This window comes from Isoptericola sp. NPDC019571, from assembly GCF_044389385.1.
Lineage (GTDB): Bacteria > Actinomycetota > Actinomycetes > Actinomycetales > Cellulomonadaceae > Isoptericola > Isoptericola nanjingensis.
Genome location: NZ_JBIRXZ010000002.1, coordinates 55,533 through 167,635, shown reverse-complemented (window position 1 = coordinate 167,635; position 112,103 = coordinate 55,533). Strand labels below are relative to the sequence as shown.

Here is a 112,103-nt window from a genome sequence, read left to right as displayed (position 1 = left end):
ACCAGAGTAGGGGACCCGGGCAATCGCCCGGGTCCGCCCTGTGGACAACCCGGGCGAAGGCCTCGTACCGCTACCCGGGACCGCCTCCGCGGGACGCTGCCAGGAACCCTCTGACCAGCGACGACGCTGCGTCGGGCTGGTCGTAGGTGACGATGTGGCCGGCGTCTCGGATGGTGGTCAGGCGGGCGCCCGGGGCCGCCGAGGCGGCCGCGGCCAGCTCCTCGTGCCCGACGAGCGGGTCGCGGTCGCCACGGACCCACAGCGACGGCACCCGCAGCCCCGGCAGCCGGGGCAGGTGGTCGAGCGCCATGGCGAACGGCCCGTAGGCGCGGACCATCCAGTCGTCGAGGGCGGGCTCCCCGTGGGCCGCCTTCGCCCGCGCCTCCTGGACGACGAGCGCGACGATCTCCTCGAAGCCATCCGTGGTCTCGCCGGCCACGAGGTTGCCCGCCATCGAGCGGCGCACCACGGCGGGCCGCCGCGCCAGCCAGCGGCTGGTGAGCCGGAGCAGGCCGGGCGTGCGCAGCGCGAGCCACGTGAGCAGCTGGGCCGGGCGCCGTCGACCGATGCCGCCGGGCCCGATCGCCACGAGCGCGTCGACGCGCTCCGGGTGGTCCAGGGCGAACCCGACCGCGACGCCGGCTCCCAGGGACAGCCCCACCAGCGCGACGCGCTCGAGCCCGAGGGCGTCCAGCAGCTCGCCGAGGAAGGCGCGGTAGAACGCGTCGTCGAGCAGCCCCTCCCACGGGCGGCTGCCACCGTGCCGCGGCAGGTCGACGACGTGCACCCGGTGGTCCGCCGCGAGGTCGCCCGCGACGCGGCGCCACACCCCTGCCGCCGTGTCGAGCATGCCGCCGTGCAGCAGCAGCACCGGCGGCCCGGTGTCGCCGGCGCGGTAGTGGCGCACGGGTCCGCCGGCGACGGTCAGGTCGGTCCAGGTGGCGAAGACGCCCGTCACGGCACGGTCGGTCACGGTTCCTCCAGGAGGTCGAGCTGATGGTCGAGGCGGGCGAGGAGGCCGAGCTGCGCGGCGCGGGCGGCCTCGACGTCGGCGGGCAGGTCGGCTGGACGGTCGGCGGCGAGCCCGCGGCCGACGAGGTCGGCGAAGAGCGCGACCGCGTCGCGCAGCGCGTCGTCCGACGTCGCGCCGAGCGTGCCCGGCGCGTGCACCAGGCCGACGCTGAAGATCCCGAGCACGCGCACCACCGCCGCGGTGGGGACGGCGGGGTCCACGACGCCCGCGTCCTGCAGCCGCGCGACGTACTCGGCCAGCCACCCGAACCGCTCCGCGTACCGGTCGCCCCCGGCACCGCCGGCCACGTCGCGCACATGGTCACCGAGCAGCGACGCGTCGCCGACGTACAGCGCCCTCATGAGGGGGTCGGCCAGCAGCGCCTCCGTGCCGAACCGGTACACGGTGGGCAGGTCGACAGGTCCGTCCGCCCCGACGACGCGACGCCGCACCTCGGCGGTGAGGTCCCGGGTGCTGCGCCGCAGGACGGCGTCGAGGATCGCGGCCTTGTCGGGGAGCTCCAGGTAGACGGCACCCTTGCCGATGCCGGCTCGTGCAGCGACGCCGGCGACCGTCGTGCTGGGCCAGCCGTTCTCGAGGATCAGGTCGTGGGCGGCGTCGAGGATGCGCGCACGACGGTCGGGGACGCGCGGACGGGGCACGGGCACCTCCGTAGTGACTATGGAGTCGATTCTGGTCACTACCGTAGCCGGACGCGGGCAGCACCCGCGACCGGCCGGGGCTAGGGTCGAGGACCATGCCGACCTCTCCCCCGCCCGGCCGCTGGAACGACGTCGCCCGCGCGACCGGGCTGCTCGGGGCGGACGGCGCCGTCGCGCAGACGATCTTCGCGGAGATGACGGCGCTCGCCGCGCGCACCGGCGCGATCAACCTGGGGCAGGGCTTCCCCGACGTCGACGGCCCCGCGTTCATCCGTGACGCCGCCAAGGACGCGATCGACGCCGGCCGCAACCAGTACCCGCCCGGCGACGGCGTGCCGGAGCTGCGGCGCGCGATCGCCGAGCACCAGCGGCGCCGCTACGGGCTCGACGTCGACCCGGACGGCGAGGTGCTGGTCACGACCGGCGCCACGGAGGCGCTGGCCGCGTCGATCCTCGCGCTCGCGGGGCCGGGCGACGAGGTGATCACGCTCGAGCCGTTCTACGACTCGCACGCCGCGAGCATCGCCCTCGCGGGGGCGACGCACGTGCCCGTGGCGCTCACCGCCGAGGGATTCCGGCTCGACGCCGCGGCCCTGCGCGCCGCGGTCACCCGGCGCACCCGGCTCATCGTGCTGAACACCCCGCACAACCCCACGGGCACGGTGCTCACGCGGGCCGAGCTGGAGCAGGTCGCGGCCGTCGCGCGCGAGGCCGACGCCGTCGTCCTCACCGACGAGGTCTACGAGCACCTCACCTTCGACGACGCCGTGCACGTGCCGGTCGCGACCCTGCCCGGCATGGCGGAGAGGACCCTCACGGTCTCCTCCAGCGGCAAGACGTTCAGCCTCACGGGCTGGAAGGTCGGCTGGCTGCACGGCCCCGCGGAGCTCGTCACGGCCGTGCGCACGGTGAAGCAGTTCCTCACCTACACGTCCGGCGCGCCCTTCCAGCCCGCCATCGCCCGGGCGCTCGCCGACGACGACGCACCGCGCGCGCTGGCGGCCTCGCTCGCCTCGCGCCGCGACCTGCTGTGCGAGGGGCTCATCGCCGCCGGTTTCGACGTCGTCGTCCCGCAGGGCACCTACTTCGTCGTCGCGGACGGCACGCACCTGCTGGAGCGGCTCGGCGCCGCCGACGGGCACGAGCTGTGCCGCCGCCTGCCCGAGCTCGCGGGCGTCGTCGGCGTCCCCGTCTCCGCGTTCTGCCGTGCCGGCTCGAGGACGGCCGACGCGCTCGCCTCGCGCGTGCGGTTCACGTTCGTCAAGCGGGAGGACGTGCTGCGCGACGCCGTCGACCGCCTACGCCGCCTCGCCCGCTGACCCCGCCACGCCGGCACCGATCTGTTCGGCACCGCGTCCGTCTGTTCGGCACGAGGCCATGCCGAACAGATGGAGGAGATGCCGAAGTGACAGGCTCTACGCCGCGAGCGCCGGCAGCACCAGGCTCACGGCGACGACGAGCATGATCGCGGCGACGACGCCGTCGACGACGCGCCACGCGCCGGGGCGGGCGAGCACGGGCGCGAGCAGCCGCGCGCCGTAGCCGAGGCCGACGAACCACAGGACGCTGGAGACGATCGCGCCGGCCGTGAACAGCCAGCGTCCGTCGCCGTGCGACGCGGCGAGCGAGCCCTGCAGCACGATCGTGTCGAGGTACACGTGCGGGTTCAGCCAGGTGAGCGCGAGCGCCGTGACCAGCACGGGCCGCGCGCGCCGTCCGGCGTCGGCGACCGCGCCGTCCGACGCGGCCGCCAGCCCCGCCTCGTCCCCGCGCCACGCCCGGCGCGCCGCGAGCGCGCCGTACCCGAGCACGACGGCGGCGCCGGCCCACCGCGCCACCTCGACGACGGCGGGGTGGCTCACGACGAGCGCCCCGAGCCCAGCGGTCCCGGCGAGGTACAGCACGACGTCGGACGCCGCGCACACCGCGACGACGAGGCCCACGTGCTCGCGGCGCACGCCCTGGCGCAGCACGAAGGCGTTCTGCGCGCCGATGGCGACGATGAGGGACAGGCCGAAGCCGAGGCCGGCGAGGAGCGTGAGCATCCCTCGACGCTAGGTCGGCTGTGACATGAAGTCCATCTACGGTTCCTTCATCTGATGAAGCGCGCCTTCATCTATGGTGTCACCATGCGATGGGACTCCCGCCAGCTCGAGGCGCTCGCCGCCGTCGTCACCGAGGGCTCGTTCGAGGCCGCGGCCCACGCGCTGCACGTCACGCCGTCGGCGGTGAGCCAGCGCGTCCGCGCGCTGGAGAGCACCGCGGGCTCCGTGCTGGTGCGCCGCACCCGCCCCGTCGCGCCCACCGAGCCGGGGCGCACGCTGCTGCGCCTGGCGCGCCAGGTCGAGCTGCTCGGCGCGGAGGCGGTCCGCGAGCTCGGACCCCGGGACGCCGACGACGACGGCACCGGCGCCCCGCCCCGCCCGGTCACGGTGCCGATCGCGGTCAACGCCGACTCCCTCGCGACCTGGGTGATGCCGGCGCTGGCGCGCGTCGAGGGCGTCTGCTTCGACCTCCACCGCGACGACCAGGACCGCACCGTGGACCTGCTGCCGGCCGGAGTCGTGATGGCCGCGATCACGTCGCAGCGCGACCCGGTGCAGGGCTGCACCTCGACGTTCCTCGGCGTCACCCGCTACCGCCCGGCCGCCACCCGGGAGGTGATCGACCGCTGGTTCCCGGACGGCCCCACGATCGAGGCGCTGGGCCGCGCCCCGATGCTCGTGTTCAACCGGGCCGACGACCTCCAGGACGCCTGGCTGCGCGAGCGCGCCGCCGCGGCGGGCGCCGCCGTCCCGGACCCGCCGCGCCACCACGTGCCGAGCACCACCGAGTACGTCGACGGCATCCGCCGCGGCCTGGGGTGGGGCATGTGGGGCCCACTCCCCGGCCCGGGATCCCGGTTCGGCATGCTCGACGGCGGGCCGGGCCACGCCGGCGGACAGGTCGCGCTGCTCGAGGGCGACGCTGTCGTCGACGTCCCGGTCTACCTGCAGCAGTGGAAGCTGCGCTCGACGGTCCTCGACCGGGTCGCCGAGGCCCTGCGGCTCGAGGCACGCCGCGCCCTGCCCCAGCGCTGACCTTCCGTCACCGCACGGCGGCGGTCAGGCGCAGACGCCCGGCAGCACGGACGGGCTGGGCGACGGGTCGGGCGAGGCGCCCTCGCCGTCCTTGCCGCCACGGGTGCCGCCGTCCTCGCCGTCGACGGCGTCGGGCGACGCGACCTCGTCGTCGACGGCCGTCGCGCCGTCCGGCGAGGCCGACGCCGTGCCGCTCGGCCTCTCCTTGGCCGGGGCGGTCCCGGGCGGCGCCTCGTCGGCGCGGATCCGCTCCCAGATCGCGTCCGCCTCCGATGTCCACTCGACCCGGCCGGGCTGGCTCACCGAGTCCACGACGGGCACCGAGGTGAACACGATCTGCGACGGGTCGAGGTCGCGGATGCTCCACGCGAGGCCCGCGAGCGCCGTCGGGCTCGCCAGCTCGGGGTCCGTGGAGATGGAGCCGAGGATCTCGCGCACCATCCGGTACAGGCGGGGCGAGTCGGTGATGATGTTCTGCGACAGGATCTCGCGCATCGCGGCGTCGAAGAACGCCTGCTGCCGCTCGATGCGCTTGAGGTCGCTGCCGATCTCCAGGCCCATGCCCTCGCCCTTGCGGGCGCGCAGGAAGTTGATCGCGGTGTACCCGTCGAGCTTCTGCTTCCCCTCCGGCAGGTCGAGGTCCACGCGCTGCCCCTTGACCGGCTCGGGGAGGCACATGGTGACGCCGCCGATGGCGTCGACGACGCCGATCACGCCGGTCATCTGCACGACGACGTGGTCCGAGATGCGCACCCCGGTGAGCTTCTCGACGGTGCGGATGGTGCACGCGGCGGCGCCGGTGACGTCCTTGTCCGGCCCGCCGCCGAGCGCGAAGGAGGAGTTGAACATGGCGTTCGTCTGCGGTGCGGTCTCGCCGCCGCCGGGGAGCTTGCAGGCGGGGATGTCGACGAGGGAGTCGCGCGGGATGGACACGGCCTCGATGCGGCTGCGGTCGCCCGACAGGTGCACCAGCAGCGTCGTGTCCGAGTGGAACTCGTCGCCGGACCCTGCGATCTTGGCGTTGGCCTCGTCCCGGAAGTCGGTGCCCATCACCAGGATGTTGAGGTCCTTGCCCGCGAACGGGTCGGTCGGGTCCTGCTCGGCCGGGACCTCGGGCGGACGGTCGTCGCCGGCGAGGAGGTCGTCGACGTCGGAGACCCCTATCTGGGAGCGCAGGTCGACGAACGACGCGACCGCGGTCGCCGCCACGAAGGCCACCACCGCGGTGACGACGAGGGCGATCGTACGGACGACCCGGTGCGAGGCGAGGCTTGACGCGTGCCGTGGCAGGGTCCGCACAAGCGCGATCTTAGGGCCTGAGCAGCATGTTCGCGCGAGGGGTGCCCCGTGCGACCACGGGATCACCCCCCCGCGCGACCGGTCAGCGCCGGGCGGCGACGGCCTCGACCGCGATGCCGGGCTGGTCCGAGAACACGCCGTCGAGCCCGGTGTCGAGGAACGTGTCGAGCTCCGCCGCCAGGTCGCCGTGCGCAGCCGGGTCCGCCGACGAGCGGTGCTCGGCCGGGAGGAACTGGTTCTCGGCGCGGAACGTCCAGGCGTAGGCCTCCAGCCCCGCGCGGTGCGCGTCGCGGACCACGGAGGTCGGGCGGCCGAGCGTGCCGTCGGCCGCGCGGGGGACGACGACGTTCTTCTCCAGGCTCGCGATATCGGCGTACCGGGCCAGGTCGCGCAGGCCTCGGGGGGTGACGAGGTCGGCGTAGGTGCGCGGGTCACCGGCGGCCACCAGGTCGTACGGCGCTCCGCTCGCGGAGACGTTGAGCGCGAGGCGCACGTCGGTGCGCCGGTCGAGCTCGCGCAGGTTGGTGGTCTCGAAGGACTGCACGACGACGGGCGCGCGCCGCGAGTCGAGGCCGTTCGCGGCGAGCTCCGCGACGAGCGGGTCCGTCAGCGGCAGCCCGATGGACGCGAAGTACGTGGGGTGCTTCGTCTCGGGCGCCACGCCGACGGTCCGGCCGTCGCAGGTCTCGGAGTGGCGGGCGAGATCGAGCACCTCGTCGAGGGTGGGCACCTGGTACAGGCCGTCGTAGGCGGTGTTGTCCGGGCGGAGCTCGGGCAGCCGCTCCGTGGCGCGCAGCGTCCGCAGCTCGGCGAGCGTGAAGTCCTCGGTGAACCAGCCCGTGACGGCCTTCCCGTCGATCGTCTTCGTGGTGCGGCGGTCGGCGAGCTCCGGGTGCTCGGCGACGTCGGTCGTGCCGCCGATCTCGTTCTCGTGCCGGGCGACGAGCACGCCGTCCTTGGTCGGCACGACGTCGGGCTCGATGACGTCCGCGCACTGCAGGATCGCCTGCTCGTAGGCGGCGAGAGTGTGCTCGGGCCGGTCCCCGGACGCGCCGCGGTGCCCGACGACGGTGACGCCGTCGTCCCGCGTGCGCTGCTTCTCCAGGTCGATCACGACCATCTCGGTGTCGTCGGGCGTGCCCGGGTTCCGCGCCGCGTTGCCGGGGTAGTTGTTGTCGTTCCCGATGAGGATGCGGCCGTCGCGCAGCCGGAGCACCGTCTCGAACGACTGCACGGGCAGCGCGTATGTCTCGCCCAGCCCGTAGCCCTCCCCCGCGTCGATGCCGTCAGGGTTCTCCACCCGCAGCGCGTCGAGGACGAGCTCCTTGCGGACGAAGCCTTCCCGGTCCGTCTCGCTCAGGTCGATCTCGTAGACCCGCTTCGTGACCGACGCCGGCCCCTCGAAGTCGTCCCGCTCCACGACCCAGAACGAGTCCTTGCCGACGGCGAACGCGTCGCCCAGCACGTTGGCCTCCTGGTCGGTCTGGTAGTCCCAGGTGCGGCCGGTGTACGCGCCGCGGCGGGTGTCGAACTCGTGGACGACGCGGCGTCGCTGGTCGGTGTCGTCGACCAGGGCGCCCTCGAGCACCGGGTACAGGTAGCGCCCGCCCTTGACCCCCGCCATCGCCTCGAAGCCGCGGCTGGCGCGCACGGTGGGCTCCTCGCCGTCGGCGAGGTACGGGTTCTGCGGCGACCGCAGCCCGCCGGGCAGCGGGTAGGGCTTCTCGAGCAGCGTCCCGTCCGCGTCGAAGTGCAGCAGGAACGGGCCGAACTCCTCGCCCACCCACAGCGTGCCGTCGTCGGCACGCACCACGGACTCGACGTCGAAGTCGGCGCCGGTGAGCAGCCGCTCGTCCGTGCCCTCGTTGACGATGTCGAAGTCCAGCACGTGGTTCTCGTCGTCGTAGGAGATGTGGTCGAGCACCTCGATCTCGCCCGAGCCGCTGCCCCGGCCGCCGCCGGTGTCCCAGTCCGGCTCGACGAGGTAGCTGCGGAGCAGGAAGTCCGCCGAGTTGCCCTGGCTGCCGAAGCCGTTGTCCGGCTGCGCCCAGAACGTGCCGTCGCCGTTGTCGACCATCGCCGAGAAGCCCGGGATCACCTGGCCGTCCCACGGCCCCTGCCGGCCGTTGGCGGCGGAGGCCTGGGCGCCGGACGACGGTCCCTCGGCGAGGAAGTCCGCGGACAGCGTCGCGCGCCCCTCGAGCGTCGGGACGAGGTGGGGCGTGACGGCGCCCGGTCGCCCGTGGCCGGGCGTCGGCTGATGCGTGCCGTGGCCGCCGGGGCGCCCGTCCGCGAGGGCGGCGGTGCCGGCCGCGGTGGTGAGCGCGACCGCCGCGGCGGCGCCGGCCGCGACGAGGCGCAGGGCGCGAGCCTGGTTCGGTGAGCGAGTCATGGCCCGATCCCACCGGCGCTCCGCGACGGCTCGACGAACCCTGGATGAACGCCGGGCGACGATCCCGTGGCGCCTGAAGGCCGCGGCGCCGAACCACCCGGTCGACCCCTCCCGAGCGATGCCTAGATCTGCTAGGTTCAGCACCCCTAGCAGATCTAGACATAGGAGCTCGAGGTGCGCTTCGACAAGGACCTGGTGGCGGCGTCCGCCACCCCGCTGGTGCTCGGCATCCTCGCGGAGGGCGAGTCCTACGGGTACGCCATCCTCAAGCGGGTCACGGAGCTCTCCGGCGGCCGCATGCAGTGGACGGACGGGATGCTCTACCCCCTGCTGCACCGCCTCGAGCGCCTGGGCCTGGTCGCCGCGACCTGGGGCACCTCCGAGGCCGGCCGGCGCCGCAAGCACTACGCCCTCACCCCGGCCGGGCACGACGCGCTCGCCGAGCGCCAGGAGCAGTGGTCCGTCGTCGCGGACGTGCTGCACCAGGTCTGGCGGTCCGCCCAGCAGGCGGCCCAGGCCCCGGCCCGCCCCGCCGTCGCGGAGGGCTGGGCCTGATGGCCTCCCGCGAGCGCCTCGAGGCGCAGATCGACCAGTGGCGCTCGTACGTGCAGCGCCACCGCGCCATCGCGCCCGCCGACGTGGACGAGATGGAGGACCACCTGCGCGGCCGGGTCGACGACCTCACCGCGACGGGCCTCGACGACGACGAGGCGTTCCTCGTCGCGGTGCGCCGCATGGGCAACCTCGACGCCGTCTCGCACGAGTTCGCGCGCGAGCACTCCGAGCGGCTGTGGAAGCAGCTCGTCCTCGTCCCGGACGACGATGCCGCGCAGGCGTCCGGCCCGGCGTGGCGCGAGCTCGCCGTCGTCCTCGCGCTCGCCGTCGGCGCGGGGATCGCGGTGAAGGTGGCGCTCGCGGCCTTCGACACGGACTCGGCGCTGCTGCGCAACGTCCCGCTCATGACGGCGCCGTTCCTGGCCGCCTACTTCGTGTGGAAGCGCCGCGTCGCACGGCGCGTGGTCGGCGCCCTGCTGGTCCCGTACGCGCTGCTCGCCGTCGTGCTCAACGTCTACCCGTACGTCGACACGGGGTCGACCGTCGTCCTCGCGGCGATCCACGCCCCCGTCGTGCTGTGGGCGCTGGTCGGCGTGGTCTACGTGGGTGGCCGCTGGCGGGACCAGGACCCGCGGATGGACTTCGCGCGCTTCACCGGCGAGCTCGTCGTCTACGTGACGCTGCTCGCGATCGGCGGCGGGGTGCTGCTGGGCCTCACGGCCGCGACCCTGAGCCTCGTCGGCGTGGACATCGAGCCCGCGATGGAGAGCTGGATCATGCCGTTCGCGGTGCCGGGCGCCGTCGTCGTCGGGGCCTGGCTCGTCGAGGCGAAGCAGGACGTCGTGGAGAACATCGCCCCGGTCCTCACGCGCGTCTTCACGCCGCTGACCACGGTGATGCTGCTGGTGACGCTCGTCGTCCTGCTCGGCGCCGGCGGGCTGGCCGACGTCGAGCGCGAGCTGCTCATCCTCATGGACGCGATCCTCGTGCTGGTGCTCTGCCTGCTGCTGTACTCCGTCTCGGCCCGCGACTCCCTCGCCCGCCCGGGCTGGTTCGACGGCCTCCAGCTGGTGCTCGTCGCGGCCGCGCTCGCCGTGGACGCCGTCGCGCTCACGGCGATGCTCACCCGTATCGCCGAGTTCGGCTTCAGCCCCAACAAGGTGGCCGCGCTCGGGCTCAACCTGCTGCTGCTGGTGCACCTGGCCCGGTCCGGGCTGCTCCTGCTCGGCTTCCTGCGCGAGCGGCAGCCGTTCGGCGCGCTGGTCCGGTGGCAGACCCGCTTCCTGCCCGTGTACGCGGTGTGGGCGGCGCTCGTGGTGGTGGCGTTCGGGCCGGTCTTCGGCTTCGCCTAGGACGCCCCACGGCCCGGCACCATCAGGCCGCGAACCCGACCCTCACCGTCAGGCCAGCTTGACCCAGCCGTCCTTGCGGTAGGCGGGCGTGGCGAACGCGAGCACGGCGATCGCGCCGGCCAGCGCGACGAGCATCACCCAGGACATCGCGACGGCGTCGCCGCCGAGCACGCCCACCAGCGGCGACACGAGGCCGGCGACCCCGGACTGCACGGCGCCGATGACGGCGGCCGCGGTGCCCGCGCGCTCGCCGTGCCGGGACAGCGCGATGGCCGACGCGTTGGCCGGGATCAGCCCCTGGAAGGCGAGCACCAGCCACAGCATCGCGAGGAGGCCGATCAGCCCGCCGGCCCCGGTGAGGGCCACCGCCAGCAGCCCGACCGCGACGACGCCCTGGATCGCGAGCGCGGCCCGCAGCAGCCGGATGGGCGCCACCCGCCGCACCAGGGCGGCGTTCACCTGCGCGGACAGCACCAGGCCCAGGCCGTTGACGGCGAACAGCACGGAGAACTGCCCGTGGCTCAGCCCGTAGCCCTCCTGGAAGATGAACGGCGAGCCGACCACGTAGCTCATCAGCACGGCCTGCCCGAGCCCGGGGATGACGGCGAGCGCCATGAACTGCTTGTCCTTGACCAGCGTGCGGTAGCCGGCGAACACGCTGCGCGCACCGCCGGTCTGGCGTCGTCCGGCGGGGAGCGTCTCCGGCATGAACCGCCACACGACCAGGCCCATCGCCACGCCCGCGAGCGCCAGGAAGCCGAAGACCCAGCGCCAGCCGGCCGCCGCGGCGACGGCGGAGCCGAAGGTCGGCGCCAGCATGGGCGCGACGCCGATGACGAGCATCAGCCGGGACAGGATGCGCGCGGCCTCCGCGCCGACGAACCGGTCGCGCACGACCGCCATCGCCGCGACGCCGCACGCGGCGTTGAAGAAGCCCTGCAGGAGGCGCAGCCCGACGAGGACGGTCATGTTCGGCGCGAACGCGCACAGGATCGACGTCACGACGTGCAGCGCGAGGCCCCACATGAGGGGCGCCCGGCGCCCGAAGCGGTCGGACAGCGGGCCGATCGTGAGCTGGCCCAGGGCGCCGCCGATGAGCATCACGGAGACGGACAGCTGCGCGAACGAGGCGGAGGAGCCCAGGTCGGCCGCCACCTCGGGCAGCGACGGCAGGTACATGTCGACGGTGAACGCCGGCAGCGCCGCGAGCGCCCCGAGCATGATGACCCAACGGTACGGAGAGCGGGCGCGCGGAAGTCTCGCGGAGTCGTCGGGCATGGCCACCATCGTATCGAATCGTTACGACCAGGCCCAGGGAGAATCCCCCGGCCGGCCGCCCGGGTGTCGGTGGGATGCGTCACGATGGACCCATGTGCGGCCGCTACGCGTCCTTCCGTGACGCCCAGGACATCGCCGACGACCTCGCCGTCGCCGAGATCGCGGAGGACGCGCGCCTCCTGCCCCCGTCGTGGAACGTCGCCCCCACCGACCCCGTGCGCATCGTCGTCGAGCGCCCGCAGCGGCTCGAGGGCGGGCAGACCGGGGAGATCACCCGCTCGCTCCGGCTGGCGCGCTGGGGGCTCGTGCCGTCGTGGGCGAAGGACCCGTCGATCGGCGCGCGCATGATCAACGCGCGCACCGAGACCCTCCTCGACAAGTCCGCGTTCGCGAAGCCCCTCGGCGTCCGGCGCTGCCTGCTGCCGGCCGACGGGTACTACGAGTGGCGCAAGCTCGAGCTCCCGCCCGGCGCCCCCGCGCGGGGCGGGTCGAAGGGCGGGTCGAAGGGCAAGGTGCCGAAGCAGCCGTACTGGATCCACCCGGACGACGGCGGCGTCGCGGCGCTCGCCGGCCTGTACGAGTTCTGGCGGGACCGGACCAAGGCCGACGACGACCCCGACCGCTGGCTCGTCTCCGCGACGGTGATCACCACGGCGGCGTCGCAGGACCTGGAGCGCATCCACGACCGGATGCCCGTGGTGCTGCCGCGGGCGTCGTGGGACGCCTGGCTCGACCCCGCGGTCGGGGCCGAGCAGGCGATGGGCATCGTCACCGGCCCGCAGGTCGGGATGGCGACGCGGCCGGTGGGCGACGCCGTCGGGTCGGTGCAGAACAACCGGCCGTCGCTCATCGACGTCGACCCCGACCCGCGGGACCCGGACGTGGTCACCGCGGGGCGCGGCTGAGCCGCGGTCAGGCGCCGCCGGTCACGGCGACCTCCTGGCCGGTGATGCCCGTGTTGGCGGCCGACCCGAGGTAGACGATCGCGGTCGCCACCTCGCGTGCGTCCAGCAGGCGGCCGAGCGGGGCGCGCGCCGCCGCGGACTCGCCGAACGCTTCGACGATCCCCCCGTTGCGCACCGTCCTGGTGAGGCCGGGCAGCACCACGTTCGACAGGATGTCGCCCTCGCGCCCGAGCGCGAACGCGACCGACCGGCTGAACCCGTGCAGCGCCGACTTGGCGGTGGCGTAGTACGCCGTGCCCTCGTCGCCGTCGCGCACCAGGCTGGACGACAGGTGCACCAGCCGCCCCCACCGCTGCGCGCGCATCGACGGGGCGACCGCGCGGGTCAGCCGCACCGCCCCCTCGACGTTCGCGCGCACGGTCTCGAGCCAGGCGCCGTCGGGCACGTGCTCGAAGCCACGCGGGCCGTCCGCCCCCGGCGGGCTCCAGGTCACCGCGTTGTTGACCAGCACGTCGACGCGGCCGGTCCACGCGAGGACGGCGTCGCGCACGCCCTCGGCCGCGCCCTCCTCGGTCTGGTCGTAGCGGACGACGAGCGCACGCCCGCCGATCTCCTCCGCGACGCGCGTGGCGTCGTCCTTCGACTCGCGGTACGTGAGGAGGACGTCGGCGCCCTCGGCGCCGAACTGGGCGGCGACGTGCCGCCCGATCCCCCCGGACGCCCCCGTGACGACGACGGTGCGCCCCTCCAGTCCCAGGTCCATGCTGTGCTCCTCGTGACGGCTGTGCGCCGGCCACCGGGTCGGTGCCGACGCGTCCACCGTCGCCCGGCGGCCGCGCCGGCGGGAGGCCGCCGCGAGCCTGGCCGCGCCAGGGCCACCCTCCGCCGCCGCCGCGTGCCTAGGCTGGCCGCATGACCGACGCCGACCGGACCGCCGACCGGATCGACCGTGACCTCGGCGCGTTGCTCCGCGCGTACCGCGAGGACGTGCGCCCCCGGGACGTGGGCATGCCCGAGGTCGGGCGCCGCCGCACCCCCGGCCTGCGTCGCGCGGAGCTCGCGGTGCTCGCGGGCGTGAGCGTCGAGTACCTCACCCGCCTGGAGCAGGGGCGCGACCGGCACCCGTCGCCCGCCGTGGTGGGCGCGCTCGCCGACGCGCTCCGGCTCGGGCACGACGAGCGGCGCGTGCTGCTGCTCGCCTCCAAGGACGCTCAGGGGGCCGGCGTCTGCCTGGCGACCGCGCCGGGCGACGACATCCCGGCGGGCACCCGCGCCGTGCTGGACCGTCTCGCCCCTGCCCCCGCCGCCCTGCTCGACCGCTTCGGCACGGTGCTCGCCTGCACCCCCGCCTACCGGGCGCTCCTCGCGCCCGCCGGCCTGTTCGACCACGGGGAGCCGCGGCTGGCACCCGTCGTCCTCACCGACCCGCGGGCCCGCGACCTGTTCCCCGACTGGGACGCCGTCGCGGACCGCGTGGTCGCCGACCTGCAGCGCGAGTCGGTGCCGTCCGACCCGGTCCTCGGCGAGCTGGTGGACGCCCTCACGGTGCTGGCGGGGGCCGCGTTCACCGAGCGGTGGGCGCGCCCGGTCGCCGACCGGGGACGGGACGCCGTGCTGCGGCTGGCCCACCCGCAGGCCGGCGCCCTGCGCGTGGAGCCGCAGGTGCTGGTGCCCGGCGGGGGCGAGCACCTGCGGATCGAGCTGCTGCTCCCGGCCGACGAGGCGACCGAGCGGGCGCTGGACGACCTGGCCGCCGGCAACCGCACGCTGCGCGTGGTGCGCTCGGACGCCTCCTGAGGTGGCGCGGTGAGCGCGCGGAGGGTCAGCCCCCGGTGTAGGCGCGCTGCAGCCGCACCGGCGTGATCTCGCCGATGCCCTGCACCTCCTGCGGCGGCTGCGCCGTCAGGGCGTAGCGGGACGACGACGCGAGCAGGGACGCCGTGTGCGGGTCCACCAGCACGGTGGCCGGCTCGGCGAGCTCGGTGATGCGGGAGGCGAGGTTGACGTCGGAGCCGAACACGTCGCCGAACCGCGACAGCACCCGCCCCCACACGAACGCGACGCGCACGGGGATCTCGGGGTCGGTCGCGTGCGGCGCGGCCAGGCCGAGTGCCACCTCGGCGCCCGTCGTGACGTCGTCGGCCACGAACAGCACGGCGTCGCCGATGGTCTTGACGACGCGGCCGCCGGCCTCGGTGATGACGTCGCGGGCCCGGGACTCGAAGAGCTGCACGAACTCCGACAGCTCCTGCGACCCGAGGCCCGCGGTGCGCTTGGTGAACGAGACGATGTCGGCGAACCCGACGGCGCGCGGCAGCGGCAGCTCGTCGTCGTGCGCCTCCTGGGTGCCGCGACGCGCGCCGCCGAACTCGGTGGCGAGCCGCCCCGTGAGCGCGGCGAGCTGGCGCCGCCAGGCGTGCTCGAGCTGGCGGGAGAGCTGCGAGGTGAGGTCCGGCATCCGGTCGATGGCGGCGAGCCGCGCGCTCACGTCGTCCAGGCCGTCGCGGCGGCTGAGGTGCTCGACGAACGCCTCCACCTGCCACAGTGCGAGCCGGTCCGTGGTGTGCCCGAGGGAGCGGATGAGCGTCATCTGGGCCTGCTCGTCGAGCCGCTCGGCGTCCACGAGCTCGCCGATCTCGCGCAGCGCCTGCATGTCCGCGTCGGTGAACCCCACCTCGGCGGGGTGGGTGACGGGCAGCCCCAGCCAGCGCCAGTAGTTCTCGATGAACTCCTGCGACAGGCCGGTGCCCTCCACGAGGTCGGACAGCGTGTACCGGCGCGGGCCGCCGAGGATCGCCTCGTCCAGGCGGGCCGCGGTGTCCCCCGCCCGCCGGGCGTCGTCGTCCGTCGGCAGACCGGGTCCCGTCGTGGTGTCGCTCGTCACGCCCCCACTGTAGTCAGCGCGGGCTGTGTCCCGGCTGGGAGCCCCGGGCCGGCGCCCGATGAGTTCGCGCCCCGCCGGCGGTCGATGAGCACGTCCCGACCACGACGCCTGCGCGAGAGGACCGCGACGATGCCCCACGACCGCACGACCAGGCCGGCACGGCGCTTTCGCTTCGGGGTCGTCGCCCCCGTCGGCGCCGACCTCCCCGCGTGGCGGGACCAGGTGCGCCGGATCGCCGACCACGGGTACTCGACCCTCCTGATGCCCGACGTCCAGCAGTGGCAGCCGGCACCCGGCCCCACCCTGGCGGTCGCGGCGACGCTCGCCGACGTCCGCGTCGGCACCTGGGTGTACGCCTCGCCGCTGCGCACGGCCCGCGCCGTGGCCTGGGAGGCGCACTCCCTGTCGGTGCTCACCGAGGGCCGCTTCGAGATGGGCCTCGGCGCCGGGAGGCCCGGCATCGAGGACGAGCTGCGGGAGCTGGGCATGCCGGTCCTCCCGGCCGGGCGACGACTGGCGCGCATGGGCGAGGCGGTCGCGCTGCTCCGCCGGCTCGACGGCGCGGCGCGGCGCACGCCGGTCGTGATGGCGGTGCGAGGCCCGAAGGCCCGCGCCCTCGCCGCCGACCTCGCGGACACGGCGGCGGTCGCGATCATGCCGGCGACCCGCGGGCCGTCACGATGGAGATCGCGGCGGACCTCCGGTCACGCGCCGACCTCGAGCTGGCGTTCCACGCGGCCGTGGTCGGCGATGCCGTCTCCCCGTTCATGGCGCCGCCCGACACCGACACCGGCGCGCTGCGCGCGGCGGACTCGCTGCTGCAGCTGCCCGCCGACCCCGGGGCGGCCGCCGAGGAGATCCTGCGGCGACGCGAGGAGGGCGGCTTCTCCTACGTCGTCGTCGGTGCGAACGCCGCCGACCGGCTCGCTCCCGTGGTCGCCGAGCTCGCCGGCCGCTGACGCGACCACGGTCATGCCGTGCGCAGGTGGTGCACGTCCCCGGCCGTCACCGTCCGCTCCCCGCCCGCCGTCGCCAGCACCAGTGCGCCGTCGGCGGCGACGCGCACCGCCTCGCCCTCCACCACGTCGCGACCGCCGGCGAGCTCGGCGCGCACCGCCGTGCCGAGCGTGGCCGACGCCGCCGCGTACCGTGCCGCGAGCCCGGCCGCGTCGGCGTCCCCGCGGGCGGCCTCCAGGTCCGCCACGACGCCGACCAGCTCGCGCACGAGCGTGCCGAGCAGCGCGCCGCGGTCGGCCCGCGCCCCCTCGAGCGCCAGCGACGTCGCGGTCGGCACGGGCAGCTCGGCCGCGGACTGGTCCACGTTCAGCCCGACGCCGACGACGACGGCGGCGGGCCCCTGACCGTCGATGGCCGGCACCACCTCGGCCAGCACGCCCGCCACCTTGCGGAACGGCCCCAGCCCGGCCGCGTCGTCGGCGGCCGGCAGCAGCACGTCGTTGGGCCACTTCACCGCGGCCCCGGGCACCCCGGCGGCGTCGACCGCGCGCGCGACGGCGAGGCCGGCGAGCAGCGGCAGCCAGCCCAGCCGGGCGGGCTCGAGCCGCGGGCGCAGCAGCACCGAGACGGTGAGCGCGGCGCGCGGCGGCGTCTGCCACCCGCGCCCCGCACGCCCCCGCCCCGCCGTCTGGTGCTCGGCGACGAGCGCCGCGGGCGCGGGCCACTCCCCCGGCGCCCGGCGGACGGCGTCGGCCAGGTCGGCGTTCGTGGAACCGGACGCCTCGACGACGTCGAGGCGGGCGAGGGGGCCTGCGGGCGCGAGCAGGTCGCGGCGCACGGAGGGGAGATCGAGGGGGTCTCGGCGGGGGTCGTCGCGGGGGTCGTGGCTCACGTCCCCGATCGTCCCGCATCTCACCGCCACCGACCCTTTGTGGGGTCCCTCCAAAGAATCCGGGCGGGCCGCAGCCTGTCGCGCATCGATGCGTGGCAACCCACCAACTAGGGTCGGTCGGGTGAACGACGCCACCTCCTCGACCGACATCGAGCCGCCCGCCGCCTCCGGCACCGCCGCCAAGCTCGCCGACCTGGAGCGCCGGCGGGCCGAGGCCGTGACCGACGCCGAGGAGAAGGCGAAGGCGCGGCAGCACCCGCGCGGCAAGAAGACGGCCCGCGAGCGCATCGAGGCGCTGCTGGACGAGGGCAGCTTCGTCGAGCTCGACGCGCTGGCCATGCACCGCAGCCGCAACTTCGGCCTCGACAAGCGGCGCGTCGCGGGCGACGGCGTCGTGACCGGCCACGGCACGGTCGACGGGCGCCAGGTGTGCGTGTTCAGCCAGGACTTCACGGTCTTCGGCGGCTCGCTCGGCGAGGTGCACGGCGAGAAGATCGCCAAGGTGCAGGACCTCGCGCTGCGCACCGGCGTGCCGATCATCGGCATCTCCGACGGTGGCGGGGCGCGCATCCAGGAGGGCGTCGCGGCGCTGACGCAGTTCGCCGAGATGTTCCGGCGCAACGTCGCGGCCTCCGGCGTGATCCCGCAGATCTCGCTCATCCTCGGTCCCAGCGCGGGCGGCGCCGTCTACTCCCCCGCCCTGACCGACTTCATCGTCATGGCGGACGGCACGTCCAACATGTTCATCACCGGCCCGGACGTGATCCGCACGGTGACGGGTGAGGACGTCGACTTCGAGACCCTCGGCGGCGGCCGCACGCACAACGCGACGTCCGGCGTGGCGCACTACCTGGGTGCGGACGAGGACGACGCGATCGACTACGTGCGCCACCTCGTGGGCTACCTGCCGCAGAACAACCTGGGCGACGCGCCGTCGTTCCCGCCCGAGGACGAGACGCCGCTGGAGGTCACCGAGGACGACGAGGCGCTCGACGTCATCGTCCCCGACAGCGACAACCAGCCCTACGACATGCGCGCCGTCGTCGAGACTGTCCTCGACCCCGAGTCGTTCCTCGAGGTGCAGCCGCTGTTCGCGCAGAACGTGCTGATCGGGTTCGGCCACGTCGAGGGCCAGTCGGTGGGCATCATCGCCAACCAGCCGCTGTCCATGGCGGGCACCCTCGACATCGACGCCGCCGAGAAGGCGGCCCGGTTCGTGCGCACCTGCGACGCGTTCAACCTGCCCGTGCTGACCTTCGTCGACGTCCCCGGCTTCCTGCCCGGCGTCGGCCAGGAGCACCAGGGCATCATCCGGCGCGGCGCCAAGCTCATCTACGCGTACGCCGAGGCGACCGTCCCGCTGGTCACCGTCATCACGCGCAAGGCCTACGGCGGCGCGTACATCGTCATGGGCTCCAAGCAGCTCGGGGCGGACGTCAACCTCGCCTGGCCGACGGCGCAGGTCGCGGTGATGGGCGCGTCCGGCGCGGTGAACATCCTGCAGCGCTCGGCGCTCAAGGAGGTCGCGGAGTCCGGAGGCGACGTCGAGGCGGAGCGGCAGCGCCTCACGGACGAGTACACGGAGGCGATCGTCAACCCGTGGGACGCCGCCGAGCGCGGCTACGTGGACGCCGTCATCCGCCCGTCCGAGACGCGCGTGCAGGTGGTCCGCGCGCTGCGGGCGCTGCGTACCAAGCGCGCGAGCCTGCCGCCCAAGAAGCACGGCAACATCCCCCTGTGACACCGTCGGTGGTTGAGCGCCGTCGAAACCGGGAAGAATGAGCAGATGAGCCACGAGGACGCCACGCACGGACCCGCCCCGCTGGGGTCGGTCGACCCCGAGCCGATGCACCGCGCCGTCGACGCGCTGGCGGCCGCCCTGCACGAGTACGTGCAGACCGCGGTCGGCGTGCGCGCCGAGTTCGGCGCCTCCGAGGCGGACGAGGACCCGCGCGTGCTCGCGCTGGAGAGCCGGGTGGGCCAGCTCAACGCCGCAGTCTTCGACGCGCTGCACGACGGGCTGGGCATGCACCCCGACCTGACGAGCTCCGTGTGGGAGGGCGGCGAGGAGGAGGACGAGCACACCCACGACGCCCCGGAGGGCGCCGTGCCGGCGGAGGTGTTCTACCTCGGCTTCGTCGTGGCCGACCCGACGCCCGGCTCGCCCGGCACCCTGGACGGCGTCGTCGAGCTGCTCGACGAGGCCGGCGGGGACGTCGCGCAGCGCCTGTTCGACGGCGGCTACGAGGTCGCGGAGTGGGCGACGTCGCGCGGCGCGGCGGTGGAGTTCGGCGACGACGACCTCGACGACGAGCTGGACGACCAGCTGGACGACGAGGACGGCGACGACCCGCTCGGGGGTGCGCGATGAGCAACGAGGTGCGCGTGGTGCGCGGTCGGCCCGACGACGTCGAGGTCGCCGCGCTGGTGGCCGGGCTCGCGGCGGTCGCGTCGGCGAGCGGGCTGCCCGACGACGGGGCCCCCGTCGAGGAGTGGACCAACCGCGCCCGCACGGTGCGCGGCAACGGCGCGGGCGTGACCGCGAAGAGCTTCGGCGGTCGCTGGGGCCGCCACAACGCCGACGCGTGGCGCTGGAGCCTGCACTCGTGAGCGTCGTCTGGCAGCAGGTCGAGGGCCCCGACGAGGTCGACGCGCCGCTGGAGGAGCTGCCCGCTCCCCCGCGCCCGGGTTGGCTGCGACGGTGGCTGTGGGCGCCCGCCCTCGTGGTGACCGCCGGCCTCTACGTGCTGCGGCGCACGATCGAGGACCCGTCCGGCGAGCTCGAGCTGTGGCTGTTCATGGGCATGCTCGCCGGCCTCATGGTCACCGCCGTCGCCGCCCTGGTCCGCTACCGGGACGACCAGCGCCAGGCCACCGAGGGGCGCGACGCCGCGGCGTTCGGCGCGGACAGGCGGTCGGCCACGGGGTCGGTCTCCGTGAACGAGCGCCGCACGAGCTCCGGCCTCCTGCTCAGCGGCGTGGTGTCCTACCCGACGGACGACGGCACGGCCGACCGCCCCTACTCGTCCCTGGTGCGGCCGGACGACGAGGAGCGGCTGCCTCCCCCGCGCGACGGCGACCCGGTCGCCGTCTGGTGGGCACCGGGCACCGAGACCGTCGTGGTGCGGTACCACCGCGACTGGGCCGACGCCGTCCGCCGCCGCACCCGCAAGCGCTGACGCGTCAGCGCGACGCGCGCCCCGCCGCGAACAGGCGGCACGCGTGCGCGGCCGTGTGCTCCAGCTCGACCACGGCGTCGCGGGAGAGCTCGGCGAGCGTGCGCGGCCCCGGCGCGAGGGAGAAGGCCGCCGCGATCCCGGCCTCCGCGACCTGGGCGGGCGTGAGCTCCACGCCGCCCGCCACGACGACGACCGCCGCGCGGCCCGCCACGAGCCGCACCACGGTGTCCACGACCTTGCCGTGCAGTGACTGCTCGTCGAGGCGGCCCTCCCCGGTGAGCACGAGGTCGGCGCCCTCGAGCGCCTCCGCGAGCCCCACCGCCTCGGCGACGAGCTCGCCGCCGGGCACCAGCTCCGCCCCGAGCGCGGCCGACAGGCCCACCGGCAGCCCGCCGGAGGCACCGGCGCCCGGCAGGTCGCGCGCGTCGTGACCGGTCGCGGCGGCGAGGGCGTCGGCGAGGTGCGCGAGCCCGTCGTCGAGCACCGCGACGTCCTCCGGAGTCGCGCCCTTCTGCGGCCCGAAGACGGCCGCCGCGCCGCGCGCCCCGAGCAGCGGGTTGTCGACGTCGCACGCGATGCGCCACCGCAGCGCGCCGGCGCGGGCGTCGAGGCCGGACAGGTCGACGGCGGCCAGGGCGCTCAGCCCGCCACCCCCCGGAGGGACGGGGGCGCCGTCCGCGTCGTGGAACCGGGCGCCGAGGTCGGACAGGAGCCCCGCCCCTCCGTCGGTCGAGGCCGACCCGCCGACGAACAGGACGACCTCCTCGACGTCCGGGGCGGCGTCGAGCGCGGCGAGCACCACGGTGCCGACGCCGTGGCTGGTCGCGTCGAGCGGCCGCAGCGCGACGTCCGAGACCTTCGGCAGGCCGTAGGCCTCCGCCGCCTCGGCCGCGAGGGTGCGGCCGTCGGGCGAGACGCCGTAGCGCGCCGTGGTCGGGCGCCCGAGGGCGTCGGTCGTGACGCAGGTGCGGGGCTCCTCGCCCCACGCCCCGAGGATCGCGTCCAGGGTGCCCTCGCCGCCGTCGGCGAACGGCACGGCGCGCACGTCGGCGTCGCCGCCCAGGGCGGCGCGGGCCCCGGCCGCGAGCGCCGCGGCCACCTGCGTCGCCGTGGCGCTGCCCTTGAACGAGTCGGGGGCGACCACGACGCGGAGGGGCGCGTGGGCGGCGGGGGGATTCACGTCCTCGTTCTTCACGACACTGTGCACGGGCACAGACCGTACCCGGAGGGCCGGAATGACGGCGCGCCGTCTCGGGGCGGGTCGATAGGGTGCGTGCTGTGACCTCGAGCACCCCCACCCCGCCCCGCACCCCTTCCGCGGTCGACGCCGTCGCCGACGCGTACGTCACCCGGTCCGCCGAGCTCGACCCGCTGCTCGCCACCGCGATCGGGCTGCCCGGTCACGACCACCGCATGACCGACCTGTCCCCCGCCGGGCACGAGGCGCGGGCCGAGTCGGACCGCGCCGTCCTGCGCGAGCTGGACGCGGCCGAGCGCGACGGCGGCCCGCTGGACGCCGTCGACCGGGTCACCCTGGCCGCGATGCGCGAGCGGGTGGGCCTGGCGCTCGAGCTGCACGACGCCGGCGAGCCGCTGGCCAGCCTCAACAACATCGAGTCGCCGGTGCAGCAGCTGCGCGACGTCTTCGATCTCATGCCCACCGGCTCGGTCGAGGCCTGGGAGGACGTCGCCGCGCGCCTCAACGCGGTACCCGACGCGATCGACGGCTACGTCGCGTCCCTCACGGAGGCGGCGCGGCGCGGCCAGGTCGCCGCGATCCGCCAGGTGCGCGAAGGCGTGTCCCAGTCGCGCGAGCTCGCCGGCCTCGACGGGCACGAGTCGTTCTTCGACGGCCTCGTGCGCAGCGACGACGCCGCCGCCGTCCTGGACGAGTCGAGCGCGTGCAGCCTCGTGCGCGCCGAGCTGGAGCGCGGCGCGACCGCGGCCCGCGACGCCTACGCGCGCCTCGCCGAGTTCCTCGAGCGCGACCTCGCGCCGCAGGCGCCGGAGCGCGACGCCGTGGGCCGCGACCGCTACGCGCGCTTCTCGCGCGAGTTCCTCGGCGCCGAGGTCGACCTGGACGAGACGTACGAGTGGGGTCTGGACGAGCTGGCCCGGATCGTGGCCGAGCAGGAGTCCGTGGCCCGCCAGATCGCCGGTGCCGGCGCGAGCGTCGAGGACGCCGTCGCCGCGCTGGACGCCGACCCGGCCCGCACGCTGCACGGCACCGACGCGCTGCGCCGCTGGATGCAGGAGACCGCGGACGCCGCCATCGAGGACCTCGCAGGCACGCACTTCGACATCGAGGGGCCCGTGCGCACCATCGAGTGCCGCATCGCCCCCACCCAGACCGGCGGCATCTACTACACGCCCCCGAGCGACGACTTCTCCCGTCCCGGGCGCATGTGGTGGTCGGTGCCCGCCGACGTCACCGAGTTCAACACCTGGCGCGAGAAGACGACCGTCTACCACGAGGGCGTGCCCGGCCACCACCTGCAGTGCGCGGCCGCCGTCGTCGCGCGCGACACGCTGAACTCGTGGCGCCGCCTGATGTGCTGGGTCTCCGGGCACGGCGAGGGCTGGGCCCTGTACGCCGAGCGGCTCATGGCCGACCTCGGCCACCTCGACGACCCGGGCGACCGCTTCGGCATGCTCGACGCGCAGCGGATGCGCGCGGCGCGCGTGGTGCTCGACATCGGCGTGCACCTCGGCAAGCCAGCCCCCGAGCAGTGGGGCGGCGGGGTGTGGGACGCCGAGAAGGCGTGGCCGTTCCTCAAGGCGAACGTCAACATGCCCGAGTCGTTCGTGCGGTTCGAGCTCAACCGGTACCTCGGGTGGCCCGGCCAGGCGCCGTCGTACAAGGTGGGCCAGCGGCTGTGGGAGCAGGCGCGCGACGACGCCCGGACGGCGGCGCGGGCGCGCGGCGAGGAGTTCGACCTGCGGGCGTTCCACGCCAGGGCGCTCGGCCTCGGCTCGGTCGGCCTGGACGTGCTGACCGGCGCCCTGCGCGACGCCCGCTGACGCGGCGCGCTCCCCCCGCCCCGCATGGAAGGCATCCTCACCGGCTTCGCGATCATCGGCGTGGTCATCGCCGTCGGGTACGTCGCGGCGCGCCTGCGCCTCGGCGGGCCCGACGCCCGGACCGCGCTGAACCGCATCGGGTTCTTCGTCGCCAGCCCCGCGCTGCTGTTCACGGTCATCGCGGACGCCGACGTCGGCGAGCTCTTCCAGGCGCCGCTGCTGGTGCAGGCGATCGCCGCGGTGGCGGTCGCGGCGGTGTTCGTCGTCGTCAACCTGCTCTGGCTGCGCCGCCCCGCCACGGAGGCGACGATCGGCGCGGTCTCGGCCGGCTATGTGAACGCCAACAACATCGGCCTGCCCGTGGCCGTGTACGTGCTGGGCGACCCCGCCGCCGTCGTGCCGGTGATCCTGCTGCAGCTGCTGATCCTCGCCCCGGTGACGCTGCTGGTGCTCGACGCCCAGACGTCGGGGCGGGTGTCGGTGGGGTTCGTGCTGGCCCAGCCGGTGCGGAACCCGATCATCCTCGGCTCGCTCGCGGGCGCGGTCGTCTCGCTCACCGGCTGGAGCGTCCCGGCCCCGGTGCTCGCGCCGCTGGAGATCCTCGGCGGCGCGGCCGTGCCGATGATCCTCCTCGCCTTCGGGATGTCGCTCCACGGGTCGCGTCCCTTCCAGCAGCCCGGCGGGCGCACGGCCGTCGTGGTGGCGTCGGTGCTCAAGGCGGTCGTCATGCCGGCGGTCGCCTTCGTCCTCGCGCGGTACGCGTTCGGGCTGGACCCCGCGCAGGTGGCGACGGCGGTGACGCTCGCCGCGCTCCCCGTGGCCCAGAACGTGTACAACTACGCGGCGCGGTTCCGTACCGGCGAGCTGCTCGCGCGCGACACCATCCTGGTCACGACCGTCGCGTCGCCCGTCGTCCTGCTGGTGTCGTCGCTGCTGCTGCACACCGGCTGACTGGTTAGGGTGCGCACGTGCCTGCCTCCACCGCGCCCGTGCGCCTCGTCCTCGCCTCGCAGTCCCCCGCCCGCCTGGCCACCCTGGCGGCAGCCGGCGTCACGCCGCGGGTCGTCGTCTCGTCCGTCGACGAGCCGGCCGTGCTCGACGCCGCGCGCGCCGGGTTCGGCGGCGACCTCGACCCCGCCGACGCCGTCCTCGTCCTGGCCCAGGCCAAGGCGGAGGAGGTCAGCGCCCGCCTCGAGGACGGCGGCGAGGACGAGGCGTCCGCCCTCGTGCTCGGCTGCGACTCGATGCTCGAGCTGGACGGGGAGATCCTAGGCAAGCCCGCGGACGCCGAGGACGCCCGCCGCCGCTGGCGTGCGATGCGCGGCCGCGTGGCCGTCCTGCACACGGGCCACTGGCTGGTGGACGCCCGCGACCCCGAGGACGGCGGCACGGGCGGCACGCTCGGCGCGTCGTCGTCCACCACCGTGCACTTCGCCGACGTCGACGACGAGGAGATCGACGCCTACGTCGCGACGGGCGAGCCCCTGCACGTGGCCGGCGCGTTCACGATCGACGGCCTCGGAGGCCCGTACGTGGACCGGATCGAGGGCGACCACCACGGCGTCGTCGGGCTGAGCCTGCCGCTGCTGCGAGAGCTGCTGGGCGAGCTGGAGATCCCCTGGCGCTCGCTCCGCGACCCCCGCTGAGCGGCTCAGACCCACTGCCGAAACCACCAACTCCGGGCGCCTCCGGCACTACCTACCGCCCGGGTCCATGTGGGATCCCTCCAAACGGCCCGGATCGTCGTTGGTACCCGGCACAGACTTCTCCGCAGGCGTCGCGCGGGTGCCGGAGGACGGCGGCGCACGCGTTACCGTGAGCCGTGCCCACCATCAGCAAGGTCCTCGTCGCGAACCGCGGCGAGATCGCCGTCCGCATCGCCCGTGCCTGCGCCGACGCCGGGATCGCCTCCGTCGCCGTCTACGCCGACTCCGACCGGGACGCGCTGCACGTCCGGCTCGCCGACGAGGCGTTCGCGCTGCAGGGCCAGCGCGCCGCCGACACCTACCTCGACGTCGAGAAGCTGCTCGACGTCGCGCGCCGCTCCGGCGCGGACGCGGTGCACCCCGGCTACGGGTTCCTGTCGGAGAACGCCCAGTTCGCCCAGGCCGTGCTCGACGCCGGGCTGGTGTGGATCGGGCCGCCGCCCGCCGCCATCGAGTCCCTCGGCGACAAGGTGAGCGCGCGGCACATCGCGCAGGCCGCGGGCGCGCCGCTGGTGCCCGGCACGTCCGACCCGGTCCAGGGTGCGGACGAGGTGCACGCCTTCGCGGCCGAGCACGGGCTGCCGATCGCCATCAAGGCGGCGTTCGGCGGCGGCGGCCGCGGCCTCAAGGTCGCCCGCACGGACGACGAGATCGACGAGCTGTACGAGTCCGCGGTGCGCGAGGCGGTCGCCGCGTTCGGCCGCGGCGAGTGCTTCGTGGAGCGGTACCTCGACCGGCCGCGGCACGTCGAGACGCAGTGCCTGGCCGACGCGCACGGCAACGTCGTGGTGGTCTCCACCCGCGACTGCTCGCTGCAGCGCCGGCACCAGAAGCTCGTCGAGGAGGCGCCCGCGCCCTTCCTCACGCCGGAGCAGGAGGCCGAGCTCGACCGGGCGTCGCGGGCCATCCTCGCCGAGGCCGGGTACGTGGGCGCCGGCACGTGCGAGTTCCTCGTCGGGACGGACGGCACCCTGTCGTTCCTCGAGGTCAACACCCGCCTGCAGGTGGAGCACCCGGTCACCGAGGAGGTCACCGGCCTCGACCTGGTGCGCGAGCAGCTGCGCATCGCGGCGGGCGAGCCGCTGGGGTACGACTCCACCACGGTCCGCGGTCACTCGTTCGAGTTCCGCATCAACGGCGAGGACCCGGCCGCGGGCTTCCTGCCCTCCCCCGGCACCGTCTCCACGCTGCGCTGGCCGTCCGGCCCGGGCGTGCGCGTCGACACCGGCGTCGTCGAGGGGGACACGATCTCGGGCGCCTTCGACTCGATGATCGCCAAGCTCATCGTCACGGGCGCCACCCGCGAGCAGGCGGCCCAGCGTGCCCGCCGTGCGCTGCGCGAGCTCGAGGTCGCGGGCATCCCCACCGTCGTGCCGTTCCACCGCGCGGTGATGGAGGCCGAGGACTTCGTCCCCACCGACGGCTCCCCCTTCCGCGTGCACACCCGCTGGATCGAGACCGACTTCGCGGACGAGCTGGGCAGGCTCGCGCCGGCCGCCCCGGCCCCGGTGCCCGACGCCGAGGAGCCGGCCGAGGAGCTCGCCGAGCGCGTCGTCGTCGAGGTCGGTGGCCGCCGTCTCGAGGTCGTGCTGCCCGCCGGGCTCGGCGTGGCCGCCGGGCGCGCCCGCCGCGCGAACGCCGCCCGCCGCCCCGCCCGCCGCGGCAACGGGCGCACGTCCTCCGCCGCGAGCGGCGCGACCCTCGCCTCGCCCATGCAGGGCACCATCGTGAAGGTCGCGGTCGAGGACGGGGCCCAGGTGGCCGAGGGCGACCTCGTCGTCGTGCTCGAGGCGATGAAGATGGAGCAGCCGCTGCTCGCGCACAAGGCGGGCACCGTGCGGTCCCTGTCCGCGACCCCCGGCGACGGCGTCACCGCCGGCGCCGCCATCTGCGAGATCGTCGACTGACCCGAGGGAGTAGTCCGTCGCGGGCTCTCGTCCTACCTCGCGGGATCTCGCACGACCTCGGCGGGTTCGGACGTCGCCGGCCGCGCGATGGCGGCGAGGGAGCGGCGGGCGGACGGCACCGACAGCACCGCGGCCACGAAGGCGACGAGCAGCGCGCCGGCGACGACGAGCAGCACCTGCACGGAGTACCGATCGGCGAGCGGGCCGAAGACCACCATGCTCAGCGGCATGGCGACGGTCATGACGATGCCGACGAACCCGAAGACGCGCCCTTGCATCTCGGGCTCGACCGTCTCCTGCAGGATGGCCATGCTCGGCGCGGACATGAGTGTGAACGTGACGCCGATCAGCAGTCCCAGGACGAAGAACACCCACATGTTCGTGGACAGGCCGAGCCCGGCGGTGAGCACCCCCGCCGCGAGGGTGCTCCCGACGATCAGCGCCACGCGGTGGGTCACGCGGGTCCCGACGAACGCCATCGCGAGCCCGCCCGCGAGCATGCCGGCCGCCCAGAACACCTCGTTGGTGGTGAGCTTCCAGACCTCGTCGCCGAAGGTGCGGGTCACCATGAGCGGCGTGAGGTAGGACGGCGCGCCGATGAGCACCATCGTGGTGGCGAAGATCGTCATGAGCCACTTCACGGCGCCGTGTCCACGGATGTAGCGGACGCCCGCGGCCAGGTCGCCGAAGTAGCTCGGCTTCTCCGGACCGGCCCCCTCGGGCGCGGCGCCGTCGTGCCGGACCAGTCGCGGCACGGTGACCAGCATCAGCATGCCGATGCCGAGCACCGCGGTGACGACGTCCACGAAGAACACCGCGACGATGTCGAAGCTCGCGTAGATCGCGGCGGCGACCACGGGGGCGAGCAGCATCATGCCGGACTGGATGGACTGGTTGATCCCGTTGATGCGGATGAGCTGGGGCGCCGGCACGATCTGCGGCACCATCGCGTTCACCGCGGGGGTCTGTATCCCCGCGAACGTGGAGCGGACGGCGAGCGCCACGTAGATCAGCCACAGGTCGTCGACGCCGGAGAGCATGAGCAGCGCGAGCGCCAGCGTGATCGCCGCGATGGCGCTGTCCGCGCCGATGATCAGCAGCTTGCGGGAGTGCCGGTCCGCCCACACCCCGCCGAAGATCGACATGAAGGCCTGCGGCAGCATGCCGAACACGATGCTGAGCATGAGCACGGAACCCGACTGCGTGACGATCGTCAGGTGCCACATCACGGCGAACTGCACGAGCATCGACCCGAGCAGCGAGATCGTCTGGCCGGTGAGGAAGATCGCGACGTTCCGCTTCCACCCGGGCATCTCGTCGCGCGGGTCCGCCGCCTCGTCGTTCATGGTGGTGGAAGACGGTGCGGGGTCGGGGAACTCATCGGTGCCGTGCGCGCTCACCGTGCCATCGTCGCCTGTAGCCTGACCGCGTGCCCAGCCGATTTCCCCCGCGCGAGACCCTCCACCGGCACCCCGGGGACGGCTGGGTGACCTGCGGCGACCACCGGCACTGGGGCCTCTACGGCGCGGCGGGGCTGCTGCTCGCGCGGCGCGGGCCGGGCACCCCGGGCGCGCTCGGGCCCGTGACCGACGTCGTGCTGCAGCACCGCGCGGTCTGGTCGGACCAGGGCGGCACGTGGGGCGTGCCGGGCGGCGCGCTGGCCCCGGACGAGACGCCCGTCGACGGGGCGCTGCGCGAGAGCCTCGAGGAGGCGGCCGTCGAGCCGCGCGCGGTGCACGTGCTGGGCACGCACGTGCTCGACCACGGCCCATGGGCCTACACGACCGTGCTCGCGGACGTCGCGCCGGGCGCCCGCGTGACGCCCGGCGCGGCCGACCCGGAGAGCCTGGAGGTGCGATGGGTCGCCGTCGACGAGGTGACGGCCCTCCCCCTGCTGCCCGCGTTCGCGACGGCGTGGCCCGCGCTGCGGGCGCGGCTCGACGGCAGGTCCTGACCCGGCCCGTCCCGACGCGCCCGGCACGGGCCGTCAGACGGCGGCGTCCTCCCCCGACTGCCCGTGCAGCACGCGGGCGGCCTCGGCGATCGACCCGGACAGCGACGGGTAGACGGTGAACGAGTCGGCGACGTCGTCCACCGTGAGGCGGTGCGCGACGGCGAGGGTGATCGGGAAGATCAGTTCGCTGGCGCGCGGGGCCACGACGACTCCGCCGAGCACGACGCCGGCGTCCGGGTGGGCGAAGAGCTTCACGAAGCCGTCGCGCATGCCCAGCATCTTGGCGCGCGGGTTGCGCGCCAGCGGCAGCGTCGTCGTGACGTACCGGTAGCCCCGCTCGCGGAGCGTCGACTCGCTGAGGCCGACCGTCGCGATCTCCGGAGCGGTGAAGATGTTGGCGGCGACGCGACCAGGCTTGAGCGGCGCGACGGCGTCGCCCAGGGCGTGCGACATCGCGATGCGGCCCTGCATGGCCGCGACGGACGCGAGCGGCAGCACGCCGGTGCAGTCGCCCGCGGCGTAGACGCCGGGCACGGAGGTGCGCGACACGCGGTCCACCTCGACGTGGCCGCTCGCCGACAGGCGCACGCCCGCCTCCTCGAGGCCGATGCCGGCGGTGGACGGCACCCCGCCGACGGCGATGAGCACGTGCGAGCCCTCGACGACGCGCCCGTCGGTCAGCGTGACGGCGATGCCGTCCTCGGTGCGCACGGCGGACGCCGCACGCGACCGTGACATGACGGTCATCCCGCGGGCGCGGAAGACGCCCTCCAGCAGCTCGGCGGCGTCCATGTCCTCGCCGGGCAGCACCCGGTCGCGGGAGGAGACGAGCACCACCTGCGAGCCCAGTGCCTGGTAGGCGCCCGCGAACTCCGCGCCGGTGACGCCGGACCCCACGACGATCAGCTTCTCGGGCAGCTCGGCGAGGCCGTAGAGCTGCGTCCAGGTGAGGATGCGCTCCCCGTCCGGGACGGCGGTCGGCAGCGTGCGCGGCGTGGCGCCGACGGCGAGCAGCACGGTGTCGGCGTCGAGCGTCGTCGTGCCCGTCTCCGTGTCGACGACGACCCGCGACGGGCCGTCGAGGCGGCCCGCTCCGGCGACGATCTCGACGCCCTCGCGCTCGAGCCGGGAGTGGATGTCGCGCGACTGCGCGTCGGCGAGCGCGAGCACACGGGCGTTCACGGCCTCGAGGTCGACCAGGTCGCGACGCTCGCCCGCGGGGGCCTCCCCGCGGACGCCGAGCTCGGGCCCCTGCTCGGCCGTGGTGAACCACTCGGCGGTGGCGATGAGGGTCTTGGACGGAACCACGTCGGTGAGCACGGCGGCGCCGCCGAGCCCGTGGCGCTCGACCACGGTGACGCGGGCGCCGAGCCGGCGGGCCACGAGGGCGGCCTCGTAGCCGCCCGGGCCCCCGCCGACGACGACGACGTGCGGCAGGCGCGGGTCGGTCTCGGGGACGCCTGGGGTGGCGGCGACGGTGGAGGCCGGGCTGTCGGGGGTGGTGGCCGGCGAGGTGTCCGGGGAAGGGGTGTTCACGGAGGGCACGGGGGTCATTGTGTCAGGCCGCCGGGCCCCCGGCGTCGGCGCGGCGACGGGTCGCGGCCCGGACTACCCTCGGGACCATGAGCACCACGAGCCGCAGCGTCGGGGACCTCGACGACCCGACCACCGACCCGTTCGACGTCGCCCGCGCCGCGGCCGACCACATCGCCGAGGCGACGGGGGTGCCCGGTCACGACGTCGCCCTCGTGCTGGGCTCCGGCTGGGGCGGCGCCGCCGAGCTGGTCGGCGACGTCGTCGCGGAGATCCCGACGCACGAGATCCCCGGCTTCGCCCGCCCCGCCGTGGCGGGGCACGCGGCGACCACGCGCTCGATCCGCGTGGAGCGGCCCGACGGCGCCGTGCGGCACGCGCTCGTCATCGGCGGACGCACGCACCTGTACGAGGGCAAGGGCGTGCGGCGCGTCGCCCACGGGGTGCGCACCGCGGCGGCCACCGGCTGCGAGACCGTCGTGCTCACCAACGGCTGCGGCGGCCTGCACATCGCGTGGCGGCCCGGCCAGCCGGTGCTCATCCGCGACCACCTCAACCTGACGGCCACGTCGCCGCTCGAGGGCGCCACGTTCGTCGACCTCACCGACCTGTACTCGCCGCGGCTGCGCGAGATCGCCCGCGGCGTCGACCCGGAGCTGCCCGAGGGCGTGTACGCGCAGTTCCACGGGCCGCACTACGAGACGCCCGCCGAGGTGAAGATGGCCGGCCTCATGGGCGCGGACCTCGTCGGCATGTCGACCACGCTGGAGGCCATCGCCGCCCGGCACGCCGGCATGGAGGTGCTCGGCGTGTCCCTCGTGACCAACCTCGCCGCGGGCATCAGCCCGCAGCCGCTGTCGCACGAGGAGGTGCTGGAGGCCGGCCAGGCCGCCGGCCCGCGCATCAGCGAGCTCCTCGCCCGCATCGTCACCGCCCTGTAAGCGCGCACCGAGCCGAGCACCCGACGGAGGGGACCCCGCCATGAGCCTGGACACCGACGACCCGGCCTTCGAGCCGGCCGCGACGGCGACCGACCTGCCCACGCTGCTCGACGCGGTGGAGCGCTGGATCCGCTACGACGTCGACGACGACGACAAGGCCGAGCTGTCCCGGCTCGCCCAGCAGACGTCGTCCGAGCGACCGAGCACCCGCGAGCACGCCGTCGCGCTGCTGCGCGACCGGTTCGCCGGTCCGCTCCAGTTCGGCACTGCGGGGCTGCGCGGCGCGATGGCGCCCGGCCCGAACCGGATGAACCGCGCGGTCGTGACGACCGCGGCGTCCGGCCTCGGCACGTACCTCACGTCGGTGCTGGGCCGGGGGGTGGCGGCGCGCGTGGTGGTCGGCTACGACGCCCGCGACCGGTCGTCGACGTTCGCCACGGACACCGCAGCGGTGCTCACCGCCGCCGGCCACGAGGTGCTGCTGCTTCCCTCCGCCCTGCCCACCCCGGTGCTGTCGTTCGCGGTGCGCCACCTCGACGCCGACGCGGGCGTCATGGTCACCGCGAGCCACAACCCGGCCCAGGACAACGGCTACAAGGTGTACCTGGGCGGGCGGGTCGTCACCGACGCCGGCCAGGGTGCGCAGATCGTGCCGCCCCACGACGCCCGCATCGCCGAGGCCATCGCCGCCGCGGGGCCGCCGTCGGGCGTCCCGCGCGTCGAGTCCGGCTGGCGGGTCCTGGGCCGCGAGGTGGTCGACGCGTACGTCGCGTCGGTTCATGACCTGGCCGAGCGCGCCGGCACGTCCACCGGTCCGACGGAGCGGGCGGCGCTGCGCGTCGTCACGACGTCCCTGCACGGCGTCGGCGGTCGTGTGCTCGCCCGGGTGCTGGCCGACGCGGGGTTCACGCGCGTGCTGCCGGTCGAGGAGCAGCTCGACCCGGACCCGGCGTTCCCCACGGTCCGCTTCCCCAACCCGGAGGAGCCCGGCGCCATCGACATGGCGGTCGCCCTCGCGGAGGCGCACGCCGACGTGGTCATCGCCAACGACCCCGACGCCGACCGGTGCGCGGTCGCCGTGTACGACCCGAGCCACGGCACGCACCAGGGCGCCGAGACGGCCCGCTCGCACGGCTGGCGGATGCTGCACGGCGACGAGGTGGGCGCCCTCCTCGGGCGCGAGGCGGTGCGCCGCATCGCCCGCGGCGACGTGCCCGCGCCGGACGGCTCGGGCACGGGCCCGGTCGTGGCGTCCTCGGTCGTCTCGTCGCGGGTGCTGTCCTCGATCGCGGTCCGCTACGGGGTCGGGCACGCGACGACCCTCACGGGCTTCAAGTGGATCGCCCGCACCCCCGGGCTGGTCTTCGGGTACGAGGAGGCGCTGGGCTACTGCGTGGACCCGGCCCGCGTGCGCGACAAGGACGGGCTCAGCACCGCCGTGCTCGTGGCGCTGCTCGCCGCCCGGGAGAAGGCCGCCGGCCGCACGCTCGTGGACGCGCTCGACGACGTCGCCCGCGAGAACGGCCTCTTCGTCACCGACCAGCTCTCCATCCGGTTCGACGACCTGTCCCGCATCCCCGACACGATGGCGCGGTTGCGCACGGCGCCGCCGCGCACGCTCGCGGGGGCGGGCGTCGCCGAGGTGCTCGACCTCTCCGACGGCATCGACGGCCTGCCGCCCACGGACGGCATCGTGCTGCTCGGCGCGGACGACACGCGCGTCGTGGTGCGGCCCAGCGGGACCGAGCCGAAGGTCAAGTGCTACCTGGAGGTCGTGGAGCCCGTGGCCCCGGACGCGTCGGCGATCGACGTCGGTCGGCTGCGCGTCGCGGCGCACAAGAAGCTGGACCGGATCAAGGCCGACCTCCGGACGGCGCTCGGCCTCTGACCCCGTCTCAGCCGACCAGGGCGGCGTCGTCCTGGTCGACGGCGGCCTTCCACTCGCCCTTGCGGGCGCGCCAGTCCTCGTCGTCGCTGCCACGACGCCAGTAGCCGGACGCTGACAGCAGCTCGCGCGGCACGTCCAGCTCCGTGCGGACCCACCGGCGCAGGTCGCGCACCATGCCGGCCTCGCCGTGCAGGAAGACGTGCGGCGCGCCCGTGGGGAGTTCTCCGGCGGCGTGCGCGGCGCGCACGGTGCCGGCGAGGTCGCCGGCGCCGCGGTGCACCCAGGTGAGCGTGAGGTCGGCGGCGCTGACCAGCTCCTGCTCGTCCTCGGGCCCCGGGACCTCGACGACGGCGTGCGCGACGGCGCCGGCGGGGAGCGCCTCGAGCGCCGCCGCGATGGCGGGCAGCGCGGCGTCGTCCCCGACGAGCAGGTGCCACGGCGCCTCCGGGTCGGGCGCGTATCCGGCGCCCGGACCGAGGAACGTCACCGGCTCCCCCGGCTGCACCCCCGTCGCCCACGGCCCGCCCACGCCCTCGTCCCCGTGCACGACGAGGTCGAGGTCCCACTCGGCCTCGCCCGACGCGGCGACGTCCGCGTCGCGCCGGGACCGCACCGTGTACGCGCGCAGCAGGGGGCGGCCGTCCGCCAGCTCGCCGAGCACGAGCTTGACATAGGTGTCGGTGTGCCCGGTGGGCTCGAGCGCCGCGAGCTCGGGGCCGGCGATCGTGACCCGCACCAGGTGCGGGGTGACCCGGCGGACGGCCGTGACCGTCGCGTGCCGAGGGGTGCGCTTGCGGGCGGGCGGGCCGGCGGGGGCCTGGGGCTGCGAGTCAGACATGGTGAGGCGAGCCTAACTTCCCCGGGTCGCCACTCCGCGTGTGACGTCGCTCACCTGTCGGCCCGCGCCGGCTCACGCCCGCGCGAACCGACTCACCCCGGCCGCCGCGAGCCCGGCCGCGAGGGCCAGGACGAGCACCGCCGCCGTCGCGCCGGGGCCGACCCGCTGGAGCAGCCAGGCCGCGCTCGCCACCACGAGCCACCCGCGCAGGTACCAGGCGCCCAGCACCAGCATCGACATGTCGCCGTTCGGCGTCATCATCGGCGTGAAGAGCCCGGGAGGCGCCGCCGTCGCGCCGGCCACCCAGACGCGCGCGCCGAGCACCAGGGCGACCACGAGGAGCGACGCCACGACGCCGCCCGCCCCCGCTCCCGCCGTCCCCGCCGCGGCGGCGACCAGCGCCAGGACCGCGGGCACCACCGCGTGGCCCGCGACGGCGCGCCCGGCCGAGCCGGGCAGGAGCGCGCCCGGCTGGGGCTGGGCGGCGAACGCGTGCAGGCCGTCGGACCAGGTCCGCGCCGCCGCGTACAGGGCCAGGGCTCCGGCGACGGTCACGACGGCCGGGCCGCCGTCGGCCCCCCACCGCACGAGGAGCGCGCCGACGACTCCCGTCGCGAGCGCGGCGGCGGCCGCGGCGGGCCGGCGTCGGAGGCCGAGGAGGTCCCGCGCCACCAGGGGCGCCGCGCGCAGCAGAGGCCGTGGGAGACGCGCCCGGCGTCCGCGGTACGTGCGGGGCCCGAGCACGTCGGCCGCCGCCCCGGAGTCGCCGCCCACCAGGCCGCGCCCGGCCGTCACGGTCCGCGACTGGCCCGCGGCGGCCGCGTCGACGTCGAGCTCGTCCGGCAGCACCCGCACCACCAGCCACGCCGACGCCAGCCCGACGGCGACGACCAGCGCGTCGCCCACGAGGACGCCGGCCCGGCTCGCGGGCGACGGTGCCGGGGCGAAGGCGGGCAGCGCCAGGGGCGTCGCCGCCCCCACGGCCGCGACCAGCCCGAGCAGCAGCAGAAGGACGGTGACCCCGACGGCGGCGCGTCGTCGTCCCGGCGCCTGCGCCGCCGCGCCGACCGCCAGCGGGACCTGCGCCAGCAGCGCGGCCCCCACCCCCGCGCCGAGGAGCGCCCCGGGCTCGGCGGCCTCTGGCCCGCCCGCGAGGCCCGCGGCGCCCGCGGTCGCGGCGAAGGCGCCGACGGCCGCGGCGCCGAGGGTGAGCAGCAGCGCGCGGCGGCGAAGGACGTCGCGAGGGCGGAACTGGCCGGACAGCGCGAAGGTCGTCTCCGCGCGGCTCGTCCACAGCGGCCCTCCCGCCCGGGACGCGGCCAGCCCGGCGAGGCCGGCGACACCGAGCGCCAGCGCCGACCCGGCGACGAGCAGCGCCGCCCGCCCGTCCGCCGCGTCGGGCGCCGGCACCGCCGCGGCCGCCTGGACGAGGGCGCTCCACAGGATCGGGCCGTACACGAGCGCGAGCAGCACCACCCCGTACCCGAGGTAGACCCGGTCGTGCGGGTCCCCGCCGGACTCCGCAGCCCGCACGACCAGCGTCCGGCGCCGCAGCGACGCGACCCAGCGCCGCCAGCGCGGGTACGGCACGCGGGCGCCGTCGTCGACGTGCGCCGTCACGCTCACGACGCGCTCACCGAGCACCCGGGGCCGCGAGCTCGACCTCCCGGCCGCGGCGTGCGAGGTCGGCGCGCAGGTCGGGGTCGTGCGTCGCGACGAGGAGCGCCCGGCCGGCGTCCAGCGCGCCGGAGACGAGGCGCCGCGCCACCGCCCGCCAGCGGGCGTCGAGCCGCTGCTCCGGCTCGTCGAGCAGCACCACGCGGGCGGGCCGGTAGAGCGTCGTCGCGAGGGCGAACATCTGCCCCTCCCCCGACGACAGCTCCCCGGGGAGCTGGTCGCGCACCCGGTCCAGCTCGGCCGCCGCGAGCGCCGTCTCGACGTCGGGGCCCGGATGCCGGCCCGCCCACGCCGACGCGACGAGGCGCAGGTGCTCGGCGACCGTGAGATCGGGGTACGCGGACAGGCCGCCCAGCAGCAGCGCGACGTCCTCCCGCCGCCGCAGGCGCGCCTGCCCGGCGGGCAGGCCGAGCACCCGCACGTCGCCCGAGGTCGGCTCGTCCTTGCCCGCGACGAGGCGCAGCAGCGTCGACTTGCCGCTGCCGTTGGGCCCGACGACGGCGGCCGCCTCGCCCGGCGCCAGCGTCAGCGACGTGGGCGCCAGGACCTGGACCGTGCCGTGCGTGCGCGCGGCCGCGCGGACGTCGACGAGCGGCTCGGCGGCCACCCGGCGGCCCTCAGTAGCCGCTGTCGCCGGCGGGCGCGGCCTGCCCGGAGAACCCTGCGAGCACGCCCGCGGTCCCGGACAGGCCCAGCCGCGTGGCGCCGGCGCGGATCATGGCGAGCGCGTCGTCCAGCGTCCGGACCCCGCCCGAGGCCTTGACCCCCAGCGCGCCCCCGACCGTCTGCGCCATGAGCTCCACCGCGTGCACGGACGCGCCCCCGGCCGGATGGAAGCCCGTCGAGGTCTTCACGAAGTCGGCGCCGGCGTCCTGCGCGGCCTGGCAGACGGCGACGATCTCGTCGTCCGTGAGCGCGGCCGCCTCGATGATGACCTTGAGCAGGTGCTCGGCGGGCACGGCCGCGCGGACCGCGGCGATGTCCGCCCGGACCGCGTCGAACGCGCCCTCCTTGGCCGCGCCGACGTCGATCACCATGTCGACCTCGTCGGCGCCGTCGGCGACGGCGCGGGCCGCCTCGGCCGCCTTCACCGCGCTGACGTGCTTGCCCGACGGGAAGCCGCACACGGTCGCCACCGCGATCCGGCCGGCCGCGACGCGCGCGGCGTGCGCGACGAACGTCGGCGAGATGCAGACGGAGAACACGCCCAGGCGGACGCCCTCCTCCACCAGGGCCGTGACGTCGGCGGTCGTGGCCTCCGGCTTGAGCAGCGTGTGATCGACGAACCGCGCGAGCGCGAGGGCGTCGGCGGGCACGTCGGCCTGGCCGGACCGGGCGGCGTCGTTCATCGCTGCGCTCCCTCGACCTGCTGGTACCCCGGCAGGATGACGTCGTCGACCAGCGCGCGGCGCTCGTCGTGGTGCATGAACGCGCTCCACGCGGCGGTCAGGGTGACGTCGGCCAGGTCGTCGATGGTCCAGCCTGCCTCGGTGACGAGCCGCGTCATCTCGTTCGTCATGGACGTGCGGGACATGAGGCGGTTGTCCGTGTTGAGCGTGACCGCGAAGTCCAGCTCCTTGAGGCGCGTGATCGGGTGGTCGCCCACCGACGTCGCCGACGTGGCGCCCGTCTGCAGGTTCGACACGGGCGCCACCTCGAGCGCGATCTGGTGGTCGCGCACCCAGTGCGCGAGGCGCCCCAGCTCGGCGCGCCGCTCGCCGTCGTCGTCGAAGCCCTCGTGGAACGTGATGTCCTCGACGATCCGCACGCCGTGGCCGATCCGGTCGGCCTGGCCGAGGTGCACGGCCTCGGCGATCGAGGCCGGCCCGGCCGCCTCCCCCGCGTGGATCGTCGTCGGGAAGTCCTGCTCGGCCAGGTAGCGCCAGATCTCCACGTGCCGCGAGGGCGGGAACCCGTCCTCCGGGCCGGCGATGTCGAAACCGACCACGCCGCGGTCGCGGTGGGCGACGGCGAGCTCGGCGATCTCCTGCCAGCGGTCGGTGTGCCGCATCGCGGTGACCAGCTGCCCGACGCGGATGATCTGCCCGCGCGACGCCGCCTCGCGGATGCCCTCGTCGATGCCCGCCTGCACGGCCTCGACGGTCTCCGGCAGCGTCAGCCCACGGGCCAGGTGCTGTTCCGGCGCCCAGCGCTGCTCGGCGTACACGACGCCGTCCGCAGCCAGGTCCAGCACGGCCTCGCGCGCCACGCGGGCCAGGGCGTCGGCCGTCTGCATGACGGCGATGGTGTGGTCGAACGTCTCCAGGTACCGCACCAGCGACCCCGAGTCGGCGGACTCGACGAACCAGGTGCCGAGCGACTCGGCGTCCGACGCCGGGAGCTCGTGGCCCACCTCGGCGGCGAGCTCGAGGACGGTCTGCGGTCGCAGGCCCCCGTCGAGATGGTCGTGCAGGAGCACCTTGGGCAGGGCGGGGATCAGGTCGACGAGGGCTTGCGTCATGGGGCCAACCTACCGGCGATCAGGCGTCGCCGGAGGCCTCGGGATCGTCGAGCCCGGGAACCTCCTGGCTCTGCTCGACGACGTCGGCCTCCGCGGCCTCGCCGTCCAGGTCGGGCCGGGCGTGGCGCGGCTTGTACTCCTCCACGCGGCCACCGGCCTCCGCGGCGTCGCCCGCCTCCGCGTCGTCCGTCAGGGCGTCCTCGACCAGGCTCGTGGTGTCGTCGGGATTCTCGAGCCCGGCGTCCCGCCAGGCGTCGTCCGGGGCGGTGCTCATGGGACTTGTCCCTTCGCTCGACGGCGGTGCGCTCCCATCGTGGACCCCGGCCCCGTGGCGCGCCAGAGGAGCCGGGGGACCTGTCAGCAGGCCGTGCGTCTGACGGCTCGGCGGCGGCCGGACCTCAGCCCCGCGCGTCCCGCGGCAGCAGCGCCCACACCACGTGCGGCCAGCCCCCCAGCGCGGCGGCGACCAGCGGGTCGTCCCCGCGCTCCCGGGCGCCGGCGGCGACGAGCCGCGCGACCGGCACCCCGTGCAGCCGGCCGGCCGACGGTTCGTAGACGGTCGCGACGCCGCCCCGCACGGTCGTGAGGAGGACGACGTGCCGGGGCACCGCGGTCGACACGCCCCCGGCGAGGTCGCCGCCCGAGTACAGCGGGACGGGCACGCCCGCGGCCGCAGCCTCCACCGCGGCGGCGAGCACGCGCCCGCCCGAGCGCCCGCCGACCACGCGATGGGTGTAGCGGACCGGCCCGTACCGGGCGACGCGGGCCGCTCCCCACGGCGGCGTGCCGAGCGCGACGGGCCAGGCCGGCAGGCCGCCCGGCCCTCGCGTGGCGCGGGCGTGCAGCGTCCGCTGGGACCCGGCGAAGACCTCGGCGGCGCCCGGCGGCCGGCGGCTCAGCTCGAGCGCCCGGCGCGGGTCCCCCGCGAGCGCGAGCAGGGCCAGCACCGCCGCGCCGCAGGTGCGCTCGTCGACCTGCCGGGCCGTGGCGACCACGCCGTCCGCCGCGGGGAGCGTCAGCGTGCGCGGGCGCCCCGGGGCGGGCTGCGGACCGAGTCGGCCGAGCGGGTCGAGCACCCGTGCCCGCACCGCCGGGGCGAGCGCCGCGAGCGCCGGGACGAGGTCCTCGGGCACCTCCGGGCGGGCGAACCGTCCGGCGGGCGGAGGCTCCGGCGTCGGCCCCGCGAACGCGCCCAGGAGCGCGAGGACGTCCGTCGCGCGCAGCGCCCGCGCCACCATCGCCAGGACCTCCCGACCGCCCGGCCCGGTCAGCCGATCCGGTCGAGCAGGAGCGGTCGGGCCGCGTCGCCGCTCGCCGCGTCGTCGACCGCCCACTGCCCCTCGAGCGCCGCCCTGGCGCGGTCGAACCGCTCCGGGGTGTCGGTGTGCAGCGTGAGCAGCGGCTGGCCAGCGGCGACCTCGTCCCCCGGCTTCGCGTGCAGCTCGACGCCCGCCCCGGCCTGCACCGGGTCCTCCCGGCGCGAGCGCCCCGCGCCCAGGCGCCACGCCGCGATGCCCACGGCGTACGCGTCGAGCCGGGTGAGGACGCCGGACCGGTCCGCGAGCACGTCCTGCCGCTCGCGGGCGCGGGGCAGCGCCGCGTCCGGGTCGCCGCCCTGAGCCGCGATCATCCGGCGCCAGACGTCCTTGGCGCGGCCGTCGGCCAGCGCCGCGCGCACCTCGGCCTCGGGCACGGCCCGCCCCGCGCCGGCCAGCATCTCCACGGCCAGCGCCACGGTGAGGTCGACGACGTCGGCCGGGCCGCCGCCGTCGAGCACCTCGACCGACTCGCGCACCTCCAGCGCGTTGCCCGCGGTGCGGCCGAGCGGCACGGCCATGTCGGTGAGCAGCGCGACCGTGCGCACGCCCGCGTCGGTGCCGAGGTCGACCATGGTGCGGGCGAGCTCCCGCGCGGAGTCCAGGTCCTTCATGAACGCGCCGGAGCCCACCTTGACGTCGAGGACCAACGCCCCGGTGCCCTCCGCGATCTTCTTGCTCATGATCGAGCTCGCGATGAGCGGCACGGACTCGACCGTGCCCGTCACGTCCCGCAGCGCGTAGAGCTTCTTGTCCGCGGGGGCCAGCCCCGCCCCGGCGGCGCAGACCACCGCGCCGACGTCCTCGAGCTGGTCCATCAGCTCCGCGTTGCTCAGCGCCGCCCGCCAGCCGGGGATCGCCTCGAGCTTGTCGAGCGTGCCGCCCGTGTGCCCGAGGCCGCGGCCCGAGAGCTGCGGCACGGCCACCCCGAAGGCCGCGACGAGCGGCGCGAGCGGCAGGGTGATCTTGTCCCCCACGCCGCCGGTCGAGTGCTTGTCCGCGGTGGGCCGCGACAGGCCGGAGAAGTCCATCCGCTCGCCGGACGCGATCATCGCCCCTGTCCAGCGCGCGACCTCCGGGCGCGTCATCCCCCGCAGCAGGATCGCCATCGCGAGGGCCGACATCTGCTCCTCGGCGACGGCGCCGCGCGTGTAGGCGTCCACCACCCAGTCGATCTGCGCCGCCTCGAGCGGACGCCCGTCGCGCTTGGTCCGGATGACGTCGACGGCGTCGAACGGCTCGCTGCCCGGCACGGTCATGCCTCGCTCCCCTCGCGGTCACGATCCAGGTCCGGTGCGCCGAACGCGTCGGGCAGCACCTCGGTCATGGGCACGACGCCCCGCACGGACTCCACCAGCAGGTCGGGGCCGCCGTGCTCCCACAGGAGCTGCCGGCACCGCCCGCACGGCATGAGGGTCCGCCCCGCGCCGTCCACGCAGGTGAACGCGACGAGGCGGCCGCCGCCGCCCGTGACCAGGGCGGACACGAGGGAGCACTCCGCGCAGAGCGTCACCCCGTAGGCGGCGTTCTCCACGTTGCAGCCCACCACGACGCGTCCGTCGTCCACGAGCGCGGCCGCACCGACCGGGAAGCCGGAGTACGGCGCGTAGGCCCGCCCGACGACGTCCCGCGCCGCGGCGCGCAGCGCCTGCCAGTCGACGGTCGGACCAGTGCTGGTCATCGCTACTCCTTGGTGTAGGGCGTCCCCGACGCGGCGGGCGCGCGGGACTTGCCGACGAGCCCGGCCACGGCCAGCAGCGTCACCACGTACGGGAGCATCAGCATGAACTGGCTCGGGACGGGCGACCCCACGACGGACAGCACGTTCTGCAGGTTCGTCGCGAAGCCGAACAGCAGGCCCGCAAGGGCCGCCCGCAGCGGGTCCCACTTGCCGAAGATCACGGCGGCGAGGGCGATGAAGCCGGCGCCCGCCGTCATCTCGCGCCCGAACTGGTTGATCGACACCACGGTGTAGAACGCGCCGCCGAAGCCCACCACGGCACCGCCGATCAGCACGGCCCTGTACCGCGCGCGGAGCACGTCGATGCCCACCGTGTCGGCCGCCTTGGGGTGCTCGCCCACCGCGCGCACCCGCAGGCCCCACTTCGTGCGGAACAGGGCGTACCAGACCGCCGGCACCGCCACGTACATGAGGTAGACGACGATGGTCTGGTTGAACAGCACCGGCCCGATCACCGGGATGCTCTCCAGCCCCGGGATCGGCAGGCGGGGGAACCGCACGGTCGAGTTGAGCGTCTCCGCGTTGGGCACGAGCAGCTCGGAGTAGAAGAAGCTCGTCAGCCCGATCACCAGCACGTTGAGCACGACTCCGACGATCACCTGGTTCACCCGGTAGGTGATCGTGAAGAGGCCCAGCACGAGGGCGACCAGGGCGCTGGCGACCACCGCCGCGACGAGCCCCGCCCACGGGCTGTTCGTGAGCGACCCGACGATCGCCGCGACGAAGGCGCCGGCCAGCAGCTGGCCCTCGATGGCGATGTTCACGACGCCGGCGCGCTCGCCGATGACGCCGCCGAGCGCGCCGTACACGAGCGGGACGGACAGGCCCACCGCGCCGCCCAGGAGGCCGACAACGGAGAGGTCGCGCGGGCTGCCCGCGGCGGCCCACGCGAGAAAGCCGACGAGCAGCGCGGCCGCGAAGATCGCGATCGCCCACGCGGGGACGCGCCGCCCGGCCCGGGTGCGCACCACCGCGAAGGCGAGCACGGCGAGCCCGATGGCGCCGCACACCCAGGCCGTGCCCATCGCGGGGAGCACGAGGGTGGACAGCACCACGAAGTCGGTGCTGGTCGAGAGCGCGAAGCGCGAGGAACCCTCGTGCGGCGCCAGGAGCAGCAGCAGCGCGTACAGCGCGAGGACGACGGCGAGGCCGATCGCGGCCTTCCAGCTCACCGGGGCACCGGCGCGCGGCGCGGGCGCCGCGGCCGCGGGCCCCGCGGCGTCGACGGTCGTGGCGGTCATGCCTGTCCCTCCTCGGTGCCGCGCGCGGCCTCGGCGCGGCGGCGGTCCCGTCGGCTGTCTCGTCGTCGGGGTGTGCGTTCCGGCTGCGGCAGCCGGAAGATGGCGCGCACCAGCGGCGGTGCGGCGATGAACAGCACGATCAGGGACTGCACGACCAGGACGATCTCGATCGGGATGCCCTGGGCGGCCTGCATCGCGGAGCCGCCGGCCTTGAAGCCGCCGAACAGGATGCCGGCACCGAGCACGCCCCACGGCGAGGAGCCGCCGAGCAGCGCCACGGTGATGGCGTCGAAGCCGATGCCCGCGTCGATGTCGGCGCTGAAGCCCGTCGTCACGGTGCCCAGCACCTGCTGGGTGCCCGCGAGCCCCACCAGGCCACCGGCGACCAGCATGACGAGCACCGTGGTCCGGGGGACGTCGATGCCCGCGACGCGTGCCGCCTTGGGGTTCTCCCCCACGGCGCGGAAGGCGAAGCCCGTGCTGGAGCGGTTGAGGAGCCACCACACGCCGACGACGGCCAGGACCGACAGGACGAAGCCCCAGTGCAGGTTGTAGCGGTCTCCGAGGAGCGGCGGCAGCACGGCGCTGTCCTGCATCGGCGGGGTCTTCGGGTTCGCCGAGCCGGGGGCCTGCATCAGGCCGGGGGTGGCCAGGAGGTACGACAGCAGGTAGAACGCGATGTAGTTGAGCATGATCGTGACGATCACCTCGTGCGCCCCCGTGCGCGCCTTGAGCAGGCCCGCGATGCCGGCCCACAGCGCACCCGCCGCCACGCCGGCCACCAGGCACAGCAGCATGTGCCACGGGAACGGCAGCCCGGTGACGCCGAAGCCGATCCAGCCCGCGGCGGTCGCGGCCACCAGCATCTGCCCCTGGCCGCCGATGTTGAACAGCCCGGCCCGGAAGGCGAGGGCGACGCCGAGGCCCGCCGCGATGAGCGGTGTGGCGTTCGTGAGCGTCTGCGTGAGCGGCCGGATGCCCTGCGCGAACGTGTCGGCCCCGAAGTTGTAGACCGCGCCCTGGAAGAGCGCGGAGTACGCACCGCCCACGGCCTGGCCGATCGCGCTGAGCGTGTCGCTCGGCCGCGAGAAGAAGTACGGTGCCGCGGCCTGCACGCTCTCGTCGGTGACGACGATGAGGATCGAGCCCGCGAGCACCGCGAGCACGATCGCGCCCAGGGCGACGGCCCAGCCGCCCGACGTCGCGCGGCGGACCGCGTCCCGCCACCGCTGGCCGGAGTCCTCGACGACGGCCGCCTGCTCGCGCGCCGCCTCCTGCTCCAGCTCCTCCGCGAGACCGGGCTCTGCGGTCGCGTCGACCTGCTCCAGCGCCTCGCCCAGGCGCGAGTCGGGGTCGACGTCGAGCCCCTGGTCCTGTGCCGGGTCCTGCCCCCGGTCCTGGGGCGTCTCGCCGCTCACGCCGCGTCTCCTTCGTTCTGGGGCCCGGTCGGCGACGCGTCCTCGGGCGCGATGCCGGCCATCATGAGGCCGAGCACGTCACGGGGCGTGGCGGCCGGGACGATCCCGACCACGCGGCCGCGGTACATGACCATGATGCGGTCGGCGAGCGCGACGGCCTCGTCGAGCTCGGTCGAGACCACGACCACCGGGATGCCGGTGTCACGCGTCTCCACGATCCGCTTGTGGATGAACTCGATCGACCCGACGTCGACCCCGCGCGTCGGCTGCGCCGCGACCAGCAGGCGCAGCTCGCGGGACAGCTCGCGGGCGAGGACGACCTTCTGCTGGTTGCCGCCGGAGAGGCGACCCACGCGGGTCTCGATGCCCTGCGTGCGCACGTCGAACTCGGCGACCTTCTCGCGGGCGAAGTCGTCGCGCGCCGCGAGCTGCAGGGTTCCCCGGCGGACGAACGGCGGGCCGTCCGTGCGGTCGAGCACGAGGTTCTCGGCGATGGTGAACTCGCCGACCAGGCCGTCCTCGTTGCGGTCCTCCGGCACGAAGCCCACGCCCGCGTCGAGGATCCGGCGCACCGAGCGCCCCACCAGCTCCTTGCCGTCGAGCCGCACGCTGCCCGTGACCTGCTCCTGGAGACCGACCAGGGCTTCGGTCAGCTCGGTCTGCCCGTTGCCCTGCACGCCCGCCACCACGAGCACCTCGCCGCCGCGCACGGTGAAGCTCACGTCGTCCACCAGCACCTGGCCGTCGGGACCGGTGACCCGCAGGCCCGTCACCGCCAGCTCGTTCTCGGTGGTGCGCGGCGCGTCCTTGCGGACCGTCAGCTCGACCGCGCGGCCCACCATCAGCGACGCGAGCTCGGCGTCGGTCGCGCCCGGGCTGGCCTCGCCGACGACCTTGCCGTGCCGGACGACGGTGATGCGGTCGGCGACGGCGCGCACCTCGCGCAGCTTGTGGGTGATGAAGACGATCGCCGCCCCCTCGTCCCTGAGCTGGCGCATGATCGCCATGAGCTCGTCGGTCTCCTGCGGGGTGAGCACGGCGGTCGGCTCGTCGAACACCAGCACGTCGGCGTCGCGCGAGAGCGCCTTGATGATCTCGACCCTCTGCTGGACCCCGACCGGGAGGTCCTCCACCAGCGCGTCCGGGTCCACCTGGAAGCCGAACCGCGCCGAGATCTCCTGGACCTTCGTGCGGGCGCTCTCCAGGTCGAGGACCCCGCCGGCGCGGGTGGACTCGTGACCGAGCATCACGTTCTCGGCCACGGAGAACACCGGCACGAGCATGAAGTGCTGGTGCACCATGCCGATCCCGGCGGCCATCGCGTCGCCGGGCCCGTCGAAGTCCTGGACCGCGTCGTCCAGCAGGATCTGGCCCTCGTCGGCCTGGTAGAGCCCGTAGAGCACGTTCATCAGGGTGGACTTGCCGGCGCCGTTCTCGCCCAGCAAGCAGTGGATCTCGCCCGGTTCCACCACCAGGTCGATGTGGTCGTTCGCCACGAGCGCGCCGAAGCGCTTCGTGATGCCTCGCAGCTCGAGCCTCATGCTCTGCCTTCCATCCGTCGAGGATCAGTCGAGGGCCGTCCGGGGCCAGGTCGACGCACCGTCGTCAGCCTCTCACCGGGGCGCCGTCGTCGCCGCCCCGCATACGTCGTGCGCGGGCCCGGGGGTGGTTCCCGCGGGCCCGCGCACGAGCGTCACCGGTAGGTCGAGGAGCCGGTCACTCCTGGCCGGAGAGGTACGACTCGACCGTCACGTCGCCGGCGATGATCTGCTCCTTGAGGGCGTTGACCTCGTCCATGAGGGCGGGGTCGACCTTGTCCTCGAAGTTGTGCAGCGGGGCGAGCCCCACGCCGTCGTTCTCGAGGGTGCCCACGTACGGCGTCGGGTCGAAGTTGCCCTGGCCCGCGGCGAGCACCGCCTCGGAGGTCGAGACGTCCATGCGCTTGAGGATCGAGGTCAGGACGTAGTCCTGCGTCGACGGGTCCGTCTCGAAGAAGTCGGCGTCGACGCCCACGAGCGCGATGTCCTTGCCGGAGTCCTGGATCGCCGCGATCGCCGACTGGTAGATCGGGCCACCGACCGGCAGGAGCACGTCGACGCCCTGGTCGATGATGTTCTGCGCGGTCGTCTTCGCGGTCTCGTTGGCCTCGAAGCCGCCCGTGAACGAGCCCTCCTCACCGCCGGTGAAGCCCACGACCTCGACCTTGGTGCCCTTGGTCTCGTTGTAGTACTCAACGCCCTGCTTGAAGCCGTCCATGAAGATCGTGACCGTCGGGAACGGCTGGCCGCCGAAGGTGCCGACCTTGCCTGCCTCGGAGTACCCCGCGGAGAGGTAGCCGGCCAGGAACGCGGCCTGCGCCGTGTCGTAGAGCAGCGGCTTGATGTTCTCCGCGTCGGCCTCGCCGTCGAAGTCCGCGTCCGCGGCGTCGTCGACGATGATGTAGTGCGTCTCCGGGTTCGCGGTGGCCGACTCGATCGTCGCGGCGGAGAGCGCGAACCCGACCGACACGATGGCGTCGCAGTTCTGCCCGACGAGCGACTCGAGGTTCGGCTTGAAGTCGCTCTCCGACTGAGACTGGACCTCGACGGCCTGGGTGCCGAGCTCCTCGGCGGCCTGGAGCACACCCTCGTAGCTGAGCTGGTTGAAGCTCTTGTCGTCGAACCCACCCTGGTCCGAGACGATGCACGGCTTGAAGTCGCTCGTCGCGCCCGCACTGCCGCCGTCGCCGGACTCCTCCGGGGCCTCCGCACAAGCCGCCAGCGCGAGCGCGGCGACGCCGGCGAGGGCCGTGAGCTGGATCGCTCTCTTCACCTGTCGCTCCTGTCGATCGTTCGTCGGGCCAGGATCGTCCGGCCCGTCACCGACGGAAGCCTAGCCATCGGTGCCCGCGCCGAGAACCGCAGGCGACAAAGCCGCAGGAGTCGTTACCGAAGCGGTATCGACGCCCCCGGTCACCGGGGCTTCCCGCAACACGCCGGTCACTTTCCGGCGTCTCACGGCTGCAGCGCGAAACGTCCCAGCAATCGGGCACCGACGGCGATCGCCCGCTCGTCCACGACGAGGTCGCCCTGGTGGATGTCGTAGCGCCGCTCCCCCGGGGTCCCGGTGCCGAGGCGCGCCATCGCGCCCGGCACCTTGGTGAGGTACCAGGCGAAGTCCTCGCCGCCGAGCGACTGCTCGGTGAGCACGACGCCCTCGGGGCCGAGCACCGCGGTCCCCGCCGCCTCGAGCGCGCCCGTCACGGCCGCGTCGTTGTCCACGGGCGGGACGCCGCGCGCGTGCCGCACGGTCACGTCCACCTCGTACGGCGCCACGACCTGCTCCACCGCGTCGTGCAGCACCTGCCCGGCACGCTCCCACGCGCGCACGTCGAGGCAGCGCAGCGTGCCGGCGACCGTGCCGGTCGCCGGGATCGCGTTGTGCACGTTGCCCGCGTGCACGGCGCCCCACGTGAGGTTCACGCCCGAGCGCGGGTCCAGCCGGCGGCCCAGCACGGCGGGCACCTGCGTGATGACCTGACCCAGGGCGTACACGACGTCGCCCGTGAGGTGCGGGCGGGAGGTGTGCCCGCCCGAGGACGACAGGGTGACCGTGACGCTGTCGGAGGCCGAGGTGATCGGCCCGATGCGGGTGCCGACCTGCCCGACGTCCAGCTTGGGCTCGCAGTGCACCGCCGCGATGCGGTCGACGCCGTCGAGCGCGCCCTGGGCGACGACGTCGTGCGCGCCGCCGGGCATGATCTCCTCGGCCGGCTGGAACACGAGCCGGACGCCGCGCTCGAGCAGGCCCTCGGCGTGCAGCGCGGCGAGCGCCAGGCCGGCGCCCAGCACCACGGTGGTGTGCACGTCGTGCCCGCAGGCGTGCGCCACGCCCGGCACCACCGAGCGGAACGGCAGGCCGCACGAGTCGTCGAGGGGCAGCGCGTCGATGTCCGCGCGCAGCGCCACCCGGCCCAGGCCGTCGGGCGACCGGTCGGGGCCGACGTCGCAGACCAGGCCGGTGCCCTCGAGCAGCCTCGGGGCCAGGCCGGCGGCGCGCAGCCGGTCGGCCACGAGCGCCGTGGTGCGGACCTCCTGCCGGCCGAGCTCGGGGTGCGCGTGCACGTCGCGCCGGATCGCCACCAGCTCGTCCTCGAGCGCCGTGACGATCTCGTCCAGCCGCGCCCCGGCCTCCCGGGCGCTCACAGGACGTCCTCGCGGCCGTGGGTACGCATCGCGTCGACCATGTCCTTGACCTGCTGCGCGCGGGCGCGGGTGGTCACGAGGAGCGCGTCCGGGGTGTCGACCACGACGACGTCGTCGATGCCGAGCAGCGCGACCACACGGTCGCCGCCGGGCACGACGACCGAGCCGGCCGACTGGACCCGCACGACGTCGGCCGGGTCGCCCAGCACCTTGGAGCCGCCCTCGTCGTCCGACGGCAGGAGCGCGGCGAGCGAGTTGAAGTCGCCGACGTCGTCCCACCCGAACGTGCCGGGCACGACGGCGACGCCGCCCTCGGCCGCGACGGGCTCCGCGACGGCGTGGTCGATCGCGATCTTCTCGAGGCCGGGCCACACCCGGGCGACCACGGCCGCACGGTCGGGCGTGTCCCAGGCGGCGGCGATCTCCCGCAGCCCGTCGTGCAGGGCGGGGCGGTGCGTCGCGAGGTGGCCCAGGAGCACGGAGCTGCGGGCCACGAAGATGCCGGCGTTCCAGCGGTACTCGCCGGACGCCACGTACTCGCGGGCCGTCGCGGCGTCGGGCTTCTCCGTGAAGCCGCGCACGTGCAGGGCGCTCGGCGCGCCCTCGACGCCGAGCGGCTCGCCGCTGCGCACGTAGCCGAACGCCACGGACGGGCGCGAGGCGGCGATGCCGATGGTCGCGACGTAGCCGGCGCGCGCGGCCGCGACCGCCTCCCGCACCGCGGCGTCGAACGACGCCGCGCCGGACACCACCTGGTCCGCGGCGAACGAGCCCACGACGACGTCGCCGTGCCGTCGCTCCAGCACGGCCGCGGCCAGCCCGATGGCCGCCATCGAGTCGCGCGGGGAGGGCTCGGCGAGCACGGCGTCCTCGGCCAGCTCGGGCAGCTGCTCGCGCGCGGCCGCGACGTGCGGCTCACCGGTGACGAGCACGACCCCGCCGCCGGCGAGCGGACGCAGCCGGTCGACCGTGCCCTGCAGCAGCGTGCGGCCCGCGCCGGTGAGGTCGTGCAGGAACTTCGGCGCGCCCGCGCGGGAGAGCGGCCACAGCCGGGTGCCGGCGCCCCCGGCGGGGATCACGGCGTAGAACCCGGGGACCGGTGAACGGGAGGGGTGCGCCGCAGTGCTCATCCCCGCAGCATAAGCGTGCTGACGACGCGGCCGTCGGCGACGTCAACCCTGTGGAATAGGTCACGAAAGGCACCGGACCGTCCCGGTTTGCCGGACCTCGTGTGCCGTGAGACGACCGGATGTCACTACAGTGACCGTGAACGGAATCCACACAGAATCCGCCAACGGAGGCTCCCCCCGTGCCTACAGCACCTGCTGGCACGCTCTACCGCGGCCGTGAAGGCATGTGGTCCTGGGTCGCGCATCGCGTGACCGGCGTGCTCATCTTCTTCTTCCTCCTCGTGCACATCCTGGACACGGCTCTCGTCCGGGTGTCGCCCGAGGCCTACAACGCCGTCATCGGGACGTACCAGACGCCGATCATGGGACTCGGGGAGGCCGGCCTCGTCGCCGCGATCGTCTTCCACGCGTTCAACGGCATCCGCGTGATCCTCGTCGACTTCTGGGCCAAGGGCCCGAAGTACCAGAGGACGATGCTCTGGGTCGTCGTCGGCCTGTTCGTCGTGACCATGGCCGGCTTCCTGCCGCGGCACCTGATGAACGTCTTCGGAGGTGGGCACTGATGGCCTCGACCCAGACCCCGTCCGCCATCGCGGCCCCGCGGTCCCCCTACGCCCGCCGCAGGACGACCCGCGGCAACTACGAGCTGTACAGCTGGGTCTTCATGCGGGCGTCCGGCGTCGTGCTGGTCGTGCTGATCTTCGGCCACCTCTTCGTCAACCTCATGGTGGGCGAGGGCGTGCACGCGATCGACTTCGCCTTCGTCGGCGGCAAGTGGTCCAGCCCCTTCTGGCAGGTCTGGGACCTGCTGATGCTGTGGCTCGCGATGATCCACGGGACCAACGGCGTGCGGACCATCATCAACGACTACGCCCAGAAGGACTCCACCCGCGGCGTGCTCAAGGTGCTGCTGTACCTGGCGTTCACGATCGTGGTCGTGCTCGGCACCCTCGTGATCTTCACGTTCAACCCCTGCCCGCCGGGCGCCCCGGCCGAGCTCCTGCCGTCGATCTGCTTCTCGAACTAAGGACAGGCACCCCCCGATGCAGACACATCAGTACGACGTCGTCATCGTCGGCGCAGGCGGCGCCGGCATGCGCGCGGCGCTCGAGGCCTCCGGCGAGGCCCGCACCGCGGTGATCTCGAAGCTCTACCCCACCCGCTCCCACACCGGTGCCGCCCAGGGCGGCATGGCGGCGGCCCTCGCGAACGTCGAGGAGGACAACTGGGAGTGGCACACGTTCGACACCGTCAAGGGCGGTGACTACCTGGTCGACCAGGACGCGGCGGAGATCCTCGCGAAGGAGGCCATCGACTCGGTCCTCGACCTGGAGAAGATGGGCCTGCCGTTCAACCGCACGCCCGAGGGCCGCATCGACCAGCGCCGGTTCGGCGGGCACACCCGCGAGCACGGCCAGGCGGCCGTGCGCCGCGCCTGCTACGCCGCGGACCGCACCGGCCACATGATCCTGCAGACGCTGTACCAGAACTGCGTGAAGCAGAACGTCGAGTTCTACAACGAGTTCTACGTGCTGGACCTGCTCACGGACCACGACCTCACCACCGAGCAGATCGAGGACGGTGCCGAGGTCAACGCGACCGGCGTCGTCGCCTACGACCTGGCCAGCGGCGAGATCCACGTGTTCCAGGCGAAGGCGATCATCTTCGCCACCGGCGGCGCGGGCAAGATCTTCAAGACGACGTCGAACGCGCACACCCTCACGGGCGACGGCATGGCGCTGGCGTACCGCCGCGGCCTGCCGCTGGAGGACATGGAGTTCTTCCAGTTCCACCCGACGGGCCTCGCGGGCCTCGGGATCCTCCTGTCGGAGGCGGCGCGCGGCGAGGGCGGCATCCTGCGCAACTCCGACGGCGAGCGCTTCATGGAGCGCTACGCCCCCACCATCAAGGACCTCGCACCGCGCGACATCGTCGCCCGCTCGATGGCCAACGAGGTGCGCGAGGGCCGCGGCGCCGGCCCGAACAAGGACTACGTGCTGCTCGACCTGACGCACCTGGAGCCCGCGCACATCGACGCCAAGCTCCCGGACATCACCGAGTTCGCCCGCACGTACCTCGGCATCGAGCCGTACACCGAGCCCGTGCCCGTCTACCCGACGGCGCACTACGCGATGGGCGGCGTGCCGACCAACATCCAGGGCGAGGTGCTGCGCGACAGCCACAACGTCGTCAAGGGCCTCTACGCGGCCGGCGAGGTCGCGTGCGTGTCCGTGCACGGCTCGAACCGCCTCGGCACCAACTCGCTGCTCGACATCAACGTCTTCGGCAAGCGCGCCGGCCGCTCCGCCGCCGCGTACGCGAAGACGGCGGGCCCGCACCGGGAGCTCCCGGAGAACCCGACCGCCCGCGTCGAGGCGCAGCTCGCCGAGATGCGCGACCGCCCCGACGGCGAGCGCGTCGCGGACGTCCGCAAGGCGCTGCAGGAGACCATGGACGCGAACGCCCAGGTGTTCCGCACCGGCGACTCCCTCAACGAGGCGCTGGCGGAGATCCGGGAGCTGCAGAAGCGGTACCGGAACGTCTCCGTCCAGGACAAGGGCAAGCTGTTCAACACGGACCTGCTCGAGGCGATCGAGCTCGGCTTCCTGCTGGACATCGCCGAGGTGACCGTCGTCGCCGCCCTCAACCGCAAGGAGTCGCGCGGCGGGCACTACCGGGAGGACTACCCGGACCGCGACGACGCCAACTACATGCTGCACACGATGGCGTACCGCCGTCCGACGTCGGCTCCCGACGCCGGCGACGGCCACGTCCCGGGCTACTTCGACCACGTCGAGGACTTCGGGGACTACAAGGTCGTCCTGGGGTCCAAGCCCGTCATCCAGACCCGGTACGAGCCCATGGAGCGGAAGTACTGATGACTGCTGTACTCGAGAACCCCGCCACCGAGCCGAAGGCCGGTGCCGTCCCCAGCTTCGAGGTCACGCTCCGCATCCGGCGGTACAACCCCGAGTCGGAGCACGGCGAGGAGTCGACCTGGGACGACTTCACGGTCCAGGTGCACGGCACGGACCGCGTCCTCGACGCGCTGCACATGATCAAGTGGGAGCAGGACGGGTCGCTGACCTTCCGCCGCTCCTGCGCGCACGGGGTCTGCGGCTCCGACGCCATGCGGATCAACGGCCGCAACCGGCTCGCCTGCAAGACGCTCCTCAAGGACGTCAACCCGGACAAGCCGATCACGGTCGAGCCCATCAAGGGCCTGCCCGTGGTCAAGGACCTCGTCGTGGACATGGAGCCGTTCTTCGCCTCCTACCGCGAGATCATGCCGTTCCTCATCACCTCGGGGAACGAGCCGACGCGCGAGCGCCTGCAGTCTGCCGAGGACCGCGAGCGCTTCGACGACACCACCAAGTGCATCCTGTGCGCCGCGTGCACGTCGTCCTGCCCCGTGTTCTGGACCGACGGCCAGTACTTCGGCCCGGCCGCGATCGTCAACGCGCACCGGTTCATCTTCGACAGCCGCGACGAGGGCGCCACGCAGCGCCTGGAGATCCTCAACGACAAGGAGGGCGTGTGGCGCTGCCGCACGACCTTCAACTGCACCGAGGCCTGCCCGCGCGGCATCGAGGTCACCAAGGCGATCCAGGAGGTCAAGCGCGCGATGATCACGCGCGCGTTCTGACCCCCGGCCCGTTCCTCTGGCCGACCCGGCGGACGCTGGACATCCGCAGGGCGTAGGAGCCCCGTCGTACCCCGCGGACGACGGGGCTCCACGGCTTTCCGGAGCCCTGCCCCCGGCGCACCACGCGCTCGATCTCCGCGGCGTCGCGGCGCGCGGCGACCTCCGCCTCGGCGTAGGCGATCTCGTCCAGCCGGGGCGGGTCGTACACCCAGGCGCACATCAGCAGCAGCACCCGGGCCACGAAGTTCACGAGCACCAGCACCGTCACCAGGCCGGCGAACGCCGCCAGCAGCGCGTTGCGCGACGCGCCCGCGGCCACCACGGACGTGCCCAGCCAGCGCAGCGCGCCGGCGACCACGCCCGCCGCGAGGCAGCCCAGGACGAAGTCCCGCCGCTTGCGGGGCCGGACGCGGGCGACCACGCGGACGATGAGGTAGACGAGGAGCGCGTCGAGGAGGATCCCCACGGCGGCCGTCCCGATCGCGGTGAGCTGGGCGACGAGGAAGTTGCTGCCGAACAGGTCCTCGACCCGCCGGCTCACGGTCTGCGAGACGATGCTCGCGGCCGCGGACGCGACGACCATCCCGCCGAGGATGACGAAGCCGAGCAGCTCCCAGATCTTCGACAGCACCGGGCTGACGCCGACGACGGGCTGGTCGAACATCGACCGCACGGAGATGCGCAGGGCGCGCATGAACCCGATCGCCGTCCAGAGGAACACGACCGCGGCGATGACGGTCGCCGGGTTGATGACGGAGGGCAGCAGCAGGTCCGTGGGGTCGAGGATGCCGTCGCTGTCACCGGTGTCGATGAGCCCGGGCAGCCAGGTGTTGATCTGCTCGAACACCGCGTCCTGGAGCTCGGGCCGGTCGGCGAGCGTGCGCGAGAACACCGTGAAGCCGATCGTCAGCGCCGCGAAGAGCGAGAAGATCGCGGTGTAGGCGATGCCGCCGCACAGGAGGGCGCCGCGACGGTCGACGTACCAGTACCACGACCGCACCGGCCGCAGGCTCTTGAACCACTGGTACGCGACGAGGGACCGGCTCTTCGCCTGTTCGAGTCGGTCGTTCACACCGCGACCCTAGGGAGCGGGGTGCTCCCCCGCGAGCCGGAACGAACGTTGCGGTCGCCACACGCCGTCGTCGCCGTGCTCGTACTGCCAGAGCCGGTCCACCTCGAAGACGCCGTCGAAGTCAGCCATCTCGACAAAGGCGCGGTCCAGGTCGGCCTCGGCGACCTCGTGCGCGACGGTGACGTGCGGGTGGTAGTTGAACCGCAGCTCCTGGGCCAGCACGCCCGAGCGGGCGGCGGTCTCGAGCTGCTCGCACTCCGCGATGCCCTCGGCGAGGGCCACGAACACCACCGGCGAGATCGGGCGGAAGGTGCCGGCCCCGCGCAGGTGCACCCGGAACGGGGCGGTCTCCGACGCGACCTTCTCGAGGTGCTCGACCACCGCGTCCAGCACGGACTCGTCGACGACCGTGGGGCCGATCACCGTGATGTGCGGCGGGATGGCGTGGGCCAGCGGGTCGCCGAGCGAGGCACGGGCCTCCTGGAGCCGCGAGCCGAACGGCTCGGGCACCGCGATGGCGACGCCGATCCGCACCTGGGCCGGGCCGCGGTCGGGGAGGTTCACCGGGCGCCCCGGGGCAGCAGGCCGAACCGGTCGTAGACGCGGTCGAGCACCGGGCGCGCGATGTCCCGCGCGCGCTCGGCGCCGTCGGCGAGCACCTTGTCGAGCTGCGCCGGGTCGGACAGGTAGGTCTGCGCCCGCGCCTGGAACGGCTCGAGGAACGCGACGACGGCGTCGGCGAGGTCCACCTTCAGGTAGCCGTAGCCGCGGCCGTCGTACTCGGCGGCGATCTCGTCGACGCCGCGGCCGGTGACGGCCGAGAAGATCGTGAGCAGGTTCGAGATCCCCGGCTTGGCTGCGGGGTCGTAGCGCACCCCGTACGTCTCGTCGGCGTCCGTGACGGCCGACTTGATGGCCTTGACGGCCTTCTTCGGGTCCTCGAGCAGCCAGACGACACCCTTGCCGCCCGCGTTCGACTTGCTCATCTTCGCCGTCGGCTCCTGGAGGTCCTGGATCTTCGCCACGGCCTTGACGATGTGCGCCTCGGGGACGACGGCGGTGCCCTCGCCGAAGCGCGCGTTCAGCCGCTCGGCCAGGTCGCGGGTGAGCTCGAGGTGCTGGCGCTGGTCCTCGCCGACCGGCACGAGCGCCGTGTCGTACAGGAGGATGTCCGCGGCCATCAGCACGGGGTAGGTGAACAGGCCCACCGTGGTGCCTTCGGAGCCCTGCTTCGCGGACTTGTCCTTGAACTGGGTCATGCGCCCGGCCTCGCCGAAACCGGTCTGGCAGGACAGGAGCCACGCCAGCTCCGCGTGCTCGGCCACGTGCGACTGCACGAACAGGATCGACCGCTCGGGGTCGATGCCGCCGGCCAGGTACTGGGCGGCGGTGCGGCGGGTGCGCTCACGCAGCGCCGCCGGGTCCGGGTTCACCGTCAGGGCGTGGAGGTCGACGACGCAGTACAGCGCCTCGTGGCCGTCCTGGAGCGCCACCCACTGGGCGAGCGCGCCCAGGTAGTTCCCGAGGTGCAGCGACCCGTCGGTCGGCTGCATGCCGGAGAAGATGCGGGGCAGTCCCGGCGCGGACGCTCCGCGCTGGAGGGACGGTGAGGTGGCGACGTCGGACATGCCGTCCATTGTGGCAGGTCGGCCGGACCGCTCGGAAACCCGTCCGCCCCGGCCCGACGGGCTACGTGGCCTCGTCGTCGAACGGGGCGGGCACGGCGGCGCGGCGCTCGTCGGAGGAGCTGGTGGCGGCGGCGGTCGCGGTGCCGCCCGCCGCCGCTGCGGCGCGGGGCGCGGGGGCAGGACCGTCGTCGTCGTCCATGAGCGCGTCGCGCACGATGCGACGGGGGTCGTACTGGCGCGGGTCGAGCTTGGACCAGTCGACGTCCTTGAACTCCGGCCCCAGCTCGGTGTCCACACGCGCCTTGGTGTCCTGCAGCAGGCGCTTGCCGCGCTTCACGAGCGAGGCCAGCTGGGCGGCATACCCGGGGAGGCGCTCGGGCCCGATGAGCAGGACGGCGAGCACCACGATGATGATGAGCTCACCGCCGTTGATGTCGAACACGCGGACAGCCTATTCGCTCTCGCGCTCCTGCAGCACCACCCGGACGTCGCGCTCCTCGCCGTCGGTGCGCACGCGCAGCGTCACCGCGTCCCCGGGCTGGCGGGCGCGGATCGCCACGATGAGGGCGTCGCTCACGGTCACGGGCCGGCCGTCGATCTCCAGGATGACGTCGCCGGGGCGGATGCCGGCCCGGTCGGCCGGGCCGTCGGGGGTGACGGCCGGCTGGCCCTGCTGGGGCCCGGACGAGACCTGCACCCCCTCTCCGGTGTACGTGGTGTCGAGCAGCGCCCCGATCACCGGGTACGTCGCGTGGCCCGACTCGATGAGCTGCTCGGCGGTGTGCCGCGCCTGGGACGCGGGGATCGCGAAGCCGAGGCCGATGCTGCCGGTGGCGGACATCGCGCCCGGCGGCTGCGCGATCGCCGAGTTGATCCCGACCACCTCGCCGCCCGAGTCGATCAGCGGGCCGCCCGAGTTGCCCGGGTTGATCGCCGCGTCGGTCTGGATGGCGTCGATGAACGCCGTCGCCGCGCCTCCCCCGGTCTCGTCCCCCGCCTGCACCGGCCGGTGCAGGGCGCTGACGATGCCGGTCGTCACCGTGGAGTCCAGGCCCAGCGGGGCGCCGACGGCGAGCACGGGGTCGCCGACCACCACGGCGTCGGAGTCCCCGAGGACCAGCGGCTCCAGGCCGTCGGCGTCCACCTTCACCACGGCCAGGTCGTAGTCCGCGGTGCGGCCCACCACCTCGGCGTCGCGCTTGCGGCCGTCGGCGAAGACCACGACCGCCGAGCCCCCCGCGGCCGCCGCAGGGGCGACCACGTGGTTGTTCGTGAGGATGTACCCGTCCTCGCGCAGCACGAAGCCCGACCCGCTGGACGCCCCGTTCGCGCCCTGCACCTGGATCGAGACGACGCTCGGCAGCACGTCGGCGGCGAGCGCCGCGACGGAGCCGTCCGGTCGGTCCGCGCCGGCGGACGCCCCGGCGGCCGTGCCCTCGTCCGCGTCCTGCCCGCCCGACGTCGGCAGCGCCGCGTCCGCGGGCCTCCCGTCGTCCAGGGCGTCCGACACGCGGTCCCCCGCGAAGCCGCCGACGGCACCCGCGACGAGGGCCAGCACCACGACCGCCGCCGCCCCCGGGCGGCGACGGCGCGCCGGCCGCGCGGGAGGCGCCGTCTCCGGCACCGCCGCGGTCGGCGGCTCGATGTCGGCCGGTGCCGGCACCGCCGACACCGTGGCAGGGAACAGGGTCGCCGCCGGCGGCGGCACGTACGGGTCGGGCTCCGGCGCGCGGGCCGGAGGCTCGGGCGGCGCGAACAGGTCGTCGGCGGGGCGGGACGGTTCGGTCATCGGCGCCAGACGGCTCCTGTCATCGCTCCGGACATCGCGTCGGACATGGCGCCGGACATCGCGCCGGTCATGATGGTCCAGCCGCGGGAGATCTCGCGCAGCACGCCCGCGTCGTCCCCTTCGGCGGAGCCCGGGAACGCCGCCACGATCTCGGCGAGCGCGTCGGCGTCGACGTCGGTCGCCACGTCGACGACGGTGTCCCCCGACTGCCAGGCCACGTGCCACGGATCGGCGGAGAGCACCCGCACGTCGTGGCCGCGGACGGCGAGCCCGCCCGCCGACCCGTCGGTGGCCCCGTCGGTGGTGCCGGCGACGGCCGTGCCCAGGTCCGCGAGCCGACCCTGCCGCAGGCACGCGACGGCGCTGCCGTCCGGCCCGGACAGGTCCAGCTCGACGGCCGCCGCGTCCGGGCCGCCGGCGCCGGCGCAGCCGTCCGTGCGCAGCGCGGTCACGGCGTACCCCTCGGGCAGCGCGGCGGGCGCGGACCAGCCGTGGTCGGCCAGCCAGGTGAGGGCGTCGGCGGTGGCCGCGCGGCCGGCCGCCACGTCGTGCCCGCCCGGCTCGGCGTCCGCCAGCAGCGTCAGCGCCGCGACCCGCGACGGGTCCGGGGTCACCACGGGGGCCTGCCCCAGCACGAACAGCGCGACGCCGAGCACGCCGACGCCGCCCGCCCCCGCGGCGACCAGCCGCCGGGTCCGGTGCCGCCGTCGGGAACCCAGGTCGCCCGACAGGGACGGCTCCCACGCCCGGGGACGCTCCCAGTCCGCGGACCGGCCGCGGTCGCGCAGCGGGTCGCCGGTCGTCGACGGGATGGACGCCGACAGCGCGAGCAGGCGGTTCGTGAGCTCCGGGTCGGGCGCGACGTCGCAGGCTGCCGCGAGCGCGCGGTGCGCGGCCCGGGCCGCGTCGAGCTCGGTCGCGCACCGGGGGCAGCCCGCGACGTGCGCGAGCGCGCGCTCGGTCGCCGCGGCGTCGAGCTGGCCGTCGGCCAGGTCGCTCACCCAGGCCCCGAGGTGCCCGGACCCGGCGTACCCCGTCACGACGCCGCCCCGCCGTTCGCGTCCCGCGCGGTCACCTCCGCGCGCCGGTGCTCCAGCGCGTCGCGGAGCTGCGCACGGGCGCGGTGGATGCGGGAGCGGACCGTGCCGAGCTTGATGCCCAGGGTGACGGCGATCTCCTCGTAGCTGAGGCCCTCGATGTCGCACAGGACGACCGCGGCGCGGTACTCGGGGCGCAGCGCGTCGAGCGCGGCCTGCACGTCGTGGTCCAGGTTCGCGTGCTCGAACCCGCGCTCGGGGCGACCGTGGTCCTCGGGGGCGGCGACGCGGGCGGCGTCGTCGCCCATCGCCTCCATGCGGATGCGCTTCTTGCGCCGCACCTGGTCGAGGAACAGGTTCGTCGTGATGCGGTGCAGCCACCCCTCGAACGTGCCCGGGGTGTAGCTGGAGAGCGACCGGAACACGCGCAGGAACGTCTCCTGGGTGAGGTCCTCGGCGTCCTGCCGGTTGCCGCTCAGCCGGTACGCGAGCCGGTACACGCGCGCCGAGTGCTCGCGCACGATCTCGTCCCACGTCGGGGGCGTCCATGCCGGCGCTGACGCGGCGTCCTCGGGCGCGCCGAAGGTCGCCTCGGCGGGGGCCTCGGGCACGTCCTGCACGGGAGCGGGGTCGGTCGTCATCATCACCATCGTCCCACGGCAACGTCCGGGCGCGCCGCGGCGTTCCCGCGTACGATCACCGCAGCATCACCCGCGCCGGCCGTCCGCCGGCGACCCCGCCGTGGAGGACCGCCATCACCACCGACGTCGACGCCCGCAGCGGTCGCACCGCAGCCTGGGCCTACAGCGAGTCCTTCGTCCCCGAGGACGAGGTGCTGCTCCGTGCCCGCGAGCGCGCGGCGGAGCTCGGCTGCGGGGCCGTCTCCCCCGGCACGGGGGCGCTGCTGCAGGTCGTGGCCGCGGCGCTCGGCGCGCGGGCCGTCGTGGAGGTCGGCACGGGCACCGGCGTCGCCGCCCTCTGGCTCCTGCGCGGCATGCCCGCCGACGGCGTGCTCACGACCATCGACGCCGAGCTCGAGCACCAGCGCGCCGCGAAGCGGGCCTTCGCCGAGGCCGGGGTCGCGCCGGGTCGCACCCGGGCCATCCCCGGCCGGCCCGCCGACGTCCTGCCCCGGCTCACCGACGGCGCGTACGACCTCGTGCTCGTCGGGGCGGAGCCGCACTCCTATCCCGAGTACGTCGAGGCCGGCCTGCGGCTGCTGCGCCCCGGCGGCGTCCTCGCCGTCGACGGCGCGCTCCACGGCGGGCGCGTGCCCGATCCTGCGCGGCGCGACGAGGTGACCACCGTGGTGCGCGACGTCGGGCGCGCGCTGCGCTCCGACGACCGGGTGCTGTCCGCCCTGGCCCCGTCGGGGGACGGACTGCTCCTCGCCGTACGGCAGTGAGACACCGCGGGCGCCGGGCGACCTCGTCGCCCGGCGCCCGCCGTCCTGCTCCTACCGCGCCGTCGTCACGCGACGACGGCCTGGAGTGCCTCACCCAGCTCGGTCGCCTCGGTGGCGTTCAGCTCCACGACCAGACGGCCGCCACCCTCGAGCGGGACCCGCATGACGATGCCGCGTCCTTCCTTGGTGACCTCCAGCGGCCCGTCGCCCGTCCGCGGCTTCATCGCAGCCATCTGTGGCTCTCCATTCCGTTGTCCGGTTCCTCGGCCTGCCCCCTGCCCGCTGCCCGCCGGTCGGCGGGGGCGAGACGAGGCGCGCCCCACCATTCTAGGTCAGAACCCACCCCTGACTTCCACACCCCGGACGTCAGGGGTCGACTGGCGAGACCCGGCCCGGCCCGGCCAGGTCAGGCGGCCTCAGGCGAGGCCGCGCAGCGCCGCAGCGGGCGGGGCCTCGTCGCGGACGGCGGCGACCAGGTCGAGCACGCGCCGCGTGGCGACGACGTCGTGGGCGCGGAAGACGGTGGCGCCCTGCCATGCCGCGAGCGCGGTGGCCGCGAGGGTGCCCTCCAGCCGGTCGCCGGGGGCCAGCCCCAGCGTCTCCCCGACGAAGTCCTTGCGGCTGAGCGCCATGAGCAGCGGGTAGCCGAGCCCCGCGAGCGCGGCGGTGCGGCGCAGGAGGTGCAGCGACTGCCAGGTGTTCTTGCCGAAGTCGTGCGTGGGGTCCACGAGCACCGACCGTGGCGGGACGCCGCAGGCGACGGCCCGCGCGGCGGCCGCGCGCAGCGTCGCGACGACGTCGTCCAGGACGCCGTCGCGCGGGTCGGCGGCCTCCCCGGGCACGGCCTGGTCGACGGACGGGTGGCCGGCGGGCGGGTACTCGACGCGGTACGGGTCGGTGCGCGGCACCGCCCCGCCGGTGTGGGAGCACACGACCCCGACCCCCGCCGCGCCGGCCACCTCCACGAGCGCGGGGTCGTGCCCCGCCCAGGTGTCGTTGACGAGGTCCGCCCCGACGGCGACGACCTCGCGGGCGACGCCGGAGCGCCACGTGTCGACCGACACCAGCAGGTCGGGCAGCTCCTCGCGCACCCGCGCGACGAACGGGACCACGCGGCCGATCTCCTCCGCCTCGTCGACGTCCGGGCCGACGCCGGCGCGCACCCCGCCGACGTCGAGGATCTGCGCGCCGTCCGCCCAGGCCTGGTGCGCCGCGTCGAGCGCGGCGCCGTCGTCGGGCCGCCGGGCCGGGGCGTAGAAGGAGTCCGTGGTGCGGTTGACGATCGCCATCACCACGGGCCGCAGCACCCCGTCGGGGCCGCGGCCGACCTCCCGCCCGCGCAGCACCAGCGGGGTCCCCGCCGCCGGGACGCCGGCCGGGGACGGGGCGTCGGTCGTCACGAGGCGTCGGCCGCCTCGCCCGCGTCGTCAGCCGCGTCCCGCTGGTCCTCGACGAGCTCGTCCAACGCCTCGCGCTCCGAGGCGGCGAGTGCCCGCCCGCGCTCGATCACGTACCGCACGGCCTCCTCCGGCGAGTCCGTGAGGTGCAGCAGGTCGAGGTCGGCCCGGCCGATCATCCCGCGGTCCGCCACGGCGGTGCGCAGCCACTCCAGCAGCCCGCCCCAGTAGTCGGAGCCGACCAGCACGATCGGGAACTCGGTCACCTTGTGGGTCTGCACGAGCGTGAGGGCCTCGAACAGCTCGTCGAAGGTGCCGAAGCCGCCCGGCAGCACGATGAAGCCCTGCGCGTACTTGACGAACATCGTCTTGCGGGCGAAGAAGTAGCGGAAGTTCACGCCCAGGTTCACGAACTCGTTCATGCCCTGCTCGAAGGGCAGCTCGATGCCGAGCCCGATGGACGTGCCGCCCGCGTGGTGCGCCCCCTCGTTGGCCGCCGCCATGATCCCCGGGCCGCCGCCCGTCATCACCGCGTAGCCGGCCTCGGCGAGCAGCCGCCCGACCTCGACGGCGAGCGCGTGGTCGGGGTGGTCGGGGGACGTCCGGGCCGACCCGAACACCGACACCGCGGGGCCCACCTCGGCGAGGGCGCCGAAGCCCTCGACGAACTCCGACTGGATCCGCATCACGCGCCACGGGTCGGAGTGCACCCAGTCGGAGTCGCCGCCGCCGGAGAGGAGCCTCTGGTCGGTGGTCTGGGCCGGGATCTCCTTGCCCCGCAGCAGCACGGGCCCCTTGCGGTAGCCCTTGCCCTTCTCGGGCACCCCGTCGTCGCCGCGCTCGGGTCCGTGGGCGCTGGGGGAGGTCGTCGCTCGCGTCATGACTCGAGACTATCCACGCCACCCGCGGGCCCGCCGAGCAGCCAGCCGCGCAGGGCGTCGCGACCCACCGCGAGCCGGGCCACGGGCAGGCGCTCGTCGTCCTTGTGCGCCAGCACGGGGTCCCCCGGGCCGAAGTTCACGGCGGGGATGCCGAGCTCGGCGAACCGCGCGACGTCGGTCCAGCCGTACTTGGGCGTCGGCGCGGTACCGGTCGCGGCCTGGACGGCCGCGGCGAAGTCCGCCACGAGCGGGTCGTCGAGGCCCGGCCGGGCCCCGGGGGCGGCGTCCGTGACGACCACCTCGAAGCCCTCGAAGAGCTCGCGCACGTGCGCCTCCGCCTCGGCGACGCCCTGCGACGGGGCGAAGCGGTAGTTCACCGTGACGGTGCAGGCGTCCGGCACCACGTTGCCCGCGATGCCGCCGCGGATGCCGACGGCGCCCAGGCTCTCGCGGTACACCAGCCCGTCCACCTCGACCTCACGCGCCTCGTAGGCGGCGAGCCGTTCGAGCACCGGCGCCGCCGCGTGGATCGCGTTCACCCCGGCCCAGGCGCGCGCCGAGTGCGCGGCGACGCCGTGGGTGCGGACCTCGACGCGCAGCGTCCCGTTGCAGCCGCCCTCGATGCCGTTGTTGCTCGACTCGCCCAGGATCGCGACGTCCCCCTCGAGCGCCTCCGGGTGGTTCCGCACCAGACGGCCCAGCCCGCTGAGCGACGCCTCGACCTCCTCGTGGTCGTAGAAGACGTACGTGACGTCGTGGGCGGGCTCGCTGCCCGCGCGACCCAGCTCGACGGCGAGCGCGAGCATGATCGCCACGCCGCCCTTCATGTCCACGGTGCCGCGGCCCCACATCTCGACGGTCCCGTCCGCGGCCGCCTGGAGGCGCGTGGGGAGGTTCGGCGGGTCGGTCAGCGGCACGGTGTCCAGGTGGCCCGCGAGCACCACGCGTCGGGCGCGGCCCAGGCGGGTGCGGGCGACGAGGGCGTCGCCGTCGCGCAGCACGTCGAGGTGGGGCTGGGCGCGCAGCACCCGCTCGACGGCGTCCGCGAGCGCGGCCTCGTCGCCGGAGACCGACGGGACGTCGCAGATCGCGGCCAGCAGGTCCACGAGGTCCGACGTCGCGACCGTCTCCGGGTCGAGCAGGGCGTCCAGGCGGGCGTCCGCGCGGGGGCCGGGGTGGGGGTCGCGAGAAGGGGGTGTGCTGTCCGTGGTCACGCGCACCATCGTGGCAGACGCGCCGACTACGCTGGGCCGCATGACGACGCCTGCCTTCTCCCGCCCCGCCTGGGGCCTCGGTCTCGCCACGGTCGCCGACGACGGCACCACGCTCGACGTCTGGTACCCCGCGCCCGTGCTGGGCGCGCCGCCGGAGACCGACGTCGACATCCCGGCCGAGCTCGACGCCCTCACCGAGCGGGACGACGCGCGCCGCGTGGACGTCGTCGTCGTGCGCACCGTGATCGACCTCGACGCCGCCCCCCAGGACACCCGGGACGCGTACCTGCGGCTGCACCTGCTCTCCCACCGCCTGGTCCAGCCCCACGGCCTCAACCTGGACGGCCTCTTCGGCGTCCTGACCAACGTGGTGTGGACGTCCCACGGCCCGTGCGCCGTCGAAGGCTTCGAGGCCACGCGCCTGCGCCTGCGCGCCGACACCGGCCGCGCCGTCACGGTGTACGGGATCGACAAGTTCCCGCGCATGGTCGACTACGTCGTGCCCGCCGGCGTGCGGATCGCCGACGCCGACCGCGTGCGCCTCGGCGCGCACCTCGCGTCGGGCACCACCGTCATGCACGAGGGCTTCGTCAACTTCAACGCCGGCACGCTCGGTGCCTCCATGGTCGAGGGCCGGATCTCCGCCGGGGTCGTCGTGGGGGACGGGTCCGACGTCGGCGGCGGCGCGTCGATCATGGGCACCCTGTCGGGCGGCGGCAAGGAGGTCATCAGCGTGGGTGAGCGGTCGCTGCTCGGCGCCAACGCCGGCCTCGGCATCCCGCTCGGCGACGACTGCGTGGTCGAGGCCGGCCTCTACCTCACCGCGGGCACCAAGGTCACCGTGCTCGGCGAGATGGGCGCCGACGGCGACCCGCTGGTGGTCAAGGCCCGCGACCTCGCCGGTCGCGACAACCTGCTGTTCCGCCGCAACTCGCGCACCGGCGCGGTCGAGGTGCTGGAGCGGGGCGGCGTGGGCATCGAGCTCAACGCCGCGCTGCACGCCAACTGAGGTGTCCGGCCGACGGGGCCGGCGGAGAGGCCGGCGGGGGGCTGCCGGCGCAGCCCTCGCCGTGGTCCTCGTCGCCGGCGCCGGGGCGACGGCCGGCGTCGTCTGGTTCCTCAACCGGGTCGACACGCCCTCGGTGCAGCGGTGCGCGGCCGAGCTGGACGGCACGTCGTGGTACCTCACGCCGGTCCAGGCGGACAACGCCGCCCTGATCGTCGGGTCGTCCGTGCAGCGCGGGCTGCCGGGCCGGGCGGCCACGATCGGGCTGGCGACGGCGCTGCAGGAGTCCCGGCTGGTCAACATCGACTACGGCGACCGGGACTCGGTGGGCCTCTTCCAGCAGCGCCCCTCCCAGGGGTGGGGCACCGTCGACGAGATCATGGACCCGGTCTACTCGACGGGGAAGTTCTACGACGGCCTCGTCGAGGTCGACGGCTACGAGAACCTGGAGGTCACGGTCGCCGCCCAGGCGGTGCAGCGCTCCGGGTTCCCCGACGCGTACGGGCAGCACGAGACCCGGTCGCGGGCCTGGGCGTCCGCGCTCACCGGCCACTCCCCCGGGGCGATCACCTGCGACCTGCCGCCCACCGAGGACGACGAGGCCCCGTCCGGCGCAGCCGCCCGGGACCTGCTCGCCGAGCGCGGCGCGCGCGACCTCGGCTTGCCCGCCGACGCCCTGCGCGCCGACACGTCCGCCGAGGACGTGAACGCCGTCGTCGTGGACGCGACCGCGGTGCCGCTCGACGGCGAGCTCGCCACGTGGGCCGTCGCGCACTGGGCGGTCGCGACGGCGTCCGTCTCCGGGGCGCAGGAGGTGCGGGCCGACGCACAGGTGTGGACCCGCGAGGACGGCACGTGGTCCGTCGTGGACGACGACGCCGACCGCCGGCCCGACGGCCAGGTGACGATCGTCCTGTCGTGATCGTCCTGGTCGCGGGCCGACGGCCGGCGTCGGTGCGGTACCCGTCCTGGAGGCGAGAGCCTCAGCGCTGCTCGAGCGGCACGTAGTCGCGCTCGGTCGGACCGGTGTAGACCTGCCGCGGGCGGCCGATCTTGGTCTGCGGGTCGTTCATCATCTCGCGCCACTGGGCGATCCAGCCGGGCATGCGGCCCAGCGCGAACAGCGGCGTGAACATGGCCGGCGAGAAGCCCATGGCCTTGTAGATGAGCCCGGTGTAGAAGTCCACGTTCGGGTAGAGCTTGCGCTCGACGAAGTAGTCGTCGTGCAGCGCGATCTCCTCGAGCCCGCGGGCGATGTCGAGCAGCTCGTCCTTGGCGCCGAGCTGGCCCAGCACGGCGTCCGCGTGCTTCTTGACGATCGCGGCGCGCGGGTCGTAGCTCTTGTAGACGCGGTGGCCGAAGCCCATGAGCCGGACGCCGGCCTCCTTGTTCTTGACCTTCTTCATGAAGGTCTCGACGGAGTCGTCGCCGCTGCGGATGCTCTCGAGCATCGTGAGCACCGCCTCGTTGGCGCCGCCGTGCGACGGGCCCGACAGCGCGTTGATGCCGGCGGCGACCGACGCGTAGAGCGTCGCGTTCGACGAGCCGACGATGCGGACGGTGGACGTCGAGCAGTTCTGCTCGTGGTCCGCGTGCAGGATGAGGAGCTTGTCCATCGCGGACACGAGCACCGGGTCGGACTCCCACTGCTCGTACGGCCGCGAGAACGTCATGCGCAGGAAGTCGTCGACGTAGCCGCGGGCGTAGTCCGGGTACATCAGCGGCTCGTCGCGCGTGGCGCGGTGCAGGTACGACGTGATGGTGCGGATCTTGGCGAGGATCAGCACCGTGGCGAGCTCGACCGCCTCCGGGTCGTGCGGGTCCAGCGACTCGGGGTAGTACGTCGCGAGCGCGTTGACCGCCGAGGCCAGGATCGACATCGGGTGGCCGCCGCGCGGGAACGACGACAGGAAGGCACGGAAGCCCTCCGGCACCAGCGTGTGGCGGTTGACCCGCTCCTCGAACGCCGACAGCTCGGCCGGGGAGGGCAGCTCGCCGTGGATCAGCAGGTACGCCACCTCGAGGAAGGTGGACGAGTCGGCCAGCTGCTCGATGGGGTACCCGCGGTAGCGCAGGATGCCCTGGTCGCCGTCGATGTACGTGATCTCCGACTGGCACGACGCGGTGTTCGTGAACCCGGGGTCGACCGTGACGAGCCCGGTGTCCTTCAGCAGGGACGACACGACGATGCCGTCGTTGCCCTCCGTGGCGGGGACGACGGGCAGCTGGCGAGCGGTACCGTCGACGACGAGCTCGACCGAGGCGGAGTCGCCCGTGGTGCCTGCGGCAGGCGTGGTGGACGTCATGTCTTCCTTCCGTGACGGGCCTGCCGACTCCCGACGACGGGACCGGTGGGCGCGTGACTCGTGACTCTGGGACGGGGGCGGCCCGGGGCACGCCGGCCGTGGCATCCTCCAGGGCTACCTCGGCCTGCGGTCGAACCTACCCCCCAACACCAAGGTGTTCCAATCCCTCACCCAGCCGCAGCCATCCGTCGGGTCACAGAGTTGTGATGCGCGCCACAGCCTCGGCCACGGACCCGTCGGGTGCGGTGAGCGCGACGCGGACGTGCGACCGCCCCGCGTCGCCGTAGAACTCCCCCGGCCCCACCAGGATGCCGCGGCGGGCGAACCACGCCGCGAGGTCGCGCGACGTCGCGCCCGCGAGTGGCGTCCCGTCCGCCGGGCGGGCCCACAGGTAGAGGCCGGCCTCGGAACCGTCCACGACGAAGCCCGCCGTCCCGAGCGCGCCGAGCAGCGCGGCGCGGCGGCCGCGGTAGACCTCGCGCTGGGCCGCGACGTGCGCGTCGTCGCCCAGGGCGGCGGTCATCGCCGCCTGGACCGGCGCGGGAACGATCATCCCGAGGTGCTTGCGGGTGGCCAGGAGACCCGACACGAGGGTGGGGTCGCCGGCCACGAAGGCCGCGCGGTACCCGGCCACGTTGGACTGCTTCGACAGCGAGTACGCCGCGAGCAGACCCTCGGTGCCACCCCCGGTGACTCGCGGGTCGAGCAGGCTGGGCACCCGCGAGACGCCGTCGTCGCCGACCCAGGCGTCGGCCCACGGCAGCTCGGCGTAGCACTCGTCGCCCACGACGACGGCGCCGATCTCCCGCGCCGCCTCCACCACGCGGCGCAGGTGCGCGACGTCGGCGACCTCGCCGGTCGGGTTGCCGGGCGAGTTGACCCACACCAGGCGCACGTCGCGGCGCCCCGCCCAGGCGTCGACGTCGTCCGTGGCCAGCGGCGTCGCACCGGCCAGCCGCGCCCCGACGTCGTAGGTGGGATAGGCGACCGCCGGGTGCACGACGACGTCGCCCGGGCCCAGGCGCAGCAGCGACGGCAGCAGGCCGACGAGCTCCTTGGAGCCGACCGTGGGCAGCACGGCGTCCGGGTCGAGACCGGGGACCCCGCGGCGGCGGGCGAACCAGCCCGTCACGGCCTCCCGGAGCGCGGGCGTGCCGTGCGTCAGCGGGTAGCCGTGGGCGTCGGACGCCGCGGCGAGCGCGTCGCGCACGACCTGCGGGGTCGGGTCGACCGGCGTGCCGATCGACAGGTCCACGACGCCGCCGGGGTGCGCACGGGCGGTCGCCCGCACGTCCTCGAGCGTGTCCCAGGGGTAGGGCAGTCCGCTGAGGTCGGCGAACCCCATCAGGCCTGGGGCGGCAGGCCGGCGATCATGGGGTCGTCCTTCTCGATGAGCCCCATCTTCGCGGCGCCGCCGGGCGAGCCGAGGTCGTCGAAGAACTCGACGTTGGCGCGGTAGTAGTCCTTCCACTGCTCGGGGACGTCGTCCTCGTAGTAGATGGCCTCGACCGGGCACACCGGCTCGCAGGCGCCGCAGTCCACGCACTCGTCCGGGTGGATGTACAGGGAGCGCGAGCCCTCGTAGATGCAGTCCACGGGACACTCCTCGATGCACGCCTTGTCCTTGACGTCGACGCACGGCTGAGCGATCACGTAGGTCACTGCGGGCTACCTTCCAGGTGACGAGGGCGCGCGCCGGAGAGCCGGGCGCCGAACCAACTCTAGTATCGCTGACGTGGTGCCTCCGCCGTCAGCCGTCCCACCTGCCGTACCCCCGCCCGCCTGGCGCGGGGTGCCCGCGGGCACCCGCGTCGTCGTGCGGCGGCGCCTGTCCCCCGCCGAGGCGGCCGAGCACGAGGCCCGGTGGGCGGACGTCGTGGGGATTCTCACGGCCGTCGGGCCCGCCGGCCTGCGCGTGCGTCCCGACCGCTCCCCCGACCTGCCGGAGGTGGCCGTCGCCGCCGACGACGTCGAGGCCGTGAAGCCGGTCCCGCCGCGGCGACCGCGGCGGGGGCGGCCCGACCAGACCTGAGCCGCGGCCCGAGCCTGCGAGACTGTCGTACCGCTCAGCGCGGCGCGCGCACCCGGACCGCGCCGTCGTCGACGCCCACGACGACGGCGCCCGCCGTGCAGCGCGCCACGAGGTCGTCGACCAGGCCGGACGTCCAGGCGTCGCCGACCGGCAGCGACTCCTCGGGACCCGCCGGGCGCGCGCGGCCCCCCGCGCGCAGCTCGCGGACGTCGTCGGCGGCGTGGAAGACGTCGTGCAGCGAGCCGTTCGTCTCCAGGGCGCCGATCACGACCTCGAGGTCGCGCACCGCCTTGCGCAGCGCGGGCGCCACCCACGCAGCGTTCTCGGTGACCATCGCCTCCGTGCGGGCCGGGTCGGTGAGCGCGACCCGGGTGCCGTCGCGGAAGCTGCCGGCGGCGAGGCCCAGCGCGAGGTCGCGGACCGGCGCGCCCGCCACGGCGTTGAGCAGCTGGGTGGCGAGCACGTGCGGCACGTGGCTCACCAGGGCGGCCGCCTCGTCGTGCCGGTCGTCGGTGACGACGGCGGCGGTGCCGGCCAGCGGACCCGTCACCAGGCGCAGCACCTGCGCCAGACGCCGGGGCTCGTCGGGCGCAGCACCCCCCGGCTCGGCCACGGTCACCGCCCACGGCGCCGCGTCGAGCAGGCCGGCGTCGGACGCGGCGAAGCCGCTGTGCTCGGTGCCGGCCATCGGGTGCGCCCCGACGTACCGGTCGCCCAGCCCCGCGGCGAGGACCGCTGCCCGGACCGGGCCCTTGACCGAGCCGACGTCGGTCACGGTCGCGTCGCCACCCGCCAGCAGCGGCGCGAGCTCGGCGGCCGTGGCGCGCACGGCGCGCAGCGGGACGGCGAGCACGACGACACCGGGACGTTCGGCGCACAGGTCCGCCAGATCGTCCGCCACGCGCAGCCCGACGGCGCGCGCGTCGCCGCGGGTGCCGGCGTCGGTGTCCGTCGCGACGACGTCCACGTCGCGCGCTGCGAGCAGCCGCGCGAGCGACCCGCCGACCAGGCCGAGGCCGACGACCCCGACCCGGCCGTCCCGCGCGTCGTTCACCACAGCAGGCCCCGCGCGACCGTCGCGTCGTCGTCCGAGCCCAGCACGCTGCCCGTCGGCACGTGGTCGGGCAGCACGCCGTCGAGGCCCGGCCCGCCGGGCGCCACGGGGAACGCGCCGAGCACCTTGAGCGAGTCGCCCGCGCCGAGCAGGGCGGCGAACAGGTCGCGCACCTGCGGCTCCCAGGGGGCGCCGTCGAGCGTCACGACGAACACGTACTGGCTCTCGCGCACCTTCAACGGGCGCTCCACGAGGCTCGACATGTTCACGCCGCGCTCGGCGAACTCCGCCGTGACCCGCGCCAGCACGCCCGGCCCGGTGACCACCGGGGTCACGGCGGCCATGGTGCGCCACGCGTCGCGGGCGTGCCCCGCCGCGCGCACCGGCGCCCACGCGGCGGTCGCGTCGTCCCGGCGGCACAGCACGACGAACCGCGTGCGCGCGCCGGCGAAGTCCTCCACCCCCGTCGCGAGCGTCTCCAGCCCGTAGAGCTCTCCGCACAGCCTCGGCCCGAAGGCGACCTGGTGGTCGGCGAGGTCGCGGCACGCGGCCGCGTTCGACGACGCCGGCACGGGCAGCAGGTCGTGCTCCGCGACGAACCGCGTGCACTGCGCCAGGCCGTGCGGGTGCGCCGTCGCCTCGCGCAGCCCCGACGGGTCGGCGTGCCCGGGACGGACGAACGCGTCGAAGGAGACGTCCAGCACGACCTCGTCCACCGCGACCACGTCGGGGCTGCCCACGAGCGCGTCCAGGGACGGCACGACGTACCCCTCGACGGAGCTCTCGATCGCCACCACCCCGCGGTCAGCGGCGCCCGACGCGACGGCGTCGTGCACCTCCCGGACGGTGGCCAGCGGCAGCTGCGCGGCGTCGCCGCCCCTCGTCCGTGCGCCGGCCCAGCGCCGGACCGCCTCGTGGGTGAACGTGCCCTCCGGCCCGAGGTACGCGATCCTCATCCGCCGCCCCCTCACGCCCCGGCGGGGCCGGTGGCCCACCGCGGCGCCAGCGGCACGGGGCCGGGCACGAAGCCCTCGCCCGGCAGCACGGCCAGCGTGCGGTGCGCGACGCCGCGCCCGTCGAGCTCCGCGACGAGCCCGTCGAGCACGTCGACGCTCGCGCAGCCGAACGAGGTGAAGAAGACGTGCGGCCCGTGGGCCGAGGGGTGGCTGCGCAGGTGCTGCAGGTCGACGCCCGCCGCCGACAGGACCGCCAGCGTGTGCTGCAGGGACCCGCGGTGGTCGTCCGACGGCCCGACGGCGAGCCACACCTGGGCGGGAACGTCGAACCGCGGCCATGCCGCCCGCGCCTCGAGGAGCCCGTACCAGACCGGCCGCCTCCCGGCGAGCCGCTCGCTGCCGGGTACCTCGACCCAGCCCGCGGGCACCCGGGACCGCTCGACCACGAGCGAGCCGGCCGCACCCGCCAGCGCGACACGCTCGTCCACCGGGGTGCGGGTCGGCACCAGCCGCGGGCTCACGCCCATGGCGCGCAGCAGGTCCTGGCAGTCCCGCATCCCCGCCTCGTCGATGACCACCTGGCCGCCCGTCGCGCCCGCCGGGGCCACCCACACCCACTGGGGCGCGACCGGCACGGCGGCCGTGACGATGAGCGACGGCTCACCTGCGAGCAGCGCCTCCTCGAGCCCCGGCGACGGCTGCTCCGGATGCCCCAGGTGCACCACCGCCGCCAGGTCGTCGATGGTCGCCACCGTGGCCAGCGTGTCCGACGTCGTGCCGAGGTCCAGCAGCTCGATCGACTCGTCCGGCACGGCCGTGGCCACCGCGGACCCGGGGGCGACCCCCGACCAGCCCGCGTCGTGCGCCGCCTGCGCGGCGTGCGCCGGGGACTCGCGTTCCGAGCGTCCGAGCATCAGTCCTCCTCGGCCTTCCCGTCGTCGGCGGCGTCGTCCTTGCCGTCGTCCTTGGGCTGGCGGTCGTCGTCGCGGTCGGCCTTCGGCTGGTCGCACACGACGGGGTTGTCGGGCTTGTAGGTCCAGGTCTTCGACTCGTCCTTGACCTGCTTGCCGTCGTGGAAGACCTGCCGGTAGTTCGTGATCGTGAACCCGTCGTTCCCGCCCGGGTACGGCTCGCAGCCCGCACCCGACTTGTGCACGGCCGTGGCCGGCACGACGTTGCGCTTGTCGCCCGCCTGCTTCGTGACCTCGTAGTACTTCGTCGACCAGATCTGCACGTGCAGCTCGCCGCCCGAGACCCACGACTGCATGACGGCGCCGTACGGGGTGTCGTTGGTGAACTTCATGTCGATGGCGCCCACGTAGATGGTCGCCTCGCGCCCCGCGGGGTACCGGCTGAACCAGTAGCTGTGGGGCTGGTGGCCCGCGTCGTCGTACCCGGCGAGGAAGCCGGCGTTGTACGTGGTCGTGGCCATCTGGGACAGGCCACCGCCCACGGCGTCGGTGTGCACGCCGTTGCTCACGACGCCGGCCGCGACGAAGCCGTTCGACTCGTCGATCGGTGACAGGGTGTCGAGCAGCGAGAAGGTCTCCCCCGGTGCCACGAGGGTGCCGGTGACGATCTGGGCGCCCCGCTCGAGGTTGCGGGTGCGGATCGGCTCGCTCGTGAGCGGGGTCGAGAAGGACGAGACGACCTCCTTGACCCCCATGTCCTCGAGGGCCTCCTTGGTGTGCTCCGGCTCGCGCTCGACGAGCTTCACCTCGGTCGTCCGGTCGTCCGAGAGGGCGGCATCGCCGACGGCGGACGCGGTGTCGTCCGGGTCGAGCGTCGTGCCCTGCTCCCCGCCCTCGACGACCGGCTTGCCGCCGGCGAACACGAAGTGCGCGTCGTCCGGCTCGGTGAGCAGGTCGTCGGTGTCGTCCACGATGTCGGAGACCAGCTTCTCGCCGTCGAACCGCGCCTTCAGCTCACCGTCGGAGTTCTTGAACGACGTCGCCTTGGCGAGCTGCTTCGGGGTCAGCTCCGCGGACTGCTCCCCCACGTCGACCGTGACGGGGCCGCCCACCACCTGCTGCGCCTGCTCGAGGGCGGCGTCCGTCTCCGCCTGCGTGACCGCGGGCTCGACGACCTCGGTCGGCAGGTCGACCGGCCCGGACGTGACGAGCCAGGCGTCCACGACGGCGTCCACGGCGTCGTCGACCAGCACGCTGGACCCCTCGACCGCGTCCGTGGACACGGCCTTGGCCCCCTTGAACCCGACCGAGCCGTCCACCGGCTCGACCTTCAGGGAGTCCTCCAGGCCGGCGACCGCCTCGGTGAGCGTGGGCCGGGAGACGTCGACGACGGGCGGTACGGCGTCGCCGCCGACGAGGTGCTCCCACAGGTGCGCGGGGCTGAGAGAGAACCCCGTGAGCCCGTCGACGGTCGCCTGCGCGTCGAACGACAGGCCCGCGGAGGCCGGGTCGATCGTGCTCGAGGCCTCGCCCGCCCGGACGTCGATCGGCTCGGCGGCACGCTCGCCCAGGCCGTCGTCGAGCGCCGCGACCGCGGGCCCGGTGTCCATCCCGCCGATCTCGACCCCGGCGACGCTGGTGCCCTTCGGCACCGTCCCTGCGACGGCCCACTGCGCCCCCGCGTAGAGGCCCGCGACGACCACGAGCCCGACGCCGGCCCACAGCGCGACCTTCGGTGCGCGGCTGGGCGCACCGTCGCCGGCCAGGCCGTCGAGCGGGGAGCCCGGGTCCGCGGGCGGCGGCGTGGCCGCCCCGGCCGGGTTCGCAGGGCCGCCGGCGAACGCCGGGCCGGCCGGGGCCGCCGAAGGGCCGGCGACCGACGCCGCCACCGCCGGCAGCGCCTGCGTCGGCGGTCCCGACGGTGCCGGCACGGTCGCGATGACGCGCTGCTCGTACAGCCGCACGCGCGGCTCGTACGGCGTCTCCGGCTCGTCGTCGGCCGGCTGCCCGGGAGCCTGCGCCGTCGCGGCGGGCCCCTGCGCCACCGGGGGCTGCGCGACCGGCGGCTGCGCGACCTCGGGGGCGGCGGGAACCTCGGGCGCGGCGGACGGCTCGGCGGCGGACGGCTCGGCGGCACCGGCTTCCTCGGGCGCCGCGGCGGGCACTCCGGCCTGGGGCTCGGGCTCGGCTTCGGGGCGCGCAGGCTCGGCGGGTGCGGACCCGGCGGGGTCCGGCTCGCGCTCGGTCGGGTGACCCATGCATGCTCCGTCAGGGTGGGGTGCGGGGCGACGCCCCGGGGGACAGGTGAGCGGGCAGACCCGCCTGGGGGATCCTACTCGGGCGGCACCGACCGCCTCGGCGCAAGTCCGGGTGAAAGCGCCAAATCGGACGCCGGTCCGCACAGCTTCGTCACGCCCGGCCGGGTGGCGCGCACGGGACGCTCACAGGCGGCCGCGTGGACCGGGCGTCAGCCCCGCCGGTCGGAGAACCAGGACCGGGGAAGGAAGGCTGCGACGAGGAACATCGCCAGGCCGCCGTAGGTCCACACCAGGCCCACCGCCTGGGCAGGGACCAGCACGTCCCCGCCGGGCCCCGCGACGGCCAGCACCTGCACGGCCACGACCCAGCCGGCGCCGGCGGCGAGCAGCGGGCCCAGCCCGGCCCACGCGCGGCACAGGACCGCCGTGGACAGCGTGATCGCGAGGGCCAGCACGATGCCGGCGGGCAGGTCGTGCCACTGGGTGCGGTGCGCGACCGTGCCGAGCACCCCGACGACGCCGCCCAGCGCGACGGCCAGGAGCGTCCGCGCGGCGGACCTCCACCACCGGCCCGCACCCGCAGGGGGAACGGGCGAGGTGGACGTCGCGTGCTCGGGGCTGGTCATCGGCGCGAGCCTACCGGCGTCCGGCGCGCCGCGACGTCCGGCGCCGTGGGCGACGAGGACACGAGGTAGACCTCGTGCGCCGGCACCGGGGCGAGCACGGCGTTGCTGAGGGCGTACCAGCCGGGCAGGTCGGCACCGGGCAGCGCCGCCTCCGGGGCCCCGGTGGCATGCTGCACCTGGGTGGCGTGCGCGCGCATCGCGGCGAGCACCCGGTCGAGCACCGGGGCGACGGCGACCTGGGCGACGTCGTGCGGCCCGGCGTCGCGCAGCTCCGCGTCGTGGCGCGCGAGCGGGGGCAGAGGTTCGTCCGGGTCGGGGAACGTCAGCCCGGTGCGGGCCGCGAGGTCCTGGACCGCGGGCGCGGCGGCCAGCGCGCGGCGCCCCGCCCGGAGCGCGGCGGACGGCGTCACCGCACGCCACAGCTCGGCGTCGCCCCAGGGCTCGCCGGGCACGGGGGCGTCCGGGTCGGCCGCGAGGGCGAGCGCCCGCACCGTGACCTCGTGCGTGCGGACGTGGTCCGGGTGCCCGTACCCGCCCTGCTCCTCGTACGTCGCCACCACGTCGGGGCGGCGGGCGCGCACGACGGCCGCCAGACGCGCGGCGGCGTCGTCGAGCGGGACGCGCACGAACGCCGTCGCGGTCGCGTCGTCCGCCGGCCCGGCCACTCCCGGCGCGACCCACGCCATGCCGGAGTCCTCGAACCGCGTGTCGGATCCTGGGCGCATCCCGGTGGGCTGGACGTCTGACACCGCGCGCGCCTCGCCGGCGGGGTCAGACCCGGGGCGCGCCCCGGTGACCTGAGCGTCTGACAGGTCGACGGCGTCGAGGAACACGTGCCCGACGACGCCCGGCCCGCCACCGAGCGCGGCCAGGGCCGCGGCCAGCTCGGTCTCCCGGTGCGCAGCGAGCGCCGGGCCGTCGCCCTCGAGGCGCGCCAGGCCGGTGGGGTGCGACGGCGTGTCGATGACCTCGCCGCGCTCGCCGCGCGTGCAGGTGACGACGGCGACCGGCCGACCCGCGGCCGCCCACGACGCGAGGAGCGCGCCGGTCGCGAGGGTCTCGTCGTCGGGGTGCGCGTGCACCGCGAGCAGCCCGCCGTCGGGCACCGGCTGCTCCGGGGCGGGCGCGGCGGGGCCGGTCACCGGGAGCGGGTCAGGCGCGCTTGGCCCGCGCCGTCGCCCGGGCGCGCGCCGTGGCGTCGAGCTCGACCTTGCGGATCCGCACGACCTCCGGCGTCACCTCGACGCACTCGTCCTCGCGCGCGAACTCGAGGGACTCCTCGAGCGTGAGGTGGCGCGGCGGGATGAGGTTCTCGAAGTTGTCGGCGGTCGAGGACCGCATGTTCGTCAGCTTCTTCTCCTTGGTGATGTTGACGTCCATGTCCTCGTTGCGGGAGTTCTCGCCGACGATCATGCCCTCGTAGACCTCCTGCGTGGGGTCGACGAAGAACGAGCCGCGCTCCTGCAGGTTGATCATGGCGAACGGCGTCACCTTGCCCGCGCGGTCGGCGACCAGGGAGCCCGTGTTGCGCGACTCGATCGGGCCGTGCCACGGCTCGAAGCCCTCGGAGATGGACGCCGCGATGCCGGTGCCGCGCGTCTCGGTGAGGAACTGCGTACGGAAGCCGATGAGGCCGCGCGCCGGGACCATGAACTCCATGCGCACCCAGCCGGTGCCGTGGTTGCTCATCGTCTCCATGCGGCCCTTGCGCTGCGCGAGCAGCTGGGTGACGGCGCCGAGGTACTCCTCCGGCACGTCGATGGTCATGCGCTCCATCGGCTCGTGCCGCTTGCCGTCGATCTGCTTCGTGACGACCTGCGGCTTGCCGACCGTGAGCTCGAAGCCCTCGCGGCGCATCTGCTCGACGAGGATCGCCAGGGCCAGCTCGCCACGGCCCTGCACCTCCCACGCGTCCGGGCGCTCGGTGGGGAGCACCTTGAGCGACACGTTGCCGATGAGCTCGGAGTCGAGGCGGTCCTTGACCTGGCGCGCCGTGACCTTGTGGCCCTTGCCGCCCTTGCCCGCCAGCGGCGAGGTGTTGATGCCGATGGTCATCGAGATCGCCGGGTCGTCCACCGTGATGAGCGGCAGCGGGCGCGGGTCGTCCACGTCCGTGAGGGTCTCGCCGATCATGATGTCGGAGATGCCGGCCACGGCCACGATCTCGCCGGGCCCCGCGGACTCGGTGGGCACGCGGTCGAGCGCCTTGGTCTCGAGCAGCTCGGTGATCCGCACGCTCGACAGGGTGCCGTCGTGGCGGGCCCAGGCGACCGTCTGGCCCTTGCGCAGGGTGCCGTTGAAGATGCGCAGCAGCGCGAGCCGGCCGAGGAACGGCGACGCGTCGAGGTTCGTGACGTGCGCCTGCAGCGGCATGTCCGCCTCGTAGGTCGGCGCGGGGATCTTCTCGAGGATGGTGCCGAACAGCGGCTCGAGGTCCTCGTTCGCGGGGAGCGCACCGTCGGCGGGCTGGTCGATCGACGCGCGGCCGGCCTTGGCCGACGCGTACACGACGGGCACGTCGAGGATGGCGTCCAGGTCGAGGTCGGGGACCTCGTCGGACAGGTCGCTCGCGAGGCCGAGCAGCAGGTCGGTGGTCTCCCCCACGACCTCGGTGATGCGCGCGTCGGGGCGGTCGACCTTGTTCACGACGACGATCACGGGCAGCTTCGCGGCGAGCGCCTTGCGCAGCACGAAGCGGGTCTGGGGCAGCGGGCCCTCGGACGCGTCGACCAGCAGCACGACGCCGTCCACCATGGACAGGCCGCGCTCGACCTCGCCGCCGAAGTCGGCGTGCCCCGGGGTGTCGATCACGTTGATGGTGATGCCGTCGGGCTCGCCCGCCTCCGCCGCCGCCGGGCCGGCGTACCGGACCGCGGTGTTCTTCGCGAGGATGGTGATGCCCTTCTCGCGCTCCAGGTCACCGGAGTCCATGACGCGGTCGTCCACGTGCTGGTGGGCGGAGAAGGCGCCTGCCTGGCGCAGCATGGCGTCCACGAGGGTCGTCTTGCCGTGGTCGACGTGGGCGACGATCGCCACGTTGCGCAGGTCGGAGCGCACAGACATCTACGGGTCTCATTTCCTGGGGTGGGGAGGCGACCCGTCAATCGGGCCGCCGCTATCTTACCCGCCCGGTCCAGGCTGCTCGTCCCCGCCCGCTTCCCGCGGCTTCCCAGGCGCACTTCCGGGCGCTGTTCCGGGTGGTCCCTTCGCCTCCCGACGGCGCGGCACGCGCAGCCGCAGCGCGCCCGGCGCGGGCGGCAGGACGTTCTCCCACCGGCCGGCCAGCGTGGTCGCCACCTTCTCCGTGACGTGCTCCGTGAGCTCCGCCCGGGCGGCGCGACGCTCGGCGCGCACGATCTGCCGGTGCTCCACGCTGAGCTCCTTGACGATGGACACCGCCATCCCGATGAGGACCAGCGAGAACGGCAGGGCGATGAGGATCGCGGCCGTCTGCAGCGCCGTGAGCCCGCCCGCCAGGAGCAGCGCTGCCGCGACCAGGCCCTCGAGGATCGCCCAGAACAGCCGGCTCCACAGCGGCGGGTTCGGGTCGCCGCCGTTCGCGAGCATGTCGACCACGAACGACCCCGAGTCGGACGACGTCACGAAGAAGATGACCACCAGCACGATGCCCGCCACGGACAGCCACGTCCCGGCACCCGGCAGGCTGTCGAAGAGCTGGAACATCGCCGTGTCGGTGTTCACGCCTCCGGTCGCGGGGTCCAGCATGCTGCCGGGCTCCGTCATCTCCTGGTGCAGCCCCGCTCCCCCGAACACGCTGAACCAGATCGTGGCGACGGCCATCGGGACGGCCAGCGTGCCGAGGACGAACTCGCGCACCGTGCGCCCGCGCGAGATCCGCGCGATGAAGACGCCCACGAAGGGTGCCCAGGAGATCCACCAGCCCCAGTAGAAGATCGTCCAGCTCGACTCCCAGGCCAGGCCCTCGTCGCCCCGGAAGGCCAGGGTGTCGAACGTCATCTGGATGACGTTCGCGAAGTAGTACCCGAACGACTGCACCCAGCTGCGCAGGATGAACAGGGTGGGGCCCAGCACCAGCACGACGGCCAGCACGACTCCTGCGAGCACCATGTTCCCGTTGGACAACCACTTGATGCCCTTGGACAGGCCCGAGGCCACCGAGAACGCCGCGAGCGCGGTGATCGCCGCGATCAGGCCGAGCTCGAGGGCGGTGCTCGGCTCCACGACGTCGAGATAGCCCAGGCCGTGCGCCACCTGCAGCACGCCCAGGCCGAGGGAGGTCGCGACGCCGAAGACGGTGCCGATGATCGCCACGACGTCGATGACGTTGCCCAGCCAGCCCTTGACGCGGTCGCCGAGCACCGGCTCGAGGGCCCAGCGGATCGACACGGGACGGCCCTTGCGGTGGATCGCGTACGCCAGCGCGAGACCGGCCACCACGTAGATCGCCCAGGCGTGGATGCCCCAGTGCACGTACGTCTGCGAGATCGCCGCCTGGGCGAGGGCGGCGTCGTCGCCGGTCACGCCGGGCTTCGGGGTGACGAAGTGGGACAGCGGCTCGGACACGCCGTAGTAGACGAGCCCGATGCCCATGCCGGTGGCGAAGAGCATGGAGAACCACACGGGGAGCTTGAAATCGGGCGCCTCGTCGTCCGGGCCGAGCACGATGTCGCCGAAGCGGCTCAGCCCCATCCAGATCGCGAAGATGACGAAGGCGGCCACCAGGAGCACGTAGTACCAGCCGAAGGCGCCGATCACCTCGCCCTGGAGCGTGGTCATCACGGCGTCGGTGGCGTCGGTGAAGAGGACCGCGACCAGGACGAACAGCAGGATGATGCCTGCTGCCGGATAGAAGACCCCGCGGGCCAGCGTCGATGCCCCTGCCATGCCCTTCACCCTGACGCCGGGTCCGCCCCTCGGCAAACGGACGACGGGGGCCGGCGCACGACCTGGTCGTGCGCCGGCCCCCGTCGGGCCACGCCGGGGCGTCAGCCCGCGATCGCCGCGCCCTCCAGCCCCGCACCGGGGATGGCGGCGAGCAGGTCGCGCGTGTACTGCTGGCGCGGGTTGTCGAACACCTCGTCGGTGGTGGCCTGCTCCACGACCCGACCGTTCTGCATCACGACCACCGAGTCGGCGATCTGTCGCACGACCGCGAGGTCGTGGGTGATGAACAGGTACGAGAGCCCCAGCTCCTCCTGAAGGTTCCCGAGGAGCTCCAGGATCTGCGCCTGGACGAGCACGTCGAGGGCCGACACGGCCTCGTCGAGCACGATGACCTCGGGACGCAGGGCGAGCGCACGCGCGATGGCGATGCGCTGCCGCTGACCGCCGGAGAGCTCGTTCGGGAAGCGGCGCATCGCCGACTGGGGCAGCGACACCATGTCGAGGAGCTCCCGCACCCGCTTCTCGCGCTCCTTCTTGCCGCCGACCCTGTGGAGGGCCAGGGGCTCCTCGATCGACCGGAAGATGGAGAACGTCGGGTCGAGCGAGCCGTACGGGTTCTGGAACACCGGCTGGATGCGCCGCCGGAACGCGAAGGCCTCCTTGGGCGAGTACTTCGCGACGTCCGCGCCGTCGAACTCGACGACCCCGGAGGTCGGGTCGAGCAGGCCCAGCACCATGTTCGCCGCCGTGGACTTGCCGGAGCCGGACTCGCCCACCAGCGCCAGCGTGTGGCCACGCTGGAGGGTGAAGCTCACGTCGTCGACGGCCTTGAAGTCCGTCGACGCCCCCGGGCGTCCGCCACGGATGCTGAAGACCTTCGTGAGGTTCTTCGCCACGACGATGTCCGACTGCGCCGCCTTGCCGGCAGCCCGGAGCGGGACCGTCGCCTCGAGGTCGGGCGCCAGCAGCTCGTCCGACTCCTCGCCCTGCTCGTGCGCCACCTGGATGCGGCGGGACGCGAGCGACGGCGCCGAGGCGACCAGCCGCTGCGTGTACGGGTGCTGCGGGTTCGCGAGGATCTGCTGGGCCGGGCCCGACTCGACGACACGGCCCTTGAACATCACCACGAGGTGCTCGGCGCGCTCCGCGGCCAGGCCCAGGTCGTGCGTGATGAACAGGACGGCGGTGCCGAGCTCCTGCGTGAGCACGTCGAGGTGGTCGAGGATCTGTCGCTGCACCGTGACGTCGAGGGCCGACGTCGGCTCGTCCGCGATGAGGAGCTTCGGCCGCGAGGCCAGCCCGATCGCGATGAGCGAGCGCTGGCGCATGCCGCCCGAGAACTCGTGCGGGAACTGGCGCGCCCGCCGCTCGGCGTCGGGCAGCCCGGCCTCCTGGAGCAGGCCGGCGACACGCTCCTTGCGCTCCCGCTTGCCGCCCTCGAAGCCGTTGGCCTTGAGGGCCTCCTCGATCTGGGTGCCGATGCGCCACACCGGGTTGAGGTTGGACATCGGGTCCTGCGGGACGAGGCCGATGTCCCGGCCGCGCATCGCCTCGATCTCCGTGCGGGGCAGGCCCACGATCTCGCGACCGTCGAACGTGATGCTGCCGCCGGTCACCTTGCCGGTGCCGGGCAGCAGGTCGATCACGGCGTGCGCGGTGGTCGACTTGCCCGACCCGGACTCGCCGACGATCGCGACCGACTGACCGGGGTACACGGTGATGTCGGCACCGCGGACGGCGTGCACGACGCCCTCGGAGGTCGTGAACGACACCTCGAGGTCGCGGATCTCGAGCAGGGGCTTGTCGGTCCCCGCCTCGTAGCTGCGGCCGGCGCCCTCACCGACGGGCTGGTTGCCGTTCGTCACTGGGAACTGTGTCGTCATCGCTTCCGTGCCTTCGGGTCGAGGGCGTCGCGCACGACGTCGCCCATCATGATGAAGCCGAGCACCGTGATGGCCAGGCCGGCGGCCGGGTAGAAGAGGATCTCGGGGGCCTGGCGGATCGCCCGCTGGGCCTGCGCGATGTCTCCACCCCACGACACGGTGCTGGGCGGCAGGCCGATGCCGAGGAAGCTCAGCGTCGCCTCCGCGACGATGAACGTGCCCAGCGCGACCGTGGCGTACACGATGATCGGTGCGGCCGAGTTGGGCAGCACGTGCCTCAGCAGGATCTTGCCGCGCCCCATGCCGAGCGAGCGGGCGGCGGTGACGAACTCGTTGTTCTTCACGGACATCACGGTGCCGCGCGTGATGCGGGCGATCGACGTCCACCCGAAGGCGGCGAGCACCAGGGCCACCGTGAAGCTGGTCCGGTTGGTGGTGATCGACATGATGACGATGGCGGCCAGCACCAGCGGGATCGCGAAGAAGATGTCGGTGATGCGCGACAGGATGACGTCGAACCAGCCGGCGAAGTAGCCGGCGACGGCCCCCATGATGGTGCCGAGGATCACGACCATCGCCGTGGACATGACGCCCACGAGCACGGACGCGCGGGCACCGTAGATGGTGCGCGCGTAGATGTCGCAGCCCTGCTTGTCGAAGCCGAACGGGTGCCCGGGCTCGGGGCCGTCGAGCGACTTGGCGAGCTCGCAGTCGAAGCGGGGGTGCACGGACGTGAACCAGCCGGGGAACGCCGCCACCGTGATGACGAGCAGGATGATCACGGCCGCGACCCAGAACATGGGGCGGCGGCGCATCTGGCGCCACGCGTCGCGCCAGAGGCTGGACGGCGCCTCGTCCGTCTTGACCGCGTCGACGGCACCGAGGCCGCCCTCGTCGACCTCGGCGGCGAAGTGCTCCTGCCCGGGGCGCGGTCGCCGTCCGCCGGGCACGGTCTCGTATCGGTTCTCAGGCATAACGGATCCTCGGGTCGAGGGCGGCGTAGAGGAGGTCGACGAGCAGGTTCGCCAGGATGTAGACGATGACCAGCACGGTCGTGAGCGAGACGACGGTGATGTTCTCGCCGCGGATGATCGCCTGGTAGAGCGTCCCCCCGACGCCGTTGATGTTGAAGATGCCCTCCGTCACGATCGCGCCGCCCATGAGGTTGCCGAGGTCGGCGCCCAGGAACGTCACGACGGGGATGAGCGAGTTGCGCAGCACGTGGCGGCCGGTGACCTGCGAGCGACGGAGCCCCTTGGCCCGCGCGGTGCGGACATAGTCGGCACTGAGGTTCTCCGCGACCGACGTGCGGGTCAGGCGGATCACGTACGCGAACGACGTCGCTGCCAGCACGATCGCCGGTAGCAGGAGACTGTAGAAGTTGGGGTCCCTGCCGACGGTGACGGGGAACCAGCCGAGCTTCACACCCATCACGAACTGCAGCACGAAGCCGATGACGAACGTCGGGACGGAGATGACGAGCAGGCTGATCACCAGCACGGTGCCGTCGAACCAGCCGCCCTTGCGCATGCCGGCGAAGAGGCCGAAGAGGACGCCGAAGACGGCCTCGATGACGAGCGCCATGATCGCGAGCTGGAACGTGACCGGCAGCGCCGCGCCGATGACGTCCATGATGTCCTGACCCCGGAAGTCGACGCCGAAGTCGAGCGTGAAGACGCCCTTGAGGAACAGCAGGTACTGCACGATGAACGGTTCGTTCAGGTTGTACTGCTCGCGGATCTGGGCTTGCACGGCCTCGGGGAGACCGCGCTCCCCGCCCAGGCCTGCCACGGGGTCTCCGGGCCGCAGGAACACGAGTGCGTAGAGCAGGAGCGTCGCTCCCAGGAACACAGGGATCACCTGTAGGAGCCTGCGTCCGAGATACCAGAGCATGTGTGTTGTCTCCTCGTTCGCCCTGGGATTCCCAGGGCCACGGGTTCAAGTTTCGGGCCTCGTTGCCAGGACGACGGCCACGACGGGGTGTGGCCAGGACAAGGATAGGGGGCAGGGTGTGCTGCGTCGGCACACCCTGCCCTCCGGACGTCGGCGGGCCGGCCGCGAACCTACCGGACGCGGCCGGCCGGCACCGAATCGGGCGTCAGCCCTGCTTCGTGACCTGGTACAGGATCGGGTCGCTGTCCCAGCCGAAGACGACGTTCTCGACGTCCTCGCCGAAGCCGCCGGTGGCGTTCTGGTACCACAGCGGGATACCAGGCATGTCACCGAACAGGATGGTCTGCGCCTCCTGGTAGGCCTTGATCGCGGCCTCCGGGTCGGTCGCGCCGTTGCCCTCCTTGAGCTTGGCGTCGAACTCCTTGTTCGAGTAGCCCATGTCGTTCGAGCCGGCGTTCGTGCCGTAGATCGGCCCGAGGAAGTTGCTCAGCGCCGGGTAGTCGGCCTGCCAGCCGCCACGGAAGAGGCCCTTGATCTGCTCGTTGTCACGCGCGTCGAGGAACTCGTCGAAGGTGGCGTACGGGTCGAACTCGCACCCGATGCCGAGCGTGCTGCGGACGTTGTTGCAGACGGCGTCCACCCAGGTCTGGTGGTCGGAGTCGGCGTTCGAGGCGATCTGCAGCGTGAAGTCCTTGCCGACCGGGTCCTCGCCCTCGGCCTGGTCCCAGAGCTTCTTGGCCTCGTCGGGGTTGTACTCGAGCACCTCGTTGCCCTCGACCGTGTCGGACCAGCCGTCGATGACCGGCGACGTGAAGTCCTTCGCCGGGGTGCGGGTGCCGTTGTAGATCGTCTCGGTGATCTGGTCACGGTCGATCGCCATGGAGATGGCCTTGCGGCGCAGCACGCCCGCGTCGCCCTGGAACTCCTTGACGTACTCCGGGACGTTGACGACCTGGATGACGGCCGCGGCCTGGTTGACCGCGCGGTCGCCCAGCTCGTCCTCGAACGTCGCGAACGACGACGACGGCACGTTCTTCACGATGTCGAGCTGACCGCCGAGGAGGTCGTTGTACGCCGTGTCCTCCTCGGTGTACGCGACCAGGTCGGCGCCGTCGTTCTGCGCCTTGCGCTCGCCCTGGTAGTCGGGGTTCGGGCGCAGCTCGATGACCTCGTTGTGCGTCCAGTTCTCGACCTGGTACGGGCCGTTGCCGATCGGCTTGTCGGCGAACGCGTCCGGGTTGTCGAAGAACGCCTCCGGGAGCGGCATGAACGCGGAGTAGCCCAGGCGGATCGGGAAGTCCGACTCGGGCTGGGCGAGCTTGACCGTGAACTCGGTGTCGCTGACGACCTTGAGGCCGCTCATGGTCTCCGAGGCGGGCTTCTCGCCCTCCTTCGGGCTGCCGTCCTCCTGCAGCTGGTCCTCCGCGAAGTTCACGTCCGCGAAGCCCTCGATCGGCTCGAAGAAGTAGCTGAGGTTCTGGGCGTTGGGCCCGTACGCGCCGTAGTTCCAGGCGTCGACGTAGCTCTGCGCCGTCACCTTCGAGCCGTCGGTGAACGTCCAGCCGTCCTTGATGGTGATCGTCCACGTCTGGTTGTCGTCAGACTCGATGGACTCCGCCATGTCGTTCTGCGTCTGGCCGTCGGCGTCGTAGTAGACGAGGCCCGCGAAGATGTTCGAGATGGCCAGCGAGCCGTTGGTCTCGTTCGTCATCGTCGGGATGAGCGGGTTCTGCGGCTCGCCGTTCTGCACGGTGATGATGCCGGCGTCGGAACCGCCCCCGCCGGCCTCGGGGTCGTCGCCCGAACCGCCACCGCACGCGGACAGCAGCAGGGCCGAGGCGAGGGTGAAGGCCCCGATGCCTGCAAGTCGTCGTCGAGGTGTCACGTGTCCTCCTGAGTTGAGTCGCTCACCGGCGGGGATCACCCCTCGGTGAGGTGCAGGCGCGTGTGCCCGCGCACTGCACTGTGCGCGGGTGACTCTAGTCACGGTTCAGGGCCCGGACATACCCTTCGCCCGCTTTGCGCCCGGAACCGTGACCAATCCGGTATCTGGGCGCAACCTCAGGGACACGACCGGCGGCCGGCCCCGGACGCCGTCATACCGTCACCAACCGGCCCTCGCGGACCACGAGGACGCGGTCCGCCATGGCCACCAGCTCCGGGTCGTGGGTCGCCACGACGGCGGCCACCCCGCGCGAGTGCACCAGGTCGCGCAGCAGCGCCATGACGCGGGCGGCCGTCGTCGAGTCCAGCTGGCCGGTCGGCTCGTCGGCGAGCAGCACCCGCGGGCGGGCGACGAGCGCCCGCGCCACGCCGACCCGCTGCTGCTGCCCGCCCGAGAGCTCGTCCGGGCGCTGCTCGGCGTGGTCCGCGAGGCCGACCGCCTCGAGCGCCTCCGCGACCCGGGCCGCCCGTTCGGCCGCGTCGACCCGTGCCAGGCGCAGGGGCACCTCCACGTTCTCGGCCGCCGACAGCACCGGGATCAGCCCGAACGACTGGAACACGAAGCCGATCTCGGTGCGGCGCACCGCGTGCAGCTCGTCCTCGCCCAGGCCGCCCAGCTCGCGCTCGACGGCGCCCGGGCCGCCCGGTGCCGCGGGGTCGGCGCCGAGGTGCACCGTCCCCGTGGTCGGGCGGTCGAGCCCGCCGAGCAGGTGCAGCAGCGTCGACTTGCCGGAGCCGGAAGGCCCCACCACCACCACGAGCTCGCCGGCTCCGACCTCGACGGACACGTCCTCCAGCGCCCGCACCTCGCCCGCGCCGCTGCCGTAGACGCGCGAGACGCCCTCCGCGCGCAGCACCGTCGTCGTCGTGACGCTCATCGTCGCTCCCCCGGTCCCCGGCGGCCGTCGGGCCGGACCTCGACGCGGTCGGGCTCCAGGGCGAGGCGCACCCGGTCCCGCAGGTCCAGGGCGCTGACGAAGTCCTGCGGCAGCTGCAGGCGCCCCACGCGGTCCAGCACCGCGAACTCCTCCGCGACGTGCCGCTGCGCGCCGTCCTCGTCCACCTCCGTGCGGCGCAGCACCTCCGTGGACGTGCGCCCGTCACGGATCTGCACCGTCCGCGCGACGTGCTCCGAGACGGCCGGGTCGTGCGTGACGATCAGCGTCGTCACCCCGGTCGCCGCGTTCACCCCGCGCAGCGCCTCGAGCACCTCGACGCTCGTCGCCTCGTCCAGCTCCCCCGTGGGCTCGTCCGCCAGCAGCACGCGCGGCGCGCCCGCCACCGCGACGGCGATCGCGACCCGCTGCTGCTGCCCGCCCGACATCTGGCCCGGCCGCCGGTCCGCCACGTGCCCGACGTCGAGCAGCTCGAGCAGCTCGGTGACGCGCGCCGCGCGCGCGGCCCGGGAGCCGGAGCGCGCGATCTCGAGCGGCACCCGGACGTTCTCGGCCGCCGTGAGGTACGGCAGCAGGTTCCGCCCGGTCTGCTGCCAGACGAACCCGACGGTGGAGCGCTGGTAGCGCACGCGGTCGCGCCGCGTCATCGCCAGCAGGTCCGTGCCCGCGACCACCGCAGAGCCCGCCGTCGGCAGGTCCATGCCGGACAGGATGTTGAGCAGCGTCGACTTGCCCGAGCCCGACGCCCCGACCACGGCGACCAGTCCCCCGCGGTCGACGGTGAGGTCCAGCCCCTGCAGCGCCTGCACCTCGATGCCGTCCGTGGCGAAGATGCGCACCAGCCCTCGGCAGCGGATCTCGCCGGGCTCCGACCGGGCGGCGTCGGCCGCAGGCCGGCCTGCCCCCTCCTCGGTCACCACCATCGCGTCACCACCGTCCCGTCCCCACCGTGTCGTCGCCACCGTCTCGTCACCGTCGTCGCCGTCGCCCATCAGCCGTCCTCCCTCATTCCGCCGCCTCCCGCAACCGCTCCGGCGTCGCGCCGCGACGCCCCGCGACCGCCGCCAGCACGGCTCCGACGACCACCGTCGCCACGAAGCCGACCGCTCCCCCCAGCACGAGCACCGGGTCGACCGTGAGCGCGGGCTGCGGCCCGCCCCCGGTCAGCGCGGTCAGGTCCACGCGGGCACGCAGCAGGGCGGGCACCGCGACCCCGACCAGCGCCCCCACGAGGAGTGCGCCCAGGGCCCAGGGCGCCACCTCCCACGCGACCAGCCCGCGCGCCTCCGAGCGCCGCACCCCCATCGAGCGCAGCACCGCGAGCAGGCGCTCCCGGTCCGGGGCGGCCAGCACCAGGGTGAGGGCCACGGTGAGCGCGACCAGCACCCCCGCCAGGGCGACGGAGACCCGCGCCCCGGTCGCGATCCCCCGGGCCGCCGGCGACTCCAGGAGCTCCGCGGCGACCGTCGTGCGGTCGTCGACGGTGGCGCCCGGCACGGCGTCGCGCAGCGCCGCGGCGACCCGCGCCGGGTCCGCGCCGTCGTCGAGCGCCACGAGGGCGGTGCGCGGCTCGGTCGCGTAGTCGAGCGGACCGGCGAGGACGCCCGCGTCGAGCACGAGTGTCGACGGCGCGTCGATCACGCCGGGCACCCGGTCCGTCGCGCCGGCCACCTCGACGTCGGCGCTCTCGTCCTGCAGGTCGAGGACGAGCCCGGTGGTGCCCGCCGCGACGTCCGGGACCCGCAGCGAGAGGACCGGCAGGGCGCCGTCTGCGGCCGGGCGGGACAGCTCCGCGACGTCGAGCGGGGCGTCCGGCACCTCGGCCTGCACGGCGGCGAGCTCCACCGCGTCCACGGCGACCACCTGCACCGAGCGGGTCCGTCCGTCGGCCGACCTCAGGTGGCCGGTCTCGGGCACGCGGGACGCCGTCGCCACCGCCGTGACGCCGTCCACCTCGCGCAGCGTCGTCACGGTCTCCTCGCCCAGCGCGGGTCCCGAGACCCGCAGGTCGGCCCCCAGCTCGACGTGCGCCTGGCGCGCCACGCCGGCGTCCACGGTCGACAGCAGCACCGCCGACGAGGCCCCCACGGAGACCGCGAGCACCAGGGCGAGCGCGGGCACGACGCCGCCGGCCGGGGCACGGGTGGCCCTGGCCGCCCCCAGGAACGGCACCAGGTCGCGGCGCCGGGACAGCAGCCGCTCGAGGCCGCGCGCCAGCAGCGGGATCAGGCGCACGGCGACCAGGGCGGCAGCGGCGGCCACGAGCAGCGGGGTGGCCGCCACCAGCGGGTCGACCCCGCCGTCTCCCGCGCCCCCGACGACGCCGCGGCGCGCCAGGAGCACCGCCGCGAGCGCCGCGACGCCGACCACCGCGAGCTCCGCCGTCCGCCGCCACGGTCCGCCCGTGCCCGCGGCGAGGTCCCTCCGCTCGCCGCGCAGCGAGCGCGGCACCGTCACGGCGGCGGCCGCCACGGCCGGCGCCAGCGCCGCCGCGACGGCCCACGTCAGCTGGGTCCCGGTCACGGCGCCGGGGCGGACCAGGAGGCCGAGCAGCACGCCGACGACGGCGGCCGGCAGGCTGACGGCGAGGCCCTCGCACGCCGTGAGCAGCCGCAGCCGGGCGCCGGTCGCGCCGCGCGCGAGCAGCACCGCGAGCGCCGACCGGCGCCGCTCCACGACCAGGCGTGCCGCCAGCACCACGACCGCGCCGAGCGCGCCGAGCGGGCCCACCACCAGCACCGCGAGGACGGCGTCGGTGGTCACGCGCTCCCGCAGGAGCGCGTCGAGCACGTCCGAGAGGGCGGTGCGCGCCTGCAGGACCACCGGGTCACCGGGCACCACGGCCAGCGTCTCGTGCGTGAGACCGCGCACCTGGTCGGCGAGGAGCGCGACGTCGTCGGACCGGAGCCCTGCGACCGTCACGGGGTACCAGAGCTCGGTCTGCGCCTCCCGGAAGGCGAGGGAGCCGATCATCGCCGGGTCGACGTAGACGGCCGCCGTCGCGATGGTGGCGCCGTCCGCGGTCACGCTCAGCTGGGCGTCGCGCCCGAACGGCTGGTGGTACCAGGTGCTCGCACCGGGGTCGACGGGCTCGGTGAGCCCGACGACGCGCAGCGGGGGGAACTTCCAGACGTCCACGGCGTAGGTGCCGCCGAGCTCCCACCCGAGCGTCTCGGCGGCCGAGCTCGACAGGACCACCTGCACGGGTTCGTCGCCCTCCGGCCCGTTGAAGCTCGTGACCACCGGGGTCGCGGCGGGCCACTCGCCCTCGACGAGCCGCAGGTCCTCGGTCATCCGCGCCGACGCCCGCATCACGACCTGCGGGACCTGGATCCCGGACCCGGGCACCTGCTCGGTCACCGTCTTCCGGGAGGAGACGGCGAACGACGGCTCGCCGAGCACGTCGCGCAGCGGCTGCGGCCGCTCGTCGCGCAGCCGCACCATGCCGTCGAGGAACTCGTCCCACCGGGGCTCGGGCGGCACGGCGGGCTCGCTCGCCGGCCCGGTCATGACGGCGTCGGTGGCCGACAGCCCCCCGCCGGGGACCACCGACGACCGGGACGAGACGTCCCGGCGCTGGGGCGAGAGCTGCTCGGTGGCGTAGGTGACCTGCTCCGAGCGCATCTCGCCGATCGCGCGGGTGGCGACGGTGGCGGCGCCCGCCCCGAGCACGGTCACGACGGCGAGGACCAGCACGGTCCCCCACGCGGAGCGCAGGTGGCGGCGCAGCAGCAGCCACAGCATCAGCGCACCTCCTCCCGGTAGCCGCCGTCGCGCGCCTGGGCGGCGACCGCGGCCCCCACGACCAACGCGACGGCGGCCAGACCCGCGACGAGGACGCCGCCGGGCACGAGCGCCGCCTCGGGCGAGTACGCCGTGTCCGGGGTCGGGACGACGGCGAACCCGGTGAGCGTAGCCGCGGCCAGGCCCGGCACCGTCGCGGCCGCCAGGGCCCACCCGGCCAGGAGCCCCGCGACCAGCGCGGCGGCCGTGACGACGGCCAGCTCCGTCGCGCGGCTCGCCCCCTGCGCCCGGGGCGGGAGCCCGACGGCGCGGAGCACCGCGACCTCCCCGCGCCGCTCCCGCACGCCGGCCACGCTCACGGCACCCACGCCGACCAGGGCGAGCGCCGCGGCAGTGAGCGCGGCGACCGCGAACGCCTGGCGCACCGGCCCCGCGGCGTCGGCCCCCTCCGACCCGGTCGACGTCGTGATCTGGACCGGCACCGTCCCGGCGGCGTCCTGGGCGGCCGCCGCCAGCCGGTCGACGTCGCCGCCGGGCGCGGCACGGACCCACGTCTCGGCGGCCCCGGGGACCACCGTCGCGAGGTGCAGGGACGCCGCCTGGAGCTCGTCGAGCCGCACCATCGCCGCACCCTGGTGCAGGGAGCCCGGCACGACGTCCACGACGTCGACCACCTGCACGGGCAGCCGCCCGCCCTCGCCCAGCGGCACCTCCGTCGTGCCCCCGGTGGTGACGTCGAGCAGCCTGGCCAGGTCCTGGGACAGGACGGCGCGGGCCGGCTGCCGTCCGGAGCCCGCCACCATGGCGCGGAACGGCGAGGGCATCGCCTCGTGGTCGGCCTGGGCCGCGAAGCTCAGGCCCGTGCCCGGTCGGGCACCGAAGGCGACGTTCGGGTCGTCGCGGGCGGGGGCCCAGTCGGCGCCGGCGACGTCGATCTCGGCCGTCGCGCCCTCCTCGGTGGTGGCGTCCAGCCCGTCCACGGAGAGCCGCAGCGTGGTGAGCGCGCTCGGCGAGCTCGGCAGCCGGGTGTCGAGCGCGACGACGGTCCACGCTCCCGGCGCGCCGTCGGTGCCCGGGGGCGCGGCCGGCACGTCGGCCCGGAGCTCGACCGTGCTCTCGTCGGGGCCGATGGGGCGGGTGTCGACCCGCCCGCCGCCGGGGTCGCCGTCGAGGTCCACGTCGAGCTCCTCGACGTCGACGCCGACGACCTGTCCGTCCGCGTCGGCGAGCCAGAGCCGGAGGGTGATCGTCGAGTCCTCGAGCACGAGGAGCTGCCCCCGCTCGGACGGCGCCGACGCGGTCGCCTCCTCGAGGGACGCCCAGGTCGCGGGCTCGCCGCCCACCGCGCCCGTGGCCGCCTCTGCCGTGGCCGCCTCGTCGACGACGTAGTACTGCCCGGTGGCGCGCAGCACCAGCCCGGTCGTGCCGGCCGGGAGCCGGGGGTTGTCCGCGTACGGGCCGGGGCCGTCCAGCGCCGCCGCGATCTCGTCGACGCCCTGCTGCCCGTGCGGCCCGCGGGCCACCGCGGCGACCCGGTCGGGCGGCACGCCCGTGGTGGTCAGGGGGATGCCGTCCACGACCGCCTCGGACACCCGCACGGGGGCGGCGTCCGCCGCTCCCGGCAGCGCCGCGTACATCGCGGCCGGCCCGGGCGTCCCCTCCGTCGCGACGACCCGCACGTCGCTGCCCGCGGCCACGCCGGCGGCCGCCGCCCGCAGGTGCTGACCGGTCCCTGTGTACGCGGACGCGAGCACCGCGCTCCCCGCGGCCACCACCACCAGGACCACGGGCACCGCCGTGACCGCGAGCCGCCGGGCCACCTGCCGCGCCGCGAGCACCCGCGTGCCCGGGCGGCGCGCGGTGAGCGCCGCCCAGGCCCGGGACAGCGGGCCCAGCAGCGCCACCGCCACGACGGCCGCGGCCGCGAGGACGAGAGCGGGCGCCGCGACGGCCGCCGGGTCGGTCTGGCCGCCGTCGGGCGTGGGGACGAGGGGCGAGCCGTACCGCCGCAGCAGCCACGTGGTGACCCCGGCGGCCACCGCCACCAGCACGACGGTCCCCCACGTGGCGGCCCGCCGCGCACGACCCGACCGGTCCGTGTCTCGCAGCGCCGCGGCGGCCCGGGCCTGCAGGCCGCCGACCGCCACCAGCAGGAGCAGCGCACCCACCGCCGTCGCCACGGCCGAGGGCGCCAGCGTCCCCGCGAGGGATCCGGCAGGGGTGCCCTGGGCCGCCAGCACGGCCGCCGCCGCGCCCGCACCCACGGCCGCTCCGCCCACGACGACCAGCGCCGCCTCGGACGCCGCGGCCGCCGTCAGCTGGCCCGCCGACGCCCCGCGCGAGACCAGGAGGTGCACCTCCCCCGCCCGGGTGGCCGCGAGCAGCCGCGCCACCTGGGCGACCGCGACCGCGCCCGCCAGCGCCAGCACCAGCATCGGGACGAGGGCCACGGCCGACGCCGCGGCGGCCGCGGCGGCCGCGTCGGCGGCCCGCTCCCCGAGGTCCCCGGTCACCGTCGCGCCGCGCACGGCGACGGCGTCGTCGGCGAGGACCGTCTCGAGGAGCGCGTCGGACCCGGAGGCGAGGACGGCGAGGTCGGCGGTGCCGATGGCGGCGACGTCGGGCGTGAGCGTCCAGCGCACGAACGGGTCGTCGGAGTCGTCGTCGGGCACCTCCTCTCGGACCAGGTCGTGCGGCGCTGGGGCGAAGAGCGCGTCGACGTCGCTGCGCAGCGCGGCGTCCTGTGCCGCGGCGTCCGCCTGCGGGGCGAGCCGGGTGGTCACCTGCACCTCGGCCGGGACGTCGCCCCGGGTCAGCCCGTCGTGGACGACGTCCGCCTCGGCGGCGCGGACCGCTCCGACGGCGGTGCCGAGCGCCGCCGCGACGGTGGCGACCAGCAGCGCGACGAGGACCAGCAGCCCGCGGCGCGCGCCCGAGCGGCGCGCCAGCAGCCGCGCGCGGCTCACCGGCCTGCCCTGACGGCGGGCGCCCCGCGGGGCGCGCTCACGGGCGGTGGCCCCGCTTCTCGTTGCCGCGCCGGTAGTCGCCCGTCGCGCGGGCCAGCAGCTCCTGGTCGGTCTCGGGGTCGCGGCCGAGCAACGCGGCCAGGCGGGCGGCGCGCGCCCCCGCGACCGTGACGACCGGGCGGCCGCCGCGGCTCACGAGCACCTTGCCGTCCTTGGTGACCCGGTGCTCGAACGGGTCGTCCTCGAGGCCCACGAAGTCTCCCTCAGCGACGCCACTCGTACGGCGTGGTGGTGGAGACCTTGACCAGGCCGGAGCGCTCCAGGATGGGGCGGGAGAACTCGGTCGAATCGCTGTGCAGGTACGTCTTGCCGTGCTCGACGGCGGACCGGGCGCGCGCCGCGGTCAGGGCGCGGTAGATGCCGCGCCCCCGCCACTCGGGGCGGGTCGATCCGCCCCAGAGCCCGGCGAACTCGGTGCCGGGCACGGGCTCGAGCCGGCCGGCGCTGACCACCTGCCCCTCCGCCTCCGCGACCCACAGCTCCATCTCGGGGTCGCGCTCCTGGCGCCGGAGGATCTGGTCGGCGTGCCCCGACGTGGCCGGGTCGTCCCCGAAGACCTCGTCCGCCATCGCGGACATGGCGCGCACGTCCGCCTCCGCGGTGACGCGGCGCAGGGTGACGCCGGCCGGCAGCGGGACGTCCGCGACGAGGAGCCGCGCGTCGCCGATCATGATCGACTCCGGCTCCTGGGGCAGGAAGCCGTGGTCGACCAGGGCCTCGTGCAGGCCGGGGGCGACGTCGTGACCACGGGTCTTCCACTCGGCGTTCGTGACCGTCGCGTCGTCGCGGAAGTGCGCGAGGGCCGCGGCGACGAACCCCCGGATCGTCGCCGCGTCGGCGCCGCCGAGATCGCGGTAGGTGACGAAGCCGCGCCCGCCCGTGAACGTGACGAGGCGCAACGGTCCGAGGCGGGTCACGGCGACGGCGCTCGGTGTCTCGGCGTCGGTCCTCAGCTGGTCGTCGTAGGCGGCGAGGAGGCGCGCGACGTCGACGTCGGCAGCAGGTGCATTCACGGCGGACACCATTCCAGAGCCCGGGCACGCGGGGCAACGGTTTTCACAGGGATGCATGGAGCGGGCATGGGCTTCCGGCCCGCTAGCATCGGCGACCATGACCGAGCGCGACGGCTACGTCGACCGTCTGCGCGCCCTGGTCGGCCACGCCCCCGTCTTCCTGCCCGCCGCCTGCTGCGCCGTCCTGCGGCACGACGGGGACGGCGCCACGCGCGTCCTGCTGCAGCAGCGCGGCGAGCCCGGCGGGCCGTGAGGCCTGCCCGGCGGCGCCCTGGACCTGGGCGAGACGGTCGCGGAGGCCGCCGTCCGCGAGACGCGCGAGGAGACCGGGCTGGACGTCGAGCCCCACGCCCTCCTCGGCGTCTTCTCCGGCGCCCGGCCCCACACCTACCCGAACGGCGACGTCGTCCAGTCGGTCGTCACGGTGTTCGTCGCCCGCGCGCTGTCCGGGGAGCTCACGGTCGACGGCGCCGAGACGCGCGCGCTGGGCTGGTTCGCCCTCGACGCCCTGCCCGAGCCCCTCTTCGGCCCGCACGTGCCGATGCTCGACGCCCTGGTCGCCGGGCGCCGCGGCGTCTGGGACTGATCGGGACGGCGCCGGGCGTCAGGGGCGGGCGCCTGCCAGGTCGGCGTCCGACCACAGGGCGGCCGACGCGTGGCCCAGCAGCAGCTTCGGGTAGTACGTCCATGCGAACCAGGGCGCGACGCGCGACGGGCCCAGCACGGCGTCCAGCGCCAGGCCACCGGCGGTGAGCGCGACGCCGAGCGCGCGCCGTCGCGCGGGGTTGCGGCGGACGACGACCGTCGCCGCCATCAGGTAGGCGTACTGGGCGACGGCCCATGCCGCCGGGGGCACCCGACGCGGGGGCCCTTCCGCCCTCGCGTCGAGCCACGCCACCGCCGCCGGGTGCACGTGCAGCGCCGCGAACCCGTAGTGGGCCGCGGCCCCCTGTCCCGGCCGCTCGTACCACCGCGCACAGGCCCGCGTGTTGTTGACGTAGGCGCCGCCCCAGAGGTCGACGGCGAGCAGGCAGGCCGCACCTGCCCGGGCCCGCCCTGCGCCGCGGGTCCGGGCGACCAGCGGGGCCGCCACCGCCCCGACGGCCGTCGTCGCGGCCGTCAGCGCGTGGTTCGTCGGCGTCGCCTCCGGCCCGACGAACTCCCCCCAGGCGCGCCGCAGCGTCGCACCGAGCCCTGTCATCCCACGCTCCCGCCGTCGGTCCGCCCCGCGCCCGTGGAGCTGCCCCCGGCCAGGTCGTCCCAGACCACGAAGACCGACCCGTCGTCGACGTCCGCCCCCGCCGCGCGGTAGGTGGCGAGCGCCGCGGCGTTGTCCGCCTCGGTGCCGGTCCACATGCCGCGGCACCCGCGGGCGAGGGCCACGTCCCGCAACGCCGCGAGCAACGCCGTCGCCACCCCTTGGCGGCGCCACGCCGCGTCGACGCCCAGCTCGTACAGGAAGAGCTCCGCGTCTTTGTCCGGGTGGCGCATCTCCACCCCCGACACGAACCCGACGTCGCTCCCGTCGGCCGCGCGTGCCAGCAGCACGACGTGGCCCGGGCGGCGCAGCGTGTCCGCCGCGCCCTCCGGCGAGACCGGGCGATCGAAGAAATACGACGCCGCGACCAGCTCCGCCGGGTCCGTGACCTGCACGACCGTCCATCCCGCCATGGAGACGATCCTCGCCCGGGGCGCCCGCGCGGGCCACGCGAACGCCGAAGGATGTCACCGACAACAGTCCGGCACCTTCCTTCCCCACCATGACCGTGCAGGCGATGCAGGTGACGCAGGCGGTGGAGTCGGTGACGGCGCTGCTGCCGAGCTACGCCGCGCTGCTCGGCTTCCTCGGCGCCTCCCTCGCGACGCTGGCCGCCCCCGGCCCGTCGGTCGTGTACGTCGTCGCGCGCTCCACCGCCCACGGACGCCGCGCCGGCCTGTACTCGATGGCCGGCCTGGAGACGGGTGCCGCCCTGCACGTGATGGCCGCGGCGGCCGGGCTGGCCGCCCTGCTGGCGCGGTCGCCGGCGCTGTTCGACGTGGTGCGCTGGACCGGCGCCGCCTACCTGGTGTGGCTCGGGGTCCGCGAGCTGCGCGCGGCCCGGACCCGGGCCACGGCCCCGGGCGACGCCACCGGCGAGGGCGCCGCGCCGGCGTCGCCGCGCCGCTGGCGGCTCTTCGCGGACGGCGTCCTGGTCGACGTCCTCAACCCGAAGACCGCCCTGTTCTTCCTGGCCTTCCTCCCGCAGTTCGCCGACCCGGCGCGCGGGGCCGTCGCGCCGCAGCTGGCGCTCCTCGGCGGCCTCTTCGTCGGTCTCACCGCCCTGGTGGACTCCTCGTACGTCCTGCTCGCCGACCGGATGTCGTGGCGGCTGCGCGGGTCGGAGCGCGCCCGGCGCAGGCTGGGCCGCGCGTCCGGCGGGATCTACCTGGCGCTGGCCGGCACCGCGGTCGTGGTCTGATCGCCGCGCGGCACCGAGTTCATCGGCGCCAACCCCTCGCTCGCGGCCATCCAGGCGGCGAACGTCACGGCACCCAGCTCGAACGCCACGAGCCGCCGGTCCCAGCGCCGGCCCGGGCCGGTCGCCGCACGCACGAGCGCCAGGCCGCCGGCCAGGTTGGCCGCGCCCCACACGAGGTTGACCAGCGGCGACGATCCGCGTCCCGCCAGCGGGGTGAGGTGCTCCCGTCCCGTCGCGGCCGACGCCAGGTGCGGCGCGCTGTTGGCCACGAGGAGTCCGCCGACGAACGAGGCGAGATGACGGCCCCGCGTCGGGGGCACGGGTGCGGGTCGGCTCATCCGCCGACGTTCCCAGGCCTGCGGAGGCCGCGCAAGCCCGTCCGACGCACGGAGACGGCGTCGGGGGGCCGGTCCGGCAGGCGCTCAGAGGTGCCGGGCGACGACCGCGCGCCGGGGTCGCAGCCACCAGCCGCGCCGGTCCGCCTCGACCAGCAGGCGCAGGAGCAGGCCGCCGACGAGCAGCCCGCCCACCAGGTCGCTGATCCAGTGCCAGCCGAGGTAGTAGGACACCGCGACCGCGTTGAGCGCGACCAGGCCGACGCCGAGGCGCAGGGTCGTCATCGTGCGCGACGACGCGTTCGTCCAGCGCCCGACGAGGTAGACGGCCGTGCCGTAGATCAGCACCGCCTCGGCCGCGTGGCCCGACGGGAAGCTGATGCCGGCCCAGCCGAGGTGGCGCAGCCCGCCGTCGAACAGGTCGGCGTCGTCCGTCGTGGGCGCCGGCCGCGCGAGGACCACCTTGAGCAACCCCACACCTCCGTAGAACGCCAGCTCGGCCATGGCCGCGCACCACAACGGGCGCCACGTGCGGTGCCGCCACGAGAGGGTGGCCGCGACGGCCAGCAGGACCGGCAGGCAGACCGCCTGCCCGGCGATCGGGTCGAGCACGTGCTGGATGAAGGGCTGCAGCCCCGGCGTCAACAACCTGGCCCAGTACCCGTGCGCGTCCTCGTCGACGCCCCGGAACGGGCCGGCCGCCAGGAGCGTCATTACCACCAGCCCCACGAGGAGGGCGGGCGCCGAGGTCAGCCGGCCGAGCGGGTCCTCCGGCTGCCGGGAGTGCCCGGCTCGGGTGGCGACGCGCGAGCTGTCGAGGGCGCGCGCGGGCGCATCAGGAGCCTGGAGCAACATCGCGCCCAGGGTAAGCAGCCCGGCTGGGCATCACCTGGTCGAGCGCGTGTGGTGTGCCGCACGTCCTCCGTCGGCCCCGGTCAGGCGCGCGGCGCCAGCGCCGACGCGAGCCACGCGTTGCGGGTGCGCAGCAGGCGCGTCATGTACCGGGTGAGCACCAGCCGCTCCACCAGCCGCCCCAGCGGCCCGGCCGGGGCGGCGAACTCCACCGTGTCCGTCATCCGGGTGCCGCCGGGCGTCGCCTCGAACCGGTGCTCGTGCCACCAGCGGCGGAACGGCCCGGCCACCTGCTCGTCGACGAACCAGTGCGGGGCGTCGTGGGCGCTGATGCGCGACGTCATGCGGAACGGGATGCCGAAGTGACGCGCCCGCCACGTCACCGTGTCGCCGGGCCCCATGACGCCCGACGTCACGCCCGCCACCGCCCGCTCCCCCGAGCGGCGCATCGACGCCGTGTGCGCGTCCACGGACAGGCTCGCCGCGAAGCACGCCTGCGGGGACGCCGGGATCTCGGTGGTCAGCGTGATGGTCGGCACCCGGCGATGGTAGGCCCACCGCTCCCGAGCGCCGTCACGCCCGCGGCAGGGGCAGCCTCGCGGGCACGTCGTCGCGGCTGCGGCCGTAGACGCGCATCGCGACCGTCTGCCGCTCGAAGAACTCGCCCAGCCTCGCGGCCACGGGCGCCGCGACGCCGACGTCGTCCAGCGCCCGGCGGAACAGTCCGACGCACGCCTCGTCGAGCTCCGCGTGCTCCCCGTTGCCCGCGTGCATGCGCTGCACCGTCGACTCGTCCCCGTAGCCGCCGGTGTACAGGCGCGGTCCGCCGAGCGCCTCGGCCAGGTACGCGGCGAGGCGCTCGTCGTGCTGCGGGTGCAGCGTGCCGTGCGAGAACGGGTGCGCCGCCACCGGGTCGGCGAGGCAGAGCGCGTTCCAGCGGCGGCACACCGCCAGCAGGACGTCGAAGCCCCCGACGTCGTCGTACAGGGTCATGCCTCCCAGTATTCACTCCGCGCACCCGTCGACACCGTGTGAATCGGGATTCACACGATCGGTGATTTCCGGCCGGCGCACTGCCTCACTCGGGCACGACGGCGGACGAGACGACGCGAGGGAGCCCACGATGCCCGACCTGCTCGACCCGGTGTCGACGACTTCGCAGGCCTCAACTACCGGCCACGCTGCCGAGGAACGCCAGGGCGCGCTCACCCATGAGCGCGGCCGCCGCGGGGTCGTGCCCCCGCAGCGACCGGTCGGCGAACAGGTGCGCCGTGCCCGAGTAGAGGAAGAGCTCGGCCGTCGGCACGGAGCCCGCGAGCGCGCGGGCGGACTCGAGGTCCTCCGCGAACCAGTCGTCGTCCACGCCGCCGTGGATCTGGACGGGCAGACCGTCCGGCCAGGTGCCGAACTCCTCGACCGGGAGGCACGCGTCGACGAAGAGCGCGCCGACGGCGCCCGGCCGCGTCTGGGCGAGCCGCTGCGCCGGCATGACCCCCATCGAGAACCCCGCGTAGACGAGCTCCGCGGGGAGGCCCTCCGCGGCGGCGACACCCCGGGCCATCACCGTGTCGAACCCGAGCTCTTGGGCGTGGGCGACGCCCGTCTCGACGTCGTCGAAGGTCCGGCCGTCGAACAGGTCCGGCACGTGCACGACGTGCCCCGCCGCGGCGAGCTCGTCGGCGAACGCCCGGATCCCCGGCGTCAGCCCCTGGGAATGGTGGAACAGGACGATCTCGGCCATGGCCCCTCCTCGAGGATCCGCAGTACGATCCAAAAACATCGAACGTTCCAGAACGTTAGTGTCGTCGACCATGGACGGCAAGACCCCCGACTACGAGCTCGACGACCGGATCGCCCTGACCAGCCCCGACCAGGTCCGGGCTCTCGGCAACCCGCTCCGCACCACGATCCTCGGCCTGCTCCACGAGCGCGCGGCGAGCGTCACCGAGCTCGCCGGCGCGGTGGGGCGCCCGAAGAGCACGGTCGCCCACCACGTGAAGGTCCTCGCCGACGCCGGGCTGCTGCGGGTGGTCAGGACGCGCCGGGTCCGCGCCGTCGAGGAGGCCTTCTACGGCCGGACCGCCCGGCTGTTCTACGTCGCGCTCGAGGGATCGGGCGACAGGGCCGACGGCGCGAGGCCGGTGGACTTCAACGACTTCGAGGTCGCAGCCCGCGAGTCCCGGCCCGCGTACCTCGAGGGAGAGCTGTGGGGCTTCCTGCGGCACGCGCGGATCGACGAGGCGCAGAAGCAGGAGTTCTGGCAGCGCATGGCGGCGCTCGTGGAGGAGTTCGACGCCCTCCCCCGCCGCGGCGACGTCGTGCACGGGTTCGCCATCGGCGTCTACCCGGTCGCGGACTACCCGCAGCTCCCACCGGCGTCGCACGACGAGCGGGGCACGGGAGCCGTCGCCGGACGGCGGCGGTCGGAGTAGCGTCCTGCCCAGGTGTCCGACGACCGCGACGGGACGAGCGACGATGAGTCACTACCTCATCTACTTCAACCAGCAGTGGGTGGGCGACCACGACCCCGCGTGGTTCGCCGAGCGCGGGCCGCTCGCCAACGCCGTCGTGGACGACATGAGGGACGCGGGCGTCCTCGTGTTCGCCGCCGGCGTGGACGAGGACGACGCCGCGGCCTTCACCGCCGACGCGACCAGCGGCACGCCGGTGGTCACCGCCGGGCCGTTCGCCCCGGCGGAGCAGCGCATCGGCGGTCTGACGATCATCGACGTCGCGGACGACGACGACGCGAAGGCGTGGGGCGGCCGGGTCGCCGCAGCCTGCGGCTGGCCTCAGGAGGTCCGTCGGGTCGTCTGAGCGCGCTCACGACCGCCGTCGCCGCGGCAGCGCCGCCGCGACCAGGAGCGCCGGACCGGCGGCGAGGGACCACGGACCGGGGCCGGCGGGAGAGAGCACGACCTCGGGGTGCACCCGCAGCACGTTGACGGCCAGAGCGCCGCAGAGGACTCCGGCGACGAGGACGACGACGCGCGCGCCCCGCCCGGCCCCACGACGCGAGTACCGCCACGCGACGGCAGCGATCGCCCACAGCGCGAGGCTGAGCCCCGCCCCGACGATCAGGAAGAGCGGCCAGGAGGCCTCCGGGTCGGCGGCGAAGCCGACGGCGTTCGTGACCGTGTGCGCGACGCCCAGCCCCGCCAGGGCGAGCGCCCCGACACCACCGGCGATCCGGCGGGGGCGGGAGAACGGGAGGGTCCGGTCGAGGGGGCGCGTGTCGGTCGTGGTGTCCATGCCTCCAGGCTGACCGGCTCAGCGCGCCCCCGGGATCCTCCGCAGGGGGCAGACGGCTCACCCTCGCGGGTGAGCCGTGGCATCGGGACGGGACGTCAGACGTTGAAGCGGAACTCCACGACGTCGCCGTCCTGCATGACGTAGTCCTTGCCCTCGACGCGCGCCTTGCCGGCGGAGCGGGCGGCCTGCACGGAGCCGGCCTCGACGAGGTCGTCGAACGAGATGACCTCCGCCTTGATGAAGCCGCGCTCGAAGTCGGTGTGGATGACGCCGGCGGCCTGCGGGGCGGTCCAGCCCTTGCGGATCGTCCAGGCGCGGGACTCCTTGGGACCGGCCGTGAGGTAGGTCTGCAGGCCGAGCGTGTGGAAGCCGACGCGGGCGAGCTGGTCGAGGCCGGCCTCCTCCTGGCCCGAGTCGGCGAGCATCTCCTTGGCGTCCTCCGGCTCGAGCTCGACGAGCTCGGACTCGAACTTCGCGTCGAGGAAGACGGCGTCCGCGGGGGCGACGAGGTCGCGCAGGCGCTGCTGCATCCCCGTGTCGACGAGGCCGGCCTCGTCGGTGTTGAACACGTAGATGAACGGCTTGGCCGTAAGCAGCTGCAGCGACGCGACGTCGGCGAGGTCGAGCCCCTCGGCCTTCGCGCCCTGGAAGAGCGTGGTCCCGGACTCGAGGATCTTCTGCGCGGTGGTGGCGGCCGCGAACAGCGCGGCGTCGCCCCGCTTGATCTTGACCTCCTTCTCCATCCGCGGCAGCGCCTTCTCCAGCGTCTGGAGGTCGGCGAGGATCAGCTCGGTGGAGATGGTCTCGATGTCGCCCTCGGCGTCCACCGAGCCCTCGACACGGACGACGTCGCCGTCGTCGAACACCCGCGTGACCTGGCAGATCGCGTCCGCCTCGCGGATGTTCGCGAGGAACTTGTTGCCCAGCCCCTCGCCCTCCGAGGCGCCCTTGACGATGCCCGCGATGTCGACGAACGACACCGTCGCGGGCAGGATCCGCTCGCTGCCGAAGATCTCCGCGAGCTTGTCCAGCCGCGGGTCCGGGAGCGGGACCACGCCGACGTTGGGCTCGATCGTCGCGAACGGGTAGTTCGCCGCGAGCACCTGGTTGCGGGTCAGGGCGTTGAAGAGCGTGGACTTGCCGACGTTGGGCAGGCCGACGATGCCGATGGTGAGTGCCACGTCGGGAGAGTCTACGTGGCGGGGGTCAGCGGGCCGCCCTAGCGCGCTGCTCCAGCGTCGTGAGGTCGCGCTCGACGAACTGCAGGTGCGCCCAGTGCTCCCGGGCGACGACGCCGAGGCTCTGGTGCACCGCGCGCGTGAGGCCCTCGGGCGCCCACGGCGGGAGGCGCGGGGCGTCGACCGTGACGTCGCGGCCGGCGAGCTCGTCGTAGACGGCGTGCACCTGGGCGATCCGGTCGGCGTGCGCCGCGAGGGTCTCCTCCAGCGGCGGCGTCGCCGCCAGGTCGACGCCCAGCGCCGCCACCTCGGGCTCGTACTCCGTGAACGGCAGCCCGGCGTACCAGAACGGGTCGTCGTTCCCCCGCAGCCCGTAGCGGATCCAGCCGTCCATGGCGAACACGAGATGGCGCAGCGTCTGCGCCGTCGACCACTCGCCGTCGACCTGCTCGTCCACCGCGCCGGGCGCCAGCGCCGCCGCCCGCGCGAGGTGCGCGTCCCAGGCGCGCAGCGCCGCGTCCAGCGACGCCCGCTGCTCGGCGAGGTCCGCGGACCGGGCCTGCTCGCGCCCCGGGTACCGCCGGTTCAGCTCCGCCTCGACCAGCGGCGCGACGTCGACGCCGTTGACGCGCAGGCCGGTGATCTCGCCGTCGAGGTCGGCGTCCGTGAGGTCGACGCCGCGCATCACTGCCCCCGGCATGAAGCTCTGGTCGAACCGTGCGCCGTCGAGCTGCACGAGGCGGAACGTCGAGCCCGTCATGTCGGCCTCGACGAAGCGGGCGCCCCGCAGCTCGTCGTCCGACCCGAACCGTGCCTCAGCGCTGGTCATGCGACGACCGTAGGACCGGGCACCGACACTCAGACGTCGACGTCCTGGTGCCAGGACTCCGTGACGTAGGACGTGCGCCAGCCCCAGCTCTCGTACAACGACGCGGCGCCGGTGGGGCTGTCGGCGTCGACCTCGAGCCCCACGCGGTCGCGGCCCCGCGCCGCCGCGTCGCGCACGACGGCGAACAGCAGCGCCGTCGCGACCCCGCGGCCGCGGGCCCGGCGGTCGGCGCCCAGGTACTCGATGTAGCTGCCCTCCTTGCCCGACGCGCCGGAGGGCAGGACGGCGCCCACGAGGGCGCCCATCGGCTCGGGGGCCGCGTCGGGCTGCTGCGGGTCGGAGACGAACGCCAGCCACCAGTGGTCCCACCGGTGCCCCGGGTCCGAGCGCAGCCGCACCAGGAACTCGCCGAAGCTCTCCCGGTAGGAGTTGAAGTGGTCCTCGAACGCGCTCTCGAGCACCCGGTGCACGGTCTGCAGCTCCTCGGCGACGGGCATCCCGTCGTCGTGCGTCGCGACCCGCCGCACGGTCACGCCCGGGCGCGGGTCCGGCAGCACGCCCCGGTGCGCCTCCTCCGCCACGACGGGCCGGGACATCTGCAGCCACGAGCGGGCCTTGGCGTACCCGGCCGCGGCGAGCCAGGCCTGCTGGGTCGTGTCGCCCGCGAACGCGCCGGCGTCGAGCTGGGTGCGGCCCACCCCGCGCTGTGCCGCGAGCTCCCGCCCCTGCCGGGCCGCCCAGGCGTAGCCCGCGGCCGCCAGCTCGTCGGCCGCGGAGGTCGCACGGTCGACGTCGACCCCCACGACGACGCGCCCCGCGGCACGGTCGTGCGCCCACGCCCAGCCCTGGACCACGCCCTCGGGGTCGCGCGCCACGACCTGGCGGCGCGTCCACGACACCGGGCCCGCGACCTCCGCGGCGAGCGCGTCCTGGTTCACGACCGACGAGCCCGTGAACGGGGCGGCGACGGCCCCGCGCAGCTCGCCGAGGCGGGGCAGGTCGGCCAGGTCGGGGGCCGACGTCGTCCAGCCGTCAGGCAGGGGCAGGTGCTCGAGGTTCTCGGAGGTCACGCGTCCCATTGTCGCAAAGGGTCCCTTGGGCTCCCCATGACCGCCCCGTCACGAAGCCCCGAGGGAGCCCGTCGGGACGTCACCCGAAGGCCATCACCTGCTGCAGCAGCTCGGGCAGGCGGCGGTCGTACGTCCGGGCGCCCCAGCGCACTCCCAGCAGGAGCACGAGCACGCCGGTGACGAGGCCGACGCCGAGCGCCGCCCAGCCGAGCGCGGCCTGCGGCAGCAGGATCGCGGGCAGGGCGAGCGCGAGCGTGGGCACGCTCACCGCGAGGATGATCCCCATCGTCGCCATCTGGGCGAGCATGGTCGCCATCGTGGCGCCCTGCGGGGACTTGAACGGGCTCTCCCCCGGTTTCGGCACGGGGTAGACGAGCCGCGCGGACACCGCGCTCGAGATCCCGAGCGACGCGCCCAGCGTGCCGGCCGTGAGGCCGAGCATGGCGGGCAGCGCGTCCCAGCGGCCCGCGACGGCGCACCCGACCACGGCGAACGCGACGCACAGGGGCAGCCCCGCCACCAGCACGGGCAGCACGCGACCCCACCGGTCGACCCGGCCCCGGACGCCGGTCGCGACGTGCAGCGCGAACGCCGTGTTGTCGTAGCCGACGTCGTTCGAGATGCCGAACCCGAGCAGCCACGCCGCCAGGGGCGCCATGAGGAGCAGGACCACGCCGCCCGCGCCGTTCGTCGTCCCCACGGCGAGCAGCACCAGCGGCAGCAGCGGCACCATCGCGATCGACGCCGCGTACCGGGGGTCGCGCACCCAGTAGGTCGCGGTCCGCGCGGCGACCGCCCCCAGCGGCGTGGCGGGCAGCCGGCCGAACCAGCCGAGGCCCTTCGCCGCCGTGGCCGACGTGCCTCCGCCGCGCGGCGTCACGAGCTCGCGGGCGAGCGCGCGGTCCCACACCACTCCGGCGAGGGCGAGCGTGCCCAGGCAGATCGCGACCCGGGCCGCGAGGAGGGCCCACGCGCCGTCGTGGACCGCCGAGGCCAGCGCCCACGGCGCCCCCAGCGGCGTCCAGCCCACGACGCCGGCCAGCGGCGCGATCGCCGCCCCCAGCGCGTCGGAGCCGGCCCCGTCGACGGTCACCTCGACGCCGTCCGCCAGCCAGCCGACCGCGGGCCCGATGAGCAGGAGCGGCACGACGGCGACGATCGCCAGCACCTCGCGGTACCGCCGCGAGTCGAGCAGCGGCGCGAGGGCCGTCGTCGCCGCCCGGGAGCCCACGACGCACAGCGCGGTGGCGAGGACGCCGCCGACCAGCGCGGCGACGAGCGCGGCCGGCTGCCGCCACCAGGCGAAGGAGACGCCCAGCGCGCCGAGCGTCGTGACGGCCGCCGGGATGGAGACGAGCCCCGCCAGAGCGAGTCCGGCCAGCAACGTGCGCCGCGGGATGGCGAAGGTGACGAAGCGCCGCGGGTCCAGGGTCGCGTCGACGCCGAACGCGAAGACGGGCACCACCCACCACGCGAGGACCACCAGCGCGCCCGCCAGGGTGAGCACGTGGCCGGTCACGACCGGGTCCGCGGTGCCGCCCGCCACGGCGGCGGCCACCACCAGGACCAGCACGCCGAGCCCGTACAGGGACCCGACCACCAGGCCGATCGTCTGCCACACGCTCCGGCGGAACGTGTTGGCCAGGAGGGTCAGCTTGAGGCGGACGAGCTGCGCAACCACGCCAGTCCCTCCGACTCCCGACGCCCGCCGACGAGGTCCACGAAGCGGTCCTCGAGGCTCTGCTCCCCGCGCACCTCGGCGACGGTGCCGGCGGCGAGCACGTGCCCGCCGGCGATGACCGCCACGTGCGAGCACATCCGCTGCACCAGGTCCATGACGTGGCTCGACACCACGACCGTGCCGCCGTCGGCCACGTACCCGTGCAGGATGTCGCGGATGTTCGCGGCGCTGACGGGGTCGACCGCCTCGAAGGGCTCGTCCAGCACGAGCACGCGCGGCGCATGGATCATCGCCGACGCCAGGCCGATCTTCTTCGTCATGCCGGCGGAGTAGTCGACGACGAACGTGTCGCGGTCTCCGACCAGGTCCATCGCCTGCAGCAGGTCCTCGGTGCGCTCCGAGACGGTGTCACGGTCCAGCCCGCGCAGGAGGCCCGCGTAGGTGAGCAGCTGTGCGCCGGTGAGCCGGTCGAACAGGCGGACGCCGTCCGGCAGCACGCCGAGCTCGGCCTTGGCCCGCTCGGGCAGCGCCCACAGGTCCGTGCCGTGCACGTGCACCGTGCCGAAGTCCGGCCGCAGCAGGCCGGTCGCCATCGACAGGGACGTCGTCTTGCCCGCGCCGTTGGGGCCGACGAGGCCGAAGAACGAGCCGGTCGGCACGTCGAGGTCGACGCCGGCGACGGCGATCTTCTGGCCGAACCTCTTCCACAGGCCGCGCAGGCTCAGGGCGGCGGAGACGTCGGGCGGAGGGACGGGGGCGGGGGCGGCGGGCGGCGGCCCGGTCTGGTCGCTCACGGGTCAACCGTAGTGCGCGGGGCGCCGCGTGGGGGCTGGGACGTGTCGGTGCCCCATGACACCGTGTGCCGCATGACGACGAGCCTCGCAGTGATCCTCATCCTCGGCGCCCTGGGCGTGGGAGTGCTGGTGGGCTGGCTGTGGCACGCGACCCGCGCCGCGAAGGCGGGCCGGTCGGACGAGCTGCAGCGGGTCCAGGAGCACGGCGAGCTCGAGGTGCTGCGCCGCGACGCCGCGGAGCTGCGCAGCCGCCTCGCTCAGGCGACGCAGGAGAGCGAGCGGCGTCTGGCCGAGCAGCGCGCGCAGGCCCGCGAGGAGGCGGACCGGCGCGCGACGGAGGCCCGCGAGCAGGCCGACCGGCTGCTCGCCCAGGTGCGCGAGAACCTCGAGGAGCAGCTCGCCGAGGCCAAGGGCGACCAGGAGGCCGCGGCGCAGCGGTTCCGCGCGCTGGCCAACGACGTCCTCACCGCGAACCAGAAGCAGTTCCTCGACCTCGCGGACGAGCGGCTGCGGCGCAGCACGCAGAAGAACGACGAGACGCTCGCGCAGCGGGAGCAGGCGATCCGCGCGCTGCTCGACCCGATGAGCAAGACCCTCGACAAGGTGAACGCGCGCGTGGACACCGCCGAGCAGGCGCGCCTCCAGGGGCACACGGCCCTCACGGAGCAGCTGCGCCAGCTCGAGACGGTCAACTCGCAACTGCGCGTGGGCACGAGCGACCTGGTCTCGGCCCTGCGCTCCAACCAGACGCGCGGCGTGTGGGGCGAGCTCCAGCTCAAGCGCGTGGTCGAGGCCGCCGGGATGGTGGACCACGTCGACTTCGAGGCCCAGGTGCACCGCACGACGGCCGAGGGCGAGACCTTGATCCCCGACCTGGTCGTCAGCCTGGCGGGCGGCAAGAACATCGTCGTCGACGCGAAGGTGCCGCTCAGCGCGTACCTGCGGGCGCAGCAGGCCGAGAGCTCCGCCGAGGGCGACAAGGAGCTCGGCGCCCATGCCAAGGACCTCGCCAAGCACGTGGACGTGCTCGCGGGCAAGGCCTACTGGGCGCAGTTCGACGCCGCCCCCGAGTTCGTGGTGCTGTTCGTCCCGGCCGAGCCCATCCTGGCGGCGGCCGTCGAGCACCAGCCGGACCTGCTCGAGACGGCCATCCGCAAGCGGGTGCTCGTCGCCACGCCGATGACGCTCGTCGCGATGCTGCGGACCGTCGCGTACGCGTGGCAGCAGGAGGCGATCGCCGAGGACGCGCAGAAGGTGCTGCAGGTCGGCAAGGAGCTGTACGGCCGCCTCGTCGGCATGACCGAGAAGGTCACCAAGCTGGGCCGGTCGATCACCACGGTGACGAACGACTACAACAAGTTCATCGCCACGCTCGAGACCCGGGTGGTGCCGTCAGCGCGCAAGATGGTCGAGCTCAAGGTGGTGGACGCGACCGTGGGGCTCGAGGCGCTCAAGGTGGTCGACGGCGCTACCCGCGAGATCACCAAGCCCGAGCTCCTGGCCGGGACCGACGGGTCGTTCGTCGAGCTGGCGGACCTCACCGCGCCGGGCGACCGCTCGTCCGTCGACTCCCTCGTGGACGCCGACCAGGACGGTCTCGAGCGCGCGACCGAGGCGGACGAGAAGGGCGAGTCGGCCGCGGGCTGAGTCGGCGGCGTCAGGCCGGCTCGACGGGCAGCGCGGTGCGCGCGCCGCGGCGGGGCCGCTTCTCCTGCTGGCCGGCGGCCTTGAGGCCCCGCGCCAGCTCGCGCGGCAGCGAGAACATCAGGTCCTCGGTGGCGGTGCGCACCTCCTCGACCTCGCCGAAGCCGTGGCTGTCCAGGTGCGCGATGACGTCCTGCACGAGGATCTCCGGCACCGACGCGCCGGACGTGACGCCCACCGTCGTCGCGCCGTCGAGCCAGGCGTCCTCGATCTCGGTCGCGCGGTCCACGCGGTACGACGTCCGGGCGCCGGCCTGCAGCGCCACCTCGACGAGCCGCACCGAGTTCGACGAGTTCGCGGAGCCCACGACGATGACGACGTCGCACTCCGGGGCCAGCTTCTTCACCGCGACCTGGCGGTTCTGCGTGGCGTAGCAGATGTCGTCGCTGGGCGGGTCCTGCATCTCGGGGAACCGGTCGCGCAGGCGGCGGACGGTCTCCATGGTCTCGTCCACCGACAGGGTGGTCTGCGAGATCCACACGACCTTCTCCGGGTCGCGGACCTGCACCTGGTCGACCTCGTCCGGGGAGTTGACGACCTGCACGTGGTCGGGAGCCTCGCCGGCGGTGCCCTCGACCTCCTCGTGCCCGGTGTGGCCGATGAGCAGGATGTCGTAGTCGTCCTGGGCGAACCGGACGGCCTCCTTGTGCACCTTGGTCACCAGGGGGCAGGTGGCGTCGATGGTGTCGAGGCGGCGGGCCACGGCGGACGCGCGCACCGCCGGGGAGACGCCGTGCGCGGAGAACACCAGGCGGGCGCCCTCGGGCACCTCGTCGGTCTCGTTGACGAAGATCGCGCCGCGGTCGCGCAGCGTCTCGACGACGTGCTTGTTGTGCACGATCTCCTTGCGCACGTACACGGGCGCGCCGTACGTCTCGAGCGCCTTCTCGACCGCGACCACCGCGCGGTCCACCCCCGCGCAGTAGCCGCGCGGCGCGGCCAGGAGCACGCGCTTGGTGGACGTCGGGGTGGCGGGGGCCGGGCTGGTCACAGTCACGGGCAACAGTCTAGGTACGGACTGTGGACAACCGGTGACGAGGCTCCGTCGGGGGCGTGGGGCATGCTGGACGCCGTGTCGGACCAGTCCCAGCCGCAAGCCCCCCAGCCGCAGCCCCTGCCCGAGCTCGCCCGCGACACGACCGCGGACCGCCCGTGGCCGGTGCGGCTGCTGTCCGCGAAGATCCGGGACTACGTCGCGAGGATGTCGTCGGTCTGGGTCGAGGGCCAGGTCGTGGAGCACACCTACCGCCCCCGGGCCGGCATGCAGTTCGTCACCCTGCGGGACACCGACGCCGAGGCCTCCCTGCCGGTGCACCTGCTGTCGCGGATCTACGAGGGCCTCCACCACAAGCCCGAGGTGGGCGACCACGTGGTGGTGCAGGCGAGGCCCGAGTTCTGGGTCAAGACGGGCCGCCTCTCGATGCGCGCGACGGCGGTGCGTCAGGTGGGCGTCGGCGAGCTGCTCGCCCGGATCGACCAGCTGCGCCGCGTGCTCGCCGCGGAGGGCCTGTTCGACCTCGACCGCAAGCGCCCGCTGCCGTTCCTGCCCGCCGTGGTGGGCCTCGTGTGCGGGCGCGAGTCGAAGGCGGAGCACGACGTCGTCGTGAACGCGCGGGCGCGCTGGCCGCAGGTCCGGTTCGAGATCCGCGAGGTCGCGGTGCAGGGCGTCGACGCCGTCCGCGAGGTGAGCGCCGCGATCGCCGACCTCGACGCCCGCCCCGAGGTCGAGGTGATCGTCGTGGCGCGCGGCGGCGGCTCCGTCGAGGACCTGCTGCCGTTCAGCAACGAGGCCCTGGTGCGGGCGGCGGCCTCGTGCACGACCCCGCTGGTCAGCGCCATCGGGCACGAGACGGACACCCCGCTGCTCGACCTCGTCGCGGACCACCGCGCGTCCACGCCGACCGACGCCGCGAAGCAGGTCGTGCCCGACGTCGCCGAGGAGCGGCTGCGCCTCGACCAGGCGCGCCGGCGGATGCGCGCCGCGGTGGCCGGTCGGGTCGAGCGCGAGCAGCACGGGCTGGACGCCCTGCGGTCGCGCCCGGCGCTGGCCCGGCCGCAGACGACGGTCGACGTCCGCGAGCGCGAGATCGCCCAGCACGTGCGGCACGCCCGCCACTGCCTGGACGCCGCGCTGCTGCGCGCGTCCGGAGAGGTGGGCCGCCTCGCGGCCCAGGTCCGGGCGCTCTCCCCGCAGGCCACGCTGGAGCGCGGGTACGCCGTCGTGCAGCGCGCGGACGGGCACGTGGTGCGGGCGAGCCACGACGTCACGGCCGGCGATGCCGTGCACGTGCGCGTGGCCGAGGGTTCGCTGGAGGCCGCCGTCACCGCGACGGCGGCACCCGCGCCGCCCGCCTGAACCGGTCCGCGAGCCGGCCGAACGCCGCGGCGAGCTCCTCCCCCTCGAGCACCTCGACGTCCATGTCGAGCCGGGTGATCCACAGGGCGAGCTGGTCGGGGTCGTCGCTGCCCACCTCGATCCGGCAGGTGGACGGCCCGACCTCCTCGACCTCCAGCGGGGAGCCGACCTTCGCCACGACCTGCGCGGCGGTGGCGTGCACGAGGATCCGCGCCCGGTAGCGCCAGGTCGCCCGGCCCACCCGCGCCACGACGTGCCGCAGCACCGCGTCCTCGGGGATGACGCGCGGCCGGAACCGGGCCCCGGTGGGCGGGCGCAGCGTGATCCGGTCGACCCGGAAGACACGCCAGTCCAGCCGGTCGAGGTCCCAGGCCAGCAGGTACCAGCGCGACCCCCAGCGCACCAGGCGGTGCGGCTCCGTGTGCCGGGAGGACTCGGCGCCGTCGTGGGAGGCGTAGCGGAACCGGAGCCGCTCACCGGAACGGATCGCGGCGGCGACACCCCCGAGCACCTGCAGGTCCGGCGCCGGGTCCCCGCCCGGCACGACGCTCGTCGCCTCCCGGACGGCCTCGACGCGGCGCCGCAGGTGCGCGGGCATGACCTGCTCGACCTTCGCGAGCGCGGTGAGGGCCGTCTCCCCCTCGCCGTGCTGCCCGTGCGCGGCCGCGGCCAGCCCGATCGCGACCGCGACCGCCTCGTCGTCGTCCAGCACCAGCGGCGGCATCGCCGACCCGGCGGCGAGCCGGTAGCCGCCGGCGACGCCGGGGCGGGCCTCGACCGGGTAGCCGAGCGAGCGCAGCCTGCCGACGTCGGTGCGCACGGTGCGGGTGCTCACCTCGAGCCGCTCGGCGAGGTCGCCGCTGGTCCAGTCGCGCCGCAGCTGCAGCAGGGACAGGAGCTGGAGCAGGCGGGCCGAGGTCTCGAGCATCTTCGGAGCATCTCACCGATCGCGGAAGCCGGTCTTCCGCTATTGCTGGGAGCGTGGAGCCATGAACCGAGTCATGAGCCCCACCGCAGACACCGCCCTCGTCCCCTTCCGCGTCGACGTCCCGCAGGCGGACCTCGACGACCTGCGCGACCGGCTGGCGCGCACCCGCTGGCCCCTGCCCGTGCCCGGTCGCGACGACCGCACGGACTTCAGCCGCGGCATCCCCCTGCCGTACCTGCGCGAACTCGCCGAGTACTGGCGCGACGGCTTCGACTGGCGCGCGCAGGAGGCCGCGCTGAACGCGCACGAGCAGGTCACGACCGTCGTCGACGGCCAGACGTTCCACGTCGTCCACGCCCGTTCCGCGAACCCGGACGCCACCCCGCTGCTGCTGTGCCACGGGTGGCCGGGGTCGTTCGTCGAGTACCAGCGGCTGCTCCCGCTGCTCACCGACGCGTTCCACGTCGTCGTGCCCTCGCTGCCCGGTTTCGGGTTCTCGACGCCCCTGTCCGGCACGGGCTGGGAGGTCGCGCGCACCACCGAGGCGTACGCCGAGATCATGACGCGGCTCGGGTACGAGCGGTTCGCCGTGCACGGCACCGACATCGGCGCCGGCACCACCGGCCGGCTCGCCGCGCTCTACCCGGAGCGCGTGATCGGCACCCACGTCGGCAGCGACGGCCGGTCGCTCGGCATGGTGGGCGCGGCCTACCCGATGCCGGACGGGCTGACCGACGACGAGATCGCCCAGATCGACGCGGTGCGCGCGGCCGACGCCG

The 112,103-nt window shown here is 74.7% G+C and carries 108 protein-coding genes and 1 pseudogene (1 of these 109 only partly in view); 35 read left to right on the top strand and 74 right to left on the bottom strand.

The window, feature by feature from the left end; translation table 11 throughout:
* Positions 1-70 precede the first annotated feature (70 nt).
* Positions 71-973, bottom strand: coding sequence for an alpha/beta fold hydrolase (locus ACH443_RS04020; RefSeq protein WP_430589535.1), 903 nt, complete (start codon positions 971-973; stop codon positions 71-73).
* Complete coding sequence (locus tag ACH443_RS04015; protein WP_429762462.1) at positions 970-1,674, bottom strand: TetR/AcrR family transcriptional regulator; 705 nt, start codon at positions 1,672-1,674, stop codon at positions 970-972. Before ACH443_RS04015 ends, ACH443_RS04020 begins: the two co-directional genes overlap by 4 nt.
* A 95-nt stretch (positions 1,675-1,769) precedes the next feature.
* Here ACH443_RS04015 and ACH443_RS04010 point away from each other — a divergent pair, with 95 nt between their 5' ends.
* Positions 1,770-2,993: a pyridoxal phosphate-dependent aminotransferase gene (locus ACH443_RS04010; RefSeq protein WP_430589534.1), complete on the top strand. Its 1,224-nt coding sequence runs from the start codon at positions 1,770-1,772 to the stop codon at positions 2,991-2,993.
* Positions 2,994-3,089: 96 nt separating this feature from the next.
* Here the strand turns inward: ACH443_RS04010 and ACH443_RS04005 are convergent, their stop codons facing one another.
* Entirely contained in the window at positions 3,090-3,719 is a 630-nt protein-coding gene (locus ACH443_RS04005) for a LysE/ArgO family amino acid transporter (RefSeq protein WP_429762464.1), read from the bottom strand.
* A gap of 84 nt (positions 3,720-3,803) precedes the next feature.
* On the opposite strand from ACH443_RS04005, the gene ACH443_RS04000 reads away from it, so the two are divergent.
* Positions 3,804-4,754 (top strand): LysR family transcriptional regulator ArgP, encoded by a 951-nt coding sequence (locus tag ACH443_RS04000; protein WP_429762465.1) that lies wholly within the window; start codon positions 3,804-3,806, stop codon positions 4,752-4,754.
* A gap of 24 nt (positions 4,755-4,778) precedes the next feature.
* Here the strand turns inward: ACH443_RS04000 and ACH443_RS03995 are convergent, their stop codons facing one another.
* Together ACH443_RS03995 and ACH443_RS03990 are read right to left on the bottom strand one after the other, a co-directional pair.
* Positions 4,779-6,053 carry an LCP family protein gene (locus ACH443_RS03995; protein WP_429762466.1) on the bottom strand — a complete coding sequence of 425 codons (1,275 nt, stop codon included), beginning with the start codon at positions 6,051-6,053 and terminating at the stop codon, positions 4,779-4,781.
* A gap of 82 nt (positions 6,054-6,135) precedes the next feature.
* A complete protein-coding gene (locus ACH443_RS03990; protein ID WP_430589533.1) occupies positions 6,136-8,445 on the bottom strand; it encodes an esterase-like activity of phytase family protein in 2,310 nt (769 codons plus the stop codon).
* A 174-nt stretch (positions 8,446-8,619) separates the two neighbouring features.
* Between ACH443_RS03990 and ACH443_RS03985 the strand changes: the two genes are divergently transcribed.
* Positions 8,620-9,000, top strand: a complete 381-nt coding sequence (locus ACH443_RS03985) for a PadR family transcriptional regulator (RefSeq protein ID WP_429762468.1) — start codon at positions 8,620-8,622, stop codon at positions 8,998-9,000.
* Positions 9,000-10,352 carry a permease prefix domain 1-containing protein gene (locus tag ACH443_RS03980; RefSeq protein WP_429762469.1) on the top strand — a complete coding sequence of 451 codons (1,353 nt, stop codon included), beginning with the start codon at positions 9,000-9,002 and terminating at the stop codon, positions 10,350-10,352. The genes ACH443_RS03985 and ACH443_RS03980 overlap by 1 nt, the downstream gene beginning before the upstream one ends.
* Before the next feature lie 48 nt (positions 10,353-10,400).
* On the opposite strand, the gene ACH443_RS03975 is transcribed toward ACH443_RS03980, so the two are convergent.
* The gene (locus tag ACH443_RS03975) at positions 10,401-11,630 is read right to left on the bottom strand and encodes a multidrug effflux MFS transporter (protein WP_429762470.1); all 1,230 of its coding nucleotides are present in this window, start codon (positions 11,628-11,630) and stop codon (positions 10,401-10,403) included.
* Positions 11,631-11,722: 92 nt separating this feature from the next.
* Here ACH443_RS03975 and ACH443_RS03970 point away from each other — a divergent pair, with 92 nt between their 5' ends.
* Positions 11,723-12,535 carry an SOS response-associated peptidase gene (locus ACH443_RS03970; protein WP_429762471.1) on the top strand — a complete coding sequence of 271 codons (813 nt, stop codon included), beginning with the start codon at positions 11,723-11,725 and terminating at the stop codon, positions 12,533-12,535.
* 7 nt (positions 12,536-12,542) lie between these two features.
* On the opposite strand, the gene ACH443_RS03965 is transcribed toward ACH443_RS03970, so the two are convergent.
* The gene (locus ACH443_RS03965) at positions 12,543-13,298 is read right to left on the bottom strand and encodes an SDR family NAD(P)-dependent oxidoreductase (protein WP_430589532.1); all 756 of its coding nucleotides are present in this window, start codon (positions 13,296-13,298) and stop codon (positions 12,543-12,545) included.
* Between the two features lie 149 nt (positions 13,299-13,447).
* Here ACH443_RS03965 and ACH443_RS03960 point away from each other — a divergent pair, with 149 nt between their 5' ends.
* Positions 13,448-14,332: a helix-turn-helix transcriptional regulator gene (locus tag ACH443_RS03960; protein WP_430589531.1), complete on the top strand. Its 885-nt coding sequence runs from the start codon at positions 13,448-13,450 to the stop codon at positions 14,330-14,332.
* A gap of 25 nt (positions 14,333-14,357) precedes the next feature.
* Here the strand turns inward: ACH443_RS03960 and ACH443_RS03955 are convergent, their stop codons facing one another.
* On the bottom strand, positions 14,358-15,419 hold the full coding sequence (locus ACH443_RS03955) for an adenylate/guanylate cyclase domain-containing protein (RefSeq protein WP_429762474.1): 1,062 nt from the start codon (positions 15,417-15,419) through the stop codon (positions 14,358-14,360).
* A gap of 84 nt (positions 15,420-15,503) precedes the next feature.
* On the opposite strand from ACH443_RS03955, the pseudogene ACH443_RS03950 reads away from it, so the two are divergent.
* Together ACH443_RS03950 and ACH443_RS03945 are read left to right on the top strand one after the other, a co-directional pair.
* Positions 15,504-16,013 (top strand): annotated as a pseudogene (locus ACH443_RS03950) (LLM class flavin-dependent oxidoreductase); the annotation flags it as partial.
* Positions 16,014-16,099: 86 nt separating this feature from the next.
* Complete coding sequence (locus ACH443_RS03945) at positions 16,100-16,378, top strand: hypothetical protein (protein WP_430589530.1); 279 nt, start codon at positions 16,100-16,102, stop codon at positions 16,376-16,378.
* Between the two features lie 11 nt (positions 16,379-16,389).
* Here ACH443_RS03945 and ACH443_RS03940 read toward each other — a convergent pair whose 3' ends face one another.
* Entirely contained in the window at positions 16,390-17,268 is an 879-nt protein-coding gene (locus ACH443_RS03940; protein ID WP_430589529.1) for a biotin--[acetyl-CoA-carboxylase] ligase, read from the bottom strand.
* An 88-nt stretch (positions 17,269-17,356) separates the two neighbouring features.
* Here ACH443_RS03940 and ACH443_RS03935 point away from each other — a divergent pair, with 88 nt between their 5' ends.
* From ACH443_RS03935 to ACH443_RS03920, 4 genes are read left to right on the top strand one after another with little or no spacing between them, the layout of a single operon-like run.
* Positions 17,357-19,009 (top strand): acyl-CoA carboxylase subunit beta, encoded by a 1,653-nt coding sequence (locus ACH443_RS03935; protein ID WP_430555707.1) that lies wholly within the window; start codon positions 17,357-17,359, stop codon positions 19,007-19,009.
* Between the two features lie 45 nt (positions 19,010-19,054).
* Positions 19,055-19,639: a hypothetical protein gene (locus ACH443_RS03930; protein WP_429762478.1), complete on the top strand. Its 585-nt coding sequence runs from the start codon at positions 19,055-19,057 to the stop codon at positions 19,637-19,639.
* A complete protein-coding gene (locus ACH443_RS03925; RefSeq protein WP_430589528.1) occupies positions 19,636-19,878 on the top strand; it encodes an acyl-CoA carboxylase epsilon subunit in 243 nt (80 codons plus the stop codon). The genes ACH443_RS03930 and ACH443_RS03925 overlap by 4 nt, the downstream gene beginning before the upstream one ends.
* Positions 19,875-20,447: a hypothetical protein gene (locus ACH443_RS03920; RefSeq protein WP_429762480.1), complete on the top strand. Its 573-nt coding sequence runs from the start codon at positions 19,875-19,877 to the stop codon at positions 20,445-20,447. The genes ACH443_RS03925 and ACH443_RS03920 overlap by 4 nt, the downstream gene beginning before the upstream one ends.
* A 4-nt stretch (positions 20,448-20,451) precedes the next feature.
* Here the strand turns inward: ACH443_RS03920 and ACH443_RS03915 are convergent, their stop codons facing one another.
* A complete protein-coding gene (locus tag ACH443_RS03915) occupies positions 20,452-21,654 on the bottom strand; it encodes a glycerate kinase (RefSeq protein ID WP_430589527.1) in 1,203 nt (400 codons plus the stop codon).
* 71 nt (positions 21,655-21,725) lie between these two features.
* On the opposite strand from ACH443_RS03915, the gene ACH443_RS03910 reads away from it, so the two are divergent.
* The 4 genes from ACH443_RS03910 (at position 21,726) to ACH443_RS03895 (ending at position 27,081) form a co-directional block, all read left to right on the top strand.
* On the top strand, positions 21,726-23,468 hold the full coding sequence (locus ACH443_RS03910; RefSeq protein WP_430589526.1) for a DUF885 domain-containing protein: 1,743 nt from the start codon (positions 21,726-21,728) through the stop codon (positions 23,466-23,468).
* Between the two features lie 24 nt (positions 23,469-23,492).
* Positions 23,493-24,419, top strand: a complete 927-nt coding sequence (locus ACH443_RS03905; RefSeq protein ID WP_429762483.1) for an AEC family transporter — start codon at positions 23,493-23,495, stop codon at positions 24,417-24,419.
* Positions 24,420-24,436: 17 nt separating this feature from the next.
* A complete protein-coding gene (locus ACH443_RS03900; protein ID WP_430589525.1) occupies positions 24,437-25,114 on the top strand; it encodes a Maf family protein in 678 nt (225 codons plus the stop codon).
* Between the two features lie 185 nt (positions 25,115-25,299).
* Entirely contained in the window at positions 25,300-27,081 is a 1,782-nt protein-coding gene (locus ACH443_RS03895; RefSeq protein ID WP_430589722.1) for an acetyl/propionyl/methylcrotonyl-CoA carboxylase subunit alpha, read from the top strand.
* 32 nt (positions 27,082-27,113) lie between these two features.
* Here ACH443_RS03895 and ACH443_RS03890 read toward each other — a convergent pair whose 3' ends face one another.
* Entirely contained in the window at positions 27,114-28,481 is a 1,368-nt protein-coding gene (locus tag ACH443_RS03890) for an MFS transporter (RefSeq protein WP_430555703.1), read from the bottom strand.
* Positions 28,482-28,510: 29 nt separating this feature from the next.
* Here ACH443_RS03890 and ACH443_RS03885 point away from each other — a divergent pair, with 29 nt between their 5' ends.
* On the top strand, positions 28,511-29,035 hold the full coding sequence (locus tag ACH443_RS03885; protein WP_429762487.1) for an NUDIX domain-containing protein: 525 nt from the start codon (positions 28,511-28,513) through the stop codon (positions 29,033-29,035).
* Positions 29,036-29,068: 33 nt separating this feature from the next.
* Here the strand turns inward: ACH443_RS03885 and ACH443_RS03880 are convergent, their stop codons facing one another.
* Entirely contained in the window at positions 29,069-30,472 is a 1,404-nt protein-coding gene (locus tag ACH443_RS03880) for an NAD(P)H-quinone dehydrogenase (RefSeq protein WP_430589721.1), read from the bottom strand.
* 185 nt (positions 30,473-30,657) lie between these two features.
* On the opposite strand from ACH443_RS03880, the gene ACH443_RS03875 reads away from it, so the two are divergent.
* Positions 30,658-31,509: a purine-nucleoside phosphorylase gene (locus ACH443_RS03875; protein WP_429762488.1), complete on the top strand. Its 852-nt coding sequence runs from the start codon at positions 30,658-30,660 to the stop codon at positions 31,507-31,509.
* 40 nt (positions 31,510-31,549) lie between these two features.
* A complete protein-coding gene (locus tag ACH443_RS03870; protein ID WP_430589524.1) occupies positions 31,550-33,397 on the top strand; it encodes a phospho-sugar mutase in 1,848 nt (615 codons plus the stop codon).
* A 7-nt stretch (positions 33,398-33,404) separates the two neighbouring features.
* Here ACH443_RS03870 and ACH443_RS03865 read toward each other — a convergent pair whose 3' ends face one another.
* The 15 genes from ACH443_RS03865 to ACH443_RS03795 all read right to left on the bottom strand — a co-directional run bounded on the left by ACH443_RS03865 (position 33,405) and on the right by ACH443_RS03795 (position 49,403).
* Positions 33,405-34,235: a siderophore-interacting protein gene (locus ACH443_RS03865; protein WP_429762490.1), complete on the bottom strand. Its 831-nt coding sequence runs from the start codon at positions 34,233-34,235 to the stop codon at positions 33,405-33,407.
* 72 nt (positions 34,236-34,307) lie between these two features.
* Positions 34,308-35,861 carry a hypothetical protein gene (locus ACH443_RS03860; protein WP_430589523.1) on the bottom strand — a complete coding sequence of 518 codons (1,554 nt, stop codon included), beginning with the start codon at positions 35,859-35,861 and terminating at the stop codon, positions 34,308-34,310.
* A 7-nt stretch (positions 35,862-35,868) separates the two neighbouring features.
* Positions 35,869-36,519: an ABC transporter ATP-binding protein gene (locus ACH443_RS03855; RefSeq protein WP_429762492.1), complete on the bottom strand. Its 651-nt coding sequence runs from the start codon at positions 36,517-36,519 to the stop codon at positions 35,869-35,871.
* Between the two features lie 10 nt (positions 36,520-36,529).
* Positions 36,530-37,261 carry a deoxyribose-phosphate aldolase gene (gene deoC, locus ACH443_RS03850; RefSeq protein WP_430555698.1) on the bottom strand — a complete coding sequence of 244 codons (732 nt, stop codon included), beginning with the start codon at positions 37,259-37,261 and terminating at the stop codon, positions 36,530-36,532.
* Entirely contained in the window at positions 37,258-38,373 is a 1,116-nt protein-coding gene (locus tag ACH443_RS03845) for an adenosine deaminase (protein ID WP_429762494.1), read from the bottom strand. The genes deoC and ACH443_RS03845 overlap by 4 nt, the downstream gene beginning before the upstream one ends.
* 19 nt (positions 38,374-38,392) lie before the next feature.
* A complete protein-coding gene (locus ACH443_RS03840; protein WP_429762495.1) occupies positions 38,393-38,647 on the bottom strand; it encodes a hypothetical protein in 255 nt (84 codons plus the stop codon).
* Between the two features lie 124 nt (positions 38,648-38,771).
* The gene (locus ACH443_RS03835) at positions 38,772-39,611 is read right to left on the bottom strand and encodes a hypothetical protein (RefSeq protein WP_430589522.1); all 840 of its coding nucleotides are present in this window, start codon (positions 39,609-39,611) and stop codon (positions 38,772-38,774) included.
* 29 nt (positions 39,612-39,640) lie between these two features.
* The gene (locus tag ACH443_RS03830; protein WP_430555696.1) at positions 39,641-40,948 is read right to left on the bottom strand and encodes a thymidine phosphorylase; all 1,308 of its coding nucleotides are present in this window, start codon (positions 40,946-40,948) and stop codon (positions 39,641-39,643) included.
* Positions 40,945-41,370 carry a cytidine deaminase gene (locus ACH443_RS03825; protein ID WP_430589521.1) on the bottom strand — a complete coding sequence of 142 codons (426 nt, stop codon included), beginning with the start codon at positions 41,368-41,370 and terminating at the stop codon, positions 40,945-40,947. The genes ACH443_RS03830 and ACH443_RS03825 overlap by 4 nt, the downstream gene beginning before the upstream one ends.
* Before the next feature lie 2 nt (positions 41,371-41,372).
* On the bottom strand, positions 41,373-42,671 hold the full coding sequence (locus tag ACH443_RS03820) for an ABC transporter permease (protein ID WP_430589520.1): 1,299 nt from the start codon (positions 42,669-42,671) through the stop codon (positions 41,373-41,375).
* Positions 42,668-44,089: an ABC transporter permease gene (locus ACH443_RS03815; RefSeq protein WP_429762500.1), complete on the bottom strand. Its 1,422-nt coding sequence runs from the start codon at positions 44,087-44,089 to the stop codon at positions 42,668-42,670. Before ACH443_RS03815 ends, ACH443_RS03820 begins: the two co-directional genes overlap by 4 nt.
* Positions 44,086-45,630 carry an ABC transporter ATP-binding protein gene (locus ACH443_RS03810; protein WP_430589519.1) on the bottom strand — a complete coding sequence of 515 codons (1,545 nt, stop codon included), beginning with the start codon at positions 45,628-45,630 and terminating at the stop codon, positions 44,086-44,088. Before ACH443_RS03810 ends, ACH443_RS03815 begins: the two co-directional genes overlap by 4 nt.
* Positions 45,631-45,805: 175 nt before the next feature.
* Entirely contained in the window at positions 45,806-46,900 is a 1,095-nt protein-coding gene (locus tag ACH443_RS03805) for a BMP family protein (RefSeq protein ID WP_430589518.1), read from the bottom strand.
* A 182-nt stretch (positions 46,901-47,082) separates the two neighbouring features.
* On the bottom strand, positions 47,083-48,273 hold the full coding sequence (locus ACH443_RS03800; RefSeq protein ID WP_430589517.1) for an amidohydrolase: 1,191 nt from the start codon (positions 48,271-48,273) through the stop codon (positions 47,083-47,085).
* Positions 48,270-49,403, bottom strand: a complete 1,134-nt coding sequence (locus ACH443_RS03795) for a mannose-1-phosphate guanylyltransferase (protein ID WP_430555693.1) — start codon at positions 49,401-49,403, stop codon at positions 48,270-48,272. Before ACH443_RS03795 ends, ACH443_RS03800 begins: the two co-directional genes overlap by 4 nt.
* A gap of 179 nt (positions 49,404-49,582) precedes the next feature.
* On the opposite strand from ACH443_RS03795, the gene sdhC reads away from it, so the two are divergent.
* Genes sdhC through ACH443_RS03775 form a run of 4 tightly spaced genes read left to right on the top strand, consistent with a single transcriptional unit; the run spans position 49,583 to position 53,049 of the window.
* On the top strand, positions 49,583-49,966 hold the full coding sequence (gene sdhC, locus ACH443_RS03790; RefSeq protein ID WP_429762505.1) for a succinate dehydrogenase, cytochrome b556 subunit: 384 nt from the start codon (positions 49,583-49,585) through the stop codon (positions 49,964-49,966).
* Positions 49,966-50,430: a succinate dehydrogenase hydrophobic membrane anchor subunit gene (locus ACH443_RS03785; protein WP_429762506.1), complete on the top strand. Its 465-nt coding sequence runs from the start codon at positions 49,966-49,968 to the stop codon at positions 50,428-50,430. Before sdhC ends, ACH443_RS03785 begins: the two co-directional genes overlap by 1 nt.
* Positions 50,431-50,446: 16 nt before the next feature.
* Complete coding sequence (gene sdhA / locus ACH443_RS03780; protein ID WP_429762507.1) at positions 50,447-52,282, top strand: succinate dehydrogenase flavoprotein subunit; 1,836 nt, start codon at positions 50,447-50,449, stop codon at positions 52,280-52,282.
* Positions 52,282-53,049 carry a succinate dehydrogenase iron-sulfur subunit gene (locus ACH443_RS03775; protein ID WP_429762508.1) on the top strand — a complete coding sequence of 256 codons (768 nt, stop codon included), beginning with the start codon at positions 52,282-52,284 and terminating at the stop codon, positions 53,047-53,049. Before sdhA ends, ACH443_RS03775 begins: the two co-directional genes overlap by 1 nt.
* Here the strand turns inward: ACH443_RS03775 and ACH443_RS03770 are convergent.
* The 7 genes from ACH443_RS03770 to sigE all read right to left on the bottom strand — a co-directional run bounded on the left by ACH443_RS03770 (position 53,033) and on the right by sigE (position 59,216).
* Entirely contained in the window at positions 53,033-54,121 is a 1,089-nt protein-coding gene (locus ACH443_RS03770) for a YihY/virulence factor BrkB family protein (protein ID WP_430555692.1), read from the bottom strand. The two genes, ACH443_RS03775 and ACH443_RS03770, sit on opposite strands and share 17 nt — an antisense overlap.
* A gap of 9 nt (positions 54,122-54,130) precedes the next feature.
* A complete protein-coding gene (locus tag ACH443_RS03765; protein ID WP_429762510.1) occupies positions 54,131-54,685 on the bottom strand; it encodes a 2'-5' RNA ligase family protein in 555 nt (184 codons plus the stop codon).
* Positions 54,682-55,749, bottom strand: coding sequence for a tryptophan--tRNA ligase (trpS, locus tag ACH443_RS03760; RefSeq protein ID WP_429762511.1), 1,068 nt, complete (start codon positions 55,747-55,749; stop codon positions 54,682-54,684). The genes ACH443_RS03765 and trpS overlap by 4 nt, the downstream gene beginning before the upstream one ends.
* Before the next feature lie 61 nt (positions 55,750-55,810).
* Positions 55,811-56,191: a Sec-independent protein translocase TatB gene (locus ACH443_RS03755; RefSeq protein WP_430589516.1), complete on the bottom strand. Its 381-nt coding sequence runs from the start codon at positions 56,189-56,191 to the stop codon at positions 55,811-55,813.
* 9 nt (positions 56,192-56,200) lie between these two features.
* Positions 56,201-57,538, bottom strand: coding sequence for a S1C family serine protease (locus ACH443_RS03750; RefSeq protein WP_430589515.1), 1,338 nt, complete (start codon positions 57,536-57,538; stop codon positions 56,201-56,203).
* Positions 57,535-58,578, bottom strand: coding sequence for a zf-HC2 domain-containing protein (locus ACH443_RS03745; protein WP_430589514.1), 1,044 nt, complete (start codon positions 58,576-58,578; stop codon positions 57,535-57,537). Before ACH443_RS03745 ends, ACH443_RS03750 begins: the two co-directional genes overlap by 4 nt.
* Positions 58,575-59,216, bottom strand: coding sequence for an RNA polymerase sigma factor SigE (gene sigE, locus ACH443_RS03740; RefSeq protein WP_429762516.1), 642 nt, complete (start codon positions 59,214-59,216; stop codon positions 58,575-58,577). Before sigE ends, ACH443_RS03745 begins: the two co-directional genes overlap by 4 nt.
* Positions 59,217-59,407: 191 nt before the next feature.
* Between sigE and ACH443_RS03735 the strand changes: the two genes are divergently transcribed.
* Positions 59,408-59,980 (top strand): O-methyltransferase, encoded by a 573-nt coding sequence (locus tag ACH443_RS03735; RefSeq protein ID WP_429762517.1) that lies wholly within the window; start codon positions 59,408-59,410, stop codon positions 59,978-59,980.
* Positions 59,981-60,045: 65 nt separating this feature from the next.
* Here ACH443_RS03735 and ACH443_RS03730 read toward each other — a convergent pair whose 3' ends face one another.
* From ACH443_RS03730 to dapE, 4 genes are all read right to left on the bottom strand, one after another.
* Complete coding sequence (locus ACH443_RS03730) at positions 60,046-60,213, bottom strand: DUF3117 domain-containing protein (RefSeq protein WP_111249454.1); 168 nt, start codon at positions 60,211-60,213, stop codon at positions 60,046-60,048.
* A 183-nt stretch (positions 60,214-60,396) separates the two neighbouring features.
* Entirely contained in the window at positions 60,397-61,380 is a 984-nt protein-coding gene (folP, locus tag ACH443_RS03725; protein WP_430589513.1) for a dihydropteroate synthase, read from the bottom strand.
* The gene (locus tag ACH443_RS03720; RefSeq protein WP_429762519.1) at positions 61,377-62,258 is read right to left on the bottom strand and encodes a TIGR00730 family Rossman fold protein; all 882 of its coding nucleotides are present in this window, start codon (positions 62,256-62,258) and stop codon (positions 61,377-61,379) included. Before ACH443_RS03720 ends, folP begins: the two co-directional genes overlap by 4 nt.
* On the bottom strand, positions 62,255-63,481 hold the full coding sequence (gene dapE, locus ACH443_RS03715; protein ID WP_429762692.1) for a succinyl-diaminopimelate desuccinylase: 1,227 nt from the start codon (positions 63,479-63,481) through the stop codon (positions 62,255-62,257). The genes ACH443_RS03720 and dapE overlap by 4 nt, the downstream gene beginning before the upstream one ends.
* A 31-nt stretch (positions 63,482-63,512) precedes the next feature.
* Between dapE and dapD the strand changes: the two genes are divergently transcribed.
* Complete coding sequence (gene dapD / locus ACH443_RS03710; RefSeq protein WP_430589512.1) at positions 63,513-64,481, top strand: 2,3,4,5-tetrahydropyridine-2,6-dicarboxylate N-succinyltransferase; 969 nt, start codon at positions 63,513-63,515, stop codon at positions 64,479-64,481.
* A 61-nt stretch (positions 64,482-64,542) separates the two neighbouring features.
* The gene (locus ACH443_RS03705; RefSeq protein ID WP_430589511.1) at positions 64,543-65,400 is read left to right on the top strand and encodes a hypothetical protein; all 858 of its coding nucleotides are present in this window, start codon (positions 64,543-64,545) and stop codon (positions 65,398-65,400) included.
* A gap of 61 nt (positions 65,401-65,461) precedes the next feature.
* On the opposite strand, the gene ACH443_RS03700 is transcribed toward ACH443_RS03705, so the two are convergent.
* The 3 genes from ACH443_RS03700 to fdxA form a co-directional block, all read right to left on the bottom strand.
* Positions 65,462-66,784, bottom strand: a complete 1,323-nt coding sequence (locus tag ACH443_RS03700; protein ID WP_429762522.1) for a citrate synthase — start codon at positions 66,782-66,784, stop codon at positions 65,462-65,464.
* Between the two features lie 193 nt (positions 66,785-66,977).
* On the bottom strand, positions 66,978-68,129 hold the full coding sequence (gene dapC, locus ACH443_RS03695; RefSeq protein WP_430557102.1) for a succinyldiaminopimelate transaminase: 1,152 nt from the start codon (positions 68,127-68,129) through the stop codon (positions 66,978-66,980).
* The gene (gene fdxA / locus ACH443_RS03690; protein ID WP_429762524.1) at positions 68,129-68,446 is read right to left on the bottom strand and encodes a ferredoxin; all 318 of its coding nucleotides are present in this window, start codon (positions 68,444-68,446) and stop codon (positions 68,129-68,131) included. Before fdxA ends, dapC begins: the two co-directional genes overlap by 1 nt.
* A gap of 73 nt (positions 68,447-68,519) precedes the next feature.
* Between fdxA and ACH443_RS03685 the strand changes: the two genes are divergently transcribed.
* Positions 68,520-68,816 carry a hypothetical protein gene (locus tag ACH443_RS03685; protein WP_430589510.1) on the top strand — a complete coding sequence of 99 codons (297 nt, stop codon included), beginning with the start codon at positions 68,520-68,522 and terminating at the stop codon, positions 68,814-68,816.
* Between the two features lie 34 nt (positions 68,817-68,850).
* Here the strand turns inward: ACH443_RS03685 and ACH443_RS03680 are convergent, their stop codons facing one another.
* The 18 genes from ACH443_RS03680 to ACH443_RS03595 form a co-directional block, all read right to left on the bottom strand.
* Positions 68,851-69,870: a prephenate dehydrogenase gene (locus ACH443_RS03680; protein WP_430589509.1), complete on the bottom strand. Its 1,020-nt coding sequence runs from the start codon at positions 69,868-69,870 to the stop codon at positions 68,851-68,853.
* The gene (locus ACH443_RS03675) at positions 69,867-70,826 is read right to left on the bottom strand and encodes a prephenate dehydratase (RefSeq protein WP_429762527.1); all 960 of its coding nucleotides are present in this window, start codon (positions 70,824-70,826) and stop codon (positions 69,867-69,869) included. The genes ACH443_RS03680 and ACH443_RS03675 overlap by 4 nt, the downstream gene beginning before the upstream one ends.
* An 11-nt stretch (positions 70,827-70,837) precedes the next feature.
* On the bottom strand, positions 70,838-71,740 hold the full coding sequence (locus ACH443_RS03670; RefSeq protein ID WP_429762528.1) for a hypothetical protein: 903 nt from the start codon (positions 71,738-71,740) through the stop codon (positions 70,838-70,840).
* On the bottom strand, positions 71,740-73,995 hold the full coding sequence (locus tag ACH443_RS03665; protein ID WP_430589508.1) for a VanW family protein: 2,256 nt from the start codon (positions 73,993-73,995) through the stop codon (positions 71,740-71,742). The genes ACH443_RS03670 and ACH443_RS03665 overlap by 1 nt, the downstream gene beginning before the upstream one ends.
* A 209-nt stretch (positions 73,996-74,204) precedes the next feature.
* Positions 74,205-74,621 (bottom strand): DUF6113 family protein, encoded by a 417-nt coding sequence (locus ACH443_RS03660; protein WP_429762530.1) that lies wholly within the window; start codon positions 74,619-74,621, stop codon positions 74,205-74,207.
* Positions 74,618-75,763: a PIG-L family deacetylase gene (locus ACH443_RS03655; RefSeq protein ID WP_430589507.1), complete on the bottom strand. Its 1,146-nt coding sequence runs from the start codon at positions 75,761-75,763 to the stop codon at positions 74,618-74,620. Before ACH443_RS03655 ends, ACH443_RS03660 begins: the two co-directional genes overlap by 4 nt.
* 10 nt (positions 75,764-75,773) lie before the next feature.
* A complete protein-coding gene (gene typA / locus ACH443_RS03650; protein ID WP_429762532.1) occupies positions 75,774-77,684 on the bottom strand; it encodes a translational GTPase TypA in 1,911 nt (636 codons plus the stop codon).
* A gap of 57 nt (positions 77,685-77,741) precedes the next feature.
* Entirely contained in the window at positions 77,742-79,487 is a 1,746-nt protein-coding gene (locus ACH443_RS03645; RefSeq protein WP_429762533.1) for a BCCT family transporter, read from the bottom strand.
* Between the two features lie 101 nt (positions 79,488-79,588).
* Complete coding sequence (locus ACH443_RS03640) at positions 79,589-81,370, bottom strand: dipeptide ABC transporter ATP-binding protein (RefSeq protein WP_430589506.1); 1,782 nt, start codon at positions 81,368-81,370, stop codon at positions 79,589-79,591.
* Positions 81,367-82,344 carry an ABC transporter permease gene (locus ACH443_RS03635; protein ID WP_429762535.1) on the bottom strand — a complete coding sequence of 326 codons (978 nt, stop codon included), beginning with the start codon at positions 82,342-82,344 and terminating at the stop codon, positions 81,367-81,369. The genes ACH443_RS03640 and ACH443_RS03635 overlap by 4 nt, the downstream gene beginning before the upstream one ends.
* Complete coding sequence (locus tag ACH443_RS03630) at positions 82,337-83,263, bottom strand: ABC transporter permease (RefSeq protein ID WP_429762536.1); 927 nt, start codon at positions 83,261-83,263, stop codon at positions 82,337-82,339. Before ACH443_RS03630 ends, ACH443_RS03635 begins: the two co-directional genes overlap by 8 nt.
* Positions 83,264-83,468: 205 nt before the next feature.
* Complete coding sequence (locus ACH443_RS03625) at positions 83,469-85,148, bottom strand: ABC transporter substrate-binding protein (protein ID WP_430589505.1); 1,680 nt, start codon at positions 85,146-85,148, stop codon at positions 83,469-83,471.
* Positions 85,149-85,359: 211 nt separating this feature from the next.
* A complete protein-coding gene (locus ACH443_RS03620; protein WP_430589504.1) occupies positions 85,360-86,085 on the bottom strand; it encodes an ABC transporter ATP-binding protein in 726 nt (241 codons plus the stop codon).
* Positions 86,082-87,026 carry an ABC transporter ATP-binding protein gene (locus tag ACH443_RS03615; protein WP_430589720.1) on the bottom strand — a complete coding sequence of 315 codons (945 nt, stop codon included), beginning with the start codon at positions 87,024-87,026 and terminating at the stop codon, positions 86,082-86,084. Before ACH443_RS03615 ends, ACH443_RS03620 begins: the two co-directional genes overlap by 4 nt.
* A gap of 82 nt (positions 87,027-87,108) precedes the next feature.
* Positions 87,109-89,847: an FtsX-like permease family protein gene (locus ACH443_RS03610; RefSeq protein WP_430589503.1), complete on the bottom strand. Its 2,739-nt coding sequence runs from the start codon at positions 89,845-89,847 to the stop codon at positions 87,109-87,111.
* Complete coding sequence (locus ACH443_RS03605; protein WP_430589502.1) at positions 89,847-92,813, bottom strand: FtsX-like permease family protein; 2,967 nt, start codon at positions 92,811-92,813, stop codon at positions 89,847-89,849. Before ACH443_RS03605 ends, ACH443_RS03610 begins: the two co-directional genes overlap by 1 nt.
* Positions 92,814-92,850: 37 nt before the next feature.
* Positions 92,851-93,066: a hypothetical protein gene (locus ACH443_RS03600; RefSeq protein WP_429762541.1), complete on the bottom strand. Its 216-nt coding sequence runs from the start codon at positions 93,064-93,066 to the stop codon at positions 92,851-92,853.
* A 10-nt stretch (positions 93,067-93,076) separates the two neighbouring features.
* The gene (locus tag ACH443_RS03595) at positions 93,077-93,886 is read right to left on the bottom strand and encodes a GNAT family N-acetyltransferase (protein WP_430589501.1); all 810 of its coding nucleotides are present in this window, start codon (positions 93,884-93,886) and stop codon (positions 93,077-93,079) included.
* 97 nt (positions 93,887-93,983) lie between these two features.
* Here ACH443_RS03595 and ACH443_RS03590 point away from each other — a divergent pair, with 97 nt between their 5' ends.
* A complete protein-coding gene (locus ACH443_RS03590) occupies positions 93,984-94,139 on the top strand; it encodes a hypothetical protein (protein ID WP_429762543.1) in 156 nt (51 codons plus the stop codon).
* A gap of 3 nt (positions 94,140-94,142) precedes the next feature.
* Complete coding sequence (locus ACH443_RS03585) at positions 94,143-94,472, top strand: NUDIX domain-containing protein (RefSeq protein WP_430589719.1); 330 nt, start codon at positions 94,143-94,145, stop codon at positions 94,470-94,472.
* 18 nt (positions 94,473-94,490) lie between these two features.
* On the opposite strand, the gene ACH443_RS03580 is transcribed toward ACH443_RS03585, so the two are convergent.
* A complete protein-coding gene (locus ACH443_RS03580; protein ID WP_430557090.1) occupies positions 94,491-95,087 on the bottom strand; it encodes a hypothetical protein in 597 nt (198 codons plus the stop codon).
* Positions 95,084-95,557, bottom strand: coding sequence for a GNAT family N-acetyltransferase (locus ACH443_RS03575; RefSeq protein WP_430589500.1), 474 nt, complete (start codon positions 95,555-95,557; stop codon positions 95,084-95,086). Before ACH443_RS03575 ends, ACH443_RS03580 begins: the two co-directional genes overlap by 4 nt.
* An 89-nt stretch (positions 95,558-95,646) precedes the next feature.
* On the opposite strand from ACH443_RS03575, the gene ACH443_RS03570 reads away from it, so the two are divergent.
* A complete protein-coding gene (locus tag ACH443_RS03570) occupies positions 95,647-96,345 on the top strand; it encodes a LysE family translocator (protein WP_430589499.1) in 699 nt (232 codons plus the stop codon).
* Here the strand turns inward: ACH443_RS03570 and ACH443_RS03565 are convergent.
* The 5 genes from ACH443_RS03565 to ACH443_RS03545 all read right to left on the bottom strand — a co-directional run bounded on the left by ACH443_RS03565 (position 96,309) and on the right by ACH443_RS03545 (position 99,273).
* The gene (locus ACH443_RS03565) at positions 96,309-96,683 is read right to left on the bottom strand and encodes a hypothetical protein (RefSeq protein ID WP_430557088.1); all 375 of its coding nucleotides are present in this window, start codon (positions 96,681-96,683) and stop codon (positions 96,309-96,311) included. The two genes, ACH443_RS03570 and ACH443_RS03565, sit on opposite strands and share 37 nt — an antisense overlap.
* An 84-nt stretch (positions 96,684-96,767) precedes the next feature.
* On the bottom strand, positions 96,768-97,535 hold the full coding sequence (locus ACH443_RS03560) for a phosphatase PAP2 family protein (RefSeq protein WP_430589498.1): 768 nt from the start codon (positions 97,533-97,535) through the stop codon (positions 96,768-96,770).
* Positions 97,536-97,615: 80 nt separating this feature from the next.
* Complete coding sequence (locus ACH443_RS03555; RefSeq protein ID WP_429762549.1) at positions 97,616-98,071, bottom strand: SRPBCC family protein; 456 nt, start codon at positions 98,069-98,071, stop codon at positions 97,616-97,618.
* Between the two features lie 34 nt (positions 98,072-98,105).
* Positions 98,106-98,525 (bottom strand): oxidoreductase, encoded by a 420-nt coding sequence (locus tag ACH443_RS03550; protein ID WP_429762550.1) that lies wholly within the window; start codon positions 98,523-98,525, stop codon positions 98,106-98,108.
* Positions 98,526-98,697: 172 nt separating this feature from the next.
* The gene (locus ACH443_RS03545) at positions 98,698-99,273 is read right to left on the bottom strand and encodes a dienelactone hydrolase family protein (protein ID WP_430589497.1); all 576 of its coding nucleotides are present in this window, start codon (positions 99,271-99,273) and stop codon (positions 98,698-98,700) included.
* A gap of 70 nt (positions 99,274-99,343) precedes the next feature.
* Here ACH443_RS03545 and ACH443_RS03540 point away from each other — a divergent pair, with 70 nt between their 5' ends.
* On the top strand, positions 99,344-99,964 hold the full coding sequence (locus ACH443_RS03540; RefSeq protein WP_430589496.1) for an ArsR/SmtB family transcription factor: 621 nt from the start codon (positions 99,344-99,346) through the stop codon (positions 99,962-99,964).
* Between the two features lie 43 nt (positions 99,965-100,007).
* The gene (locus ACH443_RS03535; protein ID WP_429762553.1) at positions 100,008-100,349 is read left to right on the top strand and encodes a YciI family protein; all 342 of its coding nucleotides are present in this window, start codon (positions 100,008-100,010) and stop codon (positions 100,347-100,349) included.
* 6 nt (positions 100,350-100,355) lie between these two features.
* On the opposite strand, the gene ACH443_RS03530 is transcribed toward ACH443_RS03535, so the two are convergent.
* From ACH443_RS03530 to ACH443_RS03505, 6 genes are all read right to left on the bottom strand, one after another.
* Positions 100,356-100,784, bottom strand: a complete 429-nt coding sequence (locus tag ACH443_RS03530; RefSeq protein WP_430589495.1) for a hypothetical protein — start codon at positions 100,782-100,784, stop codon at positions 100,356-100,358.
* Between the two features lie 95 nt (positions 100,785-100,879).
* Positions 100,880-101,965, bottom strand: a complete 1,086-nt coding sequence (ychF, locus tag ACH443_RS03525) for a redox-regulated ATPase YchF (RefSeq protein WP_430589494.1) — start codon at positions 101,963-101,965, stop codon at positions 100,880-100,882.
* A gap of 25 nt (positions 101,966-101,990) precedes the next feature.
* Positions 101,991-102,791 carry a DinB family protein gene (locus ACH443_RS03520; protein ID WP_430589493.1) on the bottom strand — a complete coding sequence of 267 codons (801 nt, stop codon included), beginning with the start codon at positions 102,789-102,791 and terminating at the stop codon, positions 101,991-101,993.
* A 29-nt stretch (positions 102,792-102,820) separates the two neighbouring features.
* Positions 102,821-103,861, bottom strand: coding sequence for a GNAT family N-acetyltransferase (locus ACH443_RS03515; RefSeq protein ID WP_429762557.1), 1,041 nt, complete (start codon positions 103,859-103,861; stop codon positions 102,821-102,823).
* A 79-nt stretch (positions 103,862-103,940) separates the two neighbouring features.
* Positions 103,941-105,542, bottom strand: a complete 1,602-nt coding sequence (locus tag ACH443_RS03510; RefSeq protein WP_430589492.1) for a hypothetical protein — start codon at positions 105,540-105,542, stop codon at positions 103,941-103,943.
* Complete coding sequence (locus ACH443_RS03505) at positions 105,512-106,336, bottom strand: ABC transporter ATP-binding protein (RefSeq protein ID WP_430589491.1); 825 nt, start codon at positions 106,334-106,336, stop codon at positions 105,512-105,514. Before ACH443_RS03505 ends, ACH443_RS03510 begins: the two co-directional genes overlap by 31 nt.
* Positions 106,337-106,408: 72 nt before the next feature.
* On the opposite strand from ACH443_RS03505, the gene rmuC reads away from it, so the two are divergent.
* Positions 106,409-107,983: a DNA recombination protein RmuC gene (gene rmuC / locus ACH443_RS03500; RefSeq protein WP_429762560.1), complete on the top strand. Its 1,575-nt coding sequence runs from the start codon at positions 106,409-106,411 to the stop codon at positions 107,981-107,983.
* Positions 107,984-107,993: 10 nt separating this feature from the next.
* On the opposite strand, the gene ACH443_RS03495 is transcribed toward rmuC, so the two are convergent.
* The gene (locus ACH443_RS03495; RefSeq protein ID WP_429762561.1) at positions 107,994-109,037 is read right to left on the bottom strand and encodes a 4-hydroxy-3-methylbut-2-enyl diphosphate reductase; all 1,044 of its coding nucleotides are present in this window, start codon (positions 109,035-109,037) and stop codon (positions 107,994-107,996) included.
* A 63-nt stretch (positions 109,038-109,100) separates the two neighbouring features.
* Between ACH443_RS03495 and xseA the strand changes: the two genes are divergently transcribed.
* On the top strand, positions 109,101-110,396 hold the full coding sequence (xseA, locus tag ACH443_RS03490) for an exodeoxyribonuclease VII large subunit (protein ID WP_430589490.1): 1,296 nt from the start codon (positions 109,101-109,103) through the stop codon (positions 110,394-110,396).
* On the opposite strand, the gene ACH443_RS03485 is transcribed toward xseA, so the two are convergent.
* A complete protein-coding gene (locus ACH443_RS03485) occupies positions 110,362-111,324 on the bottom strand; it encodes a helix-turn-helix transcriptional regulator (RefSeq protein ID WP_430557079.1) in 963 nt (320 codons plus the stop codon). The genes xseA and ACH443_RS03485 overlap by 35 nt on opposite strands.
* Positions 111,325-111,397: 73 nt before the next feature.
* Here ACH443_RS03485 and ACH443_RS03480 point away from each other — a divergent pair, with 73 nt between their 5' ends.
* A protein-coding gene (locus ACH443_RS03480; protein WP_429762565.1) for an epoxide hydrolase family protein crosses the window boundary here: on the top strand, positions 111,398-112,103 show its 5' portion. 443 nt of this gene lie beyond the right edge of the window; only the first 706 of its 1,149 coding nucleotides appear in the window; its start codon is at positions 111,398-111,400; its stop codon lies beyond the right edge, outside the window.

What these genes read in the sequence shown, in the direction of transcription:
- ACH443_RS04010 (WP_430589534.1), top strand. Translation starts at nt 1,770, where the DNA reads ATGCCGACCTCTCCCCCGCCCGGCCGCTGGAACGACGTCGCCCGCGCG.
- ACH443_RS04005 (WP_429762464.1), bottom strand. Translation starts at nt 3,719, where the DNA reads ATGCTCACGCTCCTCGCCGGCCTCGGCTTCGGCCTGTCCCTCATCGTC.
- ACH443_RS04000 (WP_429762465.1), top strand. Translation starts at nt 3,804, where the DNA reads ATGCGATGGGACTCCCGCCAGCTCGAGGCGCTCGCCGCCGTCGTCACC.
- ACH443_RS03990 (WP_430589533.1), bottom strand. Translation starts at nt 8,445, where the DNA reads ATGACTCGCTCACCGAACCAGGCTCGCGCCCTGCGCCTCGTCGCGGCC.
- ACH443_RS03980 (WP_429762469.1), top strand. Translation starts at nt 9,000, where the DNA reads ATGGCCTCCCGCGAGCGCCTCGAGGCGCAGATCGACCAGTGGCGCTCG.
- ACH443_RS03975 (WP_429762470.1), bottom strand. Translation starts at nt 11,630, where the DNA reads ATGCCCGACGACTCCGCGAGACTTCCGCGCGCCCGCTCTCCGTACCGT.
- ACH443_RS03970 (WP_429762471.1), top strand. Translation starts at nt 11,723, where the DNA reads ATGTGCGGCCGCTACGCGTCCTTCCGTGACGCCCAGGACATCGCCGAC.
- ACH443_RS03965 (WP_430589532.1), bottom strand. Translation starts at nt 13,298, where the DNA reads ATGGACCTGGGACTGGAGGGGCGCACCGTCGTCGTCACGGGGGCGTCC.
- ACH443_RS03960 (WP_430589531.1), top strand. Translation starts at nt 13,448, where the DNA reads ATGACCGACGCCGACCGGACCGCCGACCGGATCGACCGTGACCTCGGC.
- ACH443_RS03945 (WP_430589530.1), top strand. Translation starts at nt 16,100, where the DNA reads ATGGAGATCGCGGCGGACCTCCGGTCACGCGCCGACCTCGAGCTGGCG.
- ACH443_RS03935 (WP_430555707.1), top strand. Translation starts at nt 17,357, where the DNA reads ATGCGTGGCAACCCACCAACTAGGGTCGGTCGGGTGAACGACGCCACC.
- ACH443_RS03930 (WP_429762478.1), top strand. Translation starts at nt 19,055, where the DNA reads ATGAGCCACGAGGACGCCACGCACGGACCCGCCCCGCTGGGGTCGGTC.
- ACH443_RS03925 (WP_430589528.1), top strand. Translation starts at nt 19,636, where the DNA reads ATGAGCAACGAGGTGCGCGTGGTGCGCGGTCGGCCCGACGACGTCGAG.
- ACH443_RS03905 (WP_429762483.1), top strand. Translation starts at nt 23,493, where the DNA reads ATGGAAGGCATCCTCACCGGCTTCGCGATCATCGGCGTGGTCATCGCC.
- ACH443_RS03875 (WP_429762488.1), top strand. Translation starts at nt 30,658, where the DNA reads ATGAGCACCACGAGCCGCAGCGTCGGGGACCTCGACGACCCGACCACC.
- ACH443_RS03870 (WP_430589524.1), top strand. Translation starts at nt 31,550, where the DNA reads ATGAGCCTGGACACCGACGACCCGGCCTTCGAGCCGGCCGCGACGGCG.
- ACH443_RS03865 (WP_429762490.1), bottom strand. Translation starts at nt 34,235, where the DNA reads ATGTCTGACTCGCAGCCCCAGGCCCCCGCCGGCCCGCCCGCCCGCAAG.
- deoC (WP_430555698.1), bottom strand. Translation starts at nt 37,261, where the DNA reads ATGAACGACGCCGCCCGGTCCGGCCAGGCCGACGTGCCCGCCGACGCC.
- ACH443_RS03845 (WP_429762494.1), bottom strand. Translation starts at nt 38,373, where the DNA reads ATGACGCAAGCCCTCGTCGACCTGATCCCCGCCCTGCCCAAGGTGCTC.
- ACH443_RS03840 (WP_429762495.1), bottom strand. Translation starts at nt 38,647, where the DNA reads ATGAGCACCGCCCCGGACGACGCCTGGCGGGACGCCGGGCTCGAGAAT.
- ACH443_RS03835 (WP_430589522.1), bottom strand. Translation starts at nt 39,611, where the DNA reads ATGGTGGCGCGGGCGCTGCGCGCGACGGACGTCCTCGCGCTCCTGGGC.
- ACH443_RS03830 (WP_430555696.1), bottom strand. Translation starts at nt 40,948, where the DNA reads ATGACCGTGCCGGGCAGCGAGCCGTTCGACGCCGTCGACGTCATCCGG.
- ACH443_RS03825 (WP_430589521.1), bottom strand. Translation starts at nt 41,370, where the DNA reads ATGACCAGCACTGGTCCGACCGTCGACTGGCAGGCGCTGCGCGCCGCG.
- ACH443_RS03820 (WP_430589520.1), bottom strand. Translation starts at nt 42,671, where the DNA reads ATGACCGCCACGACCGTCGACGCCGCGGGGCCCGCGGCCGCGGCGCCC.
- ACH443_RS03810 (WP_430589519.1), bottom strand. Translation starts at nt 45,630, where the DNA reads ATGAGGCTCGAGCTGCGAGGCATCACGAAGCGCTTCGGCGCGCTCGTG.
- ACH443_RS03795 (WP_430555693.1), bottom strand. Translation starts at nt 49,403, where the DNA reads ATGAGCACTGCGGCGCACCCCTCCCGTTCACCGGTCCCCGGGTTCTAC.
- ACH443_RS03785 (WP_429762506.1), top strand. Translation starts at nt 49,966, where the DNA reads ATGGCCTCGACCCAGACCCCGTCCGCCATCGCGGCCCCGCGGTCCCCC.
- sdhA (WP_429762507.1), top strand. Translation starts at nt 50,447, where the DNA reads ATGCAGACACATCAGTACGACGTCGTCATCGTCGGCGCAGGCGGCGCC.
- ACH443_RS03775 (WP_429762508.1), top strand. Translation starts at nt 52,282, where the DNA reads ATGACTGCTGTACTCGAGAACCCCGCCACCGAGCCGAAGGCCGGTGCC.
- trpS (WP_429762511.1), bottom strand. Translation starts at nt 55,749, where the DNA reads ATGTCCGACGTCGCCACCTCACCGTCCCTCCAGCGCGGAGCGTCCGCG.
- ACH443_RS03750 (WP_430589515.1), bottom strand. Translation starts at nt 57,538, where the DNA reads ATGACCGAACCGTCCCGCCCCGCCGACGACCTGTTCGCGCCGCCCGAG.
- sigE (WP_429762516.1), bottom strand. Translation starts at nt 59,216, where the DNA reads ATGACGACCGACCCCGCTCCCGTGCAGGACGTGCCCGAGGCCCCCGCC.
- ACH443_RS03730 (WP_111249454.1), bottom strand. Translation starts at nt 60,213, where the DNA reads ATGGCTGCGATGAAGCCGCGGACGGGCGACGGGCCGCTGGAGGTCACC.
- ACH443_RS03720 (WP_429762519.1), bottom strand. Translation starts at nt 62,258, where the DNA reads ATGACGCGAGCGACGACCTCCCCCAGCGCCCACGGACCCGAGCGCGGC.
- dapE (WP_429762692.1), bottom strand. Translation starts at nt 63,481, where the DNA reads ATGGTGCGCGTGACCACGGACAGCACACCCCCTTCTCGCGACCCCCAC.
- dapD (WP_430589512.1), top strand. Translation starts at nt 63,513, where the DNA reads ATGACGACGCCTGCCTTCTCCCGCCCCGCCTGGGGCCTCGGTCTCGCC.
- ACH443_RS03700 (WP_429762522.1), bottom strand. Translation starts at nt 66,784, where the DNA reads ATGACGTCCACCACGCCTGCCGCAGGCACCACGGGCGACTCCGCCTCG.
- dapC (WP_430557102.1), bottom strand. Translation starts at nt 68,129, where the DNA reads ATGGGGTTCGCCGACCTCAGCGGACTGCCCTACCCCTGGGACACGCTC.
- ACH443_RS03675 (WP_429762527.1), bottom strand. Translation starts at nt 70,826, where the DNA reads ATGAGGATCGCGTACCTCGGGCCGGAGGGCACGTTCACCCACGAGGCG.
- ACH443_RS03670 (WP_429762528.1), bottom strand. Translation starts at nt 71,740, where the DNA reads ATGCTCGGACGCTCGGAACGCGAGTCCCCGGCGCACGCCGCGCAGGCG.
- ACH443_RS03665 (WP_430589508.1), bottom strand. Translation starts at nt 73,995, where the DNA reads ATGGGTCACCCGACCGAGCGCGAGCCGGACCCCGCCGGGTCCGCACCC.
- ACH443_RS03660 (WP_429762530.1), bottom strand. Translation starts at nt 74,621, where the DNA reads ATGACCAGCCCCGAGCACGCGACGTCCACCTCGCCCGTTCCCCCTGCG.
- typA (WP_429762532.1), bottom strand. Translation starts at nt 77,684, where the DNA reads ATGTCTGTGCGCTCCGACCTGCGCAACGTGGCGATCGTCGCCCACGTC.
- ACH443_RS03645 (WP_429762533.1), bottom strand. Translation starts at nt 79,487, where the DNA reads ATGGCAGGGGCATCGACGCTGGCCCGCGGGGTCTTCTATCCGGCAGCA.
- ACH443_RS03640 (WP_430589506.1), bottom strand. Translation starts at nt 81,370, where the DNA reads ATGACGACACAGTTCCCAGTGACGAACGGCAACCAGCCCGTCGGTGAG.
- ACH443_RS03635 (WP_429762535.1), bottom strand. Translation starts at nt 82,344, where the DNA reads ATGCCTGAGAACCGATACGAGACCGTGCCCGGCGGACGGCGACCGCGC.
- ACH443_RS03630 (WP_429762536.1), bottom strand. Translation starts at nt 83,263, where the DNA reads ATGCTCTGGTATCTCGGACGCAGGCTCCTACAGGTGATCCCTGTGTTC.
- ACH443_RS03620 (WP_430589504.1), bottom strand. Translation starts at nt 86,085, where the DNA reads ATGAGCGTCACGACGACGACGGTGCTGCGCGCGGAGGGCGTCTCGCGC.
- ACH443_RS03615 (WP_430589720.1), bottom strand. Translation starts at nt 87,026, where the DNA reads ATGGTGGTGACCGAGGAGGGGGCAGGCCGGCCTGCGGCCGACGCCGCC.
- ACH443_RS03610 (WP_430589503.1), bottom strand. Translation starts at nt 89,847, where the DNA reads ATGCTGTGGCTGCTGCTGCGCCGCCACCTGCGCTCCGCGTGGGGGACC.
- ACH443_RS03590 (WP_429762543.1), top strand. Translation starts at nt 93,984, where the DNA reads ATGACCGAGCGCGACGGCTACGTCGACCGTCTGCGCGCCCTGGTCGGC.
- ACH443_RS03580 (WP_430557090.1), bottom strand. Translation starts at nt 95,087, where the DNA reads ATGACAGGGCTCGGTGCGACGCTGCGGCGCGCCTGGGGGGAGTTCGTC.
- ACH443_RS03575 (WP_430589500.1), bottom strand. Translation starts at nt 95,557, where the DNA reads ATGGCGGGATGGACGGTCGTGCAGGTCACGGACCCGGCGGAGCTGGTC.
- ACH443_RS03570 (WP_430589499.1), top strand. Translation starts at nt 95,647, where the DNA reads ATGACCGTGCAGGCGATGCAGGTGACGCAGGCGGTGGAGTCGGTGACG.
- ACH443_RS03565 (WP_430557088.1), bottom strand. Translation starts at nt 96,683, where the DNA reads ATGAGCCGACCCGCACCCGTGCCCCCGACGCGGGGCCGTCATCTCGCC.
- ACH443_RS03560 (WP_430589498.1), bottom strand. Translation starts at nt 97,535, where the DNA reads ATGTTGCTCCAGGCTCCTGATGCGCCCGCGCGCGCCCTCGACAGCTCG.
- ACH443_RS03550 (WP_429762550.1), bottom strand. Translation starts at nt 98,525, where the DNA reads ATGACCCTGTACGACGACGTCGGGGGCTTCGACGTCCTGCTGGCGGTG.
- ACH443_RS03545 (WP_430589497.1), bottom strand. Translation starts at nt 99,273, where the DNA reads ATGGCCGAGATCGTCCTGTTCCACCATTCCCAGGGGCTGACGCCGGGG.
- ACH443_RS03540 (WP_430589496.1), top strand. Translation starts at nt 99,344, where the DNA reads ATGGACGGCAAGACCCCCGACTACGAGCTCGACGACCGGATCGCCCTG.
- ACH443_RS03535 (WP_429762553.1), top strand. Translation starts at nt 100,008, where the DNA reads ATGAGTCACTACCTCATCTACTTCAACCAGCAGTGGGTGGGCGACCAC.
- ACH443_RS03530 (WP_430589495.1), bottom strand. Translation starts at nt 100,784, where the DNA reads ATGGACACCACGACCGACACGCGCCCCCTCGACCGGACCCTCCCGTTC.
- ACH443_RS03520 (WP_430589493.1), bottom strand. Translation starts at nt 102,791, where the DNA reads ATGACCAGCGCTGAGGCACGGTTCGGGTCGGACGACGAGCTGCGGGGC.
- rmuC (WP_429762560.1), top strand. Translation starts at nt 106,409, where the DNA reads ATGACGACGAGCCTCGCAGTGATCCTCATCCTCGGCGCCCTGGGCGTG.
- xseA (WP_430589490.1), top strand. Translation starts at nt 109,101, where the DNA reads ATGCTGGACGCCGTGTCGGACCAGTCCCAGCCGCAAGCCCCCCAGCCG.
- ACH443_RS03485 (WP_430557079.1), bottom strand. Translation starts at nt 111,324, where the DNA reads ATGCTCGAGACCTCGGCCCGCCTGCTCCAGCTCCTGTCCCTGCTGCAG.